This is a genomic window from Labrys sp. ALF-8, assembly GCF_059699065.1.
The window spans coordinates 786407-899978 of sequence record NZ_AP048538.1 but is presented as its reverse complement, the minus strand read 5'-3'; the positions used below and the strand labels follow the sequence as shown (position 1 = coordinate 899978).

The 113572-nt window shown below is 63.2% G+C and carries 104 protein-coding genes and 2 tRNA genes (1 of these 106 only partly in view); 50 read left to right on the top strand and 56 right to left on the bottom strand.

Annotated features, from left to right (window positions below):
* Positions 1-2326, bottom strand: partial view of an excinuclease ABC subunit UvrA gene (gene uvrA / locus AC6H34_RS24025; protein ID WP_497540466.1) — the 5' portion only. The gene continues 599 nt to the left of window position 1, outside the view; only the first 2326 of its 2925 coding nucleotides appear in the window; the start codon lies at positions 2324-2326; the stop codon falls past the left edge of the window.
* 126 nt (positions 2327-2452) lie between these two features.
* On the opposite strand from uvrA, the gene arfB reads away from it, so the two are divergent.
* Positions 2453-2896: an alternative ribosome rescue aminoacyl-tRNA hydrolase ArfB gene (arfB, locus tag AC6H34_RS24020; protein ID WP_448147466.1), complete on the top strand. Its 444-nt coding sequence runs from the start codon at positions 2453-2455 to the stop codon at positions 2894-2896.
* A gap of 40 nt (positions 2897-2936) precedes the next feature.
* On the opposite strand, the gene AC6H34_RS24015 is transcribed toward arfB, so the two are convergent.
* Together AC6H34_RS24015 and AC6H34_RS24010 are read right to left on the bottom strand one after the other, a co-directional pair.
* A complete protein-coding gene (locus tag AC6H34_RS24015; protein ID WP_497540465.1) occupies positions 2937-3593 on the bottom strand; it encodes an HAD family hydrolase in 657 nt (218 codons plus the stop codon).
* Positions 3594-3750: 157 nt separating this feature from the next.
* A complete protein-coding gene (locus AC6H34_RS24010; protein ID WP_448147464.1) occupies positions 3751-4218 on the bottom strand; it encodes a cupin domain-containing protein in 468 nt (155 codons plus the stop codon).
* Between the two features lie 84 nt (positions 4219-4302).
* Here AC6H34_RS24010 and AC6H34_RS24005 point away from each other — a divergent pair, with 84 nt between their 5' ends.
* Both AC6H34_RS24005 and AC6H34_RS24000 read left to right on the top strand, forming a co-directional pair.
* Positions 4303-4833 carry a regulatory protein RecX gene (locus tag AC6H34_RS24005; RefSeq protein WP_497540464.1) on the top strand — a complete coding sequence of 177 codons (531 nt, stop codon included), beginning with the start codon at positions 4303-4305 and terminating at the stop codon, positions 4831-4833.
* Between the two features lie 79 nt (positions 4834-4912).
* On the top strand, positions 4913-5392 hold the full coding sequence (locus AC6H34_RS24000) for a DUF2938 domain-containing protein (RefSeq protein ID WP_448147462.1): 480 nt from the start codon (positions 4913-4915) through the stop codon (positions 5390-5392).
* Between the two features lie 16 nt (positions 5393-5408).
* Here AC6H34_RS24000 and AC6H34_RS23995 read toward each other — a convergent pair whose 3' ends face one another.
* Together AC6H34_RS23995 and AC6H34_RS23990 are read right to left on the bottom strand one after the other, a co-directional pair.
* Complete coding sequence (locus AC6H34_RS23995; protein WP_497540463.1) at positions 5409-5867, bottom strand: MEKHLA domain-containing protein; 459 nt, start codon at positions 5865-5867, stop codon at positions 5409-5411.
* Positions 5868-5920: 53 nt separating this feature from the next.
* Positions 5921-6253 carry an ArsR/SmtB family transcription factor gene (locus AC6H34_RS23990; RefSeq protein ID WP_448147460.1) on the bottom strand — a complete coding sequence of 111 codons (333 nt, stop codon included), beginning with the start codon at positions 6251-6253 and terminating at the stop codon, positions 5921-5923.
* Between the two features lie 207 nt (positions 6254-6460).
* Between AC6H34_RS23990 and AC6H34_RS23985 the strand changes: the two genes are divergently transcribed.
* Genes AC6H34_RS23985 through AC6H34_RS23965 form a run of 5 tightly spaced genes read left to right on the top strand, consistent with a single transcriptional unit; the run spans position 6461 to position 11156 of the window.
* Positions 6461-7348, top strand: coding sequence for a dihydrodipicolinate synthase family protein (locus AC6H34_RS23985; protein WP_448147459.1), 888 nt, complete (start codon positions 6461-6463; stop codon positions 7346-7348).
* 9 nt (positions 7349-7357) lie between these two features.
* Positions 7358-8017: a GntR family transcriptional regulator gene (locus AC6H34_RS23980; RefSeq protein WP_497540462.1), complete on the top strand. Its 660-nt coding sequence runs from the start codon at positions 7358-7360 to the stop codon at positions 8015-8017.
* Between the two features lie 57 nt (positions 8018-8074).
* Positions 8075-9409, top strand: a complete 1335-nt coding sequence (locus AC6H34_RS23975; RefSeq protein ID WP_497540461.1) for an ABC transporter substrate-binding protein — start codon at positions 8075-8077, stop codon at positions 9407-9409.
* Positions 9410-9435: 26 nt separating this feature from the next.
* Positions 9436-10323, top strand: coding sequence for a carbohydrate ABC transporter permease (locus AC6H34_RS23970; RefSeq protein WP_497541273.1), 888 nt, complete (start codon positions 9436-9438; stop codon positions 10321-10323).
* A 14-nt stretch (positions 10324-10337) separates the two neighbouring features.
* The gene (locus AC6H34_RS23965) at positions 10338-11156 is read left to right on the top strand and encodes a carbohydrate ABC transporter permease (protein ID WP_448147456.1); all 819 of its coding nucleotides are present in this window, start codon (positions 10338-10340) and stop codon (positions 11154-11156) included.
* A 134-nt stretch (positions 11157-11290) separates the two neighbouring features.
* Here AC6H34_RS23965 and lysM read toward each other — a convergent pair whose 3' ends face one another.
* Entirely contained in the window at positions 11291-11755 is a 465-nt protein-coding gene (gene lysM / locus AC6H34_RS23960; protein ID WP_448147455.1) for a peptidoglycan-binding protein LysM, read from the bottom strand.
* A 123-nt stretch (positions 11756-11878) separates the two neighbouring features.
* The gene (gene panS / locus AC6H34_RS23955) at positions 11879-12823 is read right to left on the bottom strand and encodes a ketopantoate/pantoate/pantothenate transporter PanS (RefSeq protein WP_497540460.1); all 945 of its coding nucleotides are present in this window, start codon (positions 12821-12823) and stop codon (positions 11879-11881) included.
* A gap of 49 nt (positions 12824-12872) precedes the next feature.
* On the opposite strand from panS, the gene AC6H34_RS23950 reads away from it, so the two are divergent.
* Positions 12873-13139 (top strand): hypothetical protein, encoded by a 267-nt coding sequence (locus tag AC6H34_RS23950; protein WP_497540459.1) that lies wholly within the window; start codon positions 12873-12875, stop codon positions 13137-13139.
* Between the two features lie 220 nt (positions 13140-13359).
* On the opposite strand, the gene AC6H34_RS23945 is transcribed toward AC6H34_RS23950, so the two are convergent.
* Complete coding sequence (locus AC6H34_RS23945) at positions 13360-14217, bottom strand: universal stress protein (RefSeq protein ID WP_497540458.1); 858 nt, start codon at positions 14215-14217, stop codon at positions 13360-13362.
* A 227-nt stretch (positions 14218-14444) separates the two neighbouring features.
* Between AC6H34_RS23945 and AC6H34_RS23940 the strand changes: the two genes are divergently transcribed.
* Both AC6H34_RS23940 and AC6H34_RS23935 read left to right on the top strand, forming a co-directional pair.
* Entirely contained in the window at positions 14445-15287 is an 843-nt protein-coding gene (locus AC6H34_RS23940; RefSeq protein ID WP_448147451.1) for a universal stress protein, read from the top strand.
* 57 nt (positions 15288-15344) lie between these two features.
* Entirely contained in the window at positions 15345-17903 is a 2559-nt protein-coding gene (locus tag AC6H34_RS23935; RefSeq protein ID WP_497540457.1) for a cation-translocating P-type ATPase, read from the top strand.
* Positions 17904-18047: 144 nt separating this feature from the next.
* Here the strand turns inward: AC6H34_RS23935 and AC6H34_RS23930 are convergent, their stop codons facing one another.
* From AC6H34_RS23930 to AC6H34_RS23920, 3 genes are read right to left on the bottom strand one after another with little or no spacing between them, the layout of a single operon-like run.
* Entirely contained in the window at positions 18048-19196 is a 1149-nt protein-coding gene (locus AC6H34_RS23930) for an ABC transporter permease (protein WP_448147449.1), read from the bottom strand.
* A 1-nt stretch (position 19197) separates the two neighbouring features.
* A complete protein-coding gene (gene rbbA, locus AC6H34_RS23925; protein WP_497540456.1) occupies positions 19198-21981 on the bottom strand; it encodes a ribosome-associated ATPase/putative transporter RbbA in 2784 nt (927 codons plus the stop codon).
* Positions 21978-23117, bottom strand: coding sequence for an HlyD family secretion protein (locus AC6H34_RS23920; RefSeq protein WP_497540455.1), 1140 nt, complete (start codon positions 23115-23117; stop codon positions 21978-21980). Before AC6H34_RS23920 ends, rbbA begins: the two co-directional genes overlap by 4 nt.
* A 255-nt stretch (positions 23118-23372) precedes the next feature.
* Here AC6H34_RS23920 and AC6H34_RS23915 point away from each other — a divergent pair, with 255 nt between their 5' ends.
* The 4 genes from AC6H34_RS23915 to AC6H34_RS23900 all read left to right on the top strand — a co-directional run bounded on the left by AC6H34_RS23915 (position 23373) and on the right by AC6H34_RS23900 (position 27304).
* Positions 23373-23501: a hypothetical protein gene (locus AC6H34_RS23915; RefSeq protein ID WP_448147446.1), complete on the top strand. Its 129-nt coding sequence runs from the start codon at positions 23373-23375 to the stop codon at positions 23499-23501.
* Positions 23502-23528: 27 nt separating this feature from the next.
* Entirely contained in the window at positions 23529-23741 is a 213-nt protein-coding gene (locus AC6H34_RS23910; protein ID WP_448147445.1) for a ChaB family protein, read from the top strand.
* Positions 23726-26350, top strand: a complete 2625-nt coding sequence (gene mgtA, locus AC6H34_RS23905; RefSeq protein WP_497540454.1) for a magnesium-translocating P-type ATPase — start codon at positions 23726-23728, stop codon at positions 26348-26350. The genes AC6H34_RS23910 and mgtA overlap by 16 nt, the downstream gene beginning before the upstream one ends.
* A gap of 150 nt (positions 26351-26500) precedes the next feature.
* Positions 26501-27304 (top strand): ABC transporter ATP-binding protein, encoded by an 804-nt coding sequence (locus AC6H34_RS23900; protein WP_497540453.1) that lies wholly within the window; start codon positions 26501-26503, stop codon positions 27302-27304.
* 24 nt (positions 27305-27328) lie between these two features.
* On the opposite strand, the gene AC6H34_RS23895 is transcribed toward AC6H34_RS23900, so the two are convergent.
* Entirely contained in the window at positions 27329-28312 is a 984-nt protein-coding gene (locus AC6H34_RS23895) for a zinc-dependent alcohol dehydrogenase family protein (protein ID WP_497540452.1), read from the bottom strand.
* A gap of 24 nt (positions 28313-28336) precedes the next feature.
* Positions 28337-30220, bottom strand: a complete 1884-nt coding sequence (gene ftsH, locus AC6H34_RS23890) for an ATP-dependent zinc metalloprotease FtsH (protein ID WP_497540451.1) — start codon at positions 30218-30220, stop codon at positions 28337-28339.
* A 197-nt stretch (positions 30221-30417) separates the two neighbouring features.
* On the opposite strand from ftsH, the gene AC6H34_RS23885 reads away from it, so the two are divergent.
* From AC6H34_RS23885 to AC6H34_RS23870, 4 genes are all read left to right on the top strand, one after another.
* On the top strand, positions 30418-32052 hold the full coding sequence (locus AC6H34_RS23885) for an MBL fold metallo-hydrolase RNA specificity domain-containing protein (protein WP_497540450.1): 1635 nt from the start codon (positions 30418-30420) through the stop codon (positions 32050-32052).
* Between the two features lie 91 nt (positions 32053-32143).
* Entirely contained in the window at positions 32144-32980 is an 837-nt protein-coding gene (locus AC6H34_RS23880; RefSeq protein ID WP_448147440.1) for a universal stress protein, read from the top strand.
* Positions 32981-33227: 247 nt separating this feature from the next.
* Positions 33228-33725, top strand: a complete 498-nt coding sequence (locus AC6H34_RS23875) for an Hsp20/alpha crystallin family protein (protein ID WP_497540449.1) — start codon at positions 33228-33230, stop codon at positions 33723-33725.
* 65 nt (positions 33726-33790) lie between these two features.
* Entirely contained in the window at positions 33791-34438 is a 648-nt protein-coding gene (locus tag AC6H34_RS23870; protein WP_448147438.1) for a BON domain-containing protein, read from the top strand.
* Positions 34439-34510: 72 nt separating this feature from the next.
* Here AC6H34_RS23870 and AC6H34_RS23865 read toward each other — a convergent pair whose 3' ends face one another.
* Positions 34511-35344 carry a universal stress protein gene (locus AC6H34_RS23865; protein WP_497540448.1) on the bottom strand — a complete coding sequence of 278 codons (834 nt, stop codon included), beginning with the start codon at positions 35342-35344 and terminating at the stop codon, positions 34511-34513.
* Positions 35345-35644: 300 nt separating this feature from the next.
* Here AC6H34_RS23865 and atpD point away from each other — a divergent pair, with 300 nt between their 5' ends.
* Genes atpD through AC6H34_RS23820 form a run of 9 tightly spaced genes read left to right on the top strand, consistent with a single transcriptional unit; the run spans position 35645 to position 42222 of the window.
* A complete protein-coding gene (gene atpD, locus AC6H34_RS23860; protein ID WP_497540447.1) occupies positions 35645-37069 on the top strand; it encodes a F0F1 ATP synthase subunit beta in 1425 nt (474 codons plus the stop codon).
* On the top strand, positions 37066-37515 hold the full coding sequence (locus AC6H34_RS23855) for a F0F1 ATP synthase subunit epsilon (RefSeq protein WP_497540446.1): 450 nt from the start codon (positions 37066-37068) through the stop codon (positions 37513-37515). The genes atpD and AC6H34_RS23855 overlap by 4 nt, the downstream gene beginning before the upstream one ends.
* Complete coding sequence (locus AC6H34_RS23850) at positions 37512-37802, top strand: AtpZ/AtpI family protein (protein WP_448147434.1); 291 nt, start codon at positions 37512-37514, stop codon at positions 37800-37802. The genes AC6H34_RS23855 and AC6H34_RS23850 overlap by 4 nt, the downstream gene beginning before the upstream one ends.
* Positions 37799-38110, top strand: a complete 312-nt coding sequence (locus AC6H34_RS23845) for an N-ATPase subunit AtpR (RefSeq protein ID WP_497540445.1) — start codon at positions 37799-37801, stop codon at positions 38108-38110. The genes AC6H34_RS23850 and AC6H34_RS23845 overlap by 4 nt, the downstream gene beginning before the upstream one ends.
* Entirely contained in the window at positions 38107-38826 is a 720-nt protein-coding gene (locus tag AC6H34_RS23840) for a F0F1 ATP synthase subunit A (protein ID WP_497540444.1), read from the top strand. The genes AC6H34_RS23845 and AC6H34_RS23840 overlap by 4 nt, the downstream gene beginning before the upstream one ends.
* A complete protein-coding gene (locus tag AC6H34_RS23835; RefSeq protein ID WP_448147431.1) occupies positions 38823-39068 on the top strand; it encodes a F0F1 ATP synthase subunit C in 246 nt (81 codons plus the stop codon). The genes AC6H34_RS23840 and AC6H34_RS23835 overlap by 4 nt, the downstream gene beginning before the upstream one ends.
* 7 nt (positions 39069-39075) lie before the next feature.
* Positions 39076-39813: a F0F1 ATP synthase subunit delta gene (locus AC6H34_RS23830; protein ID WP_497540443.1), complete on the top strand. Its 738-nt coding sequence runs from the start codon at positions 39076-39078 to the stop codon at positions 39811-39813.
* The gene (locus tag AC6H34_RS23825) at positions 39806-41347 is read left to right on the top strand and encodes a F0F1 ATP synthase subunit alpha (protein ID WP_497540442.1); all 1542 of its coding nucleotides are present in this window, start codon (positions 39806-39808) and stop codon (positions 41345-41347) included. The genes AC6H34_RS23830 and AC6H34_RS23825 overlap by 8 nt, the downstream gene beginning before the upstream one ends.
* Complete coding sequence (locus AC6H34_RS23820) at positions 41344-42222, top strand: F0F1 ATP synthase subunit gamma (RefSeq protein ID WP_497540441.1); 879 nt, start codon at positions 41344-41346, stop codon at positions 42220-42222. Before AC6H34_RS23825 ends, AC6H34_RS23820 begins: the two co-directional genes overlap by 4 nt.
* 199 nt (positions 42223-42421) lie before the next feature.
* Here the strand turns inward: AC6H34_RS23820 and AC6H34_RS23815 are convergent, their stop codons facing one another.
* Positions 42422-42628 carry a hypothetical protein gene (locus AC6H34_RS23815; protein ID WP_497540440.1) on the bottom strand — a complete coding sequence of 69 codons (207 nt, stop codon included), beginning with the start codon at positions 42626-42628 and terminating at the stop codon, positions 42422-42424.
* 377 nt (positions 42629-43005) lie between these two features.
* Complete coding sequence (locus AC6H34_RS23810) at positions 43006-43368, bottom strand: c-type cytochrome (RefSeq protein WP_497540439.1); 363 nt, start codon at positions 43366-43368, stop codon at positions 43006-43008.
* A gap of 261 nt (positions 43369-43629) precedes the next feature.
* Between AC6H34_RS23810 and AC6H34_RS23805 the strand changes: the two genes are divergently transcribed.
* A complete protein-coding gene (locus AC6H34_RS23805; RefSeq protein WP_497540438.1) occupies positions 43630-46389 on the top strand; it encodes an ATP-dependent Clp protease ATP-binding subunit in 2760 nt (919 codons plus the stop codon).
* A gap of 104 nt (positions 46390-46493) precedes the next feature.
* On the opposite strand, the gene AC6H34_RS23800 is transcribed toward AC6H34_RS23805, so the two are convergent.
* Positions 46494-47045, bottom strand: a complete 552-nt coding sequence (locus tag AC6H34_RS23800) for a nitroreductase family protein (protein WP_497540437.1) — start codon at positions 47043-47045, stop codon at positions 46494-46496.
* Positions 47046-47079: 34 nt separating this feature from the next.
* Positions 47080-47859: a universal stress protein gene (locus tag AC6H34_RS23795; RefSeq protein WP_497540436.1), complete on the bottom strand. Its 780-nt coding sequence runs from the start codon at positions 47857-47859 to the stop codon at positions 47080-47082.
* 148 nt (positions 47860-48007) lie between these two features.
* Between AC6H34_RS23795 and AC6H34_RS23790 the strand changes: the two genes are divergently transcribed.
* The 3 genes from AC6H34_RS23790 (at position 48008) to AC6H34_RS23780 (ending at position 50749) form a co-directional block, all read left to right on the top strand.
* On the top strand, positions 48008-48490 hold the full coding sequence (locus AC6H34_RS23790; protein ID WP_448147423.1) for a hypothetical protein: 483 nt from the start codon (positions 48008-48010) through the stop codon (positions 48488-48490).
* Between the two features lie 91 nt (positions 48491-48581).
* Positions 48582-49655 carry an alcohol dehydrogenase AdhP gene (gene adhP / locus AC6H34_RS23785; protein ID WP_448147422.1) on the top strand — a complete coding sequence of 358 codons (1074 nt, stop codon included), beginning with the start codon at positions 48582-48584 and terminating at the stop codon, positions 49653-49655.
* Positions 49656-49816: 161 nt separating this feature from the next.
* Positions 49817-50749, top strand: coding sequence for an ABC transporter transmembrane domain-containing protein (locus tag AC6H34_RS23780; RefSeq protein ID WP_448147421.1), 933 nt, complete (start codon positions 49817-49819; stop codon positions 50747-50749).
* A 112-nt stretch (positions 50750-50861) separates the two neighbouring features.
* Here the strand turns inward: AC6H34_RS23780 and AC6H34_RS23775 are convergent, their stop codons facing one another.
* From AC6H34_RS23775 to scpC, 4 genes are all read right to left on the bottom strand, one after another.
* Positions 50862-51260 carry a translational machinery protein gene (locus AC6H34_RS23775; protein ID WP_448147420.1) on the bottom strand — a complete coding sequence of 133 codons (399 nt, stop codon included), beginning with the start codon at positions 51258-51260 and terminating at the stop codon, positions 50862-50864.
* Between the two features lie 57 nt (positions 51261-51317).
* Entirely contained in the window at positions 51318-52145 is an 828-nt protein-coding gene (locus AC6H34_RS23770) for an ABC transporter permease (RefSeq protein ID WP_497540435.1), read from the bottom strand.
* Entirely contained in the window at positions 52105-52944 is an 840-nt protein-coding gene (locus AC6H34_RS23765) for an ABC transporter ATP-binding protein (protein ID WP_497540434.1), read from the bottom strand. The genes AC6H34_RS23770 and AC6H34_RS23765 overlap by 41 nt, the downstream gene beginning before the upstream one ends.
* A 127-nt stretch (positions 52945-53071) precedes the next feature.
* Entirely contained in the window at positions 53072-54607 is a 1536-nt protein-coding gene (gene scpC, locus AC6H34_RS23760) for a succinyl-CoA:acetate CoA-transferase ScpC (protein ID WP_497541272.1), read from the bottom strand.
* A gap of 304 nt (positions 54608-54911) precedes the next feature.
* On the opposite strand from scpC, the gene AC6H34_RS23755 reads away from it, so the two are divergent.
* The gene (locus AC6H34_RS23755; protein WP_448147416.1) at positions 54912-55139 is read left to right on the top strand and encodes a hypothetical protein; all 228 of its coding nucleotides are present in this window, start codon (positions 54912-54914) and stop codon (positions 55137-55139) included.
* A 185-nt stretch (positions 55140-55324) separates the two neighbouring features.
* Entirely contained in the window at positions 55325-55582 is a 258-nt protein-coding gene (locus tag AC6H34_RS23750) for a hypothetical protein (protein WP_448147415.1), read from the top strand.
* 76 nt (positions 55583-55658) lie between these two features.
* Here AC6H34_RS23750 and AC6H34_RS23745 read toward each other — a convergent pair whose 3' ends face one another.
* Positions 55659-57224, bottom strand: coding sequence for a bifunctional aminoglycoside phosphotransferase/ATP-binding protein (locus AC6H34_RS23745; protein WP_497540433.1), 1566 nt, complete (start codon positions 57222-57224; stop codon positions 55659-55661).
* 246 nt (positions 57225-57470) lie between these two features.
* Between AC6H34_RS23745 and fixL the strand changes: the two genes are divergently transcribed.
* The 5 genes from fixL (at position 57471) to AC6H34_RS23720 (ending at position 63548) form a co-directional block, all read left to right on the top strand.
* On the top strand, positions 57471-59006 hold the full coding sequence (gene fixL / locus AC6H34_RS23740) for a sensor protein FixL (protein WP_497541271.1): 1536 nt from the start codon (positions 57471-57473) through the stop codon (positions 59004-59006).
* Positions 58996-59613: a response regulator FixJ gene (gene fixJ / locus AC6H34_RS23735; RefSeq protein ID WP_497540432.1), complete on the top strand. Its 618-nt coding sequence runs from the start codon at positions 58996-58998 to the stop codon at positions 59611-59613. Before fixL ends, fixJ begins: the two co-directional genes overlap by 11 nt.
* Positions 59614-59902: 289 nt before the next feature.
* Entirely contained in the window at positions 59903-60310 is a 408-nt protein-coding gene (locus tag AC6H34_RS23730) for a response regulator transcription factor (protein ID WP_497540431.1), read from the top strand.
* Between the two features lie 99 nt (positions 60311-60409).
* Positions 60410-61108, top strand: coding sequence for a helix-turn-helix domain-containing protein (locus AC6H34_RS23725; RefSeq protein ID WP_497540430.1), 699 nt, complete (start codon positions 60410-60412; stop codon positions 61106-61108).
* 67 nt (positions 61109-61175) lie between these two features.
* On the top strand, positions 61176-63548 hold the full coding sequence (locus AC6H34_RS23720) for a phosphoketolase family protein (RefSeq protein WP_497540429.1): 2373 nt from the start codon (positions 61176-61178) through the stop codon (positions 63546-63548).
* Between the two features lie 201 nt (positions 63549-63749).
* On the opposite strand, the gene AC6H34_RS23715 is transcribed toward AC6H34_RS23720, so the two are convergent.
* The 14 genes from AC6H34_RS23715 to AC6H34_RS23650 all read right to left on the bottom strand — a co-directional run bounded on the left by AC6H34_RS23715 (position 63750) and on the right by AC6H34_RS23650 (position 79416).
* Positions 63750-64931: an acetate/propionate family kinase gene (locus AC6H34_RS23715; RefSeq protein WP_497541270.1), complete on the bottom strand. Its 1182-nt coding sequence runs from the start codon at positions 64929-64931 to the stop codon at positions 63750-63752.
* Between the two features lie 108 nt (positions 64932-65039).
* Positions 65040-65933, bottom strand: coding sequence for a universal stress protein (locus AC6H34_RS23710; RefSeq protein ID WP_497540428.1), 894 nt, complete (start codon positions 65931-65933; stop codon positions 65040-65042).
* Positions 65934-66052: 119 nt separating this feature from the next.
* Positions 66053-67129 (bottom strand): VWA domain-containing protein, encoded by a 1077-nt coding sequence (locus AC6H34_RS23705; protein ID WP_497540427.1) that lies wholly within the window; start codon positions 67127-67129, stop codon positions 66053-66055.
* On the bottom strand, positions 67126-68103 hold the full coding sequence (locus AC6H34_RS23700) for a DUF58 domain-containing protein (protein WP_497540426.1): 978 nt from the start codon (positions 68101-68103) through the stop codon (positions 67126-67128). Before AC6H34_RS23700 ends, AC6H34_RS23705 begins: the two co-directional genes overlap by 4 nt.
* Positions 68078-69094: an AAA family ATPase gene (locus AC6H34_RS23695; protein ID WP_497540425.1), complete on the bottom strand. Its 1017-nt coding sequence runs from the start codon at positions 69092-69094 to the stop codon at positions 68078-68080. Before AC6H34_RS23695 ends, AC6H34_RS23700 begins: the two co-directional genes overlap by 26 nt.
* A 30-nt stretch (positions 69095-69124) precedes the next feature.
* Positions 69125-69985, bottom strand: coding sequence for a S1C family serine protease (locus AC6H34_RS23690; protein ID WP_497540424.1), 861 nt, complete (start codon positions 69983-69985; stop codon positions 69125-69127).
* 387 nt (positions 69986-70372) lie between these two features.
* Positions 70373-71065, bottom strand: coding sequence for a tellurite resistance TerB family protein (locus AC6H34_RS23685; RefSeq protein WP_497540423.1), 693 nt, complete (start codon positions 71063-71065; stop codon positions 70373-70375).
* Positions 71066-71403: 338 nt separating this feature from the next.
* Positions 71404-73062 carry a Na/Pi cotransporter family protein gene (locus tag AC6H34_RS23680; protein ID WP_497540422.1) on the bottom strand — a complete coding sequence of 553 codons (1659 nt, stop codon included), beginning with the start codon at positions 73060-73062 and terminating at the stop codon, positions 71404-71406.
* A gap of 106 nt (positions 73063-73168) precedes the next feature.
* A complete protein-coding gene (locus AC6H34_RS23675) occupies positions 73169-73981 on the bottom strand; it encodes an MBL fold metallo-hydrolase (RefSeq protein ID WP_497540421.1) in 813 nt (270 codons plus the stop codon).
* 3 nt (positions 73982-73984) lie between these two features.
* Positions 73985-74785: a TatD family hydrolase gene (locus AC6H34_RS23670; protein ID WP_497541269.1), complete on the bottom strand. Its 801-nt coding sequence runs from the start codon at positions 74783-74785 to the stop codon at positions 73985-73987.
* Between the two features lie 2 nt (positions 74786-74787).
* Positions 74788-76353 (bottom strand): methionine--tRNA ligase, encoded by a 1566-nt coding sequence (gene metG, locus AC6H34_RS23665; RefSeq protein ID WP_448147401.1) that lies wholly within the window; start codon positions 76351-76353, stop codon positions 74788-74790.
* Positions 76354-76568: 215 nt separating this feature from the next.
* Positions 76569-77609 (bottom strand): DNA polymerase III subunit delta', encoded by a 1041-nt coding sequence (locus AC6H34_RS23660; protein ID WP_448147400.1) that lies wholly within the window; start codon positions 77607-77609, stop codon positions 76569-76571.
* Positions 77606-78253 (bottom strand): dTMP kinase, encoded by a 648-nt coding sequence (gene tmk / locus AC6H34_RS23655; RefSeq protein ID WP_448147399.1) that lies wholly within the window; start codon positions 78251-78253, stop codon positions 77606-77608. Before tmk ends, AC6H34_RS23660 begins: the two co-directional genes overlap by 4 nt.
* Positions 78250-79416: a D-alanyl-D-alanine carboxypeptidase family protein gene (locus tag AC6H34_RS23650; protein WP_497540420.1), complete on the bottom strand. Its 1167-nt coding sequence runs from the start codon at positions 79414-79416 to the stop codon at positions 78250-78252. Before AC6H34_RS23650 ends, tmk begins: the two co-directional genes overlap by 4 nt.
* Before the next feature lie 58 nt (positions 79417-79474).
* Between AC6H34_RS23650 and AC6H34_RS23645 the strand changes: the two genes are divergently transcribed.
* Positions 79475-80650 (top strand): FAD-dependent monooxygenase, encoded by a 1176-nt coding sequence (locus AC6H34_RS23645; protein ID WP_497540419.1) that lies wholly within the window; start codon positions 79475-79477, stop codon positions 80648-80650.
* Positions 80651-80971: 321 nt separating this feature from the next.
* Entirely contained in the window at positions 80972-81304 is a 333-nt protein-coding gene (gene hspQ, locus AC6H34_RS23640) for a heat shock protein HspQ (RefSeq protein ID WP_448147396.1), read from the top strand.
* A gap of 78 nt (positions 81305-81382) precedes the next feature.
* On the opposite strand, the gene AC6H34_RS23635 is transcribed toward hspQ, so the two are convergent.
* From AC6H34_RS23635 to AC6H34_RS23625, 3 genes are all read right to left on the bottom strand, one after another.
* The gene (locus AC6H34_RS23635) at positions 81383-82051 is read right to left on the bottom strand and encodes an invasion associated locus B family protein (protein WP_497540418.1); all 669 of its coding nucleotides are present in this window, start codon (positions 82049-82051) and stop codon (positions 81383-81385) included.
* A 28-nt stretch (positions 82052-82079) separates the two neighbouring features.
* Positions 82080-82874 carry an invasion associated locus B family protein gene (locus tag AC6H34_RS23630; RefSeq protein ID WP_497540417.1) on the bottom strand — a complete coding sequence of 265 codons (795 nt, stop codon included), beginning with the start codon at positions 82872-82874 and terminating at the stop codon, positions 82080-82082.
* Positions 82875-83229: 355 nt separating this feature from the next.
* Complete coding sequence (locus tag AC6H34_RS23625; RefSeq protein WP_448147394.1) at positions 83230-84561, bottom strand: AmpG family muropeptide MFS transporter; 1332 nt, start codon at positions 84559-84561, stop codon at positions 83230-83232.
* Positions 84562-84728: 167 nt separating this feature from the next.
* Here AC6H34_RS23625 and AC6H34_RS23620 point away from each other — a divergent pair, with 167 nt between their 5' ends.
* Positions 84729-86543, top strand: coding sequence for an extracellular solute-binding protein (locus AC6H34_RS23620; RefSeq protein WP_497541268.1), 1815 nt, complete (start codon positions 84729-84731; stop codon positions 86541-86543).
* Between the two features lie 5 nt (positions 86544-86548).
* Positions 86549-87925 carry an AMP-binding protein gene (locus AC6H34_RS23615; protein WP_497540416.1) on the top strand — a complete coding sequence of 459 codons (1377 nt, stop codon included), beginning with the start codon at positions 86549-86551 and terminating at the stop codon, positions 87923-87925.
* Positions 87926-87927: 2 nt separating this feature from the next.
* On the opposite strand, the gene AC6H34_RS23610 is transcribed toward AC6H34_RS23615, so the two are convergent.
* The 3 genes from AC6H34_RS23610 to AC6H34_RS23600 are packed head-to-tail and all read right to left on the bottom strand — an operon-like array spanning position 87928 to position 92810.
* On the bottom strand, positions 87928-88995 hold the full coding sequence (locus AC6H34_RS23610) for a D-TA family PLP-dependent enzyme (protein ID WP_448147392.1): 1068 nt from the start codon (positions 88993-88995) through the stop codon (positions 87928-87930).
* A 12-nt stretch (positions 88996-89007) separates the two neighbouring features.
* Entirely contained in the window at positions 89008-92517 is a 3510-nt protein-coding gene (mfd, locus tag AC6H34_RS23605; protein ID WP_497540415.1) for a transcription-repair coupling factor, read from the bottom strand.
* Positions 92514-92810, bottom strand: coding sequence for an FAD assembly factor SdhE (locus AC6H34_RS23600; protein WP_497540414.1), 297 nt, complete (start codon positions 92808-92810; stop codon positions 92514-92516). The genes mfd and AC6H34_RS23600 overlap by 4 nt, the downstream gene beginning before the upstream one ends.
* A 193-nt stretch (positions 92811-93003) precedes the next feature.
* Between AC6H34_RS23600 and recG the strand changes: the two genes are divergently transcribed.
* Entirely contained in the window at positions 93004-95100 is a 2097-nt protein-coding gene (recG, locus tag AC6H34_RS23595) for an ATP-dependent DNA helicase RecG (protein WP_497541267.1), read from the top strand.
* Positions 95101-95133: 33 nt separating this feature from the next.
* On the opposite strand, the gene AC6H34_RS23590 is transcribed toward recG, so the two are convergent.
* Both AC6H34_RS23590 and AC6H34_RS23585 read right to left on the bottom strand, forming a co-directional pair.
* The gene (locus tag AC6H34_RS23590) at positions 95134-95829 is read right to left on the bottom strand and encodes a DUF502 domain-containing protein (protein ID WP_448147389.1); all 696 of its coding nucleotides are present in this window, start codon (positions 95827-95829) and stop codon (positions 95134-95136) included.
* Between the two features lie 118 nt (positions 95830-95947).
* The gene (locus tag AC6H34_RS23585; protein WP_497540413.1) at positions 95948-96223 is read right to left on the bottom strand and encodes a hypothetical protein; all 276 of its coding nucleotides are present in this window, start codon (positions 96221-96223) and stop codon (positions 95948-95950) included.
* Between the two features lie 245 nt (positions 96224-96468).
* Between AC6H34_RS23585 and ltnD the strand changes: the two genes are divergently transcribed.
* Positions 96469-97434, top strand: coding sequence for an L-threonate dehydrogenase (gene ltnD, locus AC6H34_RS23580; protein ID WP_497540412.1), 966 nt, complete (start codon positions 96469-96471; stop codon positions 97432-97434).
* 28 nt (positions 97435-97462) lie between these two features.
* Here the strand turns inward: ltnD and glmS are convergent, their stop codons facing one another.
* From glmS to AC6H34_RS23555, 5 genes are all read right to left on the bottom strand, one after another.
* Positions 97463-99289, bottom strand: a complete 1827-nt coding sequence (glmS, locus tag AC6H34_RS23575; protein ID WP_497540411.1) for a glutamine--fructose-6-phosphate transaminase (isomerizing) — start codon at positions 99287-99289, stop codon at positions 97463-97465.
* Positions 99290-99435: 146 nt separating this feature from the next.
* Complete coding sequence (locus tag AC6H34_RS23570) at positions 99436-99828, bottom strand: DUF2497 domain-containing protein (protein ID WP_448147385.1); 393 nt, start codon at positions 99826-99828, stop codon at positions 99436-99438.
* Between the two features lie 218 nt (positions 99829-100046).
* Positions 100047-101420: a TolC family outer membrane protein gene (locus AC6H34_RS23565; protein WP_448147384.1), complete on the bottom strand. Its 1374-nt coding sequence runs from the start codon at positions 101418-101420 to the stop codon at positions 100047-100049.
* Between the two features lie 378 nt (positions 101421-101798).
* The gene (locus AC6H34_RS23560) at positions 101799-102455 is read right to left on the bottom strand and encodes a protein-L-isoaspartate O-methyltransferase family protein (protein ID WP_497540410.1); all 657 of its coding nucleotides are present in this window, start codon (positions 102453-102455) and stop codon (positions 101799-101801) included.
* Positions 102456-102584: 129 nt separating this feature from the next.
* Positions 102585-103472 carry a lysophospholipid acyltransferase family protein gene (locus tag AC6H34_RS23555; protein WP_448147382.1) on the bottom strand — a complete coding sequence of 296 codons (888 nt, stop codon included), beginning with the start codon at positions 103470-103472 and terminating at the stop codon, positions 102585-102587.
* Positions 103473-103790: 318 nt separating this feature from the next.
* On the opposite strand from AC6H34_RS23555, the gene AC6H34_RS23550 reads away from it, so the two are divergent.
* Together AC6H34_RS23550 and AC6H34_RS23545 are read left to right on the top strand one after the other, a co-directional pair.
* Positions 103791-104030 (top strand): DUF3302 domain-containing protein, encoded by a 240-nt coding sequence (locus AC6H34_RS23550; protein WP_497540409.1) that lies wholly within the window; start codon positions 103791-103793, stop codon positions 104028-104030.
* Positions 104027-104962 (top strand): efflux RND transporter periplasmic adaptor subunit, encoded by a 936-nt coding sequence (locus tag AC6H34_RS23545; protein ID WP_497540408.1) that lies wholly within the window; start codon positions 104027-104029, stop codon positions 104960-104962. Before AC6H34_RS23550 ends, AC6H34_RS23545 begins: the two co-directional genes overlap by 4 nt.
* A gap of 2 nt (positions 104963-104964) precedes the next feature.
* Here AC6H34_RS23545 and AC6H34_RS23540 read toward each other — a convergent pair whose 3' ends face one another.
* The 3 genes from AC6H34_RS23540 to AC6H34_RS23530 all read right to left on the bottom strand — a co-directional run bounded on the left by AC6H34_RS23540 (position 104965) and on the right by AC6H34_RS23530 (position 105991).
* Positions 104965-105168 carry a hypothetical protein gene (locus AC6H34_RS23540; protein WP_448147379.1) on the bottom strand — a complete coding sequence of 68 codons (204 nt, stop codon included), beginning with the start codon at positions 105166-105168 and terminating at the stop codon, positions 104965-104967.
* A 204-nt stretch (positions 105169-105372) separates the two neighbouring features.
* Positions 105373-105446 (bottom strand) — tRNA-Cys (locus tag AC6H34_RS23535).
* 224 nt (positions 105447-105670) lie between these two features.
* Positions 105671-105991, bottom strand: coding sequence for a hypothetical protein (locus tag AC6H34_RS23530; RefSeq protein WP_448147358.1), 321 nt, complete (start codon positions 105989-105991; stop codon positions 105671-105673).
* 114 nt (positions 105992-106105) lie between these two features.
* On the opposite strand from AC6H34_RS23530, the gene AC6H34_RS23525 reads away from it, so the two are divergent.
* Positions 106106-106181, top strand: a tRNA-Asn gene (locus tag AC6H34_RS23525).
* A gap of 174 nt (positions 106182-106355) precedes the next feature.
* On the opposite strand, the gene ybaK is transcribed toward AC6H34_RS23525, so the two are convergent.
* On the bottom strand, positions 106356-106829 hold the full coding sequence (ybaK, locus tag AC6H34_RS23520) for a Cys-tRNA(Pro) deacylase (RefSeq protein ID WP_448147357.1): 474 nt from the start codon (positions 106827-106829) through the stop codon (positions 106356-106358).
* Between the two features lie 196 nt (positions 106830-107025).
* Here ybaK and AC6H34_RS23515 point away from each other — a divergent pair, with 196 nt between their 5' ends.
* Both AC6H34_RS23515 and AC6H34_RS23510 read left to right on the top strand, forming a co-directional pair.
* Positions 107026-108057, top strand: a complete 1032-nt coding sequence (locus tag AC6H34_RS23515) for a cysteine synthase A (protein ID WP_448147356.1) — start codon at positions 107026-107028, stop codon at positions 108055-108057.
* A gap of 7 nt (positions 108058-108064) precedes the next feature.
* A complete protein-coding gene (locus AC6H34_RS23510; protein ID WP_448147355.1) occupies positions 108065-108778 on the top strand; it encodes an alanyl-tRNA editing protein in 714 nt (237 codons plus the stop codon).
* Between the two features lie 133 nt (positions 108779-108911).
* On the opposite strand, the gene AC6H34_RS23505 is transcribed toward AC6H34_RS23510, so the two are convergent.
* Both AC6H34_RS23505 and AC6H34_RS23500 read right to left on the bottom strand, forming a co-directional pair.
* On the bottom strand, positions 108912-110705 hold the full coding sequence (locus AC6H34_RS23505; RefSeq protein WP_497540407.1) for an ABC transporter ATP-binding protein: 1794 nt from the start codon (positions 110703-110705) through the stop codon (positions 108912-108914).
* Positions 110706-110995: 290 nt separating this feature from the next.
* Positions 110996-113200, bottom strand: coding sequence for a mechanosensitive ion channel domain-containing protein (locus tag AC6H34_RS23500; protein WP_497540406.1), 2205 nt, complete (start codon positions 113198-113200; stop codon positions 110996-110998).
* Between the last annotated feature and the right edge of the window lie 372 nt (positions 113201-113572).

The window sequence follows — 113572 nt, the reverse complement described above, 5'->3', positions numbered from 1 at the left end:
AATGCATCTCGATCTTGATGACGCCGTCGCCCTGGCAGGCCTCGCAGCGGCCACCCTTGACGTTGAACGAGAACCGCCCCGGCTGGTAGCCGCGCGCCTTGGCCTCGGGCAAACCCGCGAACCACTCGCGGATCGGCGTGAAGGCGCCGGTATAGGTGGCCGGGTTCGAACGTGGTGTGCGGCCGATCGGCGACTGGTCGATGTCGATGACCTTGTCGATAAGTTCCAGTCCATCGAGCTTGTCGAAGGGGGCAGGGTGCTCCAGCGCCCCGTTCAGCCGCCGCGCCACGGCCTTGTAGATCGTATCGATAAGGAGCGTGGACTTGCCGCCTCCGGAAACACCCGTGACGCAGGTGAACAGCCCGAGCGGCACCTCCACCGAGACGTCCTTCAGATTGTTGCCGCGCGCGCCGGAAAGCCTGAGGGTCTTGCCCTTCTGACGCCGGCGACGCTCGGCCGGCATCGGCACGGACAATTCGCCGGTCAGGTACTTACCGGTCAGGGATGCCGGATTGGCCATGATCTCGGCAGGCGTTCCCTGTGCCACGACCCGACCGCCATGCACGCCGGCCCCCGGCCCAACGTCCACGACATAGTCGGCCTGCAGGATGGCATCCTCGTCATGCTCCACCACGATGACCGTGTTGCCGAGCTCACGCAGGCGCCGCAAGGTTTCCAGCAGGCGCTCATTGTCCCTCTGGTGCAAGCCGATGGAAGGTTCGTCGAGCACGTACAGCACGCCCGACAGACCGGAACCGATCTGCGAGGCGAGGCGGATGCGCTGGCTCTCGCCGCCCGAAAGCGTGCCGGAATTACGCGCCAGCGTGAGGTAGTCGAGACCGACATCGACCAGGAAGCGCAGTCGCTCACGGATCTCCTTGAGAATGCGGATCGCGATCTCGTTGCGTTTGGCGTCGAGCCTGGCGGGGAGCTCCTCGAACCAGGTCTGCGCCTGGCGCACGGACATGGTCGAGACATGGCCGATATGGTTGTCGGCAATCTTCACAGCCAGCGCCTCGGGCTTGAGGCGGAAGCCCGCGCAAGCCTTGCAGGGCGTATTCGCCATGAAGCGGCCAATGTCCTCGCGGGCCTGTTCGGAATCTGTCTCCTTCCAGCGCCGCTCGAGATTGGTCACCACGCCTTCGAAGGCCTTGCGGGTCTCGTAGGAGCGCAGGCCGTCGTCAAAGGAAAACAGGATCTGCTCCTCTCCCGAACCATAGAGGAAGACCTGCTGCACCTTCTCCGGCAAGTCCTTCCACGGCGTGGTCACGCCGAACTTGTAATGCCGGGCGAGGGCGTCGACCGTCTGGTTATAGTAAGGACTGGTCGATTTGGCCCAGGGAGCGAGGGCGCCCTTGCGCAGCGACAATGTCTCGTCCGGAACCGCCAGCATGGGGTCCACGGTCATCTCGGTGCCCAGACCGTCGCAGGAAGGGCAGGCGCCGAAGGGATTGTTGAAGGAAAACAGGCGTGGTTCGATCTCCGGGATGGTGAAGCCGGAGACCGGGCAGGCGAATTTCTGGCTGAACATCACGCGCCGAGGCGAGCCATCCTCCTCCTTCTGGTCGGCAAGCTCCACCACGGCGATACCGTCGGCGAGTTCCAGCGCCGTCTCGAAGGAATCGGCAAGGCGCGCCGCGATGTCGGCTCGCACGACGATGCGGTCGACCACCACGTCGATGTCGTGCTTGAGCTTCTTGTCGAGGGTAGGCGCGTCGGCGATCTCGTAGAAGGAACCGTCGATCTTCACGCGCTGGAAGCCGCGCTTGAGGAAATCGGCCAGTTCCTTGCGATACTCACCCTTGCGGCCGCGCACGACGGGCGCGAGCAGGAACAGCCGCGTTCCCTCCGGCATCGCCATGACGCGGTCCACCATCTGGCTGACGGTCTGGCTTTCGATCGGGAGGCCGGTCGCCGGCGAATAGGGAATGCCGATGCGGGCCCAGAGCAGGCGCATATAGTCGTAGATCTCGGTGACCGTGGCCACCGTCGAGCGGGGATTGCGCGAGGTCGTCTTCTGCTCGATGGAAATGGCTGGCGAGAGACCGTCGATCTGGTCGACATCTGGCTTCTGCATCATCTCCAGGAATTGGCGCGCATAGGCGGACAGGCTCTCGACGTAGCGCCTTTGACCCTCGGCATAGATGGTATCGAAGGCGAGCGAGGACTTGCCCGATCCCGACAGGCCCGTGAATACCACGAGCTTGTCGCGCGGGATCTCGAGATCGACGTTCTTGAGATTGTGTTCACGGGCGCCGCGGACGGTGATGAAGCGGCGATCGGCGAGCGATGGAACAGCGCTGCCGGAGGTGGGGCGGCCAGACATTCAGACGATCCTGTGGGCTTTGGCGCTGAGATAAGCGTTCTGGCCCGAAAATTGAAGGAGGAGGTGAGAAAACACAAGAACAATTCATGAACTTTTCCGCAGATTTTTGCGGCACCACGAAATCGGATGAGCTATGCAGCCCCGATGATCGAGATTACACCGACCCTGTTCATCGACGAGCGCGAGATCGATGAGGACTTCGTGCGCTCCTCCGGCCCCGGCGGACAGAATGTCAACAAGCTGTCCACGGCGGTGCAGTTGCGCTTCAATATCCGGACCTCGCCCTCGCTGCCGAACGAGGTTGCCATCCGAGCCCAGAAGCTGGCAGGCAAGAGGCTGACCCAGGACGGGGTGGTGGTGATCGTCGCCCAGCGCTTCCGTACTCAGGATCGCAATCGCGAGGATGCCCGTGAGCGCCTCGTGGCACTGCTCCGTGAAGCCGCCACGCCGCCACCGCCACCACGCAGGGCCACGAAGCCATCGAAGGCCGCGAAGGCCCGCCGCCTCGAGTCGAAATCCCGGCGCTCCAGCGTGAAATCGTTGCGAGGGGGAAAGATCTCGACGGACTGATCGCAGGAAGAATGCGACGGCCCTTGCCGGACCTCCGCGATCAGGCCGTGATCAGCGCCTTCACCTCTGCCATCGTCTCCGCGATATGATCGGCGCCTGCCGCAACGAGCGCCTCCTCGCTGGGGGGCATGTGATGAAGCCCGCCGACGAAGCCGACCGCCGTCATGCCCGCCGCTTTCGCGGCCTTGATGCCGACGACGCTGTCCTCCACCACGACCGTGGCGGAAGGATCGGCGCCCATGGTCTTGGCAGCATACAGGAAGAGGTCCGGCGCCGGCTTGCCGCGAGCGACGAGCTTCGAGCAGAAGACATTCGGATAGAGCAACTCAAAAAGATTGGTGACGCTCAGGCCGAGCCCCAGCTTCGCGGGCGGGCTGTTGGAGGCCACGCAATAGGGAATGGCGAGCGTTTCCAGGACCTCCCGCACGCCGGGAATCGGATCGAGACGCGTGAGATAGGCGGTACGCAACATGTGGGCGGTGGTCTGGGCATGGTCGTGAGGCAACTTCAACCCGAAATCCTCTTCGAAGCGCTTCTCGAGCGCCTCCTGGGTGAGGCCAAGGAAACGCTGCATGACGTCTTCTGCCGTCACCTTGGCGCCGAGACTGCACAAGGCTTCTGCCTCGACCTGGGCTGAGAGGATTTCGCTATCGACGAGAACGCCGTCACAATCAAAAATCACCAGAGAAAACGACATTCAAACCGCCCGATGCGAGGAAAGCTGTGAGGTGCCCGCACGCGGCGTTGCTGTCAAGCTGCAAGCCGCGGCGGGGCAGACATTCGATCCGCAAGCGGGAATGATGCTGCGACAGAGGACCGGCGGTCCTGTGCCTACCCGACAGGACATTCAGGCTTCAGTGGCGGTGGATAGGGTCGATCCAGCGCACGGTCTCCGGCTTCTCGACGGGTTCGATGTCGAGATTGATGGCGACGGCCTCGCCGTCGCTGCGCACGAGGACGCATTCGAGGACTTCATCCGGATTGGCGTTGATCTCCTGGTGAGGCACGTAGGGCGGAACATAGATGAAGTCCCCCGGGCCGGCCTCGGCGACATATTCGAGGTGCTCGCCCCAGCGCATCCGGGCGCGCCCCTTCACAACATAGATCACGCTTTCGAGATGACCGTGGTGATGGGCACCGGTCTTCGCGTTGGGATGAATGGTGACGGTTCCTGCCCAGATCTTCTGGGCGCCGACGCGGGCGAAGTTGATAGCCGCCTTTCGGTCCATGCCGGGAGTCTGCGCCGTATTCGGGTCGAGTTCCCCGCCTGGTATGACGCGCACGCCGTCATGTTTCCAACGATGATCGTGATCTTCGGTCATGATGCCTCCGGCCCTTGCCTTGCGATGATGGCGCGCCACGCCGATATCCGGCAAGCTCTTTCGCGATTCGCACCGGAAAGCTGAATGCCTGCCGAACAAGACCTCAGCCGCGACGAGATCTGGATGCGCCGGTCCGCTCTCCACTACCTCGGCCAGCGAGCCACCAGCACCGCCAATCTCAGGCAGGTCCTGCAGCGGCGCGCGCGCCGCAGGCTCGGCGCCGACGTCGATGCGGAAACCATGATCCAACGAACGATCGCCTACTGCGTCAGCCATGGCTTCGTGGACGATATGGCCTTCGTGGAGGCACGCGTCCATGCCGGCCGCAGCCGAGGCCTTTCGATGCGTCGCATCGCCACGACCCTCAAGAGCAAGGGAGTCGACGCGGCGCTGGTCGCCGAGGCCTTCGACACCGACGACCGGGACGAGATTGAAGAGAGGGCCGCGGCGCGCCTTGCCCAGCGCAAGCGAATCGGACCCTGGCGACGCCCGGGCCGCGACCATGACGTCGAGAAGGAAATCGCCATGCTGGCGAGGGGCGGATTTGCGGTTTCGCTGGCAAGGCGCATCATCACAGGCGATACTGGGGAAGTCGAAGCGCTTTTAGAAATCTGAGACGGAAGAGAGCCATTGCGCGGGACGGCGCGGGATGGTCTTGTACGACAAACCTTTCGTACCTCTTCCTGGATTGCACATGTTCGACGTTCTCTGGCGCTCGGTGGCTATCGGCATCGGCGCGACCATTCTCATGGATCTCTGGGCCGTCATCCTCTACAAATTCTTCGGGCAAGGCCTGCCGAACTGGGCGCCCGTGGGGCGATGGTTCTGGCATCTTCAGTATGGCAAGGTTTTTCACGACGATATCGGCCAGGCGGCGCCATACGAGCATGAACTCGCCCTTGGCTGGATCGGCCACTACGTCGTCGGCATCCTCTACGGCATCCTGCTGGTGATCGTCGCGGGCACGTCCTGGCTTGACGCACCCACCTTCATCCCGGCGTGGATCGTCGGAATCGTCACCGTGGGCGCCGGATGGTTCCTGCTGCAACCAGGCCTAGGCATCGGATGGGCGGCGTCCAAGACGCCGAATCCCAACAAGGTGCGCTTTCTCAACCTCGTCGCTCACACCGTGTTCGCGATCGGCCTGTGGGGTACGGCGCTGCTCATCCGCTGACGAGCGGATGCTTTCCTTAGACATCGCGCCAGGAAGCAAACATCGCGGCCTGGCCTTGTCGCCTGCCTTCGGCATCCAGCAGTTCCCAGACGACGGCGTTCTCGATGACGAAGCGCCGCCCGGACTTGGCGATCCGGACGCCGCTGTAGTCGCTGATGAAGCCCTGCCTTTTGACGATATCGAGCAGGCGCTGGCGTTCCTCGCGATTGGGCAATTCGGCGGAAAGGCGCGAGGGGAGGGAAGTCAACTCCTCCCAATCATATTCAAAACAACGCTGTACCGCCTTGTTTCCATAGATGAATATCGGATCGTCTGCGGTATTGTGGGCAAGGACGCAAAAAGGCGCGCGCTCGTAAAGCCATCCGGCCCGATCGGCGTGCCCTGCGGGAATCAGGGGAGCGCCCAAGAGGCGCGTGAAGCTGCTGTCGAGGAGGGCGGTAAAAGCGGGATCAACGTAGAAAGGGGAAGGGGACATGGAAGGCGATCCAAGGCAATGTCGGCCTGTCCATAGCATGCCCGCGCAAGCGTTCAACTTCCTCCTCGGGGAGGCCTGGTTGTCGAGGCCGCGGGTGCCTCCTCCTGCCTCTCCGGATTGTTGCTGCGGGCATTGACCCAGCCTTCGATAACCTGCAGGGCGACCGGCTGAAGCGTACACAGGCGCACCCGTCCGATCTTCTTGGTCTGGACCAGCCCGCTGGCCTCCAGCACCTGGAGATGCTGCAGCACGGACGGCAAGGACATCGTGATCGGCCGCGCAAGCTCCTGGACTGACGCAGGGCCTCGGCTCAGACGCTCGACGATCAGCCGCCGCGTAGGATCGGCGAGGGCCTGGAACATCAGGTCGAGGGAAGGCGTGCTCATGGCCGCCAGCTAATCGATGAGCCGGCCAATCCGCAATAGACACTTTTCCGAATGGATAACTATTTATTTCCTTGCGGGGCCGGAGGCTCGCCTGCCCCGTTCCGGCGGTCCCTTTTTTCGACTGCATGTCTGGCGAATGACTGGCTTGTCACTGACATGTTAGTCTGTTACGGATGATTACATATTGAAATATTGGATCGGCAAGGGATGGAACACAGTTATTTCGGCCTCTCGGCAGCTTTGGCCACGCCGTTCGATAAAAAGGGACGGATCGATATCGAACGCGCCATCGGGCATGCCCGCTGGTGCCTCGCAAATGGTTGCGGCAGCGTCACCCTGTTCGGCACCACCGGCGAGGGGGCTTCGATCGGCTCGGGCGAGCGGGAAGCGGTTCTCGCGGCTTTTCTCGATGCGGGCATCGAGCCCGGGCAGATCGTGGTCGGCGTCATGGCCAACAGCATCGCCGATGCCGCTCTCCAGTCTGGGCAGGCGCTCGATGCGGGGTGCCGGGGCGTGCTCCTGGCGCCGCCTTCCTATTTCAAGGGCCTGGGAGAGGACGGGCTGTTTGCCTGGTTTGCGGGCGTATTCGGTGCTCTCGGCTCCCGCGCCCGTGGTTTCTATCTCTACAACATTCCCTCCGTGACTGCGGTGGAGCTTTCGATCTCCCTGATCGGCCGGCTGAAGGCTGCATTTCCGTCCGCTGTCGCCGGCGTCAAGGATTCGTCCGGCAACTGGCCCTTCACCCAGGCCCTCCTCGCCGCTCATGGCGAGCTTGCCATCCTGATCGGGGACGAGCGCTGCCTTGCGGCCGGCGTGCGGCTGGGGGGACAGGGCGCCATCTCGGGCATGGCCAACGTCTGCCCCGACCGACTGGTTGCCATGGCTCATGAAGGGCGGGATGACGCCGGCCTCAGCTCGCTTGTGGACGAACTGGTCAAGCTCCCCGTCATTCCGGCTGTGAAGGCCCTGATCGCGCATCGCAGCGCAGACGAGGGCTGGCGTACCACGCGGCCTCCGCTCCAGGACCTTGCGGAGAGCGATGCCAGGAAGGTAACAGGGCATTTCGACCGTATCCGGCAGGTTGCCGCGGCATAGGGAGGGGACATGGACGAAGGGGGCGAACCGGTCCGGCTGCGAGAGAAGGCCTATGCCAGCTTCACGCGCCATCTCCTGGCGCGCGACGTACGGCCCGGGCAATTCGTCTCCCAGCGTGAATTGGTGGCGCTTACCGGCCTGCCGCTCGGCGCCATTCGTGAGCTGGTACCACGGCTCGAAGCGGAGGGACTGCTCACCACCATCCCCCAGCGCGGCATCCAGATCGCCCATATCGACCTCACCCTGATCCGCGACGCCTTCCAGTTCCGCCTCTTCATGGAAAAGGAGGCCATCGCCTTGTTCACCGTCTCGGCCTCGGACGAGCTCCTCGCGAGACTGCGCCGCGAACACGAGGGTGCCCTCGCAAAAGGAGTGTCCGGCGAGCTAACGCCGGAGATTATCGAGGAGGCCCAGGCCATCGACTGGAACCTGCACGACACCATCATCGATTCCATCGGAAACGAGATCATCGCCAAGGCCTACCGCGTCAACTCGATCAAGATGCGCCTGATCAACCAGGAACGTTTCCGCATCGACGGCCGCGTGGTGCCGGTGATGCGCGAGCATCTCGCGATCCTCGACGCCATCGAAAGCCGCGAGCCGCTGCGCGCGGTGGAGGCGATCGCCGATCATATCAACAATGCAAGGGCACTGGCCCTCAAGGTCTAGCCGGGTAGGGGCTCAGCAATGCCCCGTCCATCAAGAACAATCGGGGAGGAGGAAGACATGAGTACCGATCTTTGGAAGCCGACGCGTCGTCAATTTCTGGCCGGTTCCGCCGCGATGGGCGCGGCCGGTCTGGCAGGCATCGGGCCGGCCTTCGCCGCTGTCGACTGGAAGAAATATGCAGGCACCACCATCGAGGTGAACCTGATCAAAAGCCCGCGCGGCGACACGCTGCAGAAATACCAGAAGGAGTTCGAGGAACTGACCGGCATCAAGGTCAATTCCGAGCAGACGCCAGAGCAGCAGCAGCGCCAAAAGGCGGTGATTGAGCTGACCTCTGGCAAGCCGAGCTTCGATGTCATCCATATCAGCTATCACGTCCAGAAGCGCCAGTTCGAGAAGGGTGGCTGGCTTGCCGATCTCACCCCGTTCCTGAAAAATCCGGAACTTACCGATCCCTCGCTGGTGGAAAGCGATTTCGCCTCAGCCGGCCTGGCCTTCGCCAAGGACAGGAACGGCCGCTTCGGCGCGTTGCCCTTCTCCGTGGACTACTGGATCATCTACTGGAACAAGGATCTCTTTTCGGCCAAAGGCATCGAATACCCGAAGACCTTCGACGAACTGGTGAAGGCGGCCGAGACGCTGACGGATGCCGACAACAGTGTCTACGGCTTCGTGGCGCGCGGCGCCAAGAACGCCAACGTGCCGGTGTGGACCAGCCTGCTGCTCGGCTATGGCAAGAGTTCGATCGGTGCCGATGGCTCTCTGCAGACGGATTCGCCCGAAGCGATCGAGGCCGCCGGCCTCTACCAGCGCCTGATGACGAAATCGGCGCCACGCGGCGTGACGGGCTTTAACTGGGCCGAATGCCAATCCGCCTTCCTGCAGGGCAAGGTTGGCATGTGGATGGATGGTGTCGGCTTCGCGCCGCCGCTGGAGAACCCGCAGAAATCGAGGGTGGTCGGCAAGGTCGGCTACGGTGTCATGCCGAAGGGGCCGGCCGTGCAGGCTGCGCCGACGACAGGCGACGGTATCGGCGTGACCGAAGCCTCCTCCAAGAAGGAAGCGGCCTATCTCTATTGCCAGTGGGCCATCTCCAAGCAGATGGGTGCCAGGCTGCTGCAATCGGGCAGCGGCGTGCCGTTCCGCAACTCCGTGCTTGACGACGCCGAGGTGCGCAAGGGCGTGACCATGCCGGGTGCCTGGGTCGATGCCGTGGCGCAATCGGCTCCCGTCAGCCAGCTCTGCCTGCCGGTCATCATACCCGTCACGGAGTTCCGCGACATCATGGGCGTGGGCCTGACCAACCTCCTGAGCGGGGCGGACCCGGCGGCGGAAATGAAGAAGGCGACGGAGGCCTTCAGGCCCGTGCTCGCCCGCAGCGAGGCGCAATGACCGCCGCGAGCCCGGCCGACGCCGGCATGCCGGCCGCCCCCGCGTTCAAGGAGACGCGGCGGCCGGGCTATTGGCCCTTCATAGTCCCGGCCCTGGTCGTTGTCGGGGCGGTGATCGTATTTCCCTGGGTGTTCACCGTCTGGATGAGCGGCAATGAGTGGCTCATCGGCTCGCCCCAGCGCTTCGTCGGCCTTGCCAACTATATCCGTCTGGCCGGCGATGCCCGCTTCTGGGAGTCGATGGGCCATACGCTCGCCTACACCGTTCTTTCGGTGGTGGCGCCGCTGGTCCTGGGCACCATCGCCGCTCTGGTCTTCGACAGCAAGATGCCGATGCGGGGCATCCTGCGCGGCATCTTCGTCATGCCGATGATGGCAACGCCGGTCGCGATCGCCTTGGTCTGGACCATGATGTTTCATCCCCAGCTCGGCGTGCTGAACTACTTGTTGTCGCTGGTCCACATTCCGCCGCAGGCCTGGATCTTCGACCAGGGTACCGTCATTCCCTCGCTGGTGCTGGTCGAAACCTGGCAGTGGACGCCGTTGATCATGCTGATCGTCCTGGGCGGGCTTGCCTCCATGCCGCGCGAGCCCTTCGAGAGCGCGGCCATGGACGGGGCCAATGGCTGGCAGAAGTTCCGCTACATCACACTGCCGATGATCCTGCCCTTCATGATGATTGCTGTGATCATCCGCTCCATCGATGCGCTGAAGAGCTTCGACATCATCTATGCGATGACGCAGGGCGGCCCCGGCACCGCATCGGAGACGATCAACCTCTATCTCTACAATGTCGCTTTTTCCTATTACGACATCGGCTACGGTTCAGCGATCGCCGTCGTCTTCTTCCTGATCATCATCCTGATGTCCCTCATGCTGCTGCATCTGCGCCAGCGTGCGAAATGGAACGTGTGAGAGGAGGGGATATCATGACGCTTCGCCGCCTTCTGCGCCTGTCCGGTACGCTGTTCCTCGCCTTCGTGATCGTTTCGCCCGCGCTGTTCTTCTTCATCTGGATGTTGTCGCTCTCGCTGAAATACGAGATCGACAACGGGGCCTACCCGCCGATCCTGATCCCCGAACAATTTGCCTGGTCGAACTACACCGACATCTTCGCGACCAACGACTTCCTCCTCTATTTCTGGAACAGCGTCATCGTGACCGGCTCGGCAACCCTGCTGGCCCTCCTCGTCGGCGTTCCGGCCGGATACGGCATCGCGCGCATCAAGGCCGACAAGGCGGCAATGGTGATCATGATCGCCCGCATGACACCCGGCCTCTCGTTCCTGATACCGATGTTCCTGCTGTTCCAGGCCCTCGGACTACTCGGCACGCTCTGGCCACAGATCATCATCCATCTGGTGGTGACGATCCCGATCGTGATCTGGATCATGATCGGCTATTTCGAGACGACGCCGCTGGAACTCGAGGAAGCGGCCATGATCGACGGGGCCAATCGCTGGCAGATCTTCCTCAGGGTTGCCCTGCCCATCGCCAAGCCAGGTATCGTGGTGTCCCTCATCCTGGCCGTGATCTTCTCGTGGAACAATTTCGTCTTTGGCATCGTGCTCGCCAGCCGCGAGACGCGGACCCTGCCGGTGGCCGTCTACAACATGCTGTCCTTCGAACAGGTGAGTTGGGGACCGCTGGCTGCTGCGGCGCTGGTCGTCACGCTGCCGGTGCTCGTTCTCACCTTGTTCGCCCAGCGCCAGATCGTGGCTGGATTGACGGCGGGCGCCGTCAAATGAGTTCCCTTAACTTATGAGGAAACATCTTCAGGACGTTGTAAATAAGAAAATTTACTGCGACGACTGATACAAAAAAGGCCCGGCGGTCGATACCACCGGGCCTTGACTGCTTGGGTGGCTTTCTTCCCCGCCGATCAATGCTTGAGCGGCGGAATGCGTAGCACCCAGCCCGGCAGGATATGGTCGGGATCCTTGACCGGCGGCGTGTTGGCCTTCACGATCTCCTTGTACAGCGCGCCCTTGCCCTTGCCATAGTGCTTCTCGGCGATCTCCCAGAGCGTATCGCCCTTCACCACCGTATACATGACCGAGGCGGGTTCAGGCTTGTCCACGGCGATCTGGCTGTCGACCTGCGCCACGCCGGCATTGTTGCCTGCGGTGAGGATGATCTTCTCGGCCACCTCCTGCGAGGGTGCCTTGCCGCTCACGACGACCTTGTCGCCGTCGACCGCGACATTCAGCCCATCCGCCTTAAGGCCGGCTTCCTCGATCTGCTTCTTCACGATATCCGCAGTCGGCGTCGCTGGTATCGCGGCTTCGGCCTTGCCGGGACCAAAAATCTTATGCCCGGCTTCCTTGATGAAGTTGAACAGCCCCATAGTAGCTCCAATCGTGTCAGGCGATATTACCCTGCGTCATGGTAACAGGAAACGTTCGGCAAGCTACCGATTCGATCGGCGCAAGCCGGTCTCGATACGAATTCGGACCGGGGAATAGTAGCTTCAGCCGATATTGGAGTCCAACACGGCTGTCCTGTCGGCATTTCCCTCCACCGGCCTCGCGGACCAGAAACCCGCCAGGAGCGAACCGGACAGATTGTGCCAGACCGAAAACAGGGCGCCGGGCAGGGCGGCCAGGGGTGAGAAGAAGTTCCGGCCGAGCGTCGCAGCCAAGCCGGAGTTCTGCATGCCGACTTCGAGCGCCAGCGTCCGGCAGATCGCCTCGTCGAATCCCAGGAGGCGGCCGCCCCAGTAGCCGCCCAGCAGGCCGATGCCGTTGTGCAACACCACGCCCAGCATCACCAGAAGGCCCACAGAGGCGATCTTGTCCTGGGAACCGGCCACCACGGCGGCGATGATGGCGAGGATCGATACCATCGAGACGAGTGGCAGGACAGGTTCCACGGCGCGCACGAAGTGCCTCGCCAAACGATTGACGATCAGGCCAAACACCACAGGCAGCGCGACGACCTGGACGATGCTCCACAGCAGGCCCGCGACGTCGACTGCGATCGCGGTGGAGACGTAGAGGCGCGTCAGCAGCGGCGTCGCGACCACGCCGACGAAGGTGGAAAGGGCACTGATGGTGACGGACAGGGCCACGTCGCCGCCCGACAGATAGACCATGACTGTCGAGGAAGTGCCGCTGGCCACGCTTCCCACGAGGATCATGCCGGCGGCGAGTTCCGGCGGCATCTGCAGCGCCTTGCTGATGGCCCATGCCGCCAGCGGCATGATGAGGTAGTGCAGCCCCAATCCCGCCAGGACCGGTGCCGGCTGGGCGAGCACGCGCTTGAAATCGGCGAAAGTCAGGGTAACGCCCATCGCGAACATGATCAGGGCAAGCAGCCAGGTCGTCCACGGAGCGATGGGAAGAAAGGCGGTTGGAATGAGATAGGCAGCAATCGAAACCAGGACGGCCCAGGCCGGGAACAAACGCGTAATCATCAAAATCTCAAGCGATGGCAATAAAGTCGGAAAAGGCCGGATAGTCCTCATGCCCGGCGCCTTCAAGGATAAAACGCCGCGCCACCGACGACATGGGGGCCTCGGCCTTCGGCCGGTCGACTTGAAAGATATATGTCCCCAGAAGGAAACGCATTTAATTACAATGGTATATGGATACTTCATCATCCAAAACTGGATTTCCAATGCCTCGCTCGGACAACTGGCGAGCGGTCTTTACTCAGTGATCTGGCATCAAAGAACGTGGAATTGTGAGGATAAATTCGCATTCGTCGAAATTGCAACGGATATCAATTAGTTACGGCGGGGGACACCCATATGTGGGATTCGCATAAGATATATTATGGAACATAACTCCGCATCGGGGCCGCCCCCTGGCCGGCTTTCCCAGCTTCCGCCAAGCGATCGAAGTGCGAGACAATATCCTGCGGGATCTCTCCCGGCGCATCATTCGATTTAAGGCCCGGCATGACGAGCCGGACCTCCTGCGATCTCGGGCCGCTGAACTGCGTCGGGCGTCAATGCGCCATGAGAACGGGTATGGCGGCGTTTTCGAGGATGTGCTGCGTCACGCCGCCGAGGAAGGCCTGGCGCAAGCGGCTATGGGTGTAGGCGCCCATCACCAGCATGGTCGCGCCAGCGCTCTTGCAGGCAGCAAGTATCCTTTCGCCCGCACTGCCGTTGACGTCCGGCACCAGCGCAGCCGGTTCAACGACGACGCCGTGCCAATGCAGATAGCTTCCCAGATCGGCGATGCCTGCTTCGCGTTGCCGTTCGGAAGGAATGCTGACAATCGAAATGCGCTCTGCCTCGTGCAGCAAGGCGATGGATTGTCCGACCGCACGGGCACCCTCCAGGCTGCCGTTCCAGGCGATCACGACATGGCGTAGCGGGTTGTCCGCCAGCTTGTTGCCGAGGATCAGAGTCGGCCGTCCCGTCGAGAAGACGGCTGCATCGAACACAGCCTGCTCAAAGGGACTGGCGTGTGTCGGGTTGTCGATGACGACGAGATCGTTGACCCGGCCCGTGAGCGCCACGATGGTTTCAACGTCTCCGCTTTCCTCGCGCCAGGAAGCAAATGTCGAGTCCAGGCGTTGCGCAGACTGCAGCGGCACATGCGCCTTGGAGCACCAGTGCTCGAAAGCGGTGCGCCCGGCAGCCGTTAGAGCCTTCATTTCAGCGGGCGTCGCGATCTCGGAATGGATGCCGGTCCCGCCCATCCGCACCAGGCTGGGCGATCCTGGATCGCCAGCCGGGCTTATGAAAACTGTCTCGATATGGGCGTGGGTGTGGCGAGCAAGCCGCATCGCGGCCTCGAGACGGCGTTCAGGGTCGACGCCCGGACCGGTGGGAACGAATATGCAGCGAAGGGGCATGGCTGGTCTCCTGTGTCGGGCAGCATTTGAGCGCGCACGCTCACCCACGCGTTGCGCTAAATCAAAACGGGCCGTCCGGAGTATGCGGCAGGCAGGCCGTTTGGTCGGAACCTACGTTGAAACAATGCGTTATAATTGATTGCAAACATGTAATATTACAACTTGCGCTAGATCAAGGCACCCTTCTCCCGCTCCGCCAACTTGGAAAACGATCTGGAGGAAACGCAATGATCGAGAACCTGAAAAGCATCCTGATCGGCCTGACCAAGGAATTCGGACCTCAGAAGGCCTCCTCGGTGTTCGGCTATGGGCTGTCGATGGCCCAGTTGGCGGGTGCTCACGTGACCGTGCAGAGTGCGGCTCTCAAATTGACCATGCCGTTCAGCTGGAACGGTTGGTATGTCAGGGATCTCGTGCTGGCGGAGAACGAGCGCCTGCGTACGCTGGCCGAGGCAGATGCCCGCAGCGCGCATGCCGATGCCGGTGCCGCCGGCGTCGTCTGCTCTGTCGAGAGCCCGCAACTTCCGCATGAGGCTCTTCTCGACGCTTTCGTCGCACAAGCACGGGTTCACGACCTCGTCCTCGTCGATGCCGAACCGGAAGACCTGACCCTGGATCGCAGCGTCATGGAAACTTTGCTGCTCTCCGGCGGCAAGCCCATGATCATCGTACCGCCGGGGTGGGACGCCTTCCGCAACCGCCACCTCCTCATTGCCTGGGACGGTAGTGCAAAGGCGGCGCGTGCCGTCGGCGACGCCCTGCCCCTGTTGAAGACGGCGGAGGCGGTCGAGATCGTCTCGGTCACCGGCGAGAAGACGCTGCCCGACGCGATCATGGGCGCCGACCTCGCCCCCAACCTGGCGCGGCACGGCATCCACGTCACAGTGAACTCGATTTCCGCTGCGGATGCAGATGTCGCGGCGGCATTGCGTGACCACGCCCGGCTTCGTAGGGCAGACATGATCATCATGGGCGGGTATGTTCATTCCCGCCTGCGCGAGACCGTCTTCGGCGGAGTCACGCGTTCGCTGCTCGCCGGTAGTCCCGTGCCTCTGTTCATGTCTCATTGACCAGCCCGGCAACTCACCGGAAGGTTCGAGCGCGGATCGAGCAGGAGCCCTCTCAGCATGGCCAATTCGTCCGCGCTTGAACACAACTCCCCCTCACCCAAGCATATGGGACTGCCGCCCGAGGAGGCTGTTCGTCGCCTGGAGCAGTACGGCCCCAATTCCCTGGAGCGGCCACGCTCACGCAATCTGCGGCAGATCCTTCTCGGCATCCTGCGCGAACCGATGTTCATGCTGCTCCTCGCAGCCGCCGCCCTCTATCTCGTCCTCGGCGATTTTCGAGAAGGTATCTTCGTTCTAGGAGGCGCGGTGATCACCATCGGGCTGGTGGTCTTCCAGGAGGCCCGCAGCGAGCGAGCGCTTGCGGCCCTCAATCAACTCGCCGAACCGTTCGCCAGGGCAATCCGCGGCGGGAGTGAACTGCGCATCGCCGTTCATGACATCGTACCGGGCGACCTTCTCCTCGTCGGCGAAGGCGAACGTCTGCCGGCGGATGGCCATCTCGTGGGCGGAGACGCGCTCATGGTCGACGAGTCCGCCCTCACGGGCGAGTCCGTTCCTGTCCACAAACATGCCCTTGCCGTCGGCGAAATCCCTGACCATGCCGATGCCGGAGGCGACGGCACATCCTGTCTCTTCGCCGGAACCATGAACGTGCGCGGGCAAGGCGTCATGGAAGTCAGCCGCACGGGCTCCGCCACGCGCCTCGGCGGAATCGGCGCCTCCCTGGCCTCGATCGAGAGCGAGCCGACACCGTTGCAAAAGGCCATGGCCCCGCTGGTTGCAAGGCTCGGCCTGTTCGCACTCGCATTCTGTGTCGCGGTGGCGCTTGCCTACGGCCTCTTGCGCGGCAACTGGATCGAGGGCGCCCTCTCCGGAATCACGCTTGCGATTGCTTTGCTGCCGGAGGAATTTCCGATGGTGCTCGCAATCTTCCTGTCGCTCGGTGCCTTCAGGCTGGCCCGTCAGAAGGTGCTGGTTCGCCGCGCCGCGGTCATCGAGTCATTGGGCGCGGTGACGATGCTCTGCGTGGACAAGACGGGCACCCTTACGGAAAATCGCATGCGCGTGGCTGCAGGCTGGCGCCCGGACGGCCTGCACGATGCGGATAGCCCGGCGCTGCGGGATCTGATCGTTACGGCCGCAATGGCATCGGCGATCCGGCCGGTCGATCCGATGGACAAGGCCATCCACGAACGGATCGGGGAGCCTCCGCTACCCTTTGTCGGCGCCGAGCCGGCGCGCACCTATCCCCTCCGCGCCGCGCTGCTGGCATTCATCCAGGCCTGGCGGCTCGATGAAAGGACTTTCCTCTATGCGGCAAAGGGAGCACCGGAGGCCATCTTCGGCCTGTGCCACCTCACGGCTGGGGAACGGTCTGTGATCGAGCGAGCCGTGGAGGACATGGCGGGGCGCGGACTGCGTGTCCTCGGTGTCGGCACCTGCCGTCATGCCGATGGCGACACCGACCCGTCCGCCCTCTCCTTTCATTTCGAGGGGCTTGTCGGTTTTGAGGATCCAGTCCGCCGGGACGTGCCGGCCGCGCTGCGTGAGGCCAGGCATGCAGGCATCGAGGTCGCGATGATCACGGGCGACTATCCTGCAACTGCGATCGAAATCGCACGCCAGGCCGGTATCGATGCGACACAGCCCGTGCTCACCGGCGGGGAGATCGCCTCTCTTTCAGTCGAGGAACTGCGCAGGAAAATCCGGCAGGCACGCGTCTTCGCCCGCATCGCACCCGAGCAGAAGCTTGCGCTCGTCGAAGCCTTCAAGGCCAATGGCGAGATCGTCGCCATGACGGGTGACGGAATCAACGACGCCCCTGCTCTCGAGGCCGCCCATGTCGGCATCGCCATGGGCGAGCGTGGTACCGACGTCGCCCGCGAGGCATCCGATATCGTGCTGCTCGACGATCGCTTTGCTTCGATCATCGGTGGCGTACGGCTCGGCCGACGGATCTTCGCCAACCTGCGCAAGGCGCTGACCTATGTCACCGCGATCCACATACCGATCGCCGGCCTCGCGCTGCTGCCTATCGTGCTCGGCCTGCCGCCGGTGCTCTTTCCCCTCCACGTGATGCTGATGGAACTCATCATCGATCCTGTTTGCTCGCTTGTCTTCGAGAGCGAACCGGCCGAGCGACGCGTCATGGACAAGCCCCCCAGGCGTGTCGGGGAGAACCTCTTCGGACTCTCCCAGATGACCCTCGGGGCCATCCAGGGCCTGGTGATCCTGGCAAGTTCCTTCGGCGCCCATGTCGTCATGCTGCGGCTGGGCATGCCGGCCGAGCAGGCCCGCGCCCTCGCCTTCGTCGTGCTCATCAGCGGCAATCTGGCGCTCGCCTTTGCGGAATCGGCCGAGGCCGGCACCCATTTCTTCGACCGTCACCGGTTGGTTTTCTTTGCCATCACCGGCATCGCAACGGCGCTGATGGCCTGCATTCTCATGATACCGCTGCTGGCTGATGTCTTCCAGTTTGCCGTGCCGACGCTGCCGGCGCTTTTCGCTGGCGTGCTAACCGGGGTGCTCTCCGGCGCGTGGATCGGCTTCTACCGCCTGCTCTGCGAAGCCGCCGGAAGGAACAGAATGGCGGCAGGAATGCACGACAGCCAATGACGCCCCCTGCCCCGGGCTCTCGATCGAAGGTGTGAAAATCGGAGCAACCCAAGGCATATATTCTAATTAATTAGATTATGTTTTTACAATAAAATATTGATATAATTTACTTTATTATAGAATATCCAACCAACCGCCGGTCAATTACCCGCCTTGGGCGGCCACGCTGCGGAAGCGGACAAGGGCGAGAGCGAGGAACAGGCCCCCGACCAGAGCAACGAACACATAGTCGAACCACACGACGCCCAGACCGGCGCCGCGATAGAGAATGGCCTGGGCGAAGGACACGAAATGCGTCGAGGGTGAAGCGCTCATGATCCTTTGCAGCAGGACCGGCATGGACTCCAGAGGAGTATTGGCGCCTGACAGCAGGTTCATGGGCATGGCTACGAGGATGTAGAGCAGGCCGAGCTGCGGCATGGTCCGAGCTATGGTGGCCAGGAAGATACCGATAGCGGTGGCGAAGAACAGGTAGATCACCACACCCGAAAGGAACAGCGGGACAGACCCTGCCACTGGTACCTGCAGGAGCTGGCGCACGACGATGAAGAGCGAGAGGCCCGTGGCAATGGTGATGACCAGGCTGTTCGCCCAGATCTTCGACATGGCGATTTCAAAGGGCGTCACCGGCAGAACGAGCAAATGGTCCATCGTGCCGTGCTCGCGCTCGCGGATGACGGCGGCGCCGGCCAGGATGATCGCGAGCATGGTCACGCTGTTGATGATCCCCATCAGGCTGGTGAACCATGAAGTCGCGACCGTGGGATTGAAGGCGACACGCACGGCCAGCGTAACGGGAGACTCGACGATGCCCTGCGAGCGGGACAGGAAGTTGCCTTCGTTGCGCGACAGGAACTTGCCGATCTCGCTCGTCAGGATCTGCTGTATGTAGCCTGCGCCGAGCCCGGCCTGCACCATGGCAGTGGCATCAACGTTGACCTGTACCGTCCCGACGCGCCCCGCCACCACGTCGCGCTGGAAGCCGGGCGGGATCACGACGATGAAAGTGTAGGTCGCGGTGTCCATGAGGTGATCGACGTCTTTCTCCTGGACCAGTTTCGGCGCCTTGAAATAGGGAGGCAGGAAAGCGGTGGCGATCTGGCGCGACAGGGGCGAACCATCTTCGTCCACGATGCCGATGGAGGCGTTGTGCAGTTCCTGCGAGTTGCTCTGCGCCTGCGTGTAGACGGCCACGGAAAAGGACCAGACCACCAGGCCCAACAGTACGAAATCACGCATGAAGCTGCGTAGTTCCTTGGTTCCCAGCCAGAAGATGTTGCTCAGGCTGTTCATCTCACGCCTCCTGTTTGCGCAGGAAAAGCAGGCTCAGCCCGATGAGGACCGGACCGAAGACCGCCAGCGCGAGCAGGCTCGCTGCCAGGTCCTGAAAGCCGAGTGACTTTGTGAAGGTCCCGACGCTGATGGTCAGGAAATAGGTCATCGGGAAAAGCTTGCCCATGATCGCGGATGCACCGGTCAGGGACGAGACCGGGATCAGCATCCCGCTGAACTGGGTCGCCGGCAGGATGGTGAGGATCGCGGTGCCAAAGAGGGCGGCGATCTGAGTGCGGCAGAAGGATGAAACCAGCATGCCTATGCCGGTTGTCGCGATGACATACAGAAGCGCACCGGTCAGCAGCGTGAGAAAATTGCCCTTGAGCGGCACCTTGAAGACCAGGATCGCCAACAGGCAGAGCAGTCCGAAGTTCAACATGGCGATGGCGACGTAGGGAATTTGCTTGCCGAGAAGAAACTCGATCCTCGTCACCGGGGTCACATAGAGATTGGTTATCGAGCCCAGTTCCTTTTCTCGCACGATCGCCAGCGCCATCAGGATGCCCGGTATCTCCACGAGCAGGAGCCCCATGGTGCTTGGAACCATGGCATAGATGCTGTCGAAATGCTGGTTGTAGCGAAATCGCGTCTCGATGATGGCCTGCGACGAGGTATCGTCGGGCGTGCGAAGGGCATTGCGCTTTTCATCATTCGTCGACACGGCGCTTTGCCCCGCCGCAACGGCGAGGTCCGCCAAGAACTGCTGGTGCACTCCCTGGAGATACTGGCGTATGGTCTCGGCCCGAAAGGGCATCGCACCATCCACCCAGGCAGCGACCGAGGTTGGCACGCCCTTGCGCAGGTCGCGCCCGAAATTCGGCGGGATTTCGATGCCGGCCCTGATGTCGCCGGATTGCATCCGGGTTTCCATGTCGGCCTGATCGCGAATCGGCGCACGCTCCACGAAATAGGAAGATCCCCGCAGTTCCTCCAGATAGGCGCGGCTTTCCGGCGTGTTGTCGCGGTCGAGCGCCGCGAAGGTCAGGTTGTTGACGTCGGTCGTGATGCCCGCCCCGAAGATGATCATGAGAAAGGCGGTGCCCAGGAGGGCGAACCCCATGCGGATGGGATCCCTGAGGAGTTCGAGGCTTTCACGAATGGCGTAGGCGAGTATCCGCCGGGGGCTGAACCAGCTTCCTTCTGCCGGTGGCCCCGATGTCGACGGCGCCGACGGGGCGACGACCGCCGGCAGCGCAGCGTCCGCGGATGCCGTGCCCGGTGCCTCTTCGAGGTAACTGATGAATGCATCCTCCAGGTTCGAGCAATGACGCGCCTGGGTGAGGTCGGCTGGCGATCCGGTCGCAAGCACTCGTCCCGCATTCATCAGCGCGATGCGATCGCAGCGGGCCGCCTCGTTCATGAAATGCGTGGATACGAAGATGGTGACGCCTTCTTCGCGCGACAGATCGGCCAGCAGCGCCCAGAACTGGTCGCGTGCCAAAGGATCGACGCCGGAGGTGGGCTCGTCCAGGATGAGGATCTCCGGTTGCTGGATGATCGCGACGGCAAGCGACAGGCGCTGACGAATGCCCAGCGGCAGATCGGACGCACGCTGTTCGAGATAATCCGCGAGTCCGAACCGGCCAGTCAGCTCATCGATGCGCCGCCGCGCCTGCTCGTGCCCCATACGGAAAAGATGGGCGTGCAGTTCCAGGTTCTGCATGACCGTCAACTCGGTGTAGAGCGAAAAGGTCTGCGACATGTAGCCCACCTTGAACCTGGCCTGGATGTCGGCCGCCTTGATCGGCTTGCCGAACAGGAAGGCTTCGCCCTCGCTGGCTTCCAGCAGACCCGTCAGCATCTTCATCGTGGTGGTCTTGCCGCAGCCGTTCGAACCGAGGAAGCCGAAGATCTCGCCGCGCTCGATCGAGAAATTCACCCGGTCCACCGCCGTGAAATCTCCGAAGCGGCGTGAGAGGTCGCGCGTCACGATCACCGGCTCGCCATCGGCGGATCGGCGCGGGGGAATGGAAAAGGATTCGTGTCCACGTCTTGCCGCCTCCGGCAGGAGAGCGATGAAGCTCTCCTCCAGGGTGGCGGCATTGGCCAGGGTCTTGAGATCTCCCGGCGTTCCCGTTGCCAGAATGCGGCCGTCGTTCATGGCGGCAAGCCAGTCGAATTGCTCGGCCTCCTCCATATAGGCGGTCGCGACCACGACCGTCATGCTGGGGCGACCGGAGCGCATGCGGGCGATGAGACGCCAGAATTGCCGGCGGGAAAGCGGGTCGACGCCGGTCGTCGGCTCGTCCAGGATCAGCAGGTCGGGGTCATGGATAAGGGCGCAGCAGAGGCCCAGCTTCTGGCGCATGCCGCCCGAGAGCTTCCCCGCGGGCCTGTCGGCGAAGGGATCGAGGCCCGTCGCCCTGAGCAGTTCGCCGATCCTCTCCTCTCGCTCCTGGCGAGACTGGCCGAAGAGGCGGGCGAAGAAGGCGATGTTCTCCCGGACGCTGAGGTCCGGATAGAGGTTCTTGCCAAGTCCCTGCGGCATGTAGGCGATGCGCGGGCACACGTCCGCGCGATGACGGCTGCGGGCCAGATCTCCGCCCAGCACCCACACGGTGCCCGCCTGGATGCGACGCGCCCCGGCGATCAGGCTGAGCAGGGAGGACTTGCCCACTCCGTCGGGGCCGATCAGGCCCACCATCCCGCCGGCCGGAATGGCGAGGGACACCTTGTCCAGCGCGACCTTCTCCCCGTAGCGCAAGCTCACATCTCGAAGGTCGCAGGCCAGAGCACCATTCATGGCACGGCCGGGCCCTGCAACGCCGCCGGCCATGCCACCTGGGGATCGACCTTCACATAGGCGATTCCAGGCAGGCCAGTGCGGACCTCCTGCTTGTGAGCGCGCAGGAAATCATCGTCGACGCGAACCTTCACGCGAAACATCAGCTTGTCGCGCTCGCTCTTGGTCTCGACCGCCTTGGGCGTGAACTGCGCCTGGGTGGCGATGAACGACACGTGCGCCGGAACGGCGAATGTAGGATAGGCATCCAGCACGATACGCGCCTGCGAACCGACGCGGGCGCGCCCTGCATCCGCGGTGGGCAGGTAGACATCCATATACACGTTCGAAACATCGATCAGGGTGAAGATCTTCCCGCCCGCGGCGAGCACTTCTCCGACATTGGAAATACGATACTGGATACGGCCGTCCGTGGGCGCCACGAGGCTGTTGTCCGCGATGTTCACCTCATACAGGCTGACGTCGTGGGTTGCCGCGGCTAAGGCACGGTCCGCCTCCCCTACCCTGTCGTTGGAAGCATTCAGTGTCGCGGTAGCGGCGTTGAGTGCCTGGCGACGCTGGTCCAATGTCTCGATGGTGGCATAGCCACGTTGGACCAGCGCGTTTGTCCGATCGAACTGCTGCTGGGCAAAGGTCACCTGCGTCTGCTGCTGCACGACGTTCGCGCGCGCTTCATCGAGGCTGTGCTGTGCCTGTTGCACGGTGGCATTGGCCTTTGCCAACGAGGCTTCGAGGTCGCGCGTATCCATCCGCGCCACCACCTGCCCGGCCGTGACGCTGTCGCCCTCATTGACGAGGAGTTGGGCGACGCGCCCGGCGAACTTGGTCTCTATGTCGATTTCCTCGGCCTCGACGCGGCCGTTGCTCGATACGATGCCGGCGGGCAGGCCCTGTTGATGCGTCCACCACCAATACGCACCACCGCCGGCTGCCGCCAGCACGCAGAGCGTGGCGAACGCGGTGATCTTCCAGAGCGATCGCTTGGAGGAAGCCGCGGGATGTTCCGTGACCTCGGGAAGCTTGCCCGGTGACGGCACCAGCGAGGTGCCGGCAGTGGACGGCGCTGAGGCGGGCTGCTCGACCGGGACGGTATCCCGCGCCGGTGAAGCCGGGTCTGGGGAGATTTCGTTGGTCACGTTTCCAATTTCCTTGCTGGAATTGACCCGAACGGAAGGCGCGATCACAGCAGCCGACAGCTCGGCGACACCCTCCTTGCTTAACCCCGGGCGCCCGCGCTTCCCTTGACTTTGATCAAGAATATCGGAGCGGCCCTTGGAAAACCGATTGCCGAGGCAGGGAGCCCGGCCTCGCTTGATCCACGTCAACGCCACTTGGGATCGTCGGAAAGATGATGCCGCAAGGTCGGCAACGCCGGCATGTCGGAGGCGGAAATGATTGAGATGATGGTTGATCAGGTGACCCAGGATCTGCGGATCCTCGGCCTGTTGGGCATGAGTGTCGTCATCGTCGGCATTGTTCTTCTCGTCATGCTCGTCCGCCATAAACGTCCGAAACACTGAGCCGTCTCCACGATCCCCGGTGCGCTCATGCCGTATGCAGTCATCGAAGACCTGCCGTCAGGCCTGCAGGCGAGGTTGCCCCGCCATGCACAGGAGATCTATCTCGCTGCCTTCAACGGGGCATGGGAGACCTATGGCCGCTATGAGCCTGACCGGCGCGAGGAAGCGGCGCATCGCGTGGCGTGGGCGGCCGTGAAGCACAAATACCGCAAGAGCGGCGACCGATGGATCTCGCTATGATGGACGGCAGCCCGGCTACGATCTCCCAAGACAGGCAGCCCGCTTCGCCGGCCGCAGGACGCGGAGCGAGGTCCGGCGCGGCCCCGTTCTGGACCCTCGACAACGAAGAAGCGCTGAGGCAGTGCGAAAGCCGCCTCTCCGGCCTGAGTTCCGCGGAAGCACGCGAAAAGCTGGACAGGTATGGCCCCAATCTCGCGGTCGTCAGCATCCATCGCAACCTCCTCATGAAGCTGGGCAAGCGCCTGGCCGACCCCTTGGTCGCGATCCTGCTGATAGCGGCTGCCATATCGGGGGCGACGGGGGATTGGCGAAGCTTCGTCGTCATCGTCGGCATCGTGCTGTTCTCGATCTTCCTCGACATTCTGCAGGAGCATAAGGCTGAGGTCGCCATCGAGGCCCTCCGGCGCTCCGTCGCGGTGACGGCGCTGGTCTATCGGGATCGTACGTCCGTGGAACTGGCAGTCCGCGATATCGTCCCCGGTGATGTCGTCGAGCTCCATGCCGGAGACCTCGTGCCGGCCGACGGCGTCCTTCTGGCCGGAAAGGGCGTATTGACCAACGAGGCCATTCTCACCGGGGAACCCTATTCGGTCGAAAAACGCCTCGGCCCGGCCCAGGGACAGGCCGCGGCCGATGCCTTCAACGCGCTATTCAGCGGCACCACGCTGGTCGGTGGCGAAGCGACCATGCTGGTGATGGCAACCGGCGCATCGACCCGGTTCGGCGCCATCGCCGCCTCGCTGCAGGCGCGCCAGCCTCCCACCGCGTTCGAACGCGGCGTCCACGGCCTCGGCATGCTGATCCTGCGCCTGACCGGCTTCCTCGTCCTCTTCGTGTTGCTGAGCCAATTGTTCCGGCACAGCCTCTCGCTCGAGAGCTTCATGTTCGCCGTCGCGCTGGCGGTCGGCCTGACGCCCGAACTGCTGCCCATGGTGATGACCGTGACGCTCGCGCGGGGGGCGGTGCGCATGGCGAAGCAGAAGGTCGTGGTCAAGCGTCTCTCCGCCATCCACGATCTCGGCGCCATGGACGTGCTGTGCACCGACAAGACCGGTACGTTGACCGAGGCCAGGATCAGTCACGTGAACAGCTTCGGCGTGGATGGCCAGGACAACCCGCGCGTGAGTGACCTGATACGGGTGAATTGCCACTATGTCGGCGGCACGAAGAGCAATCTGGACGAGGCCGTCAATGCGGAACCTTCGGACGCGCCGGCGGCGTGGCGCTACCTCGACGACCTGCCCTTCGACTTCGAACGACGGCGGTCTTCCGTTCTGGTTTCACAGGACGGCCGCGTGGAACTTGTCACCAAGGGAGCGCCCGAAGCCGTACTCGCCTTATGTTCACAGGCGGAGACACCGGATGGCCAGGTGATTGCGCTAGATCAAGGCTTGCGCGGGCAAATAGCCCGTCTGCTCGACAAGAAAGGGCGCGAGGGTTTTCGTCTCCTCGGCGTCGCCCGTCGTCCGATGCCGGCGGATTGCTGCAAGGCCGCGCTCGACCATGAGAAGGATCTCATCTTCGTCGGCTGCGCCGTGTTCGTGGATCCGCCGAAGGCCAGCGCGGCGCTGGCCATTGCCAGCCTGGTCGAAGCCGGGGTGGGAGTGAAGATCATCTCCGGAGACGCAGCGCCGGTCGTGCTTCACCTCATCGAGAGGCTCGGCCTGCCAGCAAGGGGGCTCCTCACCGGCGAGGAAATCGAGGAACTCGGCGAGGCAGCCCTGGTTGAGCGGGTCGCCGGAACCGACCTTTTCGTGCGCGTGTCGCCGGAACAGAAGAGCCGCATCGTGCGCGCCCTGCAACGGGGCGGCTATGTCGTCGGGTTCATGGGAGACGGCATCAACGATGCTCCGGCGATCCATGCCGCCGACGTGGGTCTTTCCGTGGAAGGAGGCACCGACGTCGCGAGGCAGGCGGCCGACATCATCTTGCTCGCCCAGGATCTCGGCGTCCTGGCCGAAGGCATCAAGGAGGGACGGCGAACCTACGCGAACATCATGAAGTATGTGCGCATGGGAACCAGCTCCAATTTCGGCAACATGCTTTCGATGGTCCTCGCCTCGCTGATATTGCCGTTCCTGCCGCTGGCGCCCCTGCAGATCCTGCTGAACAACCTCATCTACGATCTCTCCGAGATCGGCATTCCCTTCGACACGGCCGATCGCGACACCCTGGCAGCGCCCCAGACCTGGGACATGGCGGGGGTCCTGCGCTTCACCCTGATCATGGGGCCCCTCTCGTCGCTGTTCGACATCGCGACCTTCCTGATCCTCCACTGGGGCTTCGCAACCGACGTGGCGACTTTTCGTACCGCGTGGTTCGTCGAGTCCATCGCCACGCAGATCCTCGTCATCTTCGTGATCCGCACCGCCAAGCCGGTGTGGACGAGCCGGCCGCAGGCGATCCTGGCCGCGACCTCGCTCGGCGCCTTGGCGGGGGCCCTGCTGCTGTCCCTCTCCCCGATCGGCGCCATCGTCGATTTCGTGCCACTCCCCCTCCCTGTCCTGGGGGCAATAGCGGGCCTCGTCCTGCTCTATCTCGTCTCGGCGGAAGCACTGAAACGGCTGGCCATGCGGCCGCGCAAGGCACGAACCCTGTATGCCCGTTGAATTCCGCCGAACGGCGCGGCAGCCCATCCGTCGCAAACTTCCGGGGACGGATTGATTCATGTCAAGGTCGATCGGATCACGGTTCATCATTGTTATGAAAGGGAAATCCGTATCTGATCCTGCGGGTGGCCCGCAGCCTTCGGGAGCCTTATGCAGATGTCCGATCTCACCCCCGGCGTTCCCAATGCCACCGGCCAGGAGACGGTCATCCGCATCCGCGACCTCGTGGTGGGTTTCGGCAGCAAGACAATTCTCGACCATCTCGACCTCGAGGTTCGGCGCGGCGAGGTGCTCGGCCTGATCGGCGCCTCGGGTTCGGGCAAATCGGTCCTGATGCGAACGCTCGTCGGCCTGGTTCCCAAGCGCAATGGCAGCATCGAACTGCTCGGGCAGGATCTGGATGCCATCACGCCGGCCGCGCGCAGGACGCTCGGAACGCGTTGCGGCATCATGTTCCAGCATGGCGCCCTGTTCTCCTCCCTCACGGTGCGCGAGAACATCGAACTCCCGATGCGCGAGTTTCTCTCGCTGTCGGACCGACTTCTCTACGAACTTGCGATGTTCAAGCTCGAGGTCGTCGGCCTGAGCCCTGAAGCAGCGGACAAATATCCTTCCCAGCTGTCTGGCGGCATGGCCAAGCGCGCAGCCCTGGCGCGTTCGCTAGCGCTCGATCCCGAGATCGTATTCCTGGACGAACCGACATCAGGTCTCGACCCCATCGGCGCCGGCGATTTCGATGCCCTGATCGCCGCCCTGCAGAAGAGCCTGAGGCTTACGGTTTTCATGGTCACCCACGATCTCGACAGCCTGCGCACGATCTGCAGCCGCATCGTCGCGATCGACAAGGGAAAGGTGGCGGCGGATGGAACGCTCGACACGATGCTGACCTCGCAGAACCCCTGGGTGAAGTCCTACTTCGGCGGCGCGCGCGGCCAGATCGCCTTTCGCGTGTGACCTGCGGGCCAGGCTGACCGCTCGTCAGGGAACGAGTACCGCCGCGCCCTGGAAGCGCCCTGCCCTGAGATCGGCCAAGGCATCGTTTGCCCGCTCGAGCGGATAGACCGTCGTCGTCGTGCGTATACCGGCCCTGGGCGCGAGCGCGAGAAACTCCACGGCGTCCTCTCGCGTGAGGTTGGCTACCGAGACCACCTGACGTTCCTCCCACAGGATGCTGTAGGGGAATTGCGGGATGTCGCTCATGTGAATGCCGCCGCAAACCACCCGCCCGCCCTTGCGGACGGCACGAAGCGCGGCGGGCACGAGAGCCCCGACCGGCGCAAAGATGATTGCGGCGTCGAGAGGGGCGGGCGGCGCCTCCTCCGAACTGCCGACCCAACGGGACCCCAGGGAAAGCGCCAATTCCTGCGCCGGGCCGTCGCCCTCCCGCGTGAATGCATAGACGTCCCTGCCCTGCCATCTACAGACCTGTGCCAGGATATGAGCGGCCGCTCCGAAGCCGTAGAGACCGATCCTCCGGCCCTCGCCGGCCATTTTCAGGCAACGCCAGCCGATCAGCCCGGCGCACATCAGCGGCGCGGTGGCGACGGGATCCTCGCAGTGGGGCAACGCGAAAGCAAAGGAGGCATCGGCGATCACATGGGTAGCGAACCCGCCGTCGCGAGTGTAGCCGGTGAAGGACGGGGTATCGCAGAGGTTCTCGTGGCCGGAGCTACAATAGGCGCAATGCCCGCAGGTATGCCCGAGCCAGGGAATGCCCACCCTCGTGCCGGACGTAAGCGCCGATACCCCCTCGCCCACGATATCCACCCTGCCGACGATCTCATGCCCTGGAACGATGGGAACCTTCGGGTCGGGCAACTCGCCGTCGACGACATGCAGGTCCGTGCGGCAGACCGCGCAGGCTTCCACGCGAACCCGGATCTCGCCGGGACCAGGCAGCGGATCCGGCCTGACCTCGAGCCGCAGAGGCAATCCTATCCTGTCCAGCACCATTGCCTTCATCACATCACCCCACGCTCTTGACGCTTACCGTCCCGACGTCGCAACGAGCCTCGGTTGAGACTGCTCGACGGGCAAATCCTGCGATTCAGGGACTGCATTCCTGCGCAACGGCTCGAACTCGGCCGGCGTCAAGGTTTCCCGGTCGAGGAGGATGGCACTTCCCTTTTCGAGATCGTCGCGGCGCTGCATAAGGATCTCCCCCGCGCATTTGCCGGCATCCTCGATGAGCCGTCTTACGGCCAGATCGATCTCACGGCCGGTCATCTCCGCGGCATTGACAAGGTTGTCGCGCGGCAGGCCGAGAAAGCCCTGCGAAGGCGCCGCATAGGTCCGGTCTCCTACCACCTTGTCCATTCCGTATTTTGTGACCATCTCGAGCGCCAGTTCCGTAGCGCGCTGCAGATCGTCGGCGGCGCCCGTCGAAACGTCACCATCGAAGATCAGCCTTTCCGCCGCCCTTCCGCCCATCAGAACCGCAAGGCGGTTGGCAAGATCGCTCGCCGCGAGGAGGAAACGATCTTCCGTGGGACGCTGCATCGTATAGCCGAGGGCGCCGACGCCGCGCGGGACGATCGAGACCTTCTGGACGGGGTCGACGCCGGGCAGCGTGGCCGCCACCAGCGCGTGACCCATCTCGTGGTAGGCCACCCGCCTGCGCTCCTCCTTGCCGAGAACGCGGCTCTTCTTCTCGGCACCCGCCACCATGCGCTCGATCGCGACCGTGAAGTCCGAGAGGGCGACGGCATCGGCGTTGCGGCGGGTGGCGGCGATGGCCGCCTCATTGATCAGGTTGGCGATGTCCGCACCTGTAAACCCGATGGTCATGCCGGCCAGCAGCTCGAAATCGACATCCGGGCCCAGGGTTATCTTGCGCGCGTGCACTTTCAGAATGGCAAGTCTGCCGGCCTGGTCAGGCCGGTCGACCACGACCTGCCGATCGAAGCGGCCGGAACGCAGCAGCGCGGGATCCAGCACTTCGGGCCGGTTGGTCGCGGCCAGCAGGATGACGCCGGAGCTGGGATCGAAGCCGTCGAGTTCGGCAAGAAGCTGGTTGAGCGTCTGCTCCTTCTCCTCATATCCTCCGAAACCGCCGGAGGTCCGGCTGCGGCCGAGAGCGTCGAGTTCGTCGATGAAGATGATGCAGGGAGCAGCCTTGCGGGCCTGCTCGAAAAGATCACGCACGCGCGCGGCGCCGACCCCGACGAACATCTCCACGAACTCGGAACCCGAAATCGAGAAGAAGGCGACCCCGGCCTCGCCTGCCACCGCTCGCGCGATCAGCGTCTTGCCGGTGCCCGGAGGTCCCACCAGGAGCGTGCCCTTGGGCACCCTCGCCCCGAGCCTCCCGAACTTCTTCGGGTCCTTGAGGAAGGCCACGATCTCCTGGAGTTCGAACTTGGCTTCCTCCACGCCCGCAACATCGGCGAACGTCACCTTGGTATCGGTTTCGACATAGACCTTGGCATGCGATTTACCGATGGTCATCAGGCCGCCGAACCCCTGCCTGTCGGCCATGCCGCGAATGAGGAAGACCCAGATCAGGTAGAAGACGATTGCCGGCGCGAGCCACGACAGGATCGTGGCGAGGAAGCCGCCGCTCGACGTGCCGCTTACCGTCACGCCATGTGCGGCGAGTTTGTCGGCAAGCTGGGGGTCGACGCGGTCTGTCACGAACAGCGTATTTCCGCTCTGCAGCGGTTCCTTGAGAACGCCCTCGATGCGATCGGGACCGACCGAAACCTGAGTGACCTTGTTCTGCGTCACCAACTGGTCGAACTGGCTGAATGGAATGGTCTCGACCTGCCCGCGCTGCGCCAGAATCCATTGAAGCAACAATACGCCGACCAACGCGATGAGGACGTACCAGATAGTGATGTATTGCTTGCGGCTGGATGACTGCTTGGCCATTGGACGCCTCCTGTGCACCCGCTTGGGCCGAACCGACGGACCGAAGACCTGACGTCTCCTCCTCGATCGCTTCCGGCCCCGCTTCCCGTGCCTGTCCGATCTCGCCACGCTATCCCGCCAGGACCGCGTCGCTTTGATCTGACGCAATCGCAGGAACGTCACATCTGGTTAGCCTGCCCGAATATGGGAGGGCTTGCATGTCAAGAACGAGCGATTTCAGCGACGCACACAGCGATTTTCCGCGCCTGTGCTTCTACGGTGCAGCCCAGACCGTGACGGGCTCCTGCTTTGGCATCGAGACATCGAAGGCCAGAGTCCTCGTCGATTGCGGCCTGTTCCAGGGCTCCAAGACCGAAAAGGAACTGAACTACAGGCCGTTTCCCTTCGAGCCATCGGCCATCGACGCCGTCCTTCTGACCCACGCCCATATAGACCACAGCGGCCTGCTGCCGAAACTGGTGAAGGACGGCTTCGCCGGCTCGATCTTCACCACCAAGGCGACTGTGGACCTGTGCTCGGTGATGCTGCCGGATTCCGGACACATCCAGGAAATGGAGGTGCAGCAGCTGAACAGCCGCAACGCCAGGCGCGGCCTGCCCGCCGTCAACCCGATCTACGATGCCGACCAGGCAATCGCGACAATGACGCGCTTCCGCCCCGTCGAGTATATGAGCTGGATCGGGATCGCCGAAGGCGTGCGTGCGCGATTTTGGAATGCCGGGCATCTGCTCGGCTCCGCCTCGATCGAAATGGAGATCGAAAGAAAGGATGAAAAGCCTCTGAGTCTTCTATTCTCCGGCGACATAGGCCCCGGTCAGAAGCTGCTGCAGACGGATCCGGAGGCTCCGACGGAACTTGACTATGTGATCTGCGAATCCACCTATGGCGACACCGACCGGCCGCAGGCTTCCGCCGAGAGTCGACGCCGCGCCCTCCGCGCCGAGGTCAAGGCGGCCGCCAAGTCCGACGGCGCGCTGCTCATCCCGTCCTTCGCGGTCGAGCGCACGCAGGAGCTTCTTGTCGATCTCGTCCACCTGATGAATGCGCACGAAATCCCAAAGGTGCCGATTTTCATCGACTCGCCTTTGGCAACCCGCGCCAGCGCCGTGTTCGCCAAGCATGCGCATGACTTCCCCAATGGTGAAGCCCTCCGGGATGCCCTCGACGCACACAACGTGCACTTCACCGAGACCGTCGAGCAGAGCAAGGCGATCAGCCGGATTCACGGCTTCTTCATCGTCATATCGGCGAGTGGCATGTGCGAGGCTGGCCGCATACGCCACCACCTGCGTGACTGGCTATGGCGGGACGAGGCGACCATCCTTCTCGTCGGATTCCAGGCGCAGGGCACGCTCGGGCGTCTGTTGCTGGACGGCGCCTCCCGGGTGCGACTGATGGGCGAGGAAGTGCAGGTTCGGGCCAGCATCCGCTCGATCGATCTCTATTCCGGCCACGCCGACGTGGAGGAACTGGTCTCGTGGCTGTCCGAGCGCCAGCCGATAGGGGGAGCCGTCTTCCTCACCCATGGCGAGCGAGAAGCCATCGACGCACTGAAGGCACGCCTCGCCGCCAGCCTCCCGGGAACGCCGGTTGTCGTACCTGCCATCGATGAGGCATTTGCCGTCACCGGCGGCATCCCAAAGCTGTTGGCCCGGGAACGGCCCGCTCGCATCGAACCGGAGGCTGCCGGCCGCATGGACTGGAACAACGACCTATCGCGGTTGCTGCTCGACATCAGCGATGCGACGGCACGAGCCGCCGATGAAAAGAGCCGCAAGGTCATCATCCGCCGCTTGCGCCGGGCTCTTGCGGACACAGATCCCGTCACTTGAGCAAGATCAAGACCGAACGCGGGCGCCAGGCTACATTCAACGGAGGATCGGGAAGCGATCCGCAGACTGAGCAATATTGGGGATGGACACCATGTCTTATGCGAGCGTGCTGGTTTATGCAGAGGACAACGCGGAAAGCGATCAGCGGGTGCGCCTGGCAAGCATGCTGGCGTCGCGCTTCGACGCACGGCTGGTCGGCATCACCGGTGCCCTGATCGGCACGCTGATGCCTGATCCTGGAGAGCTGCCCTCCGTCAATGCCGCGCTGATGAACAAGGAAGCAGCAGAAGCGGAGTCCCGCATCAGAGACGTCGAGCAACGCTTCCGCAACGCCGCGCCCCTCGGAAAAGAGGCGGTCGAATGGGAGGGCAGCGTACAATTCCCCGGCGACGCGGTCTTCCATAGGTCCGCGACCGCCGATCTCATAGTGGTGGGCAGGCACAACAATGCCGTGCCCAACCTCCTCTACTCTGCTCTCGATCCTGCCGATGTCGTCATGCGCTGCGGCAGGCCCGTGCTGATCGTGCCGCCCGAAACATCGAGCCTGTCGGCCGATCGGATCGTCGTGGCCTGGAGCAACACGCGGGAGGCGCGGCGGGCGGTCCTCGATGCACTGCCTCTGCTGCGGCTGGCTTCCCAGGTCAGCGTGACCGAGGTAGCCTCCCGTGACGGCAGGGCCGCGGCCCTGAAACGCGTCGGTGACGTCGCCGAGTTCCTGCTGCTGCACGATGTCGAGGCCAAGCCCCACGTACTGGACGAGGACGGCATCGATACGGCTGAACGGCTGGTCCTCCATGCAGAGCATGAAAATGCCGATCTCATCGTCGCGGGTGGCTACGGCCATGCCCGGGCCAGGGAATGGGTGTTCGGCGGAGTGACCCGCAGCCTGATGCGCCACTGCCCCAAATGCTGCCTGATCAGCCACTGACACGGCAGGCCGATCTCGACCCAAGAGAACGACGAAGCGCTGGGGACCTGGAACCGGCGAGCGATCGCCAGGGTCCGCGCGACCGGAGCCGGCACTCCCGTAACGCGCCCGCTGGGGAGACTACAGTAGGCACCAACCCCGGAAAAACGCCGGAGTTTGAGGGAAATCAAGGTCGTCAGACCCTCCTCGTGCTTACATGAAGACGTCAACGACGCCAGGATCGGCGCATGCAACATGGAGGTTGGAAATGACTGAGAAATCTTCCGTTCCCGCCACCCGCACGGGTGCTTTCGGCTTTCCCGGGAATGCGTTTCTTTCCCTGCAGCAAGAGATAGACCGCCTGTTCGACGACTTCGGCCGGGGCCTCCCGGGGCTCGCCTCGTTCAACCGGAACGGCCCATCCGTCAACTCCGACCTGGTGCCGCGCATGGACATTGCGGAGACCGACCAGGCCATCGAGCTCACGGCGGAACTTCCCGGCATGCAGGAGAGGGATGTCGAGGTTACCTTGAAGGACAACGTCCTTACCATCCGCGGCGAGAAGAAGGCCGAGCGGGACGAGAAGAAGAAGGACTACCATCTCGTGGAGCGTCGCTATGGCTCCTTCTCGCGCCGGATGGAACTGCCGGCCGGCATCGATGCGGCAAATGTCGAGGCGAAGTTCGCCAATGGCGTGCTGACCGTCACCGTTCCCAAGGTCGCTCCCAGCGTCGCCAAGAAGATCGAGGTGAAGAACGCCGCTTGAAAGGGCTGGACGCGACTCATCGAGCCGCGCCGGCCAGACGGGTCGTTTCGACAGGAGAGACTGGGATGAATGACAAGGTACTTCGGCAATCCATCATCGACGCCCTCGATTTTGATCCTCGCGTTCACGCCGCCAATGTCGGCGTGGCGGTGGAGAACGGCATCGCCACGCTCACCGGCCATGTCGGCAGCTATGCCGAGAAGACGACGGTGGAAGAGATCGTGCATCGGATAAAGGGTATCCGCGCCATCGCGCTTGAGATCGACGTTCGCTACCCGAGCGACAAGAAGACGGACGACGACCAGATCGCCGGCCGTGCAATTGCCGTGATCGCCTGGGATGCGATGGTTCCCGAGGGCGTGGTCGAGGTGAAGGTTGAGAAGGGATGGGTGAGCCTCTCAGGCATGGTTCCTTGGCATTTCCAGCGCCAGGCTGCAGAGACCGCCGTCCGCAAGCTTCACGGCGTGGTGGGCGTGATCAATCGCATTGAAGTCAAGCCGCGCGTGAAGGCGACCGACGTCAAGGCAAAGATCCTCGCGGCTCTGAAGCGCGATGCGGAATTCGAGGCCGACGGCATCCACGTCGATGTGCTCGGTGACAAGGTGATCCTCGACGGCAAGATCAAGGCTTGGCACGAGCGCACGGTTGCCGAGCGTGCGGCTTGGTCTGCCCCCGGCGTTGCCAGCGTGGAGGACAACCTCAAGGTCGCGTGAAGATTGGACGGAGGGTTGTATGATCGCGGCGCCGGTAGCCGTTTCGGATCCGGCGCCGCCATTCGTTCGCCCTCAGTTGCTGAGGAACAGGCAGACCGGGCTCCTCTTCAGCATGGCATGGGTATCACCGCCGAAGGTCCAGTCATGCAGGCGCGCGTGCGACTGCCCGCCCATCACGATCAGGCCAGCCCGCTTCCGGCTCGCGACGGCGAGCAGTTGATCCGCCAGGGAACGTTCGTCAACGCTCTCGACCATCGCCTCGGCCTTGATGCCGTGGCGTCCGAGGAACATGGTGACGTCGCTGACCTGAGACTGGGCCTTTTCCCGAAGCATCTCGGAAGCGACGTCGACCACGCAGACTTCCCTTGCCATCGCGAGCAAGGGCAATGCGTCGAAAACGGCGCGTCGAGCTTCCCGACAATCCTTCCAGGCTATGACGGCATTGGTGCCCAGGGGCGATATGATCGCAGAAGGCGGTACCATGAGAATGGGACGCCCGGCCTCGCGGAGGATCTCGGCGGGGTCGGCCCGGTGATGCGGGGATAGCTCCCACATTTTCTGCCCGACGATAATGAGATCGGCCGCCCGCGCTTCATGCACGAGGAAATGGCCAGGATTGTCCAGCGAACTTCGCCATTCCCATCGACACGCACGCTGTGAGACGACTTCACGGAAACAACGCTCCGCATATCTCAGATCCGATTCCGCCCCCTCCTGCTGCGGCAGGGCGCTCGACCCGCTCAGCGGCGTGAAGCGGGTGGGAGCCAGAACCGGCATCAGGGGAACACTGGCGGACACGCCGATGACTGTCGCACCGTGGACACCGGCGATGTCGCAGGCAAGGCCGATACGGGCAGCGGCATGACTGCTGGCGTCTACATACACCATGACGGCTGCATAAGTCATTTTCGCCCCCTCTCGCGCCCCTGAAAATACCGATACACCAACATGGCAGGCCGCCCATTGCATTGATCGCGATCAACAGAACGTGAGCGCAAGCGTGTCAGCCGCCCTCTCGGCGGCCAAAAGCGCCCTGAAACCGGCTCGACGCCCCGGATGAACTCGTTCATGCCCCTCGACAAGTGACTCCTTGAGACAGATCAATATTCCCTTTCGCAGTTGCAGCAAGAGTGACGATCGCGAAGGGAGCGATCGCCGCCTCCTTGCCGGCCGGTCGAAAGGCCCTGCCCTGGACGGGAAGTGGACATGCATGGCGCATCGAAGATGACAGGCGTGGTGACGGCGATCCGCGGCGCCGTGATCGACGCGAGCTTTACTGCCGGCAGCCTGCCTCCGGTCGGGGACGCGCTGTCGGTCGAAACCGGGGAGACGACCGTGATCGCCGAGGTGCAGGCTCACCTGGATCCCGCCACTGTGCGCGCTGTCGCCTTGCAGCCGACGGCGGGCCTGAGCCGAGGGATGTCCGTCAACGCCATGGGCGGACCGCTCGCCGTGCCGGTGGGCGATGCCATGCTCGGGCGCCTCGTCGATGTAACCGGACAGTTGGGCGACAAGGGACCCGCACTCCCGGAGGATACGCCGCGCCGGCCCATCCACCGGCCACCGCCGGCATTGGCCCGTCAATCCGGCGCGACCGAGATCTTCGCCACGGGCATCAAGGTCCTCGACCTCCTGGCGCCGCTGGCACAGGGCGGCAAGGCGGCGATGTTCGGCGGCGCGGGAGTCGGCAAGACCGTGCTCGTTATGGAACTCATCCATGCGATGGTGGCGAGCTACCAAGGTATTTCCGTCTTCGCGGGCGTCGGCGAACGCTCGCGCGAAGGCCACGAAATGCTCCTCGACATGAGGGGTTCCGGGGTGCTCGATCGCACCGTCCTGGTTTATGGCCAGATGAACGAGCCGCCCGGCGCGCGCTGGCGCGTGCCGATGACGGCGCTCACCATCGCCGAGTATTTTCGCGACGAGCAGCATCGCAACGTCCTGTTGCTGATGGACAACGTCTTTCGCTTCGTCCAGGCGGGCGCAGAGGTTTCCGGTCTTCTGGGCCGTTTGCCGTCCCGCGTCGGCTACCAGCCCACTCTGGCCAGCGAAGTCGCCGCCTTGCAGGAGCGCATCGCGTCGGTCGGCGATGCGGCGGTGACGGCGATCGAGGCCGTCTACGTGCCGGCCGACGACTTCACCGATCCAGCCGTCACGGCGATCGCTGCCCATGTCGACTCCATGGTCGTGCTCTCGCGTGCCATGGCGGCCGAGGGCATGTATCCAGCCGTAGACCCGATCGCCTCCTCGTCCATCCTGCTCGATCCCCTGGTGATCGGGCAGGAACATGCCGATGTCGCCATGGAAGTCCGCCGCGTCATCGAGCACTATCGCGAGCTGCAGGACGTCATTTCTCTGCTGGGCATCGAGGAACTGGGTGCCGATGACCGACGCCTCGTGGAACGAGCCCGCCGGCTGCAACGCTTCCTGACGCAGCCCTTCGTGGTCACGGAGGCCTTCACCGGCGTGGAAGGCCGGTCGGTACCCGTCGCCGACACGATTGCCGGCTGCAAGGCGATACTCGCCGGGGAGTGCGACGGCTGGCAGGAGTCCTCCCTCTACATGGTCGGCACGCTGGAGGAAGCACGCAACAAGGAGCAATCCCTCCGCAAGACGGGAGGCGAGCCATGAGCGGGCGCCTGCATCTGACGATCGCGACCCCCGCCGTGGTGCTGGTGGATGCGAACGACGTGCTCTCCGTGCGCGCCGAGGACGAGAGCGGCTCCTTCGGCATCCTGCCCGGCCACGCGGACCTGCTGACGGTGCTGCCTGCGTCGGTACTGCGCTGGCGCGACGGGAATGGCGCGCAACATTATTGCGCGCTGCAGGGCGGTGTCTTCTCGGTCCGGGGAGGTCTCACGGTGGCGGTCGCCTGCCGGCAGGGAGTGATCGGAGGGGACCTTGCAGGTCTGGAGGCCGATGTGGCCGCCTTCCGAGGCGTAGAACTCGAGGCGGTGCGTGGTTCGCGGGTCGAGGAAACACGACTGCATGCCAGGGCGGTGCGCCAGCTCATGCACCTGCTGAGACCGGGGCCTGGCGGGACCATCGATCTGCATATGGACGGAAACGGTCGATGAACGCCCCCGATCCCAAGGAACCCGAGGACCGCCTGGCCGAAGCCGCCCGCCAGGCGCGCGCACGCAAGGAGGCCGGGGAAAGCCATCCCGAACCCTCGCTCGGCGCACGGCTCGGTCAGATCGGGATTCTGGGCTGGACGATCGTCGTCCCGGCGCTAGCCGGCCTGTTCGCGGGACGCTGGCTCGACCGGCAGTTCGCGTCGGGAGTGTTCTTCTCGGCCCCTCTTCTGATGCTGGGCGCAGCCCTGGGATTTTGGTCCGCCTGGAAATGGATGCACCGCTCATGAACATCGCCTCCTCCCTCACCCACGCCGCCGGCGCTGCATTCTCGCAGTCGGGATTGCTGCTCCTTGCAGCCTGCCTGGTGGGCCTGGCGACCGGGTTGGTCCATTTCGCGGCGCTGCGCTGGAATGCCGGCCTCTATGTGAAGGGTGGCGCCGCTCGCGCGGCAATCATCCAGATCGCGCGCTTCGCCCTGCTGGTGACGGTGCTGGTCGTTCTCGCGAAGCTCGGCGCCGGACCGCTTCTCGCCGGGGCGCTCGGTATCTTTTCAGCGCGCCATATTGTCCTGCGGCGGGAAAGAGCCGCGTCATGAATGCCTCTCCCCTGGTGCTGGAACCCCTCTTTTCCATCGGGCCCGTACCGATCACGGCGCCTGTACTCGTGACCTGGGCAATCATGTCGTTTCTGGTGGGCGGAGCCGCCTGGGCATCCCGGCGTCTTGCCCTGCAGCCATCGAGGCTTCAGGCCTTGCTCGAACTCGTGGTGGAAGCCATTGACGACCAGGTGCGCGGCACGATGCAGGTGGAGCCGGCCCCCTATCGCCCGCTCATCGGCACGATCTTCCTGTTCATCCTCGTTGCCAACTGGTCCTCGCTCGTCCCCGGAATCGAACCGCCGACTGCCCATCTGGAGACCGATGCGGCGCTGGCCCTCATCGTTTTCTGCGCCACGGTTGCCTTCGGGATCTCATCACGGGGGATGGGCGGCTATCTCAGGACCTTCGCCGAACCGAGCTGGGTGATGATCCCGCTCAATCTGGTGGAGCAGGTCACGCGGACCTTCTCCCTCGTGGTGCGCCTTTTCGGCAATGTGATGAGCGGCGTCTTCGTCATCGGCATCGTGCTCTCGCTCGCCGGCCTGCTCGTCCCAATTCCGCTGATGGCGCTCGATCTGCTCACGGGCGCCGTGCAGGCCTACATCTTCGCGGTCCTCGCCACCGTCTTCATCGGTGCGGCGGTTGGGGAGCGCCAGCCGGACGCACCGTCCGCGCCCTCCCCACCCCATCCTGGACAAGGAAAGAAGCCATGAATCCCATTGAGATCGTCAGCATTCTCGCGGCCGCAATCGCCGTATCCTTCGGGGCCATCGGCCCGGCACTCGCCGAAGGCCGTGCCGTGGCGGCAGCGATGGACGCCATCGCGCGCCAGCCTGAGGCAGCCGGCACGCTGTCGCGCACGCTTTTCGTCGGTCTCGCCATGATCGAGACGATGGCCATTTATTGCCTGGTGATCGCGCTGCTGGTGCTGTTCGCCAATCCCTTCGTGAAATAGGCCGGCCATGCGCATCGACTGGTGGACACTGGGCCTCCAGGCCGTCAACGTTCTAGTCCTGCTCTGGCTCCTGCAACGCTTCCTCTTCCGCCCCGTGGCGGCCATCGTCGCCGAGCGCCAAGCCAGCGCGGCAAGGTTCCTCGACGATGCCCAGACGGCGCGCCAGCAGGCTCTGGTCGAGGGCGACGCAGCACGGCGGGAGGCGGCGCAAATCGCGGATGGACGCGCGGAGGCAATCAAGGCTGCCCTCGCCGAAGCGGAAGCACAGAAGGCGGCGCTCCTCTCATCGGCACGAGCCGAAGTGGAACGGCTGCGTGCCGAGGCCGAGGCCGGGATCGCGCGGCTTCGGCAGGAAGAAGCGGCCGCAGCCGACGAACGGGCCAGCCGTCTGGCGGTCGACATCGCCGCCCGGCTCCTCGAATGCCTGCCGGACTCGGCACGGGTGACAGGCTTCGTCGACGGCTTGGTCTCGGCCCTCGCCGATCTGCCGGCGTCCACCCTGGCGCAACTCGGAGCCAATGGATCGCCCGTGCGCCTCAAGGCGCCGCGCTCCCTCTCGCCGGAAGAGATGGCCTCCTGCAGCACCGCCCTCGGCAAGGTTCTCGGGCGTCCGGTCGATGTCGAGGTGGCGGTCGATCCCGGTCTCATTGCCGGTCTCGAAATCGAGGCGGCGCATGTGGCTGTGGGCAACAGCCTGCGCGCCCATCTCAATCGCATTGCACGGGAGTTGGCCCGCCATGACTGACGATGCCCCTCCTCCAGTGGGCGAGGACTGGCTCGCCCGTAGCCGCGAGAAGCTCGCCCGAGTCGACCTGGCTCCCAGCGCCGAGGCGATAGGCCGGGTGGAACAGATCGCCGACGGCCTCGCGCGCATATCGGGCCTGCCGGAAGTGAGGCTGAACGAACTCCTGCAGTTCGAAGGGGGCCGGAACGGCTTTGCGCTCACGCTCGACGCAGATTCGATAGGCGTGGTGTTGCTCGACGAAGGCGATGCCATCGAGGCCGGGTCGCGGGTGACGGGCACCGGGGAAGTGGTACGCGTGCCTGTCGGCTCCGGCCTCCTCGGACGTATCGTCGACCCGCTCGGCCGTCCCCTCGACCAGGGCGACACGGTTGTGCCTGAAGACCATCTCCCCATCGAGAGGCCGGCGCCTGCCATCATCGATCGCGACCTTGTGGCCGAACCGGTCGAGACGGGCGTACTCGTCGTGGATGCCCTGTTCACGCTGGGGCGGGGCCAGCGCGAACTGATCATCGGCGACCGCGCCACCGGGAAGACCGCCCTGGCGTTGGATGCAATGATCGCCCAGAAACACTCCGACCTGATCTGCGTCTATGTCGCCGTCGGCCAGCGGACAACCGCGGTGGCGCGGGTGATCGACGCGGTGCGACGATATGGTGCGCCCGAACGCTGCATCTTCGTCGTCGCTCCCTCTTCAGCCCCGCCCGGCCTGCAATGGATCGCGCCCTTCGCCGGCTTCACCATGGCCGAATATTTCCGCGACCGCGGCGGCCACGTGTTGGTGGTGGTTGACGACCTCACCCGCCATGCCGCCACCCACCGCGAACTGTCGCTGCTGGCGCGCGAACCGCCTGGCCGCGAGGCCTATCCAGGCGATATCTTCTACCTTCATGCTCGCCTGCTCGAACGGGCGGCACGGCTCTCGACCGACCTCGGTGGCGGATCGCTGACCGCCCTGCCCATCGCCGAAACGGATGCCGGCAACCTCTCCGCCTATATTCCGACCAACCTGATCTCCATCACCGATGGCCAGATCGTGCTGGACTCGCGCCTGTTCGCCGCCAACCAGCGCCCGGCCGTCGACGTTGGCCTGAGCGTCAGCCGTGTGGGCGGCAAGGCCCAGAAACCCGCACTGAGGCAGGTATCCGGGCGCATTCGCCTCGACTATTCGCAATTCCTCGAACTGGAGATGTTCACCCGTTTCGGCGGTATCTCCGATGCGCGCGTGAAGGACCGCATCACCCGCGGAGAACGCATCCGCGCCTTACTTTGCCAGCGTCGCTTCGGCACGCTGCGTCCCGCCGACCAGGTCGCCTTGCTTGCAGCCCTTTCGGAGGGGGTCTTCGATACGATGCCTTCCGGAACGCTTGGCTCCCTGCAAACGCATATCGCAGCGTGGCTCGACGGTGATCAGCCCGAGACAGTCGCCGCCCTGGCGCAGGGAAGCCCCCTCGACGAAACGATGCGGACGAGACTGGTCGCCAGCGTGCGTGCCCTTGCCACATCGCTGTCCGCCCCGCAGGAGATTTCGGCATGACGGGACGCCTGAGCGATGTGGAGTCTCGCATCGGGACGGTACATCAACTGTCGGCGGTGGTCACCGCCATGCGTGGCATAGCCGCCGCCCGCTCACGTGAAGCCCGGGAACACCTGGCCGGCATCCGTGCCTATACCCAGACAATCGCGGCGGCTATCGGCACGGCTCTCGCGCTCCTGCCGGAAACGAACACGCCGCAGAGGGGTAAGACTCTGGTCGCACGAGAAGGAACGCTCGTGCTTGCGCTTTGTGCGGGACAGGGCTTTGCCGGTAATTTCAGCGAACGCGTGCTCGATGCGGCCGCGCCCCTTTTCCAAGCCGGCGAGGTGAACCTGGCCGAGGTGGACCTGGCCTTGATAGGAGACAGGGGCCTGGCGGCCGCCGACGAGAAGGGCCTGCCGGTAGGCTGGTTTGCCCCCATGGCATCACATGCGGACGAGGCGGCGACGCTCGCCAGCAGCGTCGTCGAGATGCTTTATCGGCGCCTTGAGGCAGGCACTGTCGATCGGGTCATTCTCATTCACGCAATACCCGACCCGGCTACCGTAAGAATTCAGAGCAAGGCACTGCTGCCATTTGATTTTTCATCGTTCACGGGCGGCAGGTCCGCAATGCCCCCCTTGACGACCCTGCCTCCCCGCCGACTGTTGGAGCGTCTCGCCGAGGAATATGTATTCGCCGAGATCCACGAGGCGATCACGCTCTCCTTCGCAGCGGAAAACGAAGCGCGCATGCGGGCGATGGTGGCGGCCCGGGCCAATGTGGCGAGCACACTCGATGACCTCGTAGGCCTGGCCAGACGCCTGCGACAGGACGAGATTACCGATGAGATCGTCGAACTCGCCGCCGGCACGGCAGCGAGCCAGACGGCGTAAAACTGAGTGTACGGTGAAGGGAATCCCGCAGCCCTATGTGATCCGGTTGTGGTCCAGCATCCCCTTCTGGGCTTCGGCCCACCGGGGATGAGAGCTTCTCCCCGGAGGGCTCGTCGCATCATGACTTGACCTGAATTCATGAGGCTGCAGGCATATCGATCTGCGCGCGCAGACGACGGCCGCTCAAGCTACCGAATGTTCAGTCATCGACGAAGATATGGCTCGTGTGGCCATCGAGATCCTTGCCCCACCAGATGCCCTTCTTTTCGTCGTAGCCATGTCCGCCTTCGAATGCGGCTGCGCATTCGGACGCGTGCCTGACGGCCTCCTCGCGTGTTGCGAAGGAAACGGTCGAAACACAGCGCTCCCTGCTTTCAAGGTCTATCTCGACGATTCGGAAGGGCAAGAAACTCTCCGTTCAGGCGTGCATGGATCGATATCGGCGTCAGCGACGGCGTGCGCGGCTCGCGCGTACCTTGACCGGCACTGGTTGGCGATGCGCCGCAGTCATGCATGCCAAGGCCTGCAAAGTCAGGAAGAGAGGCACTGCAAACAAGGCTGCCGTCACAATTGCATAGGTCATTCCAGTTCCTCCGGCACAACCGCCCGGGCGTATTTCCCGCCTGCGGGTTCAGGTGGATCACCAACGGGGGACAGTAGGCCACGGTGCCGGCCCGGCATCTTTGAGCTGGGTCAAGGAAGTGAAGAAAGTCATGGGGGAATGAAGGCGATCCACCGCCTTCGTGGGCAAAATCTGGGACATTTCGGCTGAGCGACGAGACGCTAGCGGTTGCCTCGAAGGGACTGGAAATAGGCGATGATGGCGTCGATCTGGTAGTCAACCAATTGGGGATTTGGCATTGCCTCTCCCGGTCCCACCTTGGAATGGTCCGATGTCAGCATCTGCCGCAGGACCGCTTCGGGAAGCGCCGATCGCCGGGCGCGGGCCTGCAGATCCTGAGCAGGCGGATCTAGGATGGGAATATTGGCGGGATCCGACGCCACCACGTGGCAGGCTCCGCAGATCATGAGGGCGAGGCGGCGGCCATTGGCGACCTGATCCTCCGGCGCCTGCTGAGATCGCGGGGCTGACAGCGGAGCAAGCAGCATGGCCGACGTGAGAATAGCCGCTGTCCAGGCACGCATCGCTCGCTCCTCCTAAATATCACCTCGCCTCCGGGGCGAACCTCAATTGGGAAGAGATGTCGCCAACCGCCTTGATCTGTCTCAAGTCGCCTTAAGTATCTTCGTTGACACAGGCGGAACCTGTGTTTCAGCATGCAGTCGGCATGCCGGGACACCGGCTCCGTTGATGCGGATCAAGGCTGCCGTCTTTCTGGTTCCTAGTCTGCCAGCGAAACATTCCGGCGTTCTCGCCTGCGATGCGCCACGACACAGGAGGGTTCCTTGCCAGAGCATATGTGTGATATTTGCGGCGTACGTCCGGCCACCATCCGCGTTGCGGTCGTCCAGAACGGACATGAGAAGCAACTCGACGTCTGCGACTACCACTACAGCCAGCTCACGCGGCATCAATCGGCGCTCTCTCCGCTGGAGGCCCTGTTCCGGGGCGGCCTGCTCGACAATTTCTTCGGCGACGGACAGGAGTCCAGTCCCAATCCCCTCGGAGGGCGCCGCCGCCCGCTCGCTCCCGGCCGGGAAGGCCTGGGTCTCGAGCGGCATTTCAGCGAGCAGGCCAAGGAGATCCTCCAACGGGCGGCCGAGCGCGCCGTGCAGTTCGGCAAACGCGAGGTCGACACCGAGCACCTTCTCTATGAGTTGCCCGAGAGCGACATCGTGCAGGCCATCCTCAAGCAATTCAAGATCTCCGTGGACGAACTGCGCGGCCAGATCGACGCCAACGCCACGAAGGGTGACGCAAAGGAATCGCCGGAGGGAGGCCGCATCGGGGTCTCGCCGCGTGTGAAAAGTGCGCTGGACCGTGCCTTCATCGCCTCGCGGGAGTTCGGCCACTCCTATGTGGGGCCTGAGCATATCCTGCTGGGCCTATCGGAGGTTCAGGACAGTTTTGCCGGCGACCTGCTCGCCAAATACGGCCTCACGCCGCAAGCCCTGCGCCAGCAGGCCGTGAAGATCGTCGGCAAGGGATCGGAGGCTGGACACGTCGCCACGCCGTCCAACACGCCGCAGCTCGACAAATACAGCCGCGACCTCACCAAGCTGGCGCGCGACGGCAAACTCGATCCGGTGATCGGCCGTTCCAAGGAGGTCGAGACCACGATCGAGGTGCTGGCCCGGCGCAAGAAGAACAATCCGGTGCTGATCGGCGAGCCGGGCGTGGGCAAGACGGCGATCGTGGAAGGCCTCGCCCAGCGCATCGTCAACGGCGAGATCCCGGAGGTGCTGCGAGACAAGCGGCTTGTCGAGCTGAACGTGAATTCGCTGGTCGCCGGCTCCAAGTTTCGAGGCGAGTTCGAGGAGCGCGTCAAGCAGGTGATGGACGAGATCGCCGCCCACCGCGACGAACTCGTGCTGTTCATCGACGAGGTGCATACCATCGTCGGCGCCGGCCAGGGTGGCGGCGAAGGCGGGCTGGACGTCGCCAACACCTTCAAGCCGGCCATGGCGCGCGGCGAAATGAACCTGATCGGCGCGACCACGCTGAGCGAGTACCAGAAATATATCGAGAAGGATGCCGCCCTGGAGCGGCGCTTCCAGCCCGTCATGGTGGCGGAGCCGAGCATAGAGCAGACCGTCAACATCCTGCGTGGCCTGCGCGACCGGCTCGAGGCGCATCACAAGGTGACGATCCAGGACCAGGCGCTGGTGGCGGCGGCCGAACTGTCCGACCGCTACATCACCGGCCGCTTCATGCCTGACAAGGCGATCGACCTCATCGACCAGGCAGCGGCGCGCGTTCACCTCTCCACGACCTCCCGCCCCGCAGAGATTCAAGAACTGGAGGCTGAGATAGCCCAGCTCAAGCGCGAGCAGACCTACGCCGCCTCGCGCAAGCAGTTCGACCGCGCCAAGGCATTCGAGGATGAGATCGCCGGCAAGAACAAGACCCTCGCCGACGCGTCCGAAGCCTGGAAGAAGAAGATCGGCTCGACCACCGCCGAGGTGACGATCGAGAATATCGCCGAGATCGTCTCGAAGCTGACGGGCATTCCCGTGACCGAACTCACGGAGGAGGAAAAGGACAAGCTCCTCAAGATGGAGGAGCGGCTGCACCAGCGCGTCATCGGCCAGGAGGAAGCTATCCGAGCCGTGAGTGATGCCGTGCGGCTCGCCCGTGCCGGATTGCTGCCCGGCCACAGGCCTATCGCCACCTTCCTCTTCCTGGGGCCGACGGGCGTCGGCAAGACCGAGCTCGCCAAGGCGCTCGCCGAGGTCGTGTTCGGCGACGAGGACGCAATCCTGCGTATCGACATGAGCGAATATATGGAGCGCCACGCCGTCGCCCGGCTGATCGGCGCGCCACCCGGCTATGTCGGCTATGAGGAAGGCGGCCAGCTTACCGAGCGCGTCCGCCGGAGGCCCTACAGCGTGGTGCTGTTCGATGAGATCGAGAAGGCTCATGCCGATGTCTACAATGTCCTCCTCCAGGTCTTCGACGACGGACGGCTGACCGATGGCAAGGGTCGGGTCGTCGACTTTTCAAACACGCTGATCATCGCGACCAGCAACCTGGCGTCCAATGTCATCATGGGTGGCGCGCACAAGCCCGGCTTCCGCCCGGCAGCTCAGACCGAGAACGTCAAGGACGACGTCATGAGCGTATTGCGCAGCCATTTTCGCCCCGAGTTTCTCAACCGCATCGACGAAATCATCATTTTCCAGTCGCTCGATGCCGCCCAGATCAAGACGATCGTCCGCCTCCAGCTCGACAAGGTGAAGAAGACGGCCCAAGGCCAGGATATCGAGCTGGTCTTCGACGACAGCCTTGTCGACCATCTCGCCGCGGAAGGCTACCAGCCCGAATTCGGTGCGCGCGAACTGCGCCGCCAGATCAGGCAATTGCTGGAGACCCGGCTGGCAAAGGCAATGCTGAAGGGCGATATCAAGGAGGGTAGCCGGGTCGTCTGCTCTTATGACGTCACCCGGCATGAAGTGGCCTTTTCGGTTGAGCAGGCTCCCGCCGAAGCAGAGCAGCCGGCCAAGAAGAAGCCTCCATCCCGCAAGGCCAAATCGAAGGCTGCTTGAGACCACACAATCACGGATGGCTAAGACCGGACCTGACTAGATTCAGGTCCGGCGCTGAATGCGGCCGCGGGTCATGCTTTCTGCCGCCTCGATCTCGTTCAGGCTCACTGGCACCATGTGATGCGTGCAGATCTGCGAGGGGTCGGTCCAGGGAAGGAGCGGCGGTGACCTATGATGATCGGTGCCACGGGTGTCAGATCGGCGGAAATTCCAAGCCGCGCCTTTACGGAAGGCTCATTCAGCCACGGACGGGCCACGCCTATCCAGCATGATCCCAGCCCCCTCCCATGGGCCGCGAGCAGGAGGGCTTCGCCTGCAAGACAGCAGTCTTCCGTCGATTGCCTTTCGCCATCCAGCGCGCAGACCACCACGAGAGCGGCCGCTCCGTGAAAGACATCGTCATGGGCATCTGCCAGATGACGGGCAAGCGGAGTATCAGGAGGCAGATGTTCCAGCGCATAATGACGGACCTCAGCCGACAAAGCATGAAGGCGGGCGCTTCCCTCGACCACCGCGAATGCCCAGGGCTGGCGGTTCATGGCGCTGGGGGCAAGCGCGGCAGCCTCGATGAGTTCCTGGAGCACCGACCGGTCTACCGGGGCGCCGATATACTCCCGAACCGCGTGCCGCGTGCGCAGTGCTTCCATCACATCCATTTTGATCCTCCTCTCCAGCGTTGCGACAGGCCTCTCAATGCGACATCAGCACGGGAATTGCCGGCGTCTCCGACAATTCCCGGCTGGCACCGCCCAGCCACTTCTCGAGCGCCGGCGAATGCCCGTAGGCACCCGCAACGACAAGGTCGGCATCCACCGTATCGAGAGAGGCGAACAGGGCCTCGACAGGCGAAATATCGTCGTCGCTCTGCCAGCTCGTGGCCTGCGCCGAAACACCATGGCGCCGGAGATGGGCGATCAGTCGGTCCTGCTCCTGCTGTGGGGAGTTCTTCAAAGAGGAAAAAGTAAAGATGGTCACCCCTTCCGCGGCACGAAGGATCGGCATGGCATCGTGCACGGCGCGCGTCGCCTCGCGGCTGGCGTTCCAGGCGATCACCACCTTCTTTCCGATCGGCTGGTATTGCCATTTATAGGGCAGGAGCAGCATCGGCACACCGGCCGTCAGCAGGATGTCCTCGGGGATCGCCTGCGCGACGAGATCACGAGCCTCGAAGAGGGGCTGGGATGCGATGATCAGGTCGGCGTAATGCGCATAGGGATGAAAATCGCCGTTGCGCGAGCCGGTTTCCGTATGGAATTCGCCACTGATGCCATCGCGGCGGACGGCCTCGTCGAACTGGTCCTGCAGGCCCGTCGCACGATCGCGCCACGGCCCGTCGAACGCCGCCTGAGAACAGGCATCGACGCCGATGAGGCGGGCACCATGTGTGTGAGCCATCGAAATGGCGAGTTTCAACCGGTCATCCGTGTCGGATGTCGGATCCAGATAGACGACGATATCCTTGTAGGCCATGGCGTCCTCGCTCGGGTGCAATGCTGACGGCGAACTTTGCATCCGCCGGGGCTGCGAGCCTTGATGTGCATCAAGGCCGGGAGGCGGCCAGGGCGATCTAGTCGTGACGGCGGATTAGACCGCTTGCCCCTTCAGGAAAGGCGTTACGATGAGGCCCCTTGTTCTTGGTGCGTTGTTTTCACTGATGGCCGCTCTCCCGGCCTCGAGCGGCGATGTGCCGTTCGCCGAGCCCTATCCACCCCAGACAGAGGACACGGCTCGGCTGGCGATGCCCAGTCTCGGCGAGATCATGAGCCTGATACAGCTGCGTCACCTGAAACTCTGGTACGCCGGCAAGACAGGCGCCTGGGATCTGGCGGACTACCAGGTGGGCCAGATCCAGTCCGATCTCAATCGGGCGGCGCTGCTCTACGTTAATATACCGGTGCCCTATATCAAGGCGATCAATCAGCCTCTGGCCGACATGCGGCAGGGCGCCAAGAACAGGGATGCGGAGAAGTTTACGCGTGCCTACACCACGTTGACGGCGGCATGCAATGGCTGCCATGCCGCTGGCAACGTCGGTTTCATCCGCATTCAGACTCCCACATCCGCCCCCTTTACCAACGAGGATTACGGCAGTCAGCCGTGAATGGCCGGTTAAGGCGACAACGGTTGATCTCCATCAAGGCGGGCGGCCGCGGGACACCTAGCATCATCCGCATCAAAAGGGAGATCCTGCGATGTCGAGAATGATGAAAGCCGCCGTCGTCCATGCCTTCGGCCAACCCCTCCGGATTGAGGACGTACCTGTTCCAGTGCCCGGTCCGGGCGAGCTTCTGGTCAAGGTCATGGCATGCGGCGTATGCCATACCGACCTCCACGCCGCCGATGGCGACTGGCCCGTCAAGCCCAGGCCCCCCTTTATTCCCGGTCACGAGGTAACGGGCATCGTCGCCGAGCTAGGTCCCGGCATAACCGATTTCAAGTTGGGCGATCCCGTGGGCGTGGCCTGGCTGCATGACGCCTGCATGCGTTGCGAATATTGCGAGACCGGGTGGGAAACCCTGTGCGAGCATCAGCATGACACCGGCTACAGTTGCGACGGCGGCTTCGCGGAATATGTCATAGCCTCCGCCCCCTTCGCCGCCAGGCTGCCCGCCAATGTCGACTTCGCGAGCATGGCGCCGATCCTGTGCGCCGGCGTCACGACCTACAAGGGACTGAAGGAAACCGAGGCACGCCCGGGCGAATGGGTCGCCATCTCCGGTATCGGGGGGCTTGGCCACGTCGCCATCCAGTACGCCAAGGCGATGGGCCTGCACGTCGTCGCGCTGGACATCGCGCCTGAGAAACTTGCCCTGGCTCGGACGGCGGGTGCCGATATCGCCGTCGATGCCCGCTCCAACGATGCCGTCGAACAGGTCCTGGCGGCGACGGGCGGCGGGGCTCACGGCATCCTGGTGACCGCGGTCTCTCCCCCCGCCTTCTCCCAGGCCCTGCGGATGGTGCGGCGGCGCGGCACCGTGAGTCTGGTCGGCCTGCCGCCCGGCGAGTTCGCCACGCCAATCTTCGATGTGGTGCTCAAGCGCATCACGGTCCGTGGTTCCATCGTCGGGACGCGCCGGGATCTCGACGAGGCGATACGTTTCGCGGCGGAGGGCAAGGTGCACGCCGAGATCACCAAAGCGCCATTGAGCGACATCAACCGCATCTTCGCGGACCTGAAGGCCGGCCGCATCGAAGGACGCATGGTGCTCGACATGGCCGCGTCACTGGCGCAGTCAGTCCCGCATCTCGAAACGGCAGCGAATTGACCGATCTCCGACCGGAGTTTCCCAATGCCATTGCATCCCGCTCGGCGCCGGCGTGCCTTCCTGGCCTGGGCCATCTTGGCCTTGATCGCTGCCAAGGCGGCGTTGCAATGGCTTCTGCCCGATCGTCGGGATGATCGGGCGGCGTAAAGCGCGAGGCGCGAGTGCCGCAGAGTTTGTACGGATTCATTTGGCGGATCAGCGGATCCCACCAGATCCTGGTAACGTTGCTTTCGATCCTGCTCTTCGCCATCGGCACCTCTTCCATCGAGGTCCAAAGGCGGATCGTCGACGATGCCTTCCGGGGCGGGCACTATGCGCCCATCCTCGTGCTTGCCGGGATCTATCTTGCGATCGTGGTCACCGAGGGGCTGGTAAAGCTTGCTCTCAACGTCTACCGAAACTGGATCGGGGAAGCAGCGGTACGTTCCCTTCGCCTGGCAGTCTTCGCGACCGTCCGGCGCAAGGAAACCCCTGTCTTCTCCAGCGCGGCCGAGGGGATCCAACTCTCCATCGTGCTGGATGAGGCCGATCCCATCGGTGGCTTCGTCGGCGAGAGCTTGTCCGAACCGGTGCTGCAGGCTGGCGTTCTGCTTTCAGTGACGGGATACCTCCTCTACCTGCAGCCGCTAATGGCGCTCGTGGTCATCTTCGTGTTCTTCCCGCAGATCGGTTTCGTGCCGCTGATGCAGTCGGCGATCAACAGGCGCGTGCAGGACCGGATCGCCATATTGCGCGAGATGAGCGGCACCATTGTCAGCGCCGGCGGCGCCACGGACAAGAACGGCGAGCAACATGCCCGCATCCAGGCCATTTTTGGCAAGAACATGGGTATCTACAAGCTCAAGTTCTCCATGAATTTCCTGATGAACCTGATGACCCAGTCGGGCACGGCCTCCATACTGGCTTTGGGAGGTTATTTCGTGGTCACGGGCCAGACAGAGATCGGCACGGTGGTCGCCTTCCTGTCGGGGCTATCGAAGATCAATGATCCCTGGGGCGACCTGGTCACCTGGTACCGCGATCTCCAGGCCACTCGCGTCAAATACGCGCTTGTGCGCGATGCCGCCCGCATCGGAGCGATCCAGGCCGACTGACGGCTGGCGGCGGCTAGCCCGCCAGGCCGTCTTCTTGCCGGAAGGGACACGCCGCCGTTCCGGACATGCGAAGCGGAAAGCCGGCCGCGGATCGTCCCGCCCGGGCGAGCCGTCAATGGGAACGCGGCAGGACCTGATGATCGGTGCGGAAATGCTTGCGCGCGATGGCGAGCAGTTCCCTGTCGGTGGGATGGTCCAGAGTCTCCACGGCGGCAATGCGGCTCGCGAGAGACGGGACGTGCTGGTCGATATAGCCGGCCAACTGATGCTTGGCATCGGCCGGCCCCGTGATGACCACCGCCCCGGCATCGCCGACGGCTTTCACGGTCTCCGCGAGAAAGTCCTTGTCGTCCTGGCTCTTGCCCGCACCGATGCTGCCGGCCTTGTGATGGATCTGATGCGGAGGATCCTTGGGATGGATCACCTGCTCCTCCATGCCCTCTCGACCGAAATGGATGATCCTCGCCTCTCGATGATCGAGCCACACGATCGCATGATAGAAATCGGACATGTCATGTTCCTTTCGTTGGGGTGAATTGGCGGATTGTTGGGTGCCCAGCTTTTTTCCTCAAGATGTCAGCCTGGGATAAAGACGGGCGGCAACGGCCATGAGGACGAGCGACACGGCTATCAGCACCGCGCAGTCCGTCCCGAGGCCGAACTTGCTGGCGCCGCCCTCGAGCATCAACGCCCGCAGGGCGTCCACTTCGTAGGTCAGCGGATTGGCAAGTGAGATCACGCGCAGCCAAGATGGCATCAGTTCGACCGGATAGATGGCGTTGCTGGCGAAGAAGATCGGCATCGTGAGAACCTGCCCGATCCCCATGAAGCGGTCCCGCGTCTTCACGATGCAGGCCATGATGAGCGAGAAGGTCGAGAACAGGGCCGACCCCAGCGTTATCATTGCGGCAACGGCGATCAGCGCCAGAGGATGAAGATTGAGGGAGATGCCGAGCGCAAAGGACAGGAGGTAGACGACGACAGCCTGTGAGAGGCCGCGCATGCCGGCGGAGATCGCCTTGCCCAGGACGAGTGCCGTCCGGGGAGCGGGGCTCACCATATAGCGATGAAGCACGCCGAGATCCCGTTCCCAGATCGCTGCAATCCCGTAGAAGATCGCCGCGAACAGAACGCTTTGGGCCAGGATGCCGGGCGCCAGGAAATCGATATAGCGCCCCTCCCCCGATGTCAGCCCGCGGACCTGCGCCATCACCTCGCCGAAGAGCAGAAGCCAGAGGGCCGGCTGGATGGCGCGGGTGAACAACTCGCTGGGATCACGCCGCAGCTTGCTCATCTCCGCGGCGGTAACGGCATAGACCTGCGTGGCATATCCGGAGATCCCGCCCGAGACCGGGCTAGCCGTGCGCGCGGGCGCTGAGCCGTGACTGGCGGACATTGCCATAGTCTCCTCCTTGTTCAATGTCGCCGCCGGCGATCCTGGTGAAGACGTCATCGAGCGTCGCGCCAGGACCTATCTCTGCTTTCAAGGATTCCGCCGAACCGACCTTCTCGAGCCGGCCCCGATGCAGGACGCCTATGCGATCGCACAGGGCCTCTACCTCATCCATAAGATGCGTCGTGACGAGGATCGTCGTTCCGAAACGCTCGCGCAGATTGCGAATATGATCCCAGATCGCGTCCCTCGCCACGGGGTCGAGGCCTACCGTCGGCTCGTCCATGATGAGCAGCAGCGGCCGATGCAGCGTGCTCTGTGCAATTTCGAGCCTGCGAAGCATGCCTCCCGAGTAGTGCTGAGCCTGCCTGTCCGCGGCTTCCGCCAAGCCCGTCATCGCCAGGGCTTCGGCCATGCGTGTCCCCCGTTCCGCGCCCGGTATGAGATAGAGCCGCGACGACAGGAGTAGGTTCTCGCGTCCCGTCAGAGCACCATCGGCGGAAAGGAGCTGGGGCACGTAGCCGATAAGCGCCCGGACGGCCCTTGAATCGCGCATGATGTCGTATCCAGCGATACGAGCCGTACCGCTGGTTGGAGGCAGCAAGGTGGTCAACATCTTGATCAATGTCGACTTTCCCGCCCCATTGGGGCCGATGAGCCCGAAGATCTCTCCGGCTGCGATCTCCAGCCGGACGTCGTCGACGACCCTGTGCGTACCGAATGCCTTGCTCAATCCCTCGATGCTCAAGAGAGGAGCGGGCACCCGCGCCGACATGTCGGTCGCTGTCCGAAGATGGTCCATGAGTGGCCTTTCCGATTCTGCCTCCGAAGAAGCACCCGCCCTCACCCGCAGCCCACTCTACCGACCACCCTCGACAGCGTTTTGATTCAGGACAAAGCGAGCCGCCTCTGACGGTTTGCGTCTCCCATCAAGACTGCATCGACCCCGTCTCCACGAACCGTTGGTGCCAGGACAGTGCTTCGTTGAGGAGCGAAGGCGATTGCTGTCCATAGGAATGCTCGCGAGCGCGGCGGAAATAATCGGCCAGGGCCGGCCGGTAGTCCGGATGGGCGCAATTCTCGATGATCGCCTTGGCTCGCTGCTTCGGAGACAATCCGCGCAAGTCCGCCAGGCCCTGTTCGGTGACGATCACCTGCACGTCCTGTGTGATGTGATCCACATGGCTGGCCTGGGGGACGATCGCGGATATCCGGCCATTCTTGGCGGTGGAATGGGTCATGAAGATCGAGACATAGCCGTTGCGCGCGAAATCGCCCGAGCCGCCGATGCCATTCTGAATGCGCGATCCCATGATGTGGGTGGAATTGACGTTGCCGTAGATATCCGCCTCGATCATGCCGTTCATGGCGATGCAGCCCAGACGCCGGATCAGTTCGGGATGGTTGCTGATCTCCTGGGGGCGCAGAATCATCTTGCCGGCGAAACGGGGCATATCCGCATTGAGGCGCTCCGCCGCTTCCGGGCTGAGCGAAAAGGCCGTGGCCGACGCCATGCGCAGTTTGCCGGCGGACAGCAGGTCCAGCATGCCGTCCTGGATGACCTCGGTATAAGCGGTCATGTCGTCGAAGGGACCATCAAGCAGGCCGCCGAGTACCGCATTGGCGATGTTGCCGACGCCCGACTGGATCGGCAGCAGCGAGGGCGGAAGACGTCCCTTGGCGACCTCATGCCGGAAGAATGTCAGCAGGTGGCCGGCGATAGCTTCCGCCACGGCGTCGGGTGCGGCAAAGGGCAGGTTGCGATCCGGCGCATGGGTCTCGACGACGGCAATGACCTTGTCCTGATCGCAGCGCAGATAGCGTTCGCCTATGCGATCGTCGGGCCGCAGCAGGGGGATGGGTACCCGATGCGGCGGAAGTGCCGTGCCGTAGTAGATGTCGTGCATGCCCTCCAGGGCGTCGCTCTGCCAGGAATTGACCTCCAGGATCACCTTGCTGGCCCGGTCCAGCCATGTCTTGTTGTTGCCCACGGACGATGAGGGCACGAGCGAACCATCCGGTCGTATGGCCGTCACTTCGACGACCGCAACGTCCAGAGGGCCGAGGAAACCTTGCCATGCCATGGGGGCAACCTGGCTCAGATGGAGATCGAAATACTCCATTTCTCCACGATTGATCTTCTCGCGGGCGATCGGATCGGAGTTGTAGGGCAGACGGAATTCGATGCCGTTGGCCTTGGCCAGGGCTCCATCGAGTTCCGGTCCCGTCGAAGCACCCGTCCATACACGTACGCGGAATGGATTGCCGGCCGCATGCTCGGCCTCGATGCGGGCTGCCAGCGCCACGGGAACGCTCTTCGGATAGCCAGAGCCGGTGAAGCCGCTCATGCCGATGGTGCTGCCCGACGGGATCAGCGCGGCCGCCTCCTCGGCACTCATGAGTTTATCACGCAGCCTGGCGCAGCCCATCCGTCCGCCGCTTGTCCTCATCCGTCCCTCTCCCATGGCGATCCGTCCCGTGTCTCCCGGCGCTCGGCCGGCAACTCCCCCCAGCCAAAGCACGGCCACCGAAAGTCCACCTTGACGACGATCAAACTCTCGTAGCGGGCAATCTCGTTCGACCGCGACAACCACCCCGAGCGCTTTGATCCAGATCAATGTGCCGCAAGGTGACCATAGGTAAATTTGGTAATGCTAGGCGCGAACCGAGAATGTGCGGTCCTCGAAACGACAATCATATTAAAAGAGGCCCTGCCCATTCGCCCCCGATCGTGTCGCGCTCAAACTCTTGCGTAGACTGGTCCAGAGAATGAACAGGGACAAGACTTCGGGCGGGCTGCTGCTGCAATGCATCGCCGCCGCCGGACAGGGAACCGATTTTCCGACGATCTGGGATACGATCCTGCGCCGACACCCTTTGGTCATAGGCGTGCCCATGCAGATCTATCGTGAGGGTCGCCCGCTTCTGGAGGTCCGCCTGGTTACCAACCAGAGCCTCATCTACGATTCCCACCAACATGGATATACAATCGTATAATATACTCCGGCGCATGGGGATTGCCGCTGGTATGCACTCGCATACACGCCCCGACTCCCGGCATATCTTCCCCTCGTTGAGACAGATCAACGCGCCGGCCCCTCCGCAGGGCGAATAAGGCAGCGACAGGGCCGGTTGCCGGTCGAGGACATTGGCTTCGTGTCCTGATCCCAGAGGAGTTGGCTATGAAGGACGAAACCTATGAACCGGAATGCTGGTGGGCGCATCTGACCGTTCGCGACGTGCCCTATGACGCCTTCTCCTGGTCGCCGGCGGAAGCCGTGAAGACACTTCGCAACGGCATCCTGCACGATCCTTCCGCCGTCTACGATCCGACTTGGTTCGAGATTCTCATGAGTGGCGTGAAACCGGTCAAGCTGAAGCCGGGGGCCTTCTTCAGGAATGGCGGTACGATCCTCGATTTCGAAAACATTGCGGGCTGAGTCCCAGGGGCTTCTGCCGCTCTTCGGCGTTGTAGAGGTCCCCGATCTTTTTTAATGTCGGGGTCTTCTCCATGCGCTACCGAGTCTCGATGACGGAGAGAGCCTCCGCGACGAGCTTCTCCCTCGGCACATCAGCACGCAGCCTGTGCCAGGAAATCCGGCCCAGTTCGTAGCTCCCCTGCGCCAGCACCACGGATGGATCGGCATCGGAGGCATCGCCCCGACGATTGGCGACCCGCTCGACCATCACCGGCACCGAGGCCTCCAGCCACAAACCCGTGAATCTTGCCCCGGTCCGCCGCGCAGTGGTTTCCGCGGTATCCCGCTCGAAGGGCCGCGCGTGAACGGCATCCAGGATTACGCTGCTGCCGGCATCGAGTGCCAGGCGGGCTTTGCGGTTCAGTGCTTCATAGACGGCGGCGCTACGCACGGAGGTATAGGCGCAAGCCGGCAATCTCTCGGTTTCCGCGACGCCGGCAAGGTGCTTGCGCTCGACATCGCTGCGCAGGACGACGGCACCCGGTGCCCGGCCGACCGACGATGCGACGGCAGCGGCGAGCGTGCTCTTTCCCGTGCCGGACAAGCCGCCCACAGCGACGAGTTCCGGTTCGGAGGGACTGAGGAACAGCAGGGCAAGCCGGAAATAGCGCCTCGCCTCCTCTTCCATAGCTGCCACCTTGTCGGCAGGTTGCATCAAGGCGGCGGAGGCGGAAATCTTGGCGCGTAGCGCAGCCCGAATGCTCAGGAACAGCGGCAGGGCCTTCAGGCCCACGAGATGAGCCTCCTCGCCAGCATCCCATAGGTAACGATTGAGAATCGCGTTCGCAGCCCGCTCCATTCCACGATCCCACAGGTCCATGAGCAGGAAAGCCAAATCATAGAGCACGTCGCAGGTAGCGATTGCCTCGTCGAATTCGATCGCATCGAACAATGTCGGCCGGCCGTCGATCAGGGCGATGTTGCGAAGATGCAGGTCGCCGTGGCAACGCCGCACGAAGCCGGATCGGCCACGCTCGATCAACAGGTCGCGACTGGCCTCGAAAGCCGCCTCGCTCGCGCGGGTCAATGCGGAGACGGCGTCCGTCTCGAACAAATCCGGATTTTCCCGCAAAGCCTCGTCGTTCTGCTGGATGTAGCGCCGAAGGCCGTTGGTAGCGTCCAGCCCATCGCGTGTCGGCGCCCGGCGGTGGGATGACAGCACGGTCTGCGTCGCGGCGGCGAGCAGTTCCGGCGCGAGTTCGCCGGTTTCCGCGAGACGATCGAGGGTCTGGTTCTCATCGAAGCGCCGCATTCGGACGATCCAATCGACGACCTTCCCCTCCCCGCCGAACTGAAGCCCCGCGCCCCACCGTGTGATGGGAACGGCATCGAGATAGATCTGCGGTGCGAAGGCCTTGTTGACCGAGATCTCCTTCTGGCAGGCCTCGCGCCGCTTGTCCGCATCGGAGAGATCCATGAAGGGATAGCGTACGGCACGCTTGAGCTTGAAGGCCCGTTCGCCGGTCAGGAACACGATCGCGCCATGGGTATCGATGCGCTGAACAGGCTCCGAGGAGCCATGGGTCGCCGGATCGGAGAGGAAGGCAATCGCTTCGTCCTGTGCCTCGACGACATGCGAGATGGCCGGAGCTTTCCGCGTCACGCCAGGATTGCGGTCAAGCATGGACTCCCCATTCCGTTGCAAAGCACTTTACGCATAAGAAAGGAACGTCGGCTGTCCGGTATTGATCCAGCTCAAGTTTGCGCCGATATCGCCTCAAGAGAATTCTTCACTGGAGAGAAGGAGCGCTGGAGACCTTCGCGTTCGTACGGCTATAACCCTTCTGAGGCATTCGGATTGACTGATTCCACAACCGGCAAAGCGGATGTGAGAGAAGCGCAACCAAGGATGGAGAGTCGCGTCTTGCAAGGCGAGGTCATCAGAGCCGGCCTGGAAGGCACGGGCGTGGGCATGTGGGATTTCGATTTTCGCACCCGCACCCTGAGTGTATCGCTCGCCACGCGCGAGCTTTTCGGGCTGCCAGCGGATGACGTGCTCGACTACGACAGGTTCCTGTCCCTCCTCGATCCCCAGGACAGCGCGTCCACGATCGAAGCCTTGCAGCGAACCATCGCAACGGGGTCGGAGCTCGACGTCAAGTGCCGAGTACGCACGCATTCCAACACAAGCCACTGGCTGCGCCTGCGCGCGGGAGTCATTCGTGACCAGGCCGGCAACGCGCTGCGCTTGAGCGGCATCATCCTGGACATCGACGAAGAGAAGCGCCTCGAGGAAGCCCTGCGCACTCGCGAGGAGCATTTGAGGTCGATCCTGGATACGGTGCCCGATGCCATGATCGTCATCGACGAGGCCGGCATCATCCAGTTCTTCAGCCGCGCCGCCGAGCGGCTGTTCGGCTATCCGGAGGCTGCCGCGATCGGCATGAATGTTAGCGTTCTGATGCCGGAACCGGACCGCTCGCGTCACGACAGCTACCTGTCGCGCTACCAGCGGACCGGTCATCGGCACATCATCGGCATCGGCCGCATCGTGACTGGAAGGCGCCAGGATGGCTCGACCTTTCCGATGCACCTGTCGGTCGGCGAAATGCGGTCCAGCGGGCGGCGCTATTTCACGGGCTTCGTACGCGATCTTACCGAGCAACAGCAGACACAGGCGCGTCTGGTCGAGTTGCAATCGGAGCTCGTGCACATCTCGCGCCTCAGCGCCATGGGCGAGATGGCGTCGGCGCTCGCTCATGAGCTCAACCAGCCGCTGGCGGCCATCAGCAACTATCTGAAGGGGTCGCGCCGCCTGCTTGAGGCAAGCAGGCAGCCCAATGCCGACAAAATCGAGGCCGCGCTGGATCGTGCCGCGGAACAGGCGATCCGTGCCGGCCAGATCATTCGCCGCCTTCGCAGCTTCGTTTCCCGCGGCGAGACGGAAAAGCGCGTCGAGAGCATCGCCAAGCTGGTGGAAGAAGCCGGCGCGCTGGGCCTGGTGGGTGCCCGGGAACAAGGGGTGGTGCTGCACTTCGATCTCGACCCGGACTGCGACCTCGTCCTCGCGGACCGTGTCCAGATACAGCAGGTCCTAGTCAATCTCTTCCGCAACGCGCTGGAGGCCATGCAGGCATCGGGGCGCCGCGAACTCACCGTCTCCAATGCGGCGGTTGATAATGACATGATACAGATTACGGTCGCCGACACCGGTCATGGATTCGCGGACGAGGTCAAACCCGGCCTGTTCCAGCCTTTCTTCACCACAAAGCAGACCGGCATGGGCGTCGGCCTTTCGATCAGCCGTACCATCGTCGAGGCGCATGGTGGGCAGATGTGGGCAGAGGCCAACGAGGCCGGTGGCGCAACATTCAAATTTTCACTTGCCTCCGCCGCTGCGGTAGAGCCGGCAGATTTTCAGGAGAATACCCCCGATGCCCCATAATGCCCGGGTCTTCATCATCGATGACGATGCGGCGATGCGGGACTCGCTCGAATTCCTGCTGGGAACCGCCAACTTTTCCGTGACTGCTTTCGAAACGGCGACCGAGTTCCTGGAAGCCCTGCCCGACCTCGGCTTCGGCTGTGTGGTGACCGATATCCGCATGCCCGATATCGACGGCATCGAGCTGCTGAAGCGGCTGAAGGCCAAAGCCGTCAAGCTACCGGTGGTCGTGATGACCGGCCATGGCGATGTGCCGCTTGCGGTCGAGGCGATGAAACTGGGCGCCATAGATTTCCTTGAAAAACCCTTTGAAGACGAGAGGTTAATCAAGGTTCTTCACTTGGCGATCGAGCAGAGTGTGAAGAAGACGAAGGTCGCTGCCGACGCAGCGGACCTCGTAGGCCGCCTCGCTTCGCTCAGTCCGCGTGAACGCCAGGTAATGGAGGGGCTGGTGGCCGGCCTGTCCAACAAGGTCATCGCCAAGGAGTACGACATCAGTCCCCGGACGGTAGAGGTCTATCGCGCCAACGTCATGACCAAGATGCAGGCCGGCAGCATTTCCGAATTGGTGAGACTCGCCATGCGGGCCGGTGCGCTCGACGAATAGACCCGGCCCCGCGAGTGCTTGCCGAGTCGCTTTCGTTCACGACCGTTCTATTGAGCCGCATCCGGCCTCGCACTTCGGTACCAACGGATTTCCCGCATCTTCGAGGAACTCGCCGGGCGCCGAAAGCATTCATCTCAGGGATGCACCGGCGCGGCTTGGCTATGGCGGCATGCGGAGCGATCCGCCCTTGAGCCACATCAAAGGCAACCATCGAAGCAAGCGTTAGGGTGCCGGGCGTCAATGCACCGTTCCGGTCTGTCCCACAAACAGGTGCCTGAGAAAAACAAACATGACAGCTCCATCTACACCATTGATCGTCGATATCGTCGATGACGATCCGGATGTCCTCGGTTCTCTGCGCTTCCTTCTGGAGGCGGAAGGGTTCGAGGTCAGGACATTTGCAAACGGGGCGGACTGCCTCGACCGTCAACCCGGCGAGGTCCCCGACTGTTTCGTCATCGACTACAAGATGGCGCCGATGAACGGCCTGGATCTCGTCCGGCAGCTGCGCGCAAGCGGCCAACTGGCACCGATCGTCCTCATCACAGGCTTCCCGGATGAAACGATCCCGGCAAGAGCGCTTCTCGACGGCGTACGCCATGTCCTCCGAAAGCCGCATATGGACGAGAGTCTTGTTACTCATGTACGCGCCGCGATGGCCGAATCTCGCGGCGAAAGGCCGAGTCAACTCCGGTGAATCCCCTAGGGGATTGCCCCTACGGGATCGACCCCAATTTCACGAACCGCCGAACCGGCCTACCACTTCGCCATCCGCCGCACACAGGAGATGGCAAAGATGTTTTCCCAGGCTGCAGTCGCCCCCGTTGTTGACACCAAGTCTGCCATCGCCACGACGGCGTCGGCTGGTTCAGTCTCCGGTCTCTCCTTCTTCAACAGCTACCCGGGCCTGATCGGCACCGCCTTCACCTACGGCAAGGATGAAGAGATCTACGGCGACGGCGAGCCGGCTGAATATGTGTACGAAGTGGTGAGCGGCGCCGTCCGCACCTGCAAGCTCTTGGACGACGGCCGCCGGCAGATCGGTGCCTTCCATCTGCCCGGCGACGTCTTCGGCATCGAGGCCGGCACCACTCACCGCATGACCGCCGATGCCATCGTGGACACCACCGTGCGCCTCGTTCGTCGCAAGAGCCTCGACGCCGCCGCACAGGGCAATCTGCAGGTTGCCAACGCGCTCTGGTCCATGACGGCGCGGGAACTTCGCCATGCCGAGGATCACATGCTTCTGCTGGGCCGCAAGACGGCGATGGAGCGCGTGGCCACCTTCCTCCTCGAAATGGATCGCCGCCTGACTGTGACCGGTATGCTGGAGCTTCCGATGTGCCGTCGCGATATCGGCGATTATCTCGGCCTGACGATCGAAACCGTTTCCCGTGTGCTCTCGCAACTCCATCAGGAAGGAGTTCTTGGATTTTCCGGCGCTCGCCAGATCAAGTTGCGGAACCGTCAGCGGCTTGCGGGCATGAATCCCTGATCAAACGCCTGACACGGAACTCGTTCAGATTAAGTCATATTACACCATGGAATATGGAGACGACCTGATGACCAAGGCGCAGGCACTGAGCCAACAAGACCTCTCCCTCATCGATCGATACTGGCGCGCGGCCAATTACCTGTCGGTGGGACAGATCTATCTGATGGACAATCCGCTGCTGCGCGAACCCCTCAAGCTGGACCACGTCAAGCCGCGCCTGCTGGGTCATTGGGGCACCACGCCCGGTCTCAATTTTCTCTATGCCCATCTCAACCGCATCATTCGCCGCGACGACCTCGACGTCATCTTCGTCTGCGGTCCTGGCCACGGCGGTCCCGCCATGGTGGCCAACACCTACCTCGAAGGCAGCTATTCCGAAATCTATCCGGCGATCAGCGAGAACGAGGAAGGCATTCGCCGCCTGTTCAAGCAGTTTTCCTTTCCCGGCGGTATTCCCAGCCACGCCTCGCCCGACACGCCAGGCTCCATTCATGAAGGCGGTGAACTCGGCTATGCCCTTGTCCACGCCTATGGCGCGGCCTTCGACAATCCGAACCTGATCGTTGCCTGCGTGGTCGGCGACGGCGAGGCCGAGACAGGTCCCCTCGCCGCTTCCTGGCATTCGAACAAGTTCATCAATCCCGCGCATGACGGCGCCGTGCTGCCGATCCTGCATCTCAACGGCTACAAGATCGCCGGTCCGACTATTCTCGGGCGTCTCGAAGACGAGGAGATCCGCAAGCTCTTCGAAGGTCTGGGACACGAAGTCTTCTTCGTCGAGGGCTCGGACCCTGCCCTGATGCATCAGGCGATGGCGAAGACGTTCGACGAAACCTTCGCGCGGATCCGCGCGATACAGGAGAAGGCTCGATCCGGCGGGTCCGCCGAACGCCCGCGCTGGCCCATGATCATCCTGCGCAGTCCCAAGGGCTGGACCGGCCCGAAGGAGGTGGACGGCCTCAAGACGGAAGGGTTCTGGCGGTCCCACCAGGTGCCGCTGAGCGGCATCGCCGAGAAACCCGGCCACCTCGCCCTGTTGGAAGTCTGGATGAAGAGCTACAAGCCGGAGGAGCTGTTCGACGAGAAGGGCCGGCTGCTTCCAGAGCTGCGCGCCCTGGCACCTGCCGGTGCGCGACGCATGGGCTCCAATCCCAACACGAATGGCAGCCTGAGGCACTATCTCCAACGCCCGGATTACCGCGACTTTGCCGTCCCGGTTACCGCGCCCGGCGCAACGCAGGTCGAATCCACCCGCATACTCGGCAACTATCTTCGGGAAGTCATGCGTCTCAATGCGGAAGCGCGCAATTTCCGCATTGTCGGGCCGGATGAGACCGCCTCCAACAGGCTGGATGCCGTCTTCGATGTCACGGACAGGACCTGGATGGAACCGAGGATCCCGGAGGACGTGCATCTGTCCCCGGACGGGCGCGTCATGGAGATCCTCAGCGAACATCTCTGCCAGGGCTGGCTGGAGGGCTACCTGCTCACCGGGCGCCATGGCTTCTTCTCCTGCTACGAGGCCTTCATCCACATCGTCGACTCCATGTTCAACCAGCACGCCAAATGGCTGAAGGTCTCGCGCGACCTCGCCTGGCGCCAGCCGATCGCCTCGCTGAACTACTTGCTCACCTCCCATGTCTGGCGGCAGGACCATAACGGCTTCAGCCATCAGGATCCCGGCTTCGTCGATCTCGTCGCCAACAAGAAGGCTGACATCGTGCGCATCTACCTGCCGCCGGATGCCAACACGCTGCTGTGGGTGGGCGATCATTGCCTCGACACCTACAACCGCATCAACGTCATCGTGGCAGGCAAGCAGCCGGCGGCTCAATGGCTCGACATGGAAAGCGCCATCCGGCATTGCCGGGCCGGCATCGGCCTCTGGGACTTTGCCTGCAACGACCAGGATGACGAGCCGGATCTGGTGATGGCCTGCGCGGGCGATATTCCGACGCTGGAGACCCTGGCCGCCGTCGACCTGCTGCGCCAGCACTGCCCGCAGCTGAAGATCCGCGTCGTCAATGTCGTGGATCTCATGGCCCTGCAGGATCCATCCCAGCATCCGCACGGGTTGAGCAACCACGAGTTCGACGGCCTCTTCACCAAGGACAAGCCGGTGATCTTCGCCTATCACGGCTATCCCTACCTCATTCATCGCCTCACCTATAAGCGCACCAACCACGCCAATTTCCATGTGCGCGGCTTCATCGAAGAAGGGACGACGACCACTCCCTTCGATATGACGGTGATGAATGAGCTCGATCGCTTCCATCTCGCCATCGCCGCCATCGACCACGTGCCCGGCCTCCTGCCGCGCGCCGCCCACGTCAAGCAGGCCCTTCAGCACAAGCTGATCGAGCATGAGGAATATGTCCGTCGCCATGGCGACGACATGCCCGAGATCAAGAACTGGGTATGGCCCTACAAGGCAGCTTAGGCCGCACCCGAAGGGAAGTACCGCGTCGGGCCCGTGCTCCCTGAGCCGGGCCCGATGCTTGTCGCACCGCAGTCACCGGCAAGACGGAAGGGCTGCGGCGCTGGTGCATTTCGCTTGCAGACGAAAGCGCCATGAATCTAAAAATGCTTGTGATTTCTGTATGTTATACTGGAATAGTGGTTCGACCTGAGCGCGTTTTGCTTAGGCCGTCAACAACGACAACGTCTCGTCGGCGATGATCTGTTCTTCGTCAGTGGGAATGACGAGAACCTGCACCCTGCTGTCATGCGAGGAGACGAGCGTGGCATTGGCATCGTTGGCCGAACTGTCGAGAACTGCCCCCAGCCAGGCGAGCCGCTTGCAGATTCCGGCCCGGATAGGGGGCTGGTGTTCGCCGATGCCGGCGGTGAAGACGAGACCGTCGAGGCCGCCGAGCGTGGAGGCAAGCCTGGCGATCTCACCGGCAACGCGCAGGGCAAAGAGATCCAGGGCTTCGCTGGCCTCGCTCCCGGCGCTCTCCAGCAGGACACGCGTATCGCCGCTGATGCCCGAGACGCCGAGCAGCCCCGACTTGTGGTAGAGCATGTCCTCGACATCGCCGGCCTGCCAGTGTTCCTGGCCTAGCAGATGGAGCAGCACGCCGGGATCGAGAATGCCGCAACGCGTCGCCATGGGAATGCCGTCGAGAGTCGAAAATCCCATGCTGGTATCGCGGCTGAGACCTCCTTCGAGCGCGCAAAGGCTGGCGCCGCTGCCCAGATGTGCCACCACGACTCGGCCCGCGGCGAGTCGAGGAAAACGCTGTTCGAGTTCGCGGGCGATGAACCGGTAGGAGAGGCCGTGGAAGCCATAGCGCTTGATGCCGCGATCATGCAGTTCGCGCGGCAGCGCAAAGCGGCGCACGAGATCGGACTGCGTGGCATGAAAGGCTGTGTCGAAGCTGGCAACCTGCGGCAAATGCGGGCGAAGCCGGAGCAGTGCCCGGATGAGGCGCACGCTTTGGGGCTGGTGCAACGGGGCCAGAGGAACTAGTGCCTCGATCGCGCTGAGACTTGCTTCATCGATCCGCGCGGCTGCAGTGAAGCGCTCGCCGCCGTGCACGACGCGGTGACCGATTCCAGCGAGGTTATCGAGTGCGAAATGCCCTGAGAGCCAACCGAGCATTTCGTCGAGCACCTCGTGGAAATCCTCGCTGAGAGGTGCCTGTAGCGCCACCTGGATTTCTTCGCCGTCCTTCGAGAAATGCAGGATAAGGGGCTGCTTGCGCAGGTCCACGACACCTTTGCCGACGCGCCGCGCCCCTTCTCCTCCAATCGCGAAGAGGCCGAGCTTGATGGTCGAGGAGCCGGGATTGAAGGTCAGCAGAAAGCGGTCAGGCATCATGGGTCCGTTGGCGTGCAGCATCGATTTTGGCGCCGCGGGCCTGCTTGTCGCATCGTTCCCGGCTGAAAACCAGCAGCAACTCTTCGCAACGCCGCCCGGCGGGCCTCCTCAATGTGCCATGAACAAGGGCAAGTCCGTGTGACGGATCAGATCCTGCGTGGCACCGCCTAGGATCCATTCACGGAAACGCGAATGTCCGTAGGCTCCGGACACGATCACGTCGGCGGAAATCCGATGAGCCTGATCCAGCAGGGCCGCGGCGACGTTTTCCTTCGGGCGCACGATGGTGACCGTGGTGTCGATCCCATGATGCGAGAGATGCGCCGCGATGTCGGCAAGCGCCTCGGCACCGTCCATGCGTCCCTTCTCGGGTTCGTGAACGGTGACCAGCTCGGTCTTGGTCGCAAGCTTCAGGAGAGGCAGCGCCTCGGCGATGGCCCTCGCCGCCTCCTTCGTGTCGAGCCATGCGATCATCACGGTACGGATCTCGCTGCGCGGCTTCACGCCGCGTGGCACCAGATAGATGCTGTGACCGGCCTCGAACATCACGCTTTCGACCAGGCTGTCCCAGTCGTGGAGGGCTTCCTCGTGATAGGGACAGGAGGCCACGAAGAGATCGGCCCAGCGAGCTTCGGTGACGATCCGCTCGGAAAGGAACGCAGACACGTCCTCCAATGTCCTGACTTCATTCGGTACACCAATACGTTGGAAGCGTTCCTGCAACTTTTTGTTTATAGCCTTGCCCTGCTCCCTGATCGTCTCCGTAAGCTCGGCTACGGCCATGGTTCCTTGCTCGCTGGCATAGAGCGCCATGTCGGGAAGAGGATTGGTGAACATGCCCGTCAAGCGGCCACCGGCAAGGTCGGCCAGCATTTCAGCATGAGCGATGCGGATCTCGTCTTCCTCTCCACCATCGAGGTGCACCATCACGTCCTGATAGTGAACCGGGTACCGCAAGGCTCCATTGGTGAGCGAGCGAGGGGACGAAGATGCGTCATTCATGTCTGTCTCCATGATCTATTGCCGGACACGGCATCTCGGTGATGGGACAATGTGGACCGCCCTACGCCGAACCGCCTTGATCTGCCTCAAGATCATCATGTCCCGGTGGTTAGGCAGCCTCAGGCGACACGCCCGAACCACAACATCGACAGGCCGCTTGCCGCCAGGGTCAGGATCGCCCCGATCCCGGCCAGGATGAACGATATTTCGGTCAGCTTGCGCTCGCCGGTCACTTTGGTCGACAGGGTCTTGTAGACCTTGGTCAGGTCGTCGGCCGACTGGGCATCAAAGAACTCGCCGTTCGTCATGCCGGCAATCTTCTTGAGCGTATCGAGGTCAGGAAGGGCCCGCATTGAGAACCCTCCCATGTCCACGACGCTGCCGTCCGGCGAGCCGAAGCCCACCGTATAAGTCTTTACGCCGTAATCCGCCGCGACCTGCCCGCTCTGGATGGGATCACGCCCGGTCGTCGTTGCCCCGTCGGTCAGCAGGACGATCACGGCGTTGCTGTAGGAGCCGGGCGGTACGGGAACATGCTCGGTGCGGGGCGACTGTGTCTGGTCGTCGAGCGAGCGGCTGGCGGGACCGGAATTCATCGGAGTTCCAAGCTGGTCCATGGCCGCATTGGTTGAGCTGCCGGGGGAAACGTCGAACCTGTCCTCGGGAAATATCGTCGCCAGGGAAATCAGGATGCCGTCCCCGATCGCCGTCCCGCGCCTCAGCTGGAAGCGGTCGATGGCGTCGTTCAGCGCGCTTCGATCGATCGTAGGGACCTGCACCAGCAAAGCCGTGGAAGCGAAGGCCACGATGCCGATTTCCACATCGCCCGGCAGGTCGGCGATGAACTGCTTGGCGGCCGTCTGGGCGGCCACGATGCGGTTGGGCGCAATATCCTGAGCCCGCATCGATCCTGAAACATCCATTGCGAGAATGACGACCGCTCTGTTGGAGGGCAGCGTCAAGATCGCGGCCGGCCGGGCCACGGCAACGAGCAGCATGGCAATGGCGATCAGGAGCAGCGCAGGCGGAAGGTGCCGCCGCCAGTTCAGCCCGGAGCCAATCGCCTGTTTCACCAGCGCCATATTGGCGTATCGCACCGATATCAGCTTCCTGCGCCTCAACAGCCATAGATAAGCGGCCACCAGCAAGGGGAGCAGCAGCAACAGCCACAAGGCATCGGCCCAGATGAAGGTCACGGCGCGCCTCCCTTGCCGACCGAAGACCGATTGCCATCCGGCCGCGACGTCAGATGGGCAGGCATTCCCCCGCCGCTTCGCAGTCGCGTCCAAGCCTTGCGCAGTTCCATGAAACGCAGGACCGCGTCTATCAGGTCCTCGCCAGTAGAGAGTTCCAGAACGTCGATACCAGCTGCGTCAAAGGCCTCGAGCTGTGCCTCCTCGGCATGCGCCGCGACCGTCGAAAAACGCATGCGGAAACGCTTGTCGGCTGTGTCGACGAAAAGCTGTTCGCCTGTCTCGGGGTCCTGGAAGGCCAGGAGGCCGATGTCCGGCAAGGTCATGTCGAGCGGATCGACCAATCGTGCGACTATTGCCTCGTGTCGGCGCGAGAGTTGCGAGAGAGCCCCTTCCCACCCCGGCCGGGAAATGAAATCCGAAACCACGAACACCAGGGATCGGCGGCGGATGACATTCACCGAGCGCCGGACGAAAGCCCCGAGGTCCGTCTGCGGGGCGTGCAGCGGCCGTGGCCGGGAAAACACCTGCTCGATGAGATTGAGAACATGGCGTCGTCCGGAAGCGGGAGACATGACCAAATCATCAAGGCCGTTGTGAAGGATGGCGCCAACCTTGTTGCCGCGGCGCGTGAGCAGGCGCGCCAGCACTGCAGCGAACTCGCCGAGAACCTGCCGCTTGCTCACCTCGGCGCTTCCGAAATCCACGGAGGGACTGATGTCCAGCAGCAGCCAGGCCGTGACCTCACGATCCTCGTTGAAGACCCGGACATGGGGAGTTTGCGTGCGCGCCGTCACGTTCCAATCGATGTGCCGCACATCGTCGAACGGCTGATATTCCCTGAGATCCGCCAGATCGAGGCCGAAGCCGCGAAACAGCGTGCGATAGTCGCCCTGCAACAGGCCGTCCAGCCGCCGGATGACGGTCCATTCAAGGCGCCTCAGGAGGGCCTCAGGCTGATGCGGCGAACTGGACATGACCCTCCAACGGCTTTTCGGGCGCGGGCACGGCCTTCAGGATGCGCAGAATGATGTCGTCGGCGGTCACTTCCTCCGCCAGGGCCTCATAGGACAGCACGATGCGGTGACGGAGGACGTCGGCGGTGACGTCCAGGATGTCCTCCGGCAGCACGTAGTCGCGGCCCCGCAGGAAAGCGAGGGCGCGCCCGGCCTCGATCATCCCGATCGATGCTCGCGGACTGGCGCCGTAGGTTATCAGCCTGGCTGCATCGGCTAGTCCGGCCCGCGAGGGATTGCGCGTCGCGCCCACCACCTTCACGGCGAACTGGATCAGCGAGGGGTCGACGAACAGGGACCGGCAGCGTACCTGCAACGCCCCAAGCTGATCCGTCGTGGCCACCCTGGCAACCTCGCTCGCGGCTCCTGTGACGCGCGAGACGATCACGAACTCCTCCTCGGCGGACGGATAACTGACCAGCACCTTCATCATGAAGCGGTCGACCTGTGCCTCCGGCAGCGGATAGGTCCCCTCGGTCTCGATAGGGTTCTGGGTCGCCATCACGACGAATGGGTTCGGCACCTTGTGGGTCTCCCCGGCTATGGTGACCTGACGCTCCTGCATCACCTCCAGCAGCGCGCTCTGTACCTTGGCCGGGGCGCGGTTGATCTCGTCCGCCAGCAGCAGATTGCAGAATACCGGTCCCAGCGATGTCGAGAAGTCGCCCGTCTTCTGGTTGTAGAGGCGAGTGCCGACGAGATCCGCGGGTACGAGATCGGGCGTAAATTGGATACGCTTGAAGCTGCCCTGCATGGCCTGGGCCAGGGTGTTGACGGTCAGCGTCTTGGCAAGTCCCGGCACGCCTTCGACCAGGAGATGGCCACGTGCCAGAAGGGCCACCAGCACGCGTTCGAGGAAGTGGTCCTGCCCGACCACCACCTTCTTCACTTCGTAGAGGATCTTCTCCATCAGCGAGGCGGCGGTGGCGGCATCATCCGGGTGTTCGGCCATCTGGTTCTCCGTGCGACATCGAAACAGCTCCTAGAGCGGCGACTCTCCTATGGTTCCCTGCATGGCGTTCTCGATTGGCACTGCAAAGCCTATGCCGGCAAAGGTGCGGGCGCCCGACGGGTTGACGATCGCGTCCACGATGCCGATCACCTCGCCATGACGATTGACCAAGGGGCCACCCGAATTACCGGGATTGGCCGCGGCGTCGAACTGGATCAGGTTGGAAAGCCGGGTCTTGCCGCCACCTTCGAATTCACGCTTGAGCCCCGAGACTATGCCTGCCGACGCCGATGGCCCGATGCCGAATGGAAAACCGACCGCCTGGACGTCATCGCCCGGCCGCAGGTCCCGGGTGGAGGCCAGCGTCGCCGGCTGCAGGTCATCGGGTATGCGGTCGGGCTTGAGCACCGCCATATCGTTGCGCTTGTCGGCGGCGGCTATCGTGACATTGGCCTGGGTGCCGTCCGCGAAGATGACACGCAGCCTTGGGGCGGCAACAGCCACGTGGAGCGCCGTTAGGACACTTCCTGTATCGTCGATCACCACGCCGCCCCCGACGGCGGTGTTCTTGTAGCCCGGCAAGGCACTGTTGCCTTGGAGTGGCGCATTCGGATTGCCTGGATGGGAACGATCGTCCGGGCTGCCGGATTCATTGGGAGCCATCGGGTCATAGCCATCGATGCGCACCACCGAGGGAATGATGTGCGCGTAGGCGACCGAAGCGGTAGCGGGTTCCTCCGGCCGACGGTCCAGCGCATAGTTCACCGCCTGGTCGAGCCGGGCCTGGGTCAGGTGCTGAACGGGCCACAACAAGGCATGAGCGCCTACGATCGCCATGCTCAACAAGCCACTTGCAGCGAGGAGAGCCTTGCCGCGATGCCGACCCAGCATCGCACCTCTCCAGGCCCCCACACGTTGCCACCGGTTTGGCCGCGGATCCTCCGCCTGCCCTGCCACATAGACGGGCGTGATCCCTCCCGGAGCATCCCAGCGTGATCCGGCTGCTGTCCGGGCCTTGCCGGATCTGCTGTAGAGTGACCGCCTTCGCATGGCTCAAGTCCGCTCCAGCTGCACCATATCTCGAGAGGCTAGGTGCCGCGGTGCTCTTTCGCCAAGTGAAATCGACAATAAAACAGCGCTGCTCTCTTAAACGTGACCACCTCGCTATCGTTCCGATCCTTTTGAAGACGCTCGGAATTTTGCCATTCGGTCAATTCCGCCCCTTACTCTTTGCCCGTCACCTGGGCCCGTCGAGCACGCAAGGGTCGCGGCGGCACCTCAGCCGGCAGAGGTTGCCAGATTGCTGTCGAGTTCGCGAGTCACCGCCTCGGGAAGCTTTAATCGGCCAGCGAGGACAAGGAGATAGGAGTTCTCCGCCGGAGATGCCGCACCGACCGCAATGCGGGAGACGGCATAGATTTCCGCTGCGATTTCCGGCGCGGTCGCTCCGGCCACGATCGGCTCCATGTCGAACGGCCTGCTGAGTTCCTGGAACAGGAAACTGCGCTCTTCATCGGACAGATTCAGCCTGTCGGCATGGCTCAGGATGAGGCTCTGCTCCTCGACGTCGACGCTGCCATCCGCCTTGGCGGCGTTCACCATGGCCTTGAGCAGCAATGTTGCATGCCCTTGATCGGGAATGGATCCCGCCGCCCCAGGCGCCGAGGCTTGGGGCGGCAAGGCCGGAGCCGGCGGGAATTCGCCTCCCGCTGGCGCTGGATCCGGCCCGGTGCCCTGTGAGGCGACGGTACCGTGCGCCGGAGTTTCCTGGCTGCGCTGCCAGGCATGAAGGGCCAGGGCGCCGATGGCGGCAATGCCGCCATACTTCAGAGCCGCGCCGGCAAGATCGCGACCAGTCTCGGTGAGGAGAATGCCGGCCGCGGCTCCTCCTGCTGCCATCTTCTTTCCGGGAGTATCGAGAATTTGACCACCGGCATTCAGTACTCGTCCCAGCAGGCTGTTCAGATCCATGACGTCCTTCGCTCCGTTACAAGCTCTCTCGCCCGCCGCCGTCGTAGACGCCGGGGCGTCGCGCCAGTATCGGCGTCCGAGAGCACCGGATGTGGAAGCAAGATAGGGACACCTTCAAGGCTTCCCGGATGAAATCTTGGTCATGAAAGCCGAAGAAGATCAGCGATAAATCCTACAAATATAATAAATACAATAACTTATATTATTTTTCAAATACGTGTATCAACTGAATGAGACGCGAGAAAGTGCCTTCTCGCGCCGTAAAGCGCTCCGATACGGAGTATGAGGAATGTCCTATATCGAATTAACATTACCTTATAATCCTTTGTAATGGCTTACTATCCTGTCTTTTTCATTTTCAGGCGCGAGGTGGACAGCACGCCCTCCGCTTCCAGGATTGGATAGGCCACGGCGGTCAGGTGGGCCACGATACGCTTGAGGTCGCGGATCACGTCCATATGGAGCGAACTCGTCTCGATGGAAGCAAGCGTGCCTGCGCGCAGGCGGTTGAGATGGCTCTCGGCCGCGGACCGCTCGAAATTGCGAATGTGATCCTTGGCCTCAACGAGGCGGCGGGCCATTTCGGTATCCTGCGTCATGAACACGGTAATGGCGAGGCGCATCTGGGCCACGACCTCCCGATGCATGGCCTGGATCTCCGCCCAGCCCTCATTGGAAAAACTCAGATTGAGGCGTTGTTTCTTGGCTGCGAGTTCGAGGAGCGTCTTGTCGAGAATATCGCCGACATGTTCGAGATTCGTTGTGAACAGGATGAGCTCGAACGCCTTGCGGCTCATGCTCTTGTCCAGCGGCGTGCGCGTCAGCCGCGTCAGATAAAGCTTGATGTTCTCCTGGAGCTGATCGACCTGATGGTCCAGCTGGCTGATCTGCTTGCGCCGGGAATCGTCATGTTCCTCAAAGGTTATGATCGATTCCCGCAGCATGATCTCCACCAGCTCGGCCAGCCTTATCACCTCGCGCGACGCCGCGACCAGGGCAACCGAAGGGCTGTCGAAATCCGCCTCATCCAGCACCGGCGAAGGGCGCTCGCTGATTGGAGCCTCCGGAGCAGCAACGAGCCTTTCGAGCAGCCTGGCCGTCTGGGTCACGAATGGGAGGAAGACCGCGAGCAACAAGAGGTTGAAGCCCACGTGGAAGTTCGCGATCTGGCGCGCGCTGTCGCTCTCCAGTCCCGCAAGCCAGGGCTGGACGACGGACAGCAGGGGAAGGAGCACGAGTGCGCCCGCCACCCGCGTGCCGAGATTGCCGATCAGTGCCCGGCGCACCTCGACGGGAGCTGCAAGCGACAGGCCGAGCGGCGCAAGGCCTGAACCGATATTGGCACCGAGCGTCAGGGCAAGCGCGAGCGGTACGCCCACCACCCCTGCCCCGGCAAGCGAGATGACCAGGAGCAGGATGGCGATGCTGGAATGAACGAGCCATGCCAGAGCCGCCCCGATGAGGAGCGCGGCCCAGGGCTGGCCGTTCAACCGCTCGAAGATGAGCGTCATGATATCACTCTGGCGTATCGGCTCCGCAACGCCGACGACGAGGTGAAGCGAGAGAATCATCAGCCCGAGCCCGATCATCGCACGGCCGATGTTCTGGGCCCCGGAGGAACGGCCGATCATGAACAGCGCAACGCCAGCCGTGATCAGGACGGGCATCAGGGCAGACAGGTCGAACGACATGGCCTGAACCACCAGCGTCGTACCCACATTGCTGCCGAGAAGGACGGCAAGGGCCATTGCGAGCGTGAGGAACCCCCGCTCGACAAAGGACATCACTAGAAGTGTGGAGCCGGTCGAACTCTGCAAGACCGCGGCAACGCCCGCGCCGGCGAGGCACGCCGAAAAGCGGTTGGACGTGGCCCTTGCGATCACGCCCCGCAACTTCTCGCCAAAGGCCCGCATGATGCCCGTCTTGACCAGACGCGTGGACCACAGAAGGAGCGCAACACCGGCGAGAAGATTGAGAAAGACGTGCTGATCGGCCAACCGAACAATTCCCCGGGAACGAATCCCTTTATGACAACAGAGGGGAATTTATCACATAAGCAATTGAAACAACATGTACATTACCGTCACAATTTGACGCGTTCGGTCAAACTGTTTCAAGAACCTCGACGCCGATGCGCATGCCGTCGTAACCGGGCTCGACGCCTTCGGGCAACGTCTGCAGCAAGGCGCGGTAATCCATGTCGGTGTGCATGTTGGTGAGAATGGCACGCTTGGGCTTCAACTTTTCGATCCACTCCAGCGCCTCGGAAAGAGACCAATGGCTCGGATGAGGCTGCGGGCGCAAGGCATCGACGATCCATACGTCCAGGCCCTGAAGAAATTTCTCGCTTTCGGATGACAAACCATTGACGTCACTGGAATAAGCGAAATTTCCAATGCGAAATCCAAGCGATTGGATATCGCCGTGGTCCTGGTCGAACGGCAAGGCCCGGATGAAGCCGCCCGCGCCGCCGACGCTCACCATCTCCCCGATCGACATCATGTTCAGCGTCAGGATGGGCGGATAACTCGAGCCGGGCGGTGTCTCGAAGCAATAGGCAAAACGCATCCGCAGCAGCGAAGCCGTACGCTGGTCGGCATAGATATCGACGAGGCTGCGCTGATAGAGCGCCAGCACGCGCAGATCGTCGATGCCATGGGTGTGATCGGCATGCTCATGGGTGTAGAGCACGGCATCGATATGCTTCACGTCGGCGTCCAGCAACTGCTGGCGCACGTCCGGGCCGGTGTCGATGAGAACCGTGGTGCGTCCTTCGGGCCCGTCCTGTTCCAGGAGAAGTGAACAGCGCCGCCGGCGATTTCGCGGCTCCGTGGGGTCGCAACTGCCCCAGCCGAAGCCAACCCGAGGAACGCCTCCCGAAGATCCACAGCCCAGTAATGTCGCCGTCAGAGCCATGCGTCAGGCCGCCGCCTTCAGGCCGTCAGGACGCGGCATCCTGGAAAACAGCCGGAATGCGTTCTCGGTCGTCATGGCCGCCATCTCGCTCTCGCCTAGGCCGATCGTCTGCGCCAGCACCCGCGCGGTGTTCGCCACATAGGCCGGCTCGTTGCGCTTGCCACGGAACGGCGTCGGCGCGAGATAGGGAGCGTCCGTTTCCACCAGCAGGCGGTCATGCGGCACGAACCTTGCGATCTCGCGGATCTCCTCCGCGGTCTTGAAGGTCAGGATGCCGGAAAAGGAGACATAGAAGCCCAGCGCAAGGCCTCGCCGGGCCAGTTCGACACCGGAGGAATAGCAATGAAGGACGGCGCTGAAAGCCCCCTTCCCCATTTCTTCCTCCAGAATGTCGCCGATATCCTGATCCGCCTGGCGGGCATGTATCACCAACGGCAGGCCCGTCTGGCGCGCAGCGGCGATGTGCTTGCGGAACCCGCGTTCCTGTACATCACGAGGTGCATAGTCGTAGTGATAGTCGAGACCCGCCTCACCGATAGCCACCACCTTCGGATGGCATGCAAGCTCGACGATCGTCTCGAGTGGAATATCATCCTCCTCGTGGGCGTGCAGGCAATGCGTGCCCACCGAACCGTAGACATCGTCGAAGCGCTCGATGAGGGCCCGGATGCGGTCGAACTGACGGATCCGGGTGGAAATCGTGATCATGCGACCGACACCTGCGGTGCGGGCACGCGACACCACCTCCTCGATCTCGCCCTGGAGATCGGGAAAATCGAGATGGCAGTGGCTGTCGATCAGCATGCTCATGCCTTGGCTGCCGCATCGGTTGGTTCGACGTAGCGCGGGAAGACCGGCTCTGGCGCCGGCAGTACCGTGTCGGGCGACAGGCGGCCATCGACCCCGAGATAGGCGAAATCGCGCGCGTCCCCGGGGACGCCGAGCAGATCCAGCATCTTGGAGGCACCCGTCGGGATCACCGGCTGGGCGAGGATCGCGACCTGGCGCACCACTTCCGCGGTGACATAGAGCACGGTCTCCATGCGGCCGGCGTCGCTCGACTTCAGCTTCCAGGGCTCTTCCGCCGCGAAATAGCGGTTCGCCTCGCCGACCACGGCCCAAAGATCGGCCAGAATGGTATGGAGCGCGAAGCTGTAGATCGAATCCCGCGCCTTCCAGACGAGGTCGTCCGCCAGCTTCAGCAACTGATGGTCCGAGGGCAGCAGGTCGCCTGGGCTCGGCACCTTGCCCCCGCAATTGGCGGCGATCATCTTCAGGCAGCGATTGGCTAGGTTGCCGAAATCGTTGGCGAGGTCGGCATTGATGCGGTTGACGATGCCCTCATGCGAGTAATTTCCGTCCTGGCCGAAAGGCACTTCGCGCAGGAAGAAATAACGCAGCTGGTCCACGCCGTAATGCGAGGCCAGGGTAAAGGGATCGATCACATTGCCGACCGACTTCGACATCTTCTCCCCGCGATTGAACAGGAAGCCATGCCCGAAGACACGATGCGGCAGCGGCAGGCCGGCAGACATCAGGAAGGCGGGCCAGTAGACCGCGTGGAAGCGCACGATATCCTTGCCGATGATGTGCACGCTTGCCGGCCAGAACTTGGCACGCTCGGCCCCACTGTCGGGAAAGCCCGTTGCCGTCAGGTAGTTGGTCAGCGCATCGACCCAGACATACATCACATGCTTGGGATTGCCCGGGACGGGAATACCCCAATCGAAGGTGGTGCGGCTCACCGACAGGTCGCGCAGGCCCGAGCGCACGAAGCTCAGGATCTCGTTGCGCCGCTCCTCCGGCCCGATGAAGTCCGGATGAGTCTCGTAGAACTTCAGGAGCCGGTCCTGGAACGCCGACAGCTTGAAGAAATAACTCTCTTCTTCCACCCACTCGACCTTGGTGCCGGTCTCGATCACCGTTCTTGAGCCGTCGGAATTGAGGGCAAGGTCCTTCTCGTCGTAATAGGCCTCGTCGCGCACCGAATACCAGCCGGAATATTTTGACAGGTAAATGTCGCCAGCTTTCTCCATGCGCTCCCAGATTTCCTGGCTGGCGCGATAATGGCGCTCCTCGGTGGTGCGGATGAAGTCGTCGTTCGAGGCGTTGAGCGCCATCGCCATGTCGAGGAAATAGCGTGAGTTCCTGTCCGCGAGGGCCGCTGCCGTCATCCCCTCCTTGGCGGCGGTCTGCAGCATCTTCTGGCCATGCTCATCCGTACCGGTGAGAAAGAATACCTCGTAGCCGTCGAGCCGCTTGAAGCGGGCGATGGCGTCCGTGGCAATCAACTCGTAGGCGTGGCCGATATGCGGCCGGCCATTCGGGTAGGAGATCGCGGTGGTGATATAGTAGGTGTCCTTGTCGGCCATCGAAACGCTCTTCCTTACAGTGGAGCGCAACCCCCGGCGGTTTCATCCGCCCGGCCGCACGCCAGGGATACTAGATATGGAGCACACCATGGCGGCAACATGCTCCAGCAAACTGATTTCAGGCACTTTCCCCGCGAAAAGTCTGTCAACCTTTCTGAAGAATGCCGTTGCCCCGCCCCTTTGCCGGCAAGAGCGCCGCGTCCGCCTGGTGTTGGTCAGGCGGCTGACGCCTCCGCGAGCATGGATAGGGTTGAGAGCACGAACGGCTTACGATCCAGGTTGTAGGCCTCGACGTCGCGCGCCGCGCTGCGTGCTTTTTCCCATACCTCCGCCCAGCGCGCAAGGCGATGAGGGGGCTGCCCGCGTTCCGAAAGCAGGCGATGATGCAGCCAGTCATCGATGAAATCGAGCAGGAGGGCGAAATTCTGATCGCCCGCCTTGTTGGCGCAACGATCAGCCAGGGCATGGGCGGCGGCCACGTCGATCCGCGGCAGCTTGCTTAAAAGGTCAGTCAGCGATCGATGGAGCGCCACCCCCTCGCCGTCCGCAAGCGTCAGGGCTCGCCTCACGCTGCCCTGCGCGAGGGCAGCGCCGGCGGCGATCGCCTCGGCCGCCAGATCGGGGCGCGCCTGCGCTGCTGCCGCGATCACATCGGCTTGGCTCAGCGTCTCGAGCGTCAGAAGCCGACAGCGGGAACGGATGGTGGGGAGAAGCCGTGCCGGCTGGTGCGAGATCATCAGGAACAGCACGCGCGGCGGCGGCTCCTCAAGCACCTTCAGCAGCGCGTTGGCGCCTTCGCGCGCCAGGTCTTCGGCGCTGTCTATGATGGCGATCCGCCAACCTCCCGCTCCCGCCGTGGAGCCGAGAAAACGCACGACGTCGCGCACGTCGTCGACGCGGATGTTGGAGTAGAAGCCCTTGGTCTTCTCATTGGGCAGGCGGCGAAGAACGGTGAGATCGACGTGCGACTGCGACACCACCTGCCGCGCTGCATGCCCGTCCGAGGGAACGGACAGGTCCGTGGCACCCGCGATGCGGGCAGGATCCGGATTGGTAAGGACGAATTTAGCCATGCGATAGGCCAGGGTCGCCTTGCCGATCCCTTCCGGGCCTCCCAGCAGCCAGGCATGATGGATGCGCCCCGACAGGTAGGCGGCGAGCAGCGACTGCTCTCCGGCATCCTGGCCGAGGAGCCGAACGGTTTCGCGGGGGTGCGGGCTGTCAGGCAGCACATCGCTTTCCGGGCGATCACTCATGCCGGCGCCTGTTCCCGGTTCAACCCGAGCCTCTGCCGGACGATGGAGAGAATCGCAGCAGCCACGGACTCCTGGGTTCCTGATGCGTCGATGACGGCGCAGCGCCTTGGCTCGTAGTCGGCAATGACGAGAAAGGCTTCGCGTAGCTTCTCGTGAAAAGACAGTCCCTCCCCCTCGAAGCGATCGACGACTGCGCTGCGCGCGCGAGCGCGAGCCAGACCTTCGCTTGCGGGCAGATCCAGAATGAGGGTGAGATCAGGTATCGTATCTCCCACCACCACCCGCTCCATGGAACGGATGACGTCAGGTTCGATTTCGCCGAGGACGCCCTGATAGGCGCGGGTGGAATCGATGAAGCGATCGCACAACACCCAGATGCCCCTCGACAGGGCGGGACGGATCGTCATTTCCAGATGATCATCACGCGCGGCGTTGAAGAGAATCGTCTCGGCAAACGGACCGAAATGCCTGGCGCCACCAGACAGCAGAACCTCCCGCAGCTTTTCGGCATGCGGGGAGCCGCCAGGCTCGCGGGTGAGCAAGGTCTCGATGCCGAAATCCGACAGCGATGCGGCCAGCCGGCGGATCTGGGTGGATTTTCCAACCCCCTCTCCGCCTTCGAACGTAATAAACCGGCCTCTCATCGTCTGCCGTGTCCACCCTGTACCAATCCGACGCCCAACTCGTAGATAGCACCGAATGCACGCTGGGGAAGACTGCCTGTGGGAATATCCGCGGCCGCGTGCAGGGGAATCTCCAGGGACACCTGGCCTTCCCGCTGGATTTGCAGACGTCCGACCGGCGCGCCCTTTCGGACGGGCGCCTCAAGCGGACCATCATAGAGCATCCGTGCGCTCAGTTTCTCCTTGTCCTGTGTGTTCACGAGGAGATCCACGTTCCGGTCGGCGGCAAGGGAGACCGTGGCGCTCACGCCGCCGAACACCGAGGCTTCGGCGACCTTCTCGTCCTTGCCGAAAACCGTTACGGGCCGGAAGGATCCTTCGGCCCACTCCAACACACGCCTGGCTTCGGCAGCGCGCTCATTGACCGACTTCATTCCATGAAGCACCAAGATAAAATGCTGCTCCCCATGCACCGCCGATACGATCACGCCGTAGCCGGCGGTTTCGGAAGCGCCGGTGACGCCTGCGTCCACGCCGAGATTGGCCGTGAGCAGCGGATTGCGATTGGTCTGGCGGATCCTGTTCCAGGTGAAATCCTTCTCCTGGTAGATCCCATAGATCTCGGGCTCGTTCGTGCGCAGCCAGGCCAGCAGCAGGGCGAGATCACGCGCCGTCGTCAACTGTTCGGGGTCGGCGAAGCCGGTGACATTGCGGAATTGCGAGTGCTGCAGCCCGATTTTGGCCGCAAGCGCATTCATGCGGGGAACAAGGCCTTCCGGCTGGCCTGTCAGGCCTTCGGAAAGGGCGAGACAAGCGTCGTTCGCAGCCTGAACGATGACGCCGCGCAGGAGATCGTCGACCTGAACCCGGCTCTTCACTGCCGCAAACATGGTGGCACTTCCGGAAGGGGCGCCGCCTTTGCGCCAGGTCTGCTCGGAAATCACATACTCGGTCTCGCGCGTGGTCTCCGCGGCACGAAGAGCCTCTGCCACGACGGCAATCGTCATCAGCTTGGCCATGGCGGCGGGCTCGATCGGCTTGTCCGCTCCCTTGTCGAGAAGTACGCTTCCGGTTGTCGTATCGATCAGAAACGCGACTGGCGCGCCGGTCGTGAAGGGTTCCGCCCGCAGTGGGTCGACCAGCGCCAGCGCTGCCATCAGGAGGCCGAGAAGCACCCCTCGCATCACCGATCACAGCTCCCTTTGACGCGCTCGAAAATGCGCGATAAGTCCATCACGCATCATGCCAGCCAATCATGAATTAAATCGTCCTTCTATCGCAATCGTCGGCGCAGGGCTGGCGGGCCTCGCCTGCGCCCTGGTGCTGCGGTCCCAGGGCCACGCCGTGACCTTGATCGGGCCGCCCGGCAACGCGGGCGATACCCGCACCACGGCCCTGCTGGACGGAAGCATCCAGGCGCTCGCTGGCGCAGGGGTCGATATTGCCCACAACCCCGCCGCCGCTCCACTGCGCGTGATGACCATCCTCGATGCGACGCAGCGCCTGATCCGTGCCAGACCGGTCGCGTTCGAGGCCAACGAGATCGGCCTGGAGGCCTTCGGCTGGAACATCGCCAACGGCGCGTTGACCGAAGCCCTGCTGGCGAAACTTTCCGGCCTGGATATTGACCACCTGCCCGGACGGCTGCTGGCCATGGACATCGAGCGCGAGCATATCGGCCTGACGGTCGAGGGTGCCTCCCCGGTTACAACAAGCCTCGTGATCGCCGCCGACGGACGCAACTCAATAGTTCGCCAGGCGGCCGGCATTGAGACCACCCGGCACGACTATCCGCAGACAGCCCTTGCGCTTAATCTGCGGGTCAGCCGCGATCATCGCGACATCTCGACGGAGTTTCATACAGAATCGGGACCCTTCACGCTCGTGCCGCTTCCGGGCAGGCACGTGAGCCTCGTATGGGTCATCTCACCCGAGAAGGCGGAGGCGCTGAAATCCCTCGACGACACGTCCCTGGCCCGTGAGATAGAGAAGCAGAGCCACGCTCTGCTGGGTCATGTCGCCATCGATTCGCCGCGCTCCCTCTGGCCGATGGGCACGGTGATGGCGACATCGCAGGCGGGGCCGAGGATCGCCCTCATCGGCGAAGCTGCCCATGTCCTGCCGCCCATCGGCGCACAGGGCTTCAATCTGACCCTTCGGGACATCGCCGCGCTCGCCAAGGCATTGCAGGGCGCTTCCGATCCCGGCGACCCCGCCGTCCTCGCCGCCTATGCGAAGGCCAGGCGGGCGGATATCGGCACCCGGCACACGGCCGTCGACCTGCTGAACCGCTCGCTCCTGTCCGGACAGTTCCCTCTGCAGGGACTGCGGGGCCTCGGCCTCTACGCGCTGGAGCGCGTTGGCCCGCTGCGCCGGGCGCTTATGCGCCAGGGCCTTGCGCGCGCAGTCGAGGATTAAAGTCGCCCATCCCGCCGTCTGCGAGCAGCGGCTGCGGACACATCGCTGGTGACGCAAGACGAGGCTACGGCGAGCCCTGACACCCGTGGGCTCAAGGTCTCACCGCGTTGCACGATGTAAATGCGATGGAAGTTGCAGTTTTAACGAAAATTGATGCGACTTCAGCCGAAAATTCGCTATGCTTTGACATTGAGAGTGAGCGAATGCCAGCCTTGGAAGACCCGGAGATGCCTTGGTCCAAATGGCACGGATTGCTCTCCATCTGTAGTAGACGAACCTGGTCTCCGGTCAGCCAGGATCGAACGACGATCGAAACTGCGTATGAATAAAGCCCGCGAAGCAAAGTTCTTTATTGGCCAGGTTGTTCGCCATCGCGTTTATCCGTTCCGCGGCGTGATCTTCGATGTCGATCCTGAATTCGCCAATACGGAAGAATGGTGGCAATCCATTCCGGAAGACGTAAGGCCGTCCAAGGACCAGCCTTTCTATCACCTGCTCGCGGAGAACGACGAAACGGAATACGTGGCCTACGTGTCGGAACAGAATCTCGTCGTTGACGACAGCGGCAAACCCGTTCGCAATGCGCAGGTGGAACAGATGTTCGATCGCGATAAGAACGGTGGCTACAGGCCTAAGCCGAGCGTAAAGCACTGAGAGACGAAGCCTCTCCATTCTCGACGGTCGCTCATACGAAAAGACCGGCTCGAAAGCCGGTCTTTTGCGTTCTCGGGATTATTGGGCCGGGGCTTGCGGCGCCTCTGGCTGCTGCTGCTGTTGCTGCTGGGCCTTCTGGGCGTCGATGACAGGCTGGAAGAGCTTCTGGAGGTTCTGGTTGAAAGCCTGAACCTGCGCCTGATACGCCGTAGTATCGATGCCGGCGCCGTCGAAGGCCTTGCCGAAGCCGTCGAGGCCCATATCGAGCGCCACGGGCTGGCCCTGGAAGGTCAACGCCTGCACCGTGAGCTTCTTGCCCTTCTTGATCGTTGCCAGATTGGCCTCGCTCAGCGGCATGTCGGCAACGCAGCTCGGGCCATAGCAGATCCGATACTTGGCCGTATCGAGTGTCTGTCCATCGACCAGCACGCGGGCGCCGATCGTCAGCACCACACCACCGGGAATGATCACCGTCAGGCTTGGCTTGCCGGACTTCTCCTGGCTGATCTGCGCGGTCATCGTCCACTGCGTGGTAGGCAGCAGCAGATCGCGCACGGTACGGCACAGTTCCTTCGCTTCCTGCTTCACGCAGATCTTGGTCCACGGCGGCTGGTCGAAGGCGGGAAGCTGCGGCTGCTGCTGGGCAGCGGGAGCCGGAGCGGCTTGCGGCTGGTTCTGGGCCAGAGCCGAACCGGCCGTCATCGTCACCAAGGCCGCGGCAGCACCTGCAATGAGAGATTTACGCATAGTCAGAATTCCTGTTCCGAAGCGCTTCTTATTGGGCGGGCGCGGGATTGGCGTTGAGCTGCTGGCGGGCCTTCTCGGCGGCCTGCTGCAACTGGTCCTGCAGTTTCTTCTGCTCGTTGGCGATGGCCTGGGGATCCAGCGGCTTGCCATCGAGGGTGCTGGCTAGACCATCGGTACCCAACGGCAACTGAATGTCCTGGGAGAGCTTGCCGCTCTGGGCAGCCGCCTGTGCGGCCGCCTGGTCCTGCGGCGGCGCCTTGAACACGATCGCCAGAGTCTTGGCCTTGCGCAAGGCATTGAGCTGGTTTTCATCGACCTGCATCTCGACGAGACATCCCTCGGGCGAGCAGACGATATATTTGCCGGTAGCGAACGGCGCGCCGTCGAGATAGAGCGCCACGCCATTCGGGATCAGCGCGCCGACCGGCATGACCAGTCGCAGGATCTGCTTCTTGTCGGTCGTGTTCTGCATCAAGATCGCCGTCATGATCGTCTGGCCGGTTTCCGAGCGCAGGTCACGGCGGATCAGGCAGATCTCCTTCTTCGACTGCGGATCAGTCTGGCACAGCTTCACCCACTCGGGCTGGGAGTTCGACAAAGCCGGACTGGTCGATCCAGTCAGCGAAGGCACTTCAGCCGCAGGTTCGGCGGCCGAAGCCGCTGGAGCGGCCGGGGCCGGCTTCGGAGCAGGCTTGGCAGGGGCAGGTGCCTTCGGCTTCGTGGTTGCGGCCGGCTTGGCGGGCTTGTCTTGAGCCAATGCGGGCGTTGCCGCAAGGCAGAGCGCCGCAACAGCTGCAGTCGCAAAGTGGCGAAACGACATCATGCAAAATCCTTGGGTCCGAGGCTCGCTGTCACAGACGCCGGCTGGCGCTTTGCGGCAACGCACCGATGGGGCTGAATGTCTCTCACCGCCAATCAGGGCGCCAAGATGACCATTTCGGGGAAGGTGCATAAACGAAGCGGCCGTACGTTTCCAGCCTCGAAAGCAACCTATACCGACTGCGCGGCTTCTATAACGAAGTAAATTGCTGAAAAGTTGATCTGATCGGACATTCTTTCAAAATTCGTCCGGCCTTCCGCATGAAAGCCGTTCGACTCAGGTTGAGCAAGACGTCCCTTTGGAGCTGGAATCCAGGCTCGCCGATGACCGACTACGGGGGGCTCGCTCAGGAGTCGGTTCACCCTGCGCCGCTCGGTTTTGCCTCAGGGGCCGGCCCCGGAGCGCCGGCATACCAGATGAGCAGGCAGAGAAGGGCCACGGGCAGACCGATCGCTGACGTCGAGACGAAGAAAGCGGAATAGCCGAACGTTTCCACCATCTTCCCGGACAGGCCGCCGACGAATTTGCCCGGCAAGGCGTAGAGCGAGCTCAAGAGTGCATATTGGGTGGCGGCAAAGGCCGGCGAGACCAGCGAGGACATATAGGCGGTCAGGGCTGTGCCCGCGAAGCTGCCGGCGAAATTCTCGACGCTGATCGCCAGTGTCAGCAAGCCGAGCTTGGCACCGCTCGCCGCCAGCAGGGCCATGGTGAGATGAGACGCTGCGGCGGCGATACCCCCGCACAGGAGCGTCGGCATCAATCCCAGGCGCGATACGGAAAACCCGCCCGCGAACGCACCGACCATGCCGATCCAGACTCCATAGAACTTGGAAACCGTCGCGATCTCGGATTTCGAGAAGCCAAGATCGATATAGAGCGGATTGGCCATCACGCCGGAGACGAAATCGGGCAGGCGGTAGATCGCGACCAGCAGCAGTATGGGCACCAGCATCCAACCCAGCCGCAGGAACAGATCCCGAAGCGGGTAGAGGAAGGACGTCGCGAGTGCCGACGTCCGGGCTGCCGGATCGGCTACCGCCACGGTGGCCGGCCCACTGATATCGGCCGCCATCTCTGCATCGTCATCGCCGGCAGCTTGCCTGTCGGGGGCAAACATCGCCGCCACGATGCCGACGAGCATCAAGGCCATCATTGCGAGATAGGCGCTGCGCCAGCTGGCCAAATCGGCAATATAAAGCGCACCGGCCCCCGCGCTCAGCAAGGCCAATCGATAGCCGAGCTGGTAGCAGGCCAGCATCATGCCCTGCTGCTCGGCGGGGGCGACGTCGATGCGCCATCCGTCGATCACCACGTCCTGGCTGGCCGCACAGAAAGCCGTGAAGGCGGCACAGGCGATGGTCAGTCCCAGGGTATGCGCCGGATCGCTGAAGGCAAGGCCGAGAAGTCCCAGGGCGACCCCGAACTGGGCCAGCAGCATCCAGCCGCGTCGGCGCCCGAAAAAGCCGGCCAATATTGGTGGATCGAACCGGTCGACGAGCGGCGCCCACAGGAATTTGAAGCTATAGGCGAGCGCCACATAGCTGATCAGCCCGATGTCGGTCAGGGAGATGCCGGCCTCTCGAAGCCGCGCCGATTGCGTGGAGAAGATCAGCAGGAAGGGCAGACCGGAGCTGAAACCCAGCGCCAGCATGAACGCCAGGCGTGTGTCGCCAGCGATGTTGATCAGCAACGAACGGAATTTTGCGCCGGGAATCATACATCGGTTTTATAGTTGCCCCTTGCGACGAGACCAAATCCTTTCGCTGCCCGCTGAACGACGCCGATCCATGCTCTCGGCCGGCCGCTGCTTGGATTTGACATGTCTCGGACGGGAGACTGGAGAGTGAAAAGGTGCCGATGATCACCCGGGCCGCCCTATTCGGGGTCGCCATCCTGGTTTCGCTCCCCGTTGCTTCCCCCGCCCTGGCCGATCCGAAACCGGCGCTCGCCATGCGGGGCGAACCGGCCCTAGCGCCCGGCTTCGGATCCTTCCCCTACGTCGATGTGGACGCTCCAAAAGGGGGCACCGCCAGCTATCCGATGCTCGGCACCTTCGACAGCGTCAACCCCCTCATCGTCAACGGGGCGCCCTCCCCCGGCACGAATACCCTCGTCTTCGAATCGGTGATGGCGCGATCCCTCGACGAGCCTTTCACCTTCTATCCCTCGATCGCCGAGGCCGTCGAGACACCGCCCGACCGGTCCTGGGTGGAATTCACGCTCGATCCCCGCGCGAAATTTTCGGATGGCGTTTCCGTTACGGCCGACGATCTCAAATTCTCCGCAGAACTCCTCCGGGAGAAAGGACGCCCTGGTGCGAGAACCACTTACGGCCAGATCGCCGACATCATTGTCCGAGATCCGCGCCATATCCGCTTCGTCTTCTCCAATGCAAGCAACCGCGAGCTGCCTCTCCTGATGGCCGGCATGCCGGTTCTGCCTCGGCATGCGATCGATCCGGCGAATTTCGACAAATCCACCCTGAAGCCCATGATCGGTTCGGGCCCCTATGTCTTCGACAGGATCGATCCGGGCAACAGCATCACCTTTCGCCGGAATCCCGACTGGTGGGGCAAGGATCTGCCGGCCAATCGCGGCCTCTATAACTTCGATCGCATCCGCTACGTCTACTACCGCGATCCGGTGGCGATGTTCGAGGCGTTCAAGACCGGCCAATATGATGTCAGGCCCGAGGGCGAGGCTTCGAACTGGGCGACGGGCTATGACTTCGCGGCTGCCCGGGACGGTAGGGTCATACGCCAGGAGATCGCCAACGGCCTGCCGAAGCCCGCCGTCGGCTGGGTGTTCAACACCCGGCGTCCGATCTTCGCCGATGTCAGGGTGCGCCAGGCGCTCGGCATGATGTTCGATTTCGAATGGGCGAATGCACGCCTCTATTACGGGCTCTACAGGCGCACCTGCGGTTATTTCGACGGTTCCATCCTGTCGTCCTGCGGCACGCCGGCCGACGAAAGGGAGAAGGCGCTGCTTGCGCCGTTCCCTGGCGCGGTAAGCCCCGATGTGATGGATGGAACCTGGCGGCCGACGGTCAATGACGGCTCCGGACGCGACCGCAAGGTGGCCCGCCAGGCTCTCGATCTGCTCAGGCAGGCTGGATGGAGCATCCATAATGGCAAGCTGCAGAAGGATGGCGTGCCGTTCACCTTCGAGATCACGGTCGGCGACAAGGCCACGGAGAGAATGGCGCTCGTCTACGCCGACGGCCTCAAGCTCCTTGGCATCGATGTCAACCTGCGCATGGCGGATGACGCGCAATTCCAGCGGCGCAAGCAGAATTACGATTTCGACATGCTGCAGTTCAGCTGGCAATCCTCGTTGTCGCCGGGCATGGAGCAGAATTTCCGCTGGAGTTCCGAAGTGGCCGACGTGCCCGGCAGCTTCAACTACGCCGGCGTGAAAAGCCCAGCGGTGGATGCCATGATCCGCACGCTTCTGGCGGCAGAAAGCCAGGAGGATTTCGTGGCTGCGGTCCGAGCGCTCGACCGCCTGCTGATTTCCGGGAACTACGCCATTCCCCTCTTCCATGCTCCCAAGATGTGGATTGCCCGGTGGAACGGGACGACCCGGCCCGATAAACCGGCTATGGCTTTAGGGGCATACAGCGATACACTCGCTTCCGATCCGATTCTTGCTCATGTGAAGGCGCCCTGAGGCCCATGACGACGAACAGCTCCTCCAGGATCGGCACGGCTCCTCCCACCCTCGACCTGCTGTTGCGGCAGAACGCCCACCGCAGCGGCGACGTACTTGCCCTGATCGATGCACCGGACCGTCCGCTTTGGGCCGACGGCGCGCCACGGCGAATGACCTGGATCCAGGTCGATGCCGCGGTCTCGGCGGTGGCAGGACGCTTTTTCGAAATGGGCCTGCCAAGCGAGGCCGTCGTCTGCATCCAGGGGCTCAACGTCACGGACACGCTGATCGCCCTGATGGGCTGCATCCGGGCGGGACTGGTCGCAGCGATCGTTCCGGTTGATTACTCTCCGGCCGAGATCGTCACCTTCGCCGAGCGGCTCAATGCAAAGGCTCTGCTGAGTGCCCGCAAGATGGGCCAGGAACAGCCCCTGAGGCCGCTCCGCCATCTCGTCGACGAGTCAATCGCCGACATTCGGTTCATTGGCGCTTTCGGCTCAGACCTGCCCGGCGGCACCGTCTCCTTCGAAGACTGTATCGGCTATCCCAAATCCGGCGCGATCACGCGCCTGTCGCGCCGTGAGCGTCCGGAAGACAGCCTCGCCATCATGACCGTCGACCGAGGCCCCGAGGGAGCCCTCGCCGTCGCACGCAACCACAGGGAATGGCACGCGGCCGCTTCCCTGGTGGTGGAGCGGCTGGGCCTTACCCGCCAATCCCGCCTGCTTTCGCCCATGGCCCCCTCAAGCCTCGCGGGACTTGCCAGCGGGCTGGTGGCGTGGCTCATCTCCGGCTGCCAGCTCGCATTGCACCAGGCCTTCGACGCTACCGTCTTCGCGGTGCAGATGAACATGCATGCCGTCACGCATGTCGTGCTCCCGAACGTGGTCCTGCAGGCCAGCCTGGCCGAGGGGCTCCTGTCGGGGCGCAAGCTCGAAAAAATCGCGAGCCTCGCCCGCGAGCCGCATCGCAACGTGGACCTGCCGCAAGCCCCCTGCGCCGTGCACCATTTCGCGATCCTGGGCGAAATCGGCATCATGCCGATGCTTCCGGCGGGCAACGGCCGATTTGGCTTGCCCGCCCATATAGGCATCGATGCCGACAGCCAGTCAGCCCTCCTCGAAACCCTTGTCACCGGGGATGGCCAGCTCGCCCTGCGGGGCGAACAGGTTCCGGTGGTGGGCTTCGACGTCAGCGACCGCGACCTGTCTTTTCCGATCTCGCCGGAGGACTGGGTGACGACGTCCTATCCGGCGGAAGCATCGGAAAATGGCGTGCGCATCACAGGCGCGCGCTATGCTGGTGCATCGGCTTCATGGGCCGCGGAGACACCGGCGCCGCAGGGAGCGGAGCCTCCCCAGGAGAGCGACGGACTGCGCGCTCTGGCGGGTGCGGCCTGACCTCACCACACCTTTCCGCGCGCCGCGACGGGCTCATAACCCAGCACTTCGGCCCCACGGGTCAGCACGACGGCGTCCAACATGTTCGCGACGACGCAGGCATGGTTGGGAACGATCCGGACGCGATCCCCGACCTTCAGCCCGATCGGCTCCTGGCTGACGAGGCGCCCATGTTCCTCCGAGAGGCTGTCGACGGCGATATCGGGACGGCCGACGACATAGCCATGGCCCGTCAGTCCCAGCAGATCGGAGGTGAGTACCTTCGAGCCTGCATCGATAACGGCCCGATGCGGGTCCGGCACCGAGACCACCGTCGCCAGTACGTTCAGGGCACAGTCGTCAAAACCGCAGATGCCCCGCTCGACCAGCGAACGGTCGTTGTAGACATAGGTACCGGGGCGGTATTCGGTCACGACCGGCGCTTCGTGGGCTCGCCACATGTCCGGGGATCCGCCACTGGTGATGGTCTCGACAGGCGTGCCGAAAGTCTCGATCAACGTCTTGGCTCTCGTCATGAAGTCCTGGACGGCCGACGTTCCGCCCACCGGCGGATAGGTCATGAGACCGCCGAAACGTAGATTGGGTGAAGATGCGATCCTGCCCGAAAGTTCGGCCGCAGCCTCTGGCGTCGGGACGCCGCAGCGCCGCGCACCGGTGTCGCATTCGACCAGCACGGTTAGTTGGTGCCCGGAACCGTCCATCGCGGCAGAAAGGTCGTCCACGACCGCCGCACTGTCGGCGACGACGCTCAACCTGACTCTCCCGGCAAGTGCCCTCAGCCGCTCGCGCTTGGCCTCCCCAATCAGGTTATAGGTTATCAGCACGTCGTCGATGCCGGCTCCCTCGGTCATGGCGTCCGCCTCCGAGAGCTTCTGGCAGGTGATGCCGACGGCTCCCTTCCCGATCTGGAAGCGGGCCAGCCGCGGCAGCTTGTGCGTCTTGATGTGGGGGCGCAGCTTGAGCCCGTGTTCGTCGCAGTAGGCCTGGAACCGGGAGATGTTGCGCTCGGCGATATCGAGATCCACGAGGACGGCAGGAGTCTCGACGGAAGAGTAGACTGCATTATCCATGATTGATCCTGATCAGGCGGCCTGTTTGGTTTCAGCAATGCGGACGAGATTCTTGAGGATGACGGCAGTGCCTTTGAGACGATCGTCGGGACGCTCGAAATCCCGCTGGAACAGGATACGCATATCCGGCCTCACCTTGGCGAAGGAGCCTTGCTCCGCAATGTAGCGCACCAGCCCGTTCGGATTGGCGAAGGAATTGTCGCGGAACGAGATGATCACCCCCTTGGGGCCTGCATCGACCTTCTCGACATTGGCGCGCCGGCACAGGGCCTTGATCGACATCAGTCTCAGGAGTTGGTCGACCTCGGGCGGGCGCTCGCCGAAACGATCGGTGAGTTCGGCACCGAAGGCATCGATCTCGGCATCGGTGTCGAGCGAGGATAGGCGCCGATAGAGACTGAGCCGCAACGTCAGATCCGGCACATAGTCCTCCGGGATCATCACGGGGGTACCGATGGTGATCTGGGGCGACCACTGCTCCTCGACCTCGGTTTCCACACCGCCTTCCTTCAGAGCCGCGACCGCTTCCTCCAGCATCTGCTGATAGAGCTCGTAGCCGACTTCCTTGATATGGCCAGACTGTTCGTCGCCTAATAGATTGCCGGCGCCGCGAATGTCGAGATCGTGGGAGGCGAGCTGGAAGCCCGCCCCGAGCGTATCCAGCGACTGGAGCACCTTGAGCCGTCGCTCGGCACCCTGCGTGATCGTGCGGTTGGCCGGCAGGGTGAACAGGGCATAGGCTCGCGTCTTGGAACGCCCGACGCGGCCCCGCAGCTGGTAGAGCTGAGCGAGACCGAACATGTCGGCACGCCAGACGATCAGCGTGTTGGCGGTGGGAATGTCGAGGCCGGATTCCACGATCGTGGTCGAGAGCAGGATGTCGTATTTGCCCTCGTAGAAGGCGGTCATCACGTCCTCGAGCTGGCCAGCGGCCATCTGTCCGTGGCCGATGGCGACCTTGGCCTCCGGCGCATATTCGTTGAGGAAGGCCTTGGCATCGGCAATGTCCTCGATGCGCGGCACCACGAAGAAGCTCTGGCCGCCGCGATAGCGCTCGCGCATCAGCGCCTCGCGCAGCACGACGGGATCGAAGGGCGTCACGAAGGTGCGCACGGCGAGCCGATCGACCGGCGGTGTCGCGATGATCGAGAGTTCGCGTACACCCGTCAGCGCCAACTGGAGCGTGCGCGGGATCGGCGTCGCCGAAAGCGTGAGCACATGTACCTCGGCACGCAGTTGCTTCAGCCGTTCCTTGTGGCCGACGCCGAAATGCTGCTCCTCGTCGATGATCAGCAGGCCGAGGTCGCGGAAGGAGATCGCCTTGGCGAGCAGCGCATGCGTGCCGACGACGATATCGATGTCGCCGGAGGCGAGACCGGCCCTCGTCTTGCGGGCATCCTCAGCCGAGACGAAGCGGGAAAGCTGCGCGACCTTGACCGGCAGGCCCTTGAAGCGCTCGGCGAAAGTCTTGGCGTGCTGGCGCGCCAGAAGGGTCGTCGGCACCACCACCGCCACCTGTTTGCCCGCCAGGGCACAGGCGAAGGCCGCGCGCAGAGCCACTTCCGTCTTGCCGAAACCCACGTCACCGCAGACGAGCCTGTCCATCGGACGGCCCGACGCGAGGTCCTCCAGCACGGAATCGATGGCGAATTGCTGGTCCTCGGTCTCGCTGTAGGGGAAACGCGCCGCAAACTCGTCATAGATGCCCTGGGCGGGTATGAGTTTGGGCGCCTCGCGCATAGCGCGGGCGGCAGCTATCTTGATGAGCTCACCCGCCATCTCGCGGATGCGCTTCTTCATCCGCGCCTTGCGTTCCTGCCAGCCGCGACCGCCGAGCCTGTCGAGTTGCGCCTCGGCATCCTCGGAACCGTAGCGGGACAGAAGCTCGAGATTTTCCACCGGAAGGAACAGCTTGTCGCCGCCCGCATAGTGGATCTCGAGGCAGTCATGCGGCGCGCCGGCGGCCGTCACTGTCTGCAGGCCGATGAACCGGCCGATGCCGTGCTCGACATGAACCACGATGTCGCCGGGCGAAAGCGTGCCGATCTCCGTCAGGAAGTCCTGCGCACGCTTGCGCTTGGCCGTCCGGCGTACGAGCCGGTCGCCCAGAATGTCCTGCTCGGAGATGATGGCCAGGTCGCGGGTCTCGAAACCGGTCTCGAGCGGCAGGATGCCGAGCGCAATTTCGGATTTAGGCAGCGCCAGGGCACGGGCGAAATCCGGCACGGGCTTGGCCTGCGTCAGCCCGTGATCGGAGAGCACGGCCCCGAGCCGCTCGCGCGAACCGTCGGTCCAGCCAGCGACGATGACGCGCTTGCTCTCGCCCTGGAGGTCGCGGATATGGCGCACGACGGCGTCGAACACGTTTGAGTCTTCAGCCGCCCGCTCGGCGGCGAAAGTATGACCCTGCTTGCCACCGCAATCGACGACCTCGCGCCCCGGCGCGCCGGGCGCGGAGAAGGGCGTGACGCGGACGAGCGCCGATTCATCGAGGCGCCGGCGCCACTCCTCGGGCCCGAAATACAACCTGTCGGGACCTAGCGGCTTGTAGGGCACGCCTTCGCCCGACTTGCCGAGCGCCTCGCGCCGGGCATCGTAATAATCCTTGATCTGCGCGAGACGTTCGCCAGCGGCATCCTCGGCCAGGGGGTCGAGAATCACGGGCACGCCGGGCAGGTAGTCGAAGAGCGTGTCGAGTCTGGTATGGAACAGGGGCAGCCAGTGCTCCAGACCGACATAGCGACGCCCTTCCGAAATCGCCTCATAGAGGGGATCGCCGCGCGTCTGGGCCCCGAACTCGGACAGATAGGCCTGCCGGAAACGCTTGATCGTCTCGGTGGTGAGCTGGACTTCGCTCATCGGAACGAGGTCGAGCATGCGCAACTGGGCGGAGGAGCGCTGCGTCTCGACATCGAAGCTGCGGATCGATTCCAGCGTATCCCCGAAGAAGTCGAGGCGTACCGGCAGCGGCAGCCCTGGCGGGTAAAGGTCGAGAATACCGCCGCGCAGGGCGTATTCCCCCGTTTCGCGCACGGTCGACGAACGCAGATACCCGTTATGCTCCAGCCAGGCGGCCAGCCTGTCCATGTTCACGGCATTGCCGGGGGCGGCGGAAAGGGACTGCGCGGCGACGAGATCGCGAGACGGCACACGTTGCAGCGCCGCGTTGACGGTGGTGAGCACGATGCGCGGCCTGTCCCCGCCCCTGGTGGTGGCGAGACGCGAGAGCGTCGTCATCCGGCGGGCGACGACGCCCGCATTGGGTGAAACGCGGTCGTAAGGCTGGCAGTCCCAGGCCGGGAGGACAAGGACATCGACTTCCGGAGCATAGAACTGGAGCGCGGCCTCAAGGCTGGCCGAACGAGCTCCATCCCGGGCGACATGGAGCATGGCGGCCGGCAGGTCCCGCGTCTTCGCCACCAGGGCACGCGCGAGGTCCGCCAGGACAAGACCGTCCTGGCCGTCGGCACAGTTGGAAAAGACGAGGTGGCCGCCCTGGGCGAGGTGGTCAGCGGCTTTCATGCAAACATCGGCTTCATGGAAGAATGGTATTCGCGCAGGCGGCGAAACAGGTCCGTATCATATTGGGCGGGAACGGGTACCTTGCCAGTGACCCAGTCGTAGAGTTCGTGATCCTGGGCATCGATGAGCCGCTCGAAGTCATCGACTTCGCTTTCGGCGAGATCGACGATCACGGCATCGCAGAAGCTGCCCATGATCAGATCCATCTCGCGAAAACCGCGATGCCAGGCACGATACACGATGCGTCGCCGACGCGGATCCAATTCTTCAGCGGTACGTATTGTTCCGGACATGTTCTCAATCCCTCGCGACGCTGTATAGAGAGTTGGAGCGGCGGAGGAAACCGTCAAAGTGAATTGCCGTACCGGCGTCCGGGCTCAAGGTTCCGGCTGGAGCATGGACAGGCCACGACTGAAGAGCGCCGCGCGGCCCTTGTTCTTCTCGATCCACTACGACGATCGGCAGGACGAGGCTAAGGTGCGGTTCATGCGCCCCGCGATTCTCAATCCCCTCTTTGCCTCCGTTTCCTCCCTGCCCGGGATTGGGCCGAAGCTTGTGAAGGTACTGACGCGCCTCCTCGGCGGAGCGGAACCCACGGGTGCCCGCGTGATCGATGCGCTGTTCCACCTGCCGACCGGGGTGCTCGACCGGCGACTCAGGCCCAAGCTGATCGAGGCTCCCTTTGAAACTCTGGTGATGGTGGAAGTCACGCCGGAACGCTACATACCGAGCACCGGCCGCGGGCCGTTCCGGGTCTACTGCTCCGACGATACGGCCGACCTCACACTGGCTTTCTTCGCCCCTCAGACGACGTGGATCGAGAATGCCCTGCCTATCGGCCAGAAGCGCTGGGTGAGCGGCAAGATCGAGCTGTTTGACGGCATGCGCCAGATGGTGCATCCAGACCGCATCGTCGACGAGGCCGGTCTCAAGGCGCTTCCGCTCATCGAGCCGATCTATCCGCTTACCGAAGGCCTCTATCCCCGCCAGATCCAGAAGACCGCGCAGGAAGCTCTCGCCAGGACTCCCGAATTGACGGAATGGCAGGATCCCGCATGGCTCAGGACACGGAACTGGCCGGGCTTTCGCCAGGCACTCGCCGACCTTCATTCCCCGCAGACACCGGAAGCGGTGGCCCCGGGTTCATCAGCGCGCGAGCGCCTCGCCTACGACGAATTGCTGGCCTCCCAGCTGGCGCTTGCCATGGTGCGTGCCAACAACAAGGCGCTGCCTGGCCTTGCGATCGCGGGCACCGGCGTGATCGCGGCCAGGATCGAAGCCGCCCTTCCCTTCAGTCTCACGGCAAGCCAGGTTCACGCACTCGCCGATATTCGGGCCGACATGGCCGCTCCTACCCGCATGCTTCGTCTCCTCCAGGGGGACGTCGGGTCCGGCAAGACGGTTGTGGCGCTCCTTGCGATGGCGACGGTCGTGGAGGGTGGCCGCCAGGCGGCCCTGATGGCGCCGACTGAAATTCTCGCCCGCCAGCACCTCGCCACCATCCAGCCGCTGGCGGATGCGGCGGGACTTCGCATAGGCATCATTACCGGACGAGACAAACCAAAGGAGCGCACCCGCATGCAGGAGGCGCTCAGGAATGGGGAGATCGATATCGTCGTCGGCACGCATGCCCTCTTCCAGGACGATGTGGAGTTTCGCGATCTCGGCCTCGCCATCGTCGATGAGCAGCACCGCTTCGGCGTGCATCAGCGCCTCGCTCTCAGCCGCAAGAACGCGGCAATCGACGTGCTTGTAATGACGGCTACGCCCATCCCGCGAAGCCTGGTGCTGACCTATTTCGGCGATATGGATTCCTCTGCTCTTCGGGAAAAGCCGGCTGGCCGCAAGCCGGTCGACACAAGGCTGGTTTCCCTGGAACGCCTCGGCGAGGTGGTGAGCGGGCTCGGCCGCCTGCTGCAGACCGGCGCCCGTGCCTATTGGGTCTGCCCGCTGATCGCCGAGTCGGAGACCCTCGACGTCGCCGCCGCCGAGGACCGCTACAATCACCTCGCCTCGCTCTTCGGCAACAAGGTCGGGCTGCTGCACGGTCAGATGAAGGGCGCGGAAAAGGACGCGGTGATGGCACGCTTCATCGCCGGCGATCTGCGCGTTCTCGTTTCGACCACGGTGATCGAAGTGGGCGTGAACGTGCCCGAAGCGACCGTCATGGTCGTCGAGCACGCCGAACGTTTCGGCCTGGCCCAGCTTCACCAACTGCGCGGGCGCATCGGCCGGGGATCCGACAAATCCACCTGCCTGCTGCTCTACAAGGGTCCTCTCGGCGAGGTGGCGAAGAAGCGCCTCGAAATCATGCGCGAAACCGAGGACGGCTTTCGCATTGCGGAGGAAGATCTCAAATTGCGTGGCGAGGGCGATGTCCTGGGCACGCGCCAATCCGGCATGCCCGGATTCAAGGTAGCCGACCTGGAAGTGCACCGTCATCTGCTGCCGGCCGCCAATGACGACGCCCGGCTCGTCCTGTCGCGCGACCCGCAACTCACCTCTCCCAAAGGAGAAGCGCTGCGCGCCCTGCTCTATCTGTTCGAACGCGACGAGGCCGTGCGCTTGCTGCGTTCCGGGTGAGCCGAGCGCGAGCCAGCGGCCGAGGAAACATGATCAGCCCGGTTCCACGGCCGGGATCGATTCAGGCTGTATCAATCCCGCCGAAATCACGAGCTTGGTGGCCTGTTCCACGCTGATCGACAGTTCGATTACCTTGGACTTCGGCAGAAGGAAGAAAAAGCCCGTCGTCGGGTTGGGAGCGCATGGCATGAAGACGGAGACCCACGCCTCGCCATTGCCGCCCGGCAACCTTTGCTCGATCACCGGACTCGGTTCGGAGGAAATGAAGACGATGGACCACGCTCCTGCCGGGAACTCCACAAGCCCCACCTTGCGGAAGGTGGTTCCCGATTGCGAGAAGACCGTCGAGAAGACCTGCTTGAGCGCCTTATAGATGCTGCGGACGACGGGGGTACGGTCGAGCAGGTGCTCGCCGAAGCGAACCAGCGTGCGTCCGACCAGGTTGGCGGTGAAGAAGCCCACCAGCGTCAGCCCGATCACAGCGACGATAAGGCCAAAGCCCGGAATCTGGAACGGCAGATAAGTCTCCGGCAGGTAGCGCAGGGGAATGAAGGGCTTCACCCAGCCATCCACCCATTGGATGAAGGTCCAGATCAGATACAGAGTGATGGCGACCGGCCCGGTGACCACCAGGCCGGTCAGGAAATAATTGTGCAATCCGCCAAACCTGCTGGCCCGTTGCGGGGGGCCGACCGGCGTTACATTCGGGGGTATTGTCTCGCGTACCATACGGAAGTTCTAGCATGGCCCATGCGCGATCTGTCGATCCAAATTTGAGCAAGTCTGGGTGATCGGGAGGCAAGCGGGCGGCGTGCATCCCCCACCGCCTCCCGATCGGTCATCGGCCTCAGTATTCCGGCGTTACATAGGCCGTTGCGATCGTCAGGTGCTGCAGGCACGCTTCGGGCTGGTTGTCCTGGAGCAGTCTCACGGCAAGGTTCAGTTCCGACTTTGCGGTAAGGCGAGCGTCGCGATCGCGAATGCCGTCCACCGCGAGGGCGGCCTGCGAGAGTTGCGCCTCATTGCACATGGTCGCGGGCCTGACGACGGCACCGTCGCCTGCGAAGGCTCCCGTGGTGGCGGCAAGTACGAACAAGGCTGCAGCCCCGAGGATCCTGGTCATGCTGCTTCTCCCTTTTGATGTTGGAATTGGGAAGCTTGCCCATCCGGGAAGTGCTGCGGACGAAGCCGTCCCGTCATGGGGTGAACCGCGCGCGGGCCGACAATGTTCCGGCCATCTCATTGTTGGAGGACCACCGCCTGCACCCGTGGAGATCACCTTCTTGTGCGACGGGCTGCGCAAATCGGTATCAACTTTGCAGCGCGCTGAACTAGGATGTTCGTCATCTCCCTCCGCAAGGCATCCCAATGTCGTCTGATCCGAATGAGAACCCGCCCGCTACCGTGGCCGTGATCGGTCTCGGCTCAATGGGCTTCGGCATGGCCCAATCCCTCATGCGCGCCGGCCTGGCCGTGGCCGGCTACGATCTCGCCCCATCACCCCTGGAACGCCTCTCTGCTCTCGGGGGGCGGGCGGCCGCTACACCACGCGAAACGGTGGTCGGCGCCGATATCGTGGTCAGCGTGGTCGTGAACGCCGCCCAGACCGAAACGATTCTTTTCGGCGAGGACGGCGTGGCCGACGCCATGCCGGAAGGCGCCGTCTTCATATCCTCGGCGACCATGGATCCCGCAGCTGCGCGGAAACTCGCTCGGCGACTGGAGGCAAGCGGCCGGCATTATCTCGATGCGCCGATTTCAGGCGGTGCCGCGAAGGCGGCAAGCGGCGGATTGACTGTCATGGCGTCCGGCACTCGGCGCGCCTTCGCGAAGGCCCGGCCGGCACTCGACGCCATGGCCGCCAAGGTCTACGAACTGGGAGATGCCGCCGGCATCGGCGCCGCCTTCAAGATGATCAACCAGCTCCTCGCGGGTGTTCATATCGCCGCGGCGAGCGAGGCGATCGCCTTCGCCGCCAAGCAGGGCCTCGACCTCGACAAGGTCTATGAGGTGATCACGGCCTCCGCCGGCAACTCATGGATGTTCGAGAACCGGGTCCCGCATATCCTTGCCGGCGACTACCGCCCGCTCAGCGCCGTCGAGATCTTCGTGAAGGATCTCGGCATCATCCAGGATATGGCCAGGACGGAGCGCTATCCCGTACCCTTGGCGGCCGCGGCCCTGCAGATGTACCTCGCGGCGGCCGGTGCCGGCATGGGACGAGACGACGATTCCTCGCTTGCCCGCATCTACGCGCAACTGTCGGGTACCACACTGCCGGGCGAAAACGAAACGGCAGTCCCCATGCAGGAGCCGGGGCCGCCCAAGACATAAGGCTCCGCCTCCCTCTTCGGAGACGGCCCTATTCCACGGTGACGCTCTTTGCGAGGTTGCGGGGCTGGTCGACGTCGGTGCCGATGATGACGGCGGTGTGGTAGGCCAGGAGCTGGATGGGGATCGAGTAGACGATCGGGGTCAGCACGGCCGGCATTTCGGGCATGACGATGGTCTTGAGCGTGGCCATGGCGGCCGCCTCGGCGCCCTTCTGGTCGGTGATCAGGATGATGCGCCCGCCCCGCGCGGCTACTTCCTGCATGTTCGACACCGTCTTCTCGAAGAGGGCGTCGAAGGGGGCGATCACCACCACCGGCATGGTCTCGTCGATCAGCGCGATGGGTCCGTGCTTGAGCTCGCCCGCCGCGTAGCCCTCCGCATGGATGTAGCTGATCTCCTTGAGCTTGAGTGCCCCTTCGAGGGCCAGCGGATAGCTGGTGCCGCGGCCGAGATAGAGCACGTCCCGGACCTTGGCGAGATCGCGCGAGAAGCTCTCGATCTCGTGCTCCAGCCGCAGCGCCTCGGCCATCAGGCGCGGCGCCTCGATGAGGGCGTGCACCAGTTCGCTCTCCTGGGCCGCCGACAGCGTGCCGCGCGCCTTGCCCGCGCTGACGGCAAGCCCCGCCAGCGCCGCGAGCTGGCAGGTGAAGGCCTTGGTCGAGGCCACGCCGATCTCCGGGCCCGCGAGCGTGCGCACCACCACGCCGGCCTCGCGGGCGATGGTCGAGGTCGGCACGTTGACCACCGCCAGCGTGTGCTGGCCCTGCTCCTTGCAGTAGCGCAACGCCGCCAGTGTGTCGGCGGTCTCGCCCGACTGCGAGACGAAGATCGACAGTCCCCCCTTGTCCAGCGGCGCCTCGCGGTAGCGGAACTCGGAGGCGATGTCGACCTCGACCGGAAGGCGGGCATAGCGCTCGAACCAGTATTTGGCGATCATGCCGGCGAAGGAGGCCGTGCCGCAGGCCGAAATGGTGAGGCGGTCGAGGTCCTGCCAGTCGAAGGGCAGGTTCTCCGGCAGGCGGACGGTTTCCCCCACCATGTCGATGAAGGAGGTCAGCGTGTGCGAGACGACCTCCGGCTGCTCATGGATCTCCTTGGCCATGAAGTGGCGGTGGTTGCCTTTGTCGACCAGGGTGGCGGAGGCCTGCGACTTCTGGATCGTGCGGTGCACGCGCCTGAAGTCGGCGTCGTAGATGGTGGCCGAACCGCGGGTCAGGGCGACGCTGTCGCCATCCTCGAGATAGGCGATCGTGCTGGTGAAGGGGGCGAGCGCGATGGCGTCCGAGCCCAGGAACATCTCTCCCTCGCCATAGCCGATGGCCAGGGGCGAGCCCAGCCGGGCGCCGACGAGCAGGTCCTCCTCGCCCGAGAACAGGAAGCCGAGCGAAAAGGCACCGCGCAGGCGCCGCAGGCAGGCGTGCACGGCCTCGATCGGCTTCCTGCCGCGATTGAGCTCACGGGTGACGAGATGGGCGACCACTTCGGTATCCGTCTCGCTCTGGAAGCGCGCGCCCTCGGCGATCAGTTCCTCGCGCAGCTCGCGGAAGTTCTCGATGATGCCGTTGTGCACCACCGCCACCTTGTCGGTGGCGTGCGGATGGGCGTTGCCCTCCGTCGGCCTGCCATGGGTGGCCCAGCGCGTGTGCCCGATGCCGATCAGGCCGTCCAGCGGATCCCGATCGAGCTTGTTCTCCAGGTTGCGCAGCTTGCCCTCGGCGCGGCGGCGGGCGATGGCCCCGCCTTCGAGCGTGGCGATGCCGGCGGAATCATAGCCGCGATATTCGAGCCGCCGCAGCGCATCGACCAGCGGGAGCGCAACCGCCTCTTTCCCGAGAATACCAACGATGCCGCACATGCGCCCTAACCCTTTACCGATTCGCACCAATCTAGATGCGAGGGATTTAGGGCTTCGTGAACGCGACGCGAAATCAAAATGCCTGACGCATTGTGACAGATGACGAGCGCCCTCGTTCCTCCGCGGCGCGGACCGGCGGCAACGCCCTATGGCTTGCCGGAGATGCGCTCGATTTCCTGGCGCACGAGCCGTTCGACCAGGGTGGGCAAATGGGCATCGAGCCATGTCTGCAACATGGGACGGAGCATGTCCTGCACCACGTCTTCGATGGTACGCGCATTCTTCGAGAAGACCGTGTGATTCAGCGTTGCGAAGGCGGCAGCCGCCTCGGCCTCACGCGGGGCCGACAGAAGCGAGGCGGCCGCCCCCGCATCGTCATTGGCGGGAGATGGGGGCTCGCCCCGTCCATCCTTGGCTTCGGCAGTTCCCTCCGACCTCTCCGCCACCAGCGCTTCGACGGGAGCACGCCGCGTGCCGGGCCTCGATGGTGAAGTATCGTCGGCGATGATCTTGCGAATGGAAGCAAGGATCTCGTCCATTGACGGCTCCTTCAGCGCCCTGTGTGGCTCCGATCGGGTTGACGACGACATCCGAGACTCCTTCAGGGCCCACACTTCGCCCCTGCCTACGACATGGCCGTCTCGATCAGGGGACCGTCGGGCACCCCTACCTTGAAACAAGAACGTCCTCCGATCGCAAGGATACGGAGGACGCTGCCTTCAGAATTCTGTCGATATCGAGGATTGCCTGCGAGGGATCAGCGCCCGTCCGGAATGTCGGTGCCGATCCACTTGTCGCGCACCTGGTTGTAATGGACGGACGGATCGTATTTGGCGACCTTCAATCCGAGGGTCGATGCGTTCAGCTTGCCGACCGACTGAAGCAGAGTGTAGGCCGCGACCACCTGGTCTCGCTGGGCGGTAATCAGCGTGGCGCGGGCATTGAGGAGCACCTGCTGCTGCTGCAGTACGTCGAACGTCGTACGCTGGCCGACTTTCGCTTCCTCGCGCACGCCGGCAAGAGCGACACCCGCTGCAGCAACCGCGGCCTGGTTGGCTTCGATCTCGGACCGGGCCGCGTCGAAATTGCCCCAGGCCTGAACCACTGCAGCGCGAACCTGCTCCCGCAGGACGTCCGCCTGGATGCGCGCTTGGCCGAGTGTCTCCTTGGCCTGGCGGATCTTGGAATAGTCCACACCACCTTCATAGATCGGCACCGTCAGGAACGCGCCGATCGACGCCGAACTCTGGATACGCGTATTTCCGGTCACGTCGTAGTTCTGCGACAGGGCGCCCTGAGCCGACAGAGTTGGATAGAGGGCGCCTTCCGCGACCTTCACCTGCATGGCGGCGGCATCGACCGCGTGCAGGGCCGAGGTGATGGAAGGATGATTCGCGAGGCCGGCGGCCACGGCGGAATTCTGGCTCTTCGGCAGTATCTTCAAAGGTTTCGCGGGCTCGAGGCGCTTGGGCTGCGAGCCGATGATCTGGCGATAGACGGCCGTGGAGGCCTTGAGCTGGGCAGCGGCCTGAATCTGCTGCGACTGCGCCTGCGCAAGGCTGGCGTTGGCCTGCTCGACGTCGGTTCGAGTCACCTCGCCTACGTTGAAGCGATCCTTGGTCTGCTTGAGCTGCTCCTGCAGCACTTCCACGTTATTCTTCTGCAGGTTGAGCAACGCCGCATCGCGCAGCACATTCATGTAGGCCGTCGCCGCGGCCAGCAGCACCTGCTGCTCGACGTCGCGGAGGGTCTCGCGCTGGCTCAGAACGCCTGCCTCCGCCGACCGCACCGAGTTCGCCGTACGAAATCCGTCGAACAGCGGCTGATTGATGGTGACGCCGACGCCGCGGGGAAACAAGGTGTCGTTGGTGCGGCCGATCTTGTCGGTGCGAACGGTGTCCGCCGTGCCGCTGACGCTCGCCGTGCCATTGATCGTGGGACGGTAGCCACCCAGAGCCTGAGGCACATTTTCGTCATAAACGCGGGCACCGGCGCGCTGGGCATTGAGAGTCGGATTGGTCGTATAGGCCTGTGCCAAGGCCGATTGGAGCGATTGCGCCTGAGCGTTACTGATGAAGAAAACAAGCGAAGCGCTTGTCGCCAAAAGAGAAATGACGCTCGTAGTTTTCATGACTCTACCCGACCCAAAATCAAAAAGAGGCGGTTAACCCGCCCAATCTTTGTCAAAAAATAACCTGACAGGCGCCATTCACCAACATCTCATTTGAGTCGCCAGACGATAATTCCGGAGTTGAAGCAAAAAAGAGACAGTGAACCCCTAGTTCGGTTAACCGATGGTTTACGCCACAATTAAAGTCAACGAATGGTTAGGCCCCGAGAGGCCGCCTATTTCGTGTATCTAATGCCCTTTGCACAAAAGTCGCGAGAGGCTGCTATTTTTGCCTCTACAGATCAAAATTGAACACCTTGGACGGTCCCAGGCTTAAAACGAGCCTGTATCCACGGAACGTCCCGTGGAATATTTTCCTGCACATCCGATGAAGTCGGATCAGAAAGTGAAAGCGGCAGCCTTTGCGAAACCCGGCAGAGCCGGAAGCGATGCGTCGAAGGCGATGCGCCCCGCAAAATCCTCACCGACGCGAACGAAAATCGTGGCTCGGCCGGCACGTCCCCGGCCGACGACGGCGACGAGACGCCCGCCCTCACGCAGCGATTCGAAAAGCGCCGTCGGCACCTCGTCCACGGAACCTTCCAGGAGAATCACATCATAGGGCCCCGAGTCCGGCGCCCCCTTCTCGAGATTCCCGACGGCGACGCTGACATTGCCATAGGCGGCCAATGCCGCCCTGGCCTCGCCGGCAAGGCTCTCGTCGCTTTCCAGCGCCACCACCTTGGCGCCGAGCTGAGCCAGGACGGCGGCCGAATAGCCGGTTGCCGAGCCGACGTCGAGCACGGCATCCGTGGACCGGACGCCGGCCAGTTGGACAAGCTTGGCCAGGAACATCGGCTGAATCAGATAGCGCTGGCTGCCCGCCTGCCCGATCGGCAGATCGATATCGAGATAGGCAAGCGCCTGCTTCGCTGAAGGTACGAAGGCTTCCCGCGGCACGCTCAGGAACGCATCGACCACCCGGGCCTCGGTCACGTCATTGGTGCGAATCTGGCAATCCACCATGGTGCGGCGCGCTTGGGCGAAATCGGTCATCGATCGGCTCTCTTGGTTATCCGACCGTTGTTTGCGGCAAGCCCTCGCAAAAGGCAAGCCGGCAAGCAGACGCCCGTTCGCGCAGACATCGCTTTTCGCGCCTTGCCCGCATGTCCTGGGATCGGCGATCTAGCCCCAGCGCCTGTGGGCCCACATCCACTGCTCGGGATATTCCCGCACCCACTTTTCGAACAATCGATGGATCCGCCGAGTGGCCTCCGCGACATCGGCATCACGATCATCAGTGTGGGGCACGTCGATACGCTGAGCTTCAATACGGAAATTCACGCCCTGCTTACGGATCACGCGAGCCGCAACAAGCGCAGCGCCGTTGCTTCTGGCGAGCAACGCCGGAAACGTGGTCGATGGCGCGGGGCGATCGAAAAAGGTAACGGGCAGACCGCCGCGATCACGCAGGTCCGCCAGCAGCGCGATCGCGCCGCCTTCGCGCACGATGCGCATGAGCTTGCGCCCGATATCCGCTCCCTTGACGAACAGACCCCGGGGATACCGGTCCCGGCGCACAAGGGCGATGTAGTTGTCGACCCTTGGATTCTTCATGCGCTGATAGACGCCGGCAACCTTGATGCCGCTGGCGACGGTCGGGAACACGACCAGCTCCCAGTTTCCAGTATGAAGCGAGACGAAGACGATGCCCTTGCCGCTCGATTTCAGTGCCGCCACCAGCGCGCCGCTTCCGTCTTCGATCCGGCCGGCCCTGATGATGCGGTCGGCCATCAGGCTTTCCGCAAAAGTTCGGCCGAGTTGCATCCACATGGCGCGCGCCATGGCCTCGATCTCGGCCGCGGTCTTGGCGGGATAGGCTGCTCCGAGATGGCGGATCGCGCGTTCATGACGACGCAATCGCGGCGCAATCAGGCGCCAGAGCGTTCCCATGAGCCAGGAACCGAAATCGAGCGGCAGCACATGCAGCACGCCGATCAGGCTACGCAGCAGGAAGTACTCCGCCGCATATCTGACTTTACGCCACCGTCTTCCTGATTCCGTTTTGATCACCGAGGACCCGTCTCTCAAGCGCACCGTCGATACGAGGGTGCCACTGGCCCGTTCGAGATTCCCGACGCAGAGCGAGAACTATCCGTTGAGACGATAAGACGCAACCCGCCCTTGCTCTCCTTTCGTCCATCGGTGGAGGCAAGGCAGGCAGGCTCCGCATTGCCGATCCGCAAGTTACCCGCTTGTTACAGTTACGTACTCAAGCGCTGGAAGCAGCCATGCGAGAATGGAGCTTGGCGGCCTGCCTGGCAGGCCTGACCCGACACGAACGCCGCCTCGCCACCAACCTCGTCCGACAAGAGCCACACAAGGTCTGCCATGGCTTTCATCGATCTCTTTGCCTGGATCGTCCTGGTTGTCGTCATCCTCACCGCCATGGCGATCTTCGTCGCGCTCGGCATGATGCCGGGCCACATTGCCCGCAAGCGCGGCCATCCCTGGCCTGAGGCGGTCACGGTCGGGGGGTGGGCGACCCTGATTTTCGGCTTCGTATTATGGCCGCTGGTCCTCATCTGGGCCTATGTCGATTTTCCAGCCAGGAACGAGGCGAACAAATGATCGTCGTCCTGCTGAACAGCTACCTTGCGCTGCTGGCGCTTTTCGTCTGGTTGAGGTTCATTCCTTTCAATCTCTTCTGGAAGCTATCGCCCGTCCTGGTCCTCCTCGTCCTGCTCGTGGGCCTGTTCATCCCCATGGGATGGGGAGCCCCATCGGGACCGGTGGCGGTGATACGGAACTCGGTCCAGATCACGCCGTCCGTCGCGGGAGAAGTCGCCGACGTGCCGGTCGCCGCGAATATGCCGATCAAGGCCGGTGACATCCTCTTCCGTATCGATCCCACGACTTACCAAGCCCAGGTGGCCGCCATCGATGCGCAATTGAAGCTGGCGGAACTGCGCTTCGGCCAGTTTTCCCAGTTGCAGAGAAGCGATGCAGGACGCGCATTCGATGTCCAGAGCCGGGAAGCCGAACGCGACCAGCTCAAGGCCGAGCTGGAAGCTGCGAAATGGAACCTGGAGAAGACGACCGTGACAGCGCCAGCCGACGGTTACGTGACGAATCTCGCGCTCAGAAAGGGCGCCCGCGTAACCGGTCAAACGCCGGTGATGGCGTTCATCGACACGCGGGATACCCTGCTCGGCGTGGAGATACCGCAGATCTATGCCCGCTATATCGAGCCCGGCCAGCGGGTCGAGGTCACGTTCAAGATCTTTCCCGGCGAGATTTTCCCCGGCATGGTGGAGACGGTCGTGCAGGCAATCGCAACGGGCCAGGCCCAGCCGGGAGGCCTGGCGGTCATGCCGTCTCAGATCGAAGCCGCACCCTTCATCGTCCGGTTTCGCCTTGATGATCCCAAGGTGGCCGAACAACTGCCTGCAGGAAGCACGGGGCTGGCCGCCATCTACACCGATCACGTGACGGCGGCCCATGTCATTCGCAAGGTGGTGCTACGTCAGTCCGCGATCCTGAACTACGTCAATCCGTTCTAGGATTACAGGGACCTGCCGGAACGGCCCGTTTTCACCTGTGGAGCCGGCGCCGAGTCCGGCTCCACCAGCGGATAGGCGTTCGACACGTGCTTGAGATAGCGCCCGAGCAAGACCCCCAGCATGACGGAGCCGAGGCCCCACACCGCCAGATCGCGCAGCAAATGATCAGCCGCGACGCTTGACGCCCGCTTGTCCGCCTCCGCCATGGTGCCCATCCCCATTGGAATTTGCCGTTCTGACGCGCCTTTGTTCGACCAGGCTAGAGCGAATCTCCGCCAGAAGCAAAACCCATCGATCGGAACGGCGACGATTCGTGCGGGAGACGAGCTGCGCGGGCCGTCGACCACCCCGCACCTGTTCCGACGAGGATTTTTGCCTTTCGTCAGAACCCATCAAGTCGTTGATTTTTTTGGAGGCCACGCCCGGAATCGAACCGGGGTGCAAGGATTTGCAGTCCTCTGCGTAACCACTCCGCCACGTGGCCATCCATTGTCCAGCAGTGCGAGACAAAGCGGAGGCCGGCCCTATAACAAGCAAGGCGGACCGGTTCAACCGGTTTTCGAGGCGCCCACAATATTTGGGTTGGAAAGGTGAAGCAAACTCATCCAGGACGCACAGATACCCCGCGCGCCGTCGAGGGACTCGGTCGCCACCGGCTTCGCCGACTAAAAATGCCGTGTCCGAGGCGACCGTCGACCCGGAACACCGTCACGACGCCGGTTCGGACGGCGCCTGTTTTGCCTGGCGCCGTCGTCCCCACCAGACGGACAGCCTGCGGCGGCGCCGCCGAATGACAGGGATGTCCACGGAGAGGATGAGGAGGCCGAGCGGAATCATCCAGAACCCCAGAATCGGCAGGAAGCCCAGGAATCCCCCGAATACCAGCGCGACACCGAGAATCATGCGGAGCCAGGGTGATCCCGGCAGATGAAAATGACGCCCCGCAACTTTTACCTTGGGGCGGCTGATCGGTTCTGTCGGCTCCAAAATGCCCTCCAAATGGCTTGAAACACCCTGTTCTTTCGGCATGCCTTCCCTCATGCCCAGATAATATTCCAAAAAAGAGATGCAATATGGGCACGATTGGCCTTGGCAACCTCCAATGATGTTGCTATACGCCCGGCCCACCGGGGAACACCCTGTTCCGCGATAGCTCAGCCGGTAGAGCAAGCGACTGTTAATCGCTGGGTCGCAGGTTCGAGTCCTGCTCGCGGAGCCAACTTCCTGGAATACGCAATCGGCGTATTCAGTTCCCGGAATTCCCACTTGCATGCGCCTATATCGTCCATGCGCCACGCTGGACAATGCGCATCAGCCCACATCCAGGGCGATGGATGCCATTGATCGTTGGGGTTGCAGGCCCCATCGGTTCAAAGGGCCCGCAGGTTGTCCGTCACGCGACCAGCGGCGCCGCCAGCGCATCAAGCACGGCAGCGGCATCGCGCGGGTCGAGGCGGACCTGCAGGCCGCGCTGGCCGCCATTGATGAAGACGTAGTCGTGTCCGAGCGCCGCCTGCTCGATGGCGGTGCGAACCTTGCGCATCTGGCCGAAGGGGCTGATGCCGCCGACCTTGTATCCCGCGCTTCGCTCGGCGTCCGCCGGCTTCATCATCTGGGCAGACTTGCCGCCGAAGGCCGCTGCGAGCTTTTTCATGGCGACCTCCCGGTCTGAAGGCACGATCACGCAGACCGGCTTTCCGTCGACCAGCGCCATGAGCGTCTTGAGAACACGTTCCGGTACCTCGCCCAACGCCTCGGCCGCCTGAAGACCGATGTGATCAGCATCGGGATCGTAATCGTAGGTATGGACGGAAAAGGAGATGCCGGCCTTGTCGAGCATCTGAGTCGCACGCGTCGCCTTCGACATGGTTCCGTCCCGCCGCCTTTGTAGGAGGCCCGTTCTTACCCTGCGAAGGCATGGCTTGAAAGAACCGGTTGAGATCAGCGGACAGGGAAACCGGGTCTACTCCATTGAGAAAATGGGTCGATGACCTGACGCCCTCTATCCGGGACCTGCAAGACGGGTTAGGGTCACCGCCCCTCAAACGATCAGACATTCTCACATGGCTTTCCGTACCGGTCTCGTCGACGCAATCGGCAACACGCCCCTCATTCGCCTCAATCGCGCCTCCGAACTGACGGGCTGCACCATTCTTGGCAAGGCTGAGTTCATGAACCCCGGCCAGTCCGTGAAGGATCGCGCCGCGCTTTTCATCATCAAGGACGCCGTGGCTCGCGGCGAACTAAAACCGGGGGGCACCATCGTCGAGGGCACGGCAGGCAACACCGGCATCGGCCTTGCCCTGGTTGCCGATGCGATGGGTTTCAAGACGGTGATCGTGATTCCCGAGACGCAGAGCCAGGAGAAGAAGGACATGCTGCGCCTGGCGGGGGCCGAACTCGTGGAGGTGCCTGCAGTCCCCTATGCCAATCCCAACAACTATGTGAAGGTTTCGGGGCGTCTTGCGACCGAGCTCGCCAAGACCGAACCCGGCGGCGCCATCTGGGCAAACCAGTTCGACAACGTCGCCAACCGGCAGGCTCATATCGACACGACCGCGCCCGAGATCTTCAGCCAGACAGATGGCAAGCTCGACGGCTTCGTCTGCTCTGTCGGCTCCGGCGGCACGCTGGCGGGCGTCGGCATGGGGCTTAAATCCGTAAACAAGGATATCAAGATCGGTGTTGCCGACCCGATGGGCGCGGCGATGTATTCTTGGTTTACCAATGGTGAGCTCAAATTCTCGGGCTCTTCCATGTCGGAGGGTATCGGCCAGAACAGGGTCACCAAGAACCTCGAGGATGCGCCCGTGGATCTCGCCTATCAGATCCCGGATGAAGAAGCCGTCCCCTTGGTCTATGATCTCCTGCAATATGAAGGGCTGTGCGTGGGTCTCTCGACCGGCATCAACATTGCCGGCGCCATCCGCATGGCCAGGGAGCTGGGCCCGGGGCATACCATCGTGACGATCCTCTGCGACCACGGCTCCCGGTACCAGTCGAAGCTGTTCAACCCGGCTTTCATGCGTTCCAAGAACCTGCCCGTGCCCGAGTGGCTCGAGAAGCGTTCCACGATCAAGGCTCCACTGGAATAGGTGACCCATGGCCACAGCCCTGCTTTTCAGAGACGACGCCTATGCACCCACCGCCAGTGCTACGGTTGTGGGCCTCTCACAGCACGGGATAATTCTGGACCAGACGATCTTCTATCCCACGGGCGGTGGCCAGCCCGGCGATGTCGGCACCCTCACCTTGCCTGATGGCCGCACGGTCGCCATTGCCAATGCGGTGTGGAACGACGAGGCGAAGACGGAGATCGCTCATGTGGTGCCTCCCGAAGGCTTGCTGCCGGCGATCGGCGACAAGGTGGAACTGGCGCTGGACTGGCCGCGCCGCTATGCGCGGATGAAGGTGCATACGGCGTTGCATCTCCTTTCCGTCGCTCTGCCTTACCCTGTCACCGGCGGCTCCATCGGCGATGGCGAAGGCCGCCTCGATTTCGATATCCAGGATGCGGGGCTCGACAAGGATGAGGTTACCGCCAAGGTTAACAACATGATCGACCAGGGCGCGGAAGTCTCCGAGCTGTGGATCACCGATGCGGAGCTCGATGCCAATCCCGGCTTGGTCAAGACCATGTCGGTAAAGCCGCCGCGCGGCTCCGGCCGGGTGCGGCTCGTGGAGATCGAAGGTCTCGACCTGCAGCCCTGCGGCGGTACCCATGTGAGGAACACGCAGGAGATCGGCCGCATCATGGTCACGCAGATCGAGAAGAAGGGCAAGCAAAACCGCCGCGTGCGTATCGCCCTGGCCTAGTGGCTTCCCCGTGGCGTAACCGCAATTGCGACGCCGCAGTCCTGCGAGAGGGCACCGGAGCGCCCTCTCGATTACGGATATTTCAAGAGATGGACGTCGCGATCGTCGCGGCAGCGACGTTCGCTCGCCCAGCCTAGGCTGCCCAGCCCTTCGCCAATTCGAGGGCCTGACGCTCGAACAGGGCACGATAGATGCCGTCCATATCGCGGATCAGGCTAGCGTGATCCCCCTCCTCCACGATCCGCCCCTTGTCGAAGACGAGGATGCGGTCCATCGCCTGGACCGTCGACAGCCGGTGCGCGATTATGATGGTCGTACGTCCCGCCATCAGGCGCTCCATCGCCTCCTGGATCAGGTGCTCGGACTCCGAATCCAGGCTCGATGTGGCCTCGTCCAGGATCAGGATCGGCGCATCCGCCAGAAAGGCGCGTGCGAGAGCCACACGCTGGCGCTCACCGCCCGACAGCTTCACGCCGCGTTCGCCGACAAGCGTCGCATAACCCTTCGGCAGTGCCGAGATGAAGTCATGCGCATTGGCAAGCCGCGCCGCCTGCTCGATCTCCTCGCGGGTTGCACCGGGACGCCCATAGGCGATGTTCTCGGCCAGCGAACGGTGGAAGAGGATCGGCTCCTGCTGCACGATGGCGATACCCGCACGCAGGCTCGCCTGGGTTACCTCGGCGATGTCCTGCCCGTCGATGACGATACTGCCGGCGTTCACATCGTAGAGGCGCTGGATCAGCTTGACGAAGGTCGTCTTGCCGGAGCCGGAGCGGCCCACAAGTCCGATCTTTTCTCCTGCCGCGATTTCGACCGAGAAATCGTGATACAGCGGCTCAGCGTGGCCGCCATAGTGGAAGGTCACATGCTCGAACGCGATATGACCGGCCAGGATGGCAGCGGGGGGCGCACCGGCCTTGTCGTGGACGCCCATCGGCTGCTCGTAGAAGGCCACGAGTTCCTCCATGTCGTTGACCGAGCGCTGCAGGTTATGGATGTGCATGCCGATGTCACGCAGGTACCCATGCACGATGGCGTAGCTCGTCAATACCAGGGCCACGTCGCCGGCGCCTGCCTGACCTTGCATCCAGAGGAGCAGGACGAAGGCGAGCACGACCGCCCGCAACAGCAGCAGGAAGACATTCTGCGCGGTGCCGGCATTGGTGCCCCGGATCCAGGTCCGCGTCGTGCGCGAGCGCCACTTCCCGAGAATGACCGCAAGCCTTTCGTCCTCGCGCGTCTCCGCGCCGAACGCCTTGACGACGGCATTGCAGGTGATGGCATCAGCCAGGGCACCGCCCACCCGCGTATCCCAGCTATTGGCGAGGCGCGCAGCGGGGGCGACATAGTTGACCGAAAGGAACACCGTCATCGTCACGAAGCCGATAGAGCCGACGAGTACGACCAGTCCCAGCATCGGCCAGACGGTCGCCAGCACCAGGGTCGAGCCCAGCAAGACGAGGATGGAGGGCAGGATAGCGACGAGCAGCGTATCGTGCAGCATGTCGAGCGCCCACATGCCGCGCGTGATGCGGCGGACTGTCGAGCCTGCGAAATTGTTGGCATGCCAGTCGGTCGAAAAACGCTGCAGGCGCGCGAAAGCATCGCGTGCCACGAAGCTCATCACCCGCGTGGTCAGAACGGTGATGCCGTAGAAGAATGCCTGCCGGCAGCCAACGGCCAACGCCGCGAGAAGCAGCATGGCGGCCAAAGCCCACCAGGCCTGGCTGGACCTCTCGACGCCGACCGTCACGGCATCGACCATTCGGCCAGCAAAGATCGGGATGACCACCTCGCTGATGGTGGCCACCGCGACGGCAAAGACGATGCCCGCCACGATGATCCCATGCCCTCTCCAGTTCCTGAAGGCGAAGGCTAGCACGGCAGCCATCGGGTGTCGGCCCGCTCGTCGGCTCAAAAGAGTCATGATCACATCCGGCGCCATTCGGCACCGTCTCCGGAAGCAAGACACGCCAAAATGCGCGTTGCTGGTTCTATCTGGGAAATGGAGCCCAACGGGCCGTTCGGAGAGAAGAGACGCCGCCTAGCAGCGTGCCATATTCTCGTAAGGTCGAACGCGCGGCGTACGACGGAGAATTATCGATGACATCATGCAATCCTCCCTCGTTGGTGGTGGCCGGAAACCGCAAGATAGAGGCGGTTTTACGCTAAAGCAACCAGGAATTTAGAGAACCCACTTGCCCGGGGCAGATCGGGCTACGCCTGCAAGCCGCTCTTCATCATGTCGGTGACCGCCCTGTAGAGCTTGATCCACGCTGCTCTCGTTGCCTCATCGAAGGCCTCGCCCAGCTGCTGCTCAAGCGTCCAGAACAGGGCGTCACCGAGGAGTTCGAAGTGCTCGGGCAGGGCCCCGTATGTCTGATGCCGCAGTCCGAATTCCGTAAGGGTATCCCTCAACGTTTCCAACTGGTCAGCCGCCTTCACGAACACTGCCAGCATGGCCAGGAATTTGGTGCGCTGGGTCTTGGCGTCGGTGCGGAACAATGGACGTAGTGAAGGCGCCTCGCTGAAGAGCCGGCTATAGAACAGTGCCACGATTTCCTCATGAGACTTCCGGGACGCTGCCCAGCTGGCGCGCACCAGTTCGATCTCGTTCGGGCTGAGCGGTGAGCGGGCAGGCTCGCCCTTCTCTGCGTCTTGCTGAGCGGGCGCCGGGCCGCCCACCGAAGCCGGGTGCGGCAAGTTATCCCTGCGCGGCTCCGGAGTATCGTGCCGAAACGCGAGTTGGATGTCCGCTTCCGCCAGCGCAGCCAGCACATTCTCGGCAACGCTGTTCAAGGTCGCCGAATCCGAACCGATGTTGAGATTGACGTAGAAGAGAATCCTGTAGCGGATGCCGTAATCCTCGATCCCCGTCACGACGACGCTCGGTTCGGGTTGATCGAGGATCAGTCCTGTCCCGGCAGAACGCATCGCTCCTGTCTTCATCACCTGCCGGGCGAAGGCAGTCGGCACCCAGGGACCGAGTACGAGCTCGAATTTTGCACGTGAGAACGGCGACGGATTGGCGTGATTGACCACGCTCGACTTCGCGACGATGCTGTTGGGCACCGATACGAGATTGTTGTCTCGGGTTTGGAGCTGCGTCGTCCGCCAGTTCATGTTGCGGACCTGCCCGAATACACCGGCTCCGCCTGTATCCACGGTGATCCAGTTCAACAATCTGAACGGTTTTTCCACGTTGAGCAGAACGCCCGAGAACAGATCGAGGATGATGCTCTGCAACGTGAAGCCGAGGATGAGAGTGAGCAAACCCGATGTCGCGCCAATGGAAACCGCCGAGAGCTTCAGGACCGACGACAGGAACACCAGCCCCAATGCCAGCATGATGACCACGTTCACGCCGGCGCGTTCCAGCGTGGACGGCGGCGTTCCGGTGCGGCGTTCTAGGGGTCCCCAGACGACGAATGGCAGCAGCCCGATAAGCCAGGCGGCAACGAGGGCCAGCCAGCAGCCTTCAATCACGGTACGGGCAATACGCGCTTGCGGCACGTCGAAAACGGCAGAAGCGTTGGCGGCAAGCCCGCTTTCGATCGCAGCGAGCAGAAGGGTGGCGGAACCAAGGCCGACGACGAAACGCAGGGGTACTTGTGATCGCGCGCCACGGGCGTAAAGGACGGTAACTGCCAGCAACCCTGCCATCACGATGGCGAGAGGTATGGCCAGCATCGGAGGGACCAAGCGCCGTGCTTTCTCGACAAAACCCGTCCTCTGCACGAGGCTGAAGCTCGCAACGAGCTGGGAATGGCTGATCTGCGCGGTCGCAAAGCCGGGGTCGCCAAGCGTCGCCCGGTCGACCGCCGTTTCGCCAAGCCATGTCCCCGAGATCCTCCAGTCTCCGCCACCGATACCTGGTTGCGAGACCTTCGACTCCTCCGGCACGAGCTGCGACCCCGCGCGGTCGGGAACCAGAACCAGCTCCGAACGAGCAGTTCCGGTGCTGAGCAGGGCAACACGCAGTGCCAGCCGGTTGGTGAAAAGGTCGTCGACACTCGGGCGATAGCGGAATGTGCCGCTCACACGATAGAGCTGATAGACCTGATCCCCGGTGGTGCGGATCGTCACGGGTTTATCGAGCCGGATGGGCGCCGTGGCATCCACGAACGTCATTCCGGTCGCATCGAACGGCTTGGTCGCGACGAACCAGAGATCGAACACCGCAGGGAATGTCTCGGCTGCGGTATCCGGTGGCCCGAGCGCCTGGAGCTTCAGGCCGACCTTGACGATATTGGCAGCGGCGGAAGGGGAAGCGCCCGCCGTCTCTGCTGGCGGCGATTGCGCGGAAGCAACCTGATCCGGCACATGGGATGTCAGCGAAATCGCCAGCAGGACAAGGGTCAGGAGAGCAAGGGCGAGGCCGGCAAGTGACCAGAGCCGTCTTGACTGCGTCCATGTCTTCACGAGGACCTCCTCACCAGGCCAAGACATGGCGGGTCGGCGACAGCGGGAGGCGGCGCATTCTCCTGGGCAAGCACGACAATGAAGTCGCGAAGACAACGCTCAAATCCAGGACCCTCACAAGAATATTGGACGGCGTATCTATTCTCATGAATGCTTACGAACATCCGGAACGGCAATCACATCATCACCAACAGAACCGACTCGCGGGTCGTACTGAGGATGAACGCATGCCTCGCCAAGCCATCGCATCAAGATCCGAAACATATGAAGTTATATTTCAGGAATTCTTACGACTTAAACGCATAATGGATTCAAATAAATTGCTCAAGAGTGTAATTATATCAGAAGCCCTCGATGATATTGTACAAATTG

Coding starts and splice junctions, on each gene's coding strand:
- arfB (WP_448147466.1), top strand. CDS start 2,453: ATGAGCTATGCAGCCCCGATGATCGAGATTACACCGACCCTGTTCATC.
- AC6H34_RS24015 (WP_497540465.1), bottom strand. CDS start 3,593: ATGTCGTTTTCTCTGGTGATTTTTGATTGTGACGGCGTTCTCGTCGAT.
- AC6H34_RS24010 (WP_448147464.1), bottom strand. CDS start 4,218: ATGACCGAAGATCACGATCATCGTTGGAAACATGACGGCGTGCGCGTC.
- AC6H34_RS24005 (WP_497540464.1), top strand. CDS start 4,303: ATGCCTGCCGAACAAGACCTCAGCCGCGACGAGATCTGGATGCGCCGG.
- AC6H34_RS24000 (WP_448147462.1), top strand. CDS start 4,913: ATGTTCGACGTTCTCTGGCGCTCGGTGGCTATCGGCATCGGCGCGACC.
- AC6H34_RS23995 (WP_497540463.1), bottom strand. CDS start 5,867: ATGTCCCCTTCCCCTTTCTACGTTGATCCCGCTTTTACCGCCCTCCTC.
- AC6H34_RS23990 (WP_448147460.1), bottom strand. CDS start 6,253: ATGAGCACGCCTTCCCTCGACCTGATGTTCCAGGCCCTCGCCGATCCT.
- AC6H34_RS23985 (WP_448147459.1), top strand. CDS start 6,461: ATGGAACACAGTTATTTCGGCCTCTCGGCAGCTTTGGCCACGCCGTTC.
- AC6H34_RS23980 (WP_497540462.1), top strand. CDS start 7,358: ATGGACGAAGGGGGCGAACCGGTCCGGCTGCGAGAGAAGGCCTATGCC.
- AC6H34_RS23975 (WP_497540461.1), top strand. CDS start 8,075: ATGAGTACCGATCTTTGGAAGCCGACGCGTCGTCAATTTCTGGCCGGT.
- AC6H34_RS23970 (WP_497541273.1), top strand. CDS start 9,436: ATGCCGGCCGCCCCCGCGTTCAAGGAGACGCGGCGGCCGGGCTATTGG.
- AC6H34_RS23965 (WP_448147456.1), top strand. CDS start 10,338: ATGACGCTTCGCCGCCTTCTGCGCCTGTCCGGTACGCTGTTCCTCGCC.
- lysM (WP_448147455.1), bottom strand. CDS start 11,755: ATGGGGCTGTTCAACTTCATCAAGGAAGCCGGGCATAAGATTTTTGGT.
- panS (WP_497540460.1), bottom strand. CDS start 12,823: ATGATTACGCGTTTGTTCCCGGCCTGGGCCGTCCTGGTTTCGATTGCT.
- AC6H34_RS23950 (WP_497540459.1), top strand. CDS start 12,873: ATGCCCGGCGCCTTCAAGGATAAAACGCCGCGCCACCGACGACATGGG.
- AC6H34_RS23945 (WP_497540458.1), bottom strand. CDS start 14,217: ATGCCCCTTCGCTGCATATTCGTTCCCACCGGTCCGGGCGTCGACCCT.
- AC6H34_RS23940 (WP_448147451.1), top strand. CDS start 14,445: ATGATCGAGAACCTGAAAAGCATCCTGATCGGCCTGACCAAGGAATTC.
- AC6H34_RS23935 (WP_497540457.1), top strand. CDS start 15,345: ATGGCCAATTCGTCCGCGCTTGAACACAACTCCCCCTCACCCAAGCAT.
- AC6H34_RS23930 (WP_448147449.1), bottom strand. CDS start 19,196: ATGAACAGCCTGAGCAACATCTTCTGGCTGGGAACCAAGGAACTACGC.
- rbbA (WP_497540456.1), bottom strand. CDS start 21,981: ATGAATGGTGCTCTGGCCTGCGACCTTCGAGATGTGAGCTTGCGCTAC.
- AC6H34_RS23915 (WP_448147446.1), top strand. CDS start 23,373: ATGATTGAGATGATGGTTGATCAGGTGACCCAGGATCTGCGGATCCTC.
- AC6H34_RS23910 (WP_448147445.1), top strand. CDS start 23,529: ATGCCGTATGCAGTCATCGAAGACCTGCCGTCAGGCCTGCAGGCGAGG.
- mgtA (WP_497540454.1), top strand. CDS start 23,726: ATGGATCTCGCTATGATGGACGGCAGCCCGGCTACGATCTCCCAAGAC.
- AC6H34_RS23900 (WP_497540453.1), top strand. CDS start 26,501: ATGCAGATGTCCGATCTCACCCCCGGCGTTCCCAATGCCACCGGCCAG.
- AC6H34_RS23895 (WP_497540452.1), bottom strand. CDS start 28,312: ATGAAGGCAATGGTGCTGGACAGGATAGGATTGCCTCTGCGGCTCGAG.
- ftsH (WP_497540451.1), bottom strand. CDS start 30,220: ATGGCCAAGCAGTCATCCAGCCGCAAGCAATACATCACTATCTGGTAC.
- AC6H34_RS23885 (WP_497540450.1), top strand. CDS start 30,418: ATGTCAAGAACGAGCGATTTCAGCGACGCACACAGCGATTTTCCGCGC.
- AC6H34_RS23880 (WP_448147440.1), top strand. CDS start 32,144: ATGTCTTATGCGAGCGTGCTGGTTTATGCAGAGGACAACGCGGAAAGC.
- AC6H34_RS23875 (WP_497540449.1), top strand. CDS start 33,228: ATGACTGAGAAATCTTCCGTTCCCGCCACCCGCACGGGTGCTTTCGGC.
- AC6H34_RS23870 (WP_448147438.1), top strand. CDS start 33,791: ATGAATGACAAGGTACTTCGGCAATCCATCATCGACGCCCTCGATTTT.
- AC6H34_RS23865 (WP_497540448.1), bottom strand. CDS start 35,344: ATGACTTATGCAGCCGTCATGGTGTATGTAGACGCCAGCAGTCATGCC.
- atpD (WP_497540447.1), top strand. CDS start 35,645: ATGCATGGCGCATCGAAGATGACAGGCGTGGTGACGGCGATCCGCGGC.
- AC6H34_RS23855 (WP_497540446.1), top strand. CDS start 37,066: ATGAGCGGGCGCCTGCATCTGACGATCGCGACCCCCGCCGTGGTGCTG.
- AC6H34_RS23850 (WP_448147434.1), top strand. CDS start 37,512: ATGAACGCCCCCGATCCCAAGGAACCCGAGGACCGCCTGGCCGAAGCC.
- AC6H34_RS23845 (WP_497540445.1), top strand. CDS start 37,799: ATGAACATCGCCTCCTCCCTCACCCACGCCGCCGGCGCTGCATTCTCG.
- AC6H34_RS23840 (WP_497540444.1), top strand. CDS start 38,107: ATGAATGCCTCTCCCCTGGTGCTGGAACCCCTCTTTTCCATCGGGCCC.
- AC6H34_RS23835 (WP_448147431.1), top strand. CDS start 38,823: ATGAATCCCATTGAGATCGTCAGCATTCTCGCGGCCGCAATCGCCGTA.
- AC6H34_RS23830 (WP_497540443.1), top strand. CDS start 39,076: ATGCGCATCGACTGGTGGACACTGGGCCTCCAGGCCGTCAACGTTCTA.
- AC6H34_RS23825 (WP_497540442.1), top strand. CDS start 39,806: ATGACTGACGATGCCCCTCCTCCAGTGGGCGAGGACTGGCTCGCCCGT.
- AC6H34_RS23820 (WP_497540441.1), top strand. CDS start 41,344: ATGACGGGACGCCTGAGCGATGTGGAGTCTCGCATCGGGACGGTACAT.
- AC6H34_RS23810 (WP_497540439.1), bottom strand. CDS start 43,368: ATGCGTGCCTGGACAGCGGCTATTCTCACGTCGGCCATGCTGCTTGCT.
- AC6H34_RS23800 (WP_497540437.1), bottom strand. CDS start 47,045: ATGGATGTGATGGAAGCACTGCGCACGCGGCACGCGGTTCGGGAGTAT.
- AC6H34_RS23795 (WP_497540436.1), bottom strand. CDS start 47,859: ATGGCCTACAAGGATATCGTCGTCTATCTGGATCCGACATCCGACACG.
- AC6H34_RS23790 (WP_448147423.1), top strand. CDS start 48,008: ATGAGGCCCCTTGTTCTTGGTGCGTTGTTTTCACTGATGGCCGCTCTC.
- adhP (WP_448147422.1), top strand. CDS start 48,582: ATGTCGAGAATGATGAAAGCCGCCGTCGTCCATGCCTTCGGCCAACCC.
- AC6H34_RS23775 (WP_448147420.1), bottom strand. CDS start 51,260: ATGTCCGATTTCTATCATGCGATCGTGTGGCTCGATCATCGAGAGGCG.
- AC6H34_RS23770 (WP_497540435.1), bottom strand. CDS start 52,145: ATGTCCGCCAGTCACGGCTCAGCGCCCGCGCGCACGGCTAGCCCGGTC.
- AC6H34_RS23765 (WP_497540434.1), bottom strand. CDS start 52,944: ATGGACCATCTTCGGACAGCGACCGACATGTCGGCGCGGGTGCCCGCT.
- scpC (WP_497541272.1), bottom strand. CDS start 54,607: ATGGGAGAGGGACGGATGAGGACAAGCGGCGGACGGATGGGCTGCGCC.
- AC6H34_RS23755 (WP_448147416.1), top strand. CDS start 54,912: ATGAACAGGGACAAGACTTCGGGCGGGCTGCTGCTGCAATGCATCGCC.
- AC6H34_RS23750 (WP_448147415.1), top strand. CDS start 55,325: ATGAAGGACGAAACCTATGAACCGGAATGCTGGTGGGCGCATCTGACC.
- fixL (WP_497541271.1), top strand. CDS start 57,471: ATGGAGAGTCGCGTCTTGCAAGGCGAGGTCATCAGAGCCGGCCTGGAA.
- fixJ (WP_497540432.1), top strand. CDS start 58,996: ATGCCCCATAATGCCCGGGTCTTCATCATCGATGACGATGCGGCGATG.
- AC6H34_RS23730 (WP_497540431.1), top strand. CDS start 59,903: ATGACAGCTCCATCTACACCATTGATCGTCGATATCGTCGATGACGAT.
- AC6H34_RS23725 (WP_497540430.1), top strand. CDS start 60,410: ATGTTTTCCCAGGCTGCAGTCGCCCCCGTTGTTGACACCAAGTCTGCC.
- AC6H34_RS23720 (WP_497540429.1), top strand. CDS start 61,176: ATGACCAAGGCGCAGGCACTGAGCCAACAAGACCTCTCCCTCATCGAT.
- AC6H34_RS23715 (WP_497541270.1), bottom strand. CDS start 64,931: ATGATGCCTGACCGCTTTCTGCTGACCTTCAATCCCGGCTCCTCGACC.
- AC6H34_RS23710 (WP_497540428.1), bottom strand. CDS start 65,933: ATGAATGACGCATCTTCGTCCCCTCGCTCGCTCACCAATGGAGCCTTG.
- AC6H34_RS23700 (WP_497540426.1), bottom strand. CDS start 68,103: ATGTCCAGTTCGCCGCATCAGCCTGAGGCCCTCCTGAGGCGCCTTGAA.
- AC6H34_RS23695 (WP_497540425.1), bottom strand. CDS start 69,094: ATGGCCGAACACCCGGATGATGCCGCCACCGCCGCCTCGCTGATGGAG.
- AC6H34_RS23690 (WP_497540424.1), bottom strand. CDS start 69,985: ATGCTGGGTCGGCATCGCGGCAAGGCTCTCCTCGCTGCAAGTGGCTTG.
- AC6H34_RS23685 (WP_497540423.1), bottom strand. CDS start 71,065: ATGGATCTGAACAGCCTGCTGGGACGAGTACTGAATGCCGGTGGTCAA.
- AC6H34_RS23675 (WP_497540421.1), bottom strand. CDS start 73,981: ATGGCTCTGACGGCGACATTACTGGGCTGTGGATCTTCGGGAGGCGTT.
- AC6H34_RS23670 (WP_497541269.1), bottom strand. CDS start 74,785: ATGCTGATCGACAGCCACTGCCATCTCGATTTTCCCGATCTCCAGGGC.
- metG (WP_448147401.1), bottom strand. CDS start 76,353: ATGGCCGACAAGGACACCTACTATATCACCACCGCGATCTCCTACCCG.
- AC6H34_RS23660 (WP_448147400.1), bottom strand. CDS start 77,609: ATGAGTGATCGCCCGGAAAGCGATGTGCTGCCTGACAGCCCGCACCCC.
- tmk (WP_448147399.1), bottom strand. CDS start 78,253: ATGAGAGGCCGGTTTATTACGTTCGAAGGCGGAGAGGGGGTTGGAAAA.
- AC6H34_RS23650 (WP_497540420.1), bottom strand. CDS start 79,416: ATGCGAGGGGTGCTTCTCGGCCTCCTGATGGCAGCGCTGGCGCTGGTC.
- AC6H34_RS23645 (WP_497540419.1), top strand. CDS start 79,475: ATGCCAGCCAATCATGAATTAAATCGTCCTTCTATCGCAATCGTCGGC.
- hspQ (WP_448147396.1), top strand. CDS start 80,972: ATGAATAAAGCCCGCGAAGCAAAGTTCTTTATTGGCCAGGTTGTTCGC.
- AC6H34_RS23635 (WP_497540418.1), bottom strand. CDS start 82,051: ATGCGTAAATCTCTCATTGCAGGTGCTGCCGCGGCCTTGGTGACGATG.
- AC6H34_RS23630 (WP_497540417.1), bottom strand. CDS start 82,874: ATGATGTCGTTTCGCCACTTTGCGACTGCAGCTGTTGCGGCGCTCTGC.
- AC6H34_RS23620 (WP_497541268.1), top strand. CDS start 84,729: ATGATCACCCGGGCCGCCCTATTCGGGGTCGCCATCCTGGTTTCGCTC.
- AC6H34_RS23615 (WP_497540416.1), top strand. CDS start 86,549: ATGACGACGAACAGCTCCTCCAGGATCGGCACGGCTCCTCCCACCCTC.
- AC6H34_RS23610 (WP_448147392.1), bottom strand. CDS start 88,995: ATGGATAATGCAGTCTACTCTTCCGTCGAGACTCCTGCCGTCCTCGTG.
- mfd (WP_497540415.1), bottom strand. CDS start 92,517: ATGAAAGCCGCTGACCACCTCGCCCAGGGCGGCCACCTCGTCTTTTCC.
- AC6H34_RS23600 (WP_497540414.1), bottom strand. CDS start 92,810: ATGTCCGGAACAATACGTACCGCTGAAGAATTGGATCCGCGTCGGCGA.
- recG (WP_497541267.1), top strand. CDS start 93,004: ATGCGCCCCGCGATTCTCAATCCCCTCTTTGCCTCCGTTTCCTCCCTG.
- AC6H34_RS23590 (WP_448147389.1), bottom strand. CDS start 95,829: ATGGTACGCGAGACAATACCCCCGAATGTAACGCCGGTCGGCCCCCCG.
- AC6H34_RS23585 (WP_497540413.1), bottom strand. CDS start 96,223: ATGACCAGGATCCTCGGGGCTGCAGCCTTGTTCGTACTTGCCGCCACC.
- ltnD (WP_497540412.1), top strand. CDS start 96,469: ATGTCGTCTGATCCGAATGAGAACCCGCCCGCTACCGTGGCCGTGATC.
- glmS (WP_497540411.1), bottom strand. CDS start 99,289: ATGTGCGGCATCGTTGGTATTCTCGGGAAAGAGGCGGTTGCGCTCCCG.
- AC6H34_RS23570 (WP_448147385.1), bottom strand. CDS start 99,828: ATGGACGAGATCCTTGCTTCCATTCGCAAGATCATCGCCGACGATACT.
- AC6H34_RS23565 (WP_448147384.1), bottom strand. CDS start 101,420: ATGAAAACTACGAGCGTCATTTCTCTTTTGGCGACAAGCGCTTCGCTT.
- AC6H34_RS23560 (WP_497540410.1), bottom strand. CDS start 102,455: ATGACCGATTTCGCCCAAGCGCGCCGCACCATGGTGGATTGCCAGATT.
- AC6H34_RS23550 (WP_497540409.1), top strand. CDS start 103,791: ATGGCTTTCATCGATCTCTTTGCCTGGATCGTCCTGGTTGTCGTCATC.
- AC6H34_RS23545 (WP_497540408.1), top strand. CDS start 104,027: ATGATCGTCGTCCTGCTGAACAGCTACCTTGCGCTGCTGGCGCTTTTC.
- AC6H34_RS23540 (WP_448147379.1), bottom strand. CDS start 105,168: ATGGCGGAGGCGGACAAGCGGGCGTCAAGCGTCGCGGCTGATCATTTG.
- AC6H34_RS23530 (WP_448147358.1), bottom strand. CDS start 105,991: ATGCCGAAAGAACAGGGTGTTTCAAGCCATTTGGAGGGCATTTTGGAG.
- ybaK (WP_448147357.1), bottom strand. CDS start 106,829: ATGTCGAAGGCGACGCGTGCGACTCAGATGCTCGACAAGGCCGGCATC.
- AC6H34_RS23515 (WP_448147356.1), top strand. CDS start 107,026: ATGGCTTTCCGTACCGGTCTCGTCGACGCAATCGGCAACACGCCCCTC.
- AC6H34_RS23510 (WP_448147355.1), top strand. CDS start 108,065: ATGGCCACAGCCCTGCTTTTCAGAGACGACGCCTATGCACCCACCGCC.
- AC6H34_RS23505 (WP_497540407.1), bottom strand. CDS start 110,705: ATGACTCTTTTGAGCCGACGAGCGGGCCGACACCCGATGGCTGCCGTG.